Annotated in this window: 102 protein-coding genes and 8 pseudogenes (2 of these 110 only partly in view); 57 read left to right on the top strand and 53 right to left on the bottom strand. The window is 63.4% G+C overall.

Annotation, left to right across the window (positions count from 1 at the left end):
- On the bottom strand, positions 1-48 hold the 5' end (the start) of the coding sequence (gene fliE / locus BG90_RS20810) for a flagellar hook-basal body complex protein FliE (RefSeq protein ID WP_374189780.1). 366 nt of this gene lie to the left of the window's left edge; only the first 48 of its 414 coding nucleotides appear in the window; its start codon is at positions 46-48; its stop codon lies off the left edge, out of view.
- A gap of 539 nt (positions 49-587) precedes the next feature.
- Here fliE and BG90_RS20805 point away from each other — a divergent pair.
- The 7 genes from BG90_RS20805 to BG90_RS20775 are packed head-to-tail and all read left to right on the top strand — an operon-like array spanning position 588 to position 7,025.
- Positions 588-1,664, top strand: coding sequence for a FliM/FliN family flagellar motor switch protein (locus BG90_RS20805; RefSeq protein ID WP_234419682.1), 1,077 nt, complete (start codon positions 588-590; stop codon positions 1,662-1,664).
- A gap of 3 nt (positions 1,665-1,667) precedes the next feature.
- Positions 1,668-2,015, top strand: coding sequence for a flagellar motor switch protein FliN (fliN, locus tag BG90_RS20800; RefSeq protein ID WP_010111029.1), 348 nt, complete (start codon positions 1,668-1,670; stop codon positions 2,013-2,015).
- A complete protein-coding gene (locus BG90_RS20795; RefSeq protein ID WP_010111030.1) occupies positions 2,012-2,761 on the top strand; it encodes a flagellar type III secretion system pore protein FliP in 750 nt (249 codons plus the stop codon). Before fliN ends, BG90_RS20795 begins: the two co-directional genes overlap by 4 nt.
- 3 nt (positions 2,762-2,764) lie before the next feature.
- Entirely contained in the window at positions 2,765-3,037 is a 273-nt protein-coding gene (fliQ, locus tag BG90_RS20790; RefSeq protein ID WP_010111031.1) for a flagellar biosynthesis protein FliQ, read from the top strand.
- A 4-nt stretch (positions 3,038-3,041) separates the two neighbouring features.
- Entirely contained in the window at positions 3,042-3,818 is a 777-nt protein-coding gene (gene fliR, locus BG90_RS20785; RefSeq protein WP_025990522.1) for a flagellar biosynthetic protein FliR, read from the top strand.
- The gene (flhB, locus tag BG90_RS20780; RefSeq protein WP_010122057.1) at positions 3,811-4,938 is read left to right on the top strand and encodes a flagellar type III secretion system protein FlhB; all 1,128 of its coding nucleotides are present in this window, start codon (positions 3,811-3,813) and stop codon (positions 4,936-4,938) included. The genes fliR and flhB overlap by 8 nt, the downstream gene beginning before the upstream one ends.
- On the top strand, positions 4,935-7,025 hold the full coding sequence (locus BG90_RS20775; protein ID WP_010122058.1) for a flagellar biosynthesis protein FlhA: 2,091 nt from the start codon (positions 4,935-4,937) through the stop codon (positions 7,023-7,025). Before flhB ends, BG90_RS20775 begins: the two co-directional genes overlap by 4 nt.
- A gap of 550 nt (positions 7,026-7,575) precedes the next feature.
- Here the strand turns inward: BG90_RS20775 and BG90_RS20770 are convergent.
- From BG90_RS20770 to BG90_RS20730, 9 genes are all read right to left on the bottom strand, one after another.
- Positions 7,576-8,487: a flagellar motor protein MotB gene (locus BG90_RS20770; RefSeq protein ID WP_010122060.1), complete on the bottom strand. Its 912-nt coding sequence runs from the start codon at positions 8,485-8,487 to the stop codon at positions 7,576-7,578.
- 22 nt (positions 8,488-8,509) lie between these two features.
- Positions 8,510-9,361, bottom strand: coding sequence for a flagellar motor stator protein MotA (gene motA, locus BG90_RS20765; RefSeq protein WP_010122062.1), 852 nt, complete (start codon positions 9,359-9,361; stop codon positions 8,510-8,512).
- 408 nt (positions 9,362-9,769) lie between these two features.
- Positions 9,770-10,672 (bottom strand): flagellin N-terminal helical domain-containing protein, encoded by a 903-nt coding sequence (locus BG90_RS20760; protein WP_025990087.1) that lies wholly within the window; start codon positions 10,670-10,672, stop codon positions 9,770-9,772.
- Between the two features lie 164 nt (positions 10,673-10,836).
- Complete coding sequence (locus BG90_RS20755; protein WP_232355239.1) at positions 10,837-11,628, bottom strand: CDP-glycerol glycerophosphotransferase family protein; 792 nt, start codon at positions 11,626-11,628, stop codon at positions 10,837-10,839.
- Positions 11,629-11,966: 338 nt separating this feature from the next.
- A complete protein-coding gene (locus BG90_RS20750; protein WP_025990086.1) occupies positions 11,967-12,620 on the bottom strand; it encodes a phosphocholine cytidylyltransferase family protein in 654 nt (217 codons plus the stop codon).
- Positions 12,596-13,204, bottom strand: coding sequence for an HAD-IB family phosphatase (locus BG90_RS20745; protein WP_010111040.1), 609 nt, complete (start codon positions 13,202-13,204; stop codon positions 12,596-12,598). The genes BG90_RS20750 and BG90_RS20745 overlap by 25 nt, the downstream gene beginning before the upstream one ends.
- Positions 13,201-13,974: a class I SAM-dependent methyltransferase gene (locus tag BG90_RS20740; RefSeq protein WP_010117654.1), complete on the bottom strand. Its 774-nt coding sequence runs from the start codon at positions 13,972-13,974 to the stop codon at positions 13,201-13,203. Before BG90_RS20740 ends, BG90_RS20745 begins: the two co-directional genes overlap by 4 nt.
- 13 nt (positions 13,975-13,987) lie before the next feature.
- Positions 13,988-14,917 (bottom strand): hypothetical protein, encoded by a 930-nt coding sequence (locus BG90_RS20735; protein WP_010117653.1) that lies wholly within the window; start codon positions 14,915-14,917, stop codon positions 13,988-13,990.
- Positions 14,914-16,386 carry a glycosyltransferase family 2 protein gene (locus BG90_RS20730; protein WP_234419681.1) on the bottom strand — a complete coding sequence of 491 codons (1,473 nt, stop codon included), beginning with the start codon at positions 16,384-16,386 and terminating at the stop codon, positions 14,914-14,916. The genes BG90_RS20735 and BG90_RS20730 overlap by 4 nt, the downstream gene beginning before the upstream one ends.
- A gap of 717 nt (positions 16,387-17,103) precedes the next feature.
- On the opposite strand from BG90_RS20730, the gene BG90_RS20725 reads away from it, so the two are divergent.
- Positions 17,104-19,662 (top strand): ATP-binding protein, encoded by a 2,559-nt coding sequence (locus BG90_RS20725; protein WP_232355240.1) that lies wholly within the window; start codon positions 17,104-17,106, stop codon positions 19,660-19,662.
- Between the two features lie 93 nt (positions 19,663-19,755).
- On the opposite strand, the gene BG90_RS20720 is transcribed toward BG90_RS20725, so the two are convergent.
- Entirely contained in the window at positions 19,756-20,463 is a 708-nt protein-coding gene (locus BG90_RS20720; RefSeq protein WP_232239176.1) for a LuxR C-terminal-related transcriptional regulator, read from the bottom strand.
- A 742-nt stretch (positions 20,464-21,205) separates the two neighbouring features.
- Between BG90_RS20720 and BG90_RS33465 the strand changes: the two are divergent.
- Positions 21,206-21,544: pseudogene (locus BG90_RS33465) on the top strand (IS6 family transposase); the annotation flags it as partial.
- Positions 21,545-21,741: 197 nt separating this feature from the next.
- Here the strand turns inward: BG90_RS33465 and BG90_RS20715 are convergent.
- The 5 genes and pseudogenes from BG90_RS20715 to BG90_RS20695 form a co-directional block, all read right to left on the bottom strand.
- Positions 21,742-22,251, bottom strand: coding sequence for a hypothetical protein (locus BG90_RS20715; RefSeq protein WP_025990083.1), 510 nt, complete (start codon positions 22,249-22,251; stop codon positions 21,742-21,744).
- Between the two features lie 218 nt (positions 22,252-22,469).
- Positions 22,470-23,038: pseudogene (locus tag BG90_RS37440) on the bottom strand (YncE family protein); the annotation flags it as partial.
- A gap of 86 nt (positions 23,039-23,124) precedes the next feature.
- The gene (locus tag BG90_RS20705) at positions 23,125-24,300 is read right to left on the bottom strand and encodes a chromate transporter (RefSeq protein ID WP_025990081.1); all 1,176 of its coding nucleotides are present in this window, start codon (positions 24,298-24,300) and stop codon (positions 23,125-23,127) included.
- Positions 24,297-25,273 (bottom strand): annotated as a pseudogene (locus BG90_RS20700) (chromate resistance protein ChrB domain-containing protein). The gene BG90_RS20705 and the pseudogene BG90_RS20700 overlap by 4 nt, the downstream one beginning before the upstream one ends.
- A gap of 119 nt (positions 25,274-25,392) precedes the next feature.
- Positions 25,393-25,809 (bottom strand): cupredoxin domain-containing protein, encoded by a 417-nt coding sequence (locus BG90_RS20695; protein WP_010117645.1) that lies wholly within the window; start codon positions 25,807-25,809, stop codon positions 25,393-25,395.
- Between the two features lie 518 nt (positions 25,810-26,327).
- Between BG90_RS20695 and BG90_RS37435 the strand changes: the two are divergent.
- Positions 26,328-26,564, top strand: a pseudogene (locus BG90_RS37435) (H-NS family nucleoid-associated regulatory protein).
- A 512-nt stretch (positions 26,565-27,076) separates the two neighbouring features.
- On the opposite strand, the gene BG90_RS20690 reads toward BG90_RS37435, so the two are convergent.
- Positions 27,077-27,772 (bottom strand): response regulator, encoded by a 696-nt coding sequence (locus BG90_RS20690; RefSeq protein ID WP_010117643.1) that lies wholly within the window; start codon positions 27,770-27,772, stop codon positions 27,077-27,079.
- A gap of 1,215 nt (positions 27,773-28,987) precedes the next feature.
- Between BG90_RS20690 and BG90_RS20685 the strand changes: the two genes are divergently transcribed.
- The 4 genes and pseudogenes from BG90_RS20685 to BG90_RS31180 form a co-directional block, all read left to right on the top strand.
- Complete coding sequence (locus BG90_RS20685) at positions 28,988-29,644, top strand: DUF1120 domain-containing protein (protein ID WP_010117641.1); 657 nt, start codon at positions 28,988-28,990, stop codon at positions 29,642-29,644.
- 595 nt (positions 29,645-30,239) lie between these two features.
- Positions 30,240-30,938 (top strand): fimbria/pilus chaperone family protein, encoded by a 699-nt coding sequence (locus BG90_RS20680; RefSeq protein WP_025990080.1) that lies wholly within the window; start codon positions 30,240-30,242, stop codon positions 30,936-30,938.
- 376 nt (positions 30,939-31,314) lie between these two features.
- Positions 31,315-33,684: a fimbria/pilus outer membrane usher protein gene (locus BG90_RS20675; RefSeq protein WP_010117638.1), complete on the top strand. Its 2,370-nt coding sequence runs from the start codon at positions 31,315-31,317 to the stop codon at positions 33,682-33,684.
- Positions 33,685-34,208: 524 nt separating this feature from the next.
- Positions 34,209-34,868, top strand: a pseudogene (locus BG90_RS31180) (response regulator); the annotation flags it as partial.
- Between the two features lie 126 nt (positions 34,869-34,994).
- On the opposite strand, the pseudogene BG90_RS20670 reads toward BG90_RS31180, so the two are convergent.
- Positions 34,995-35,728, bottom strand: a pseudogene (locus BG90_RS20670) (IS6 family transposase).
- A gap of 558 nt (positions 35,729-36,286) precedes the next feature.
- Here BG90_RS20670 and BG90_RS20665 point away from each other — a divergent pair.
- The 7 genes and pseudogenes from BG90_RS20665 to BG90_RS20645 all read left to right on the top strand — a co-directional run bounded on the left by BG90_RS20665 (position 36,287) and on the right by BG90_RS20645 (position 44,039).
- Positions 36,287-36,508: a hypothetical protein gene (locus tag BG90_RS20665; RefSeq protein WP_232288909.1), complete on the top strand. Its 222-nt coding sequence runs from the start codon at positions 36,287-36,289 to the stop codon at positions 36,506-36,508.
- A gap of 163 nt (positions 36,509-36,671) precedes the next feature.
- Complete coding sequence (locus BG90_RS35455) at positions 36,672-37,337, top strand: hypothetical protein (RefSeq protein WP_124072367.1); 666 nt, start codon at positions 36,672-36,674, stop codon at positions 37,335-37,337.
- Entirely contained in the window at positions 37,322-40,372 is a 3,051-nt protein-coding gene (locus BG90_RS20660; RefSeq protein WP_025990078.1) for an ATP-binding protein, read from the top strand. The genes BG90_RS35455 and BG90_RS20660 overlap by 16 nt, the downstream gene beginning before the upstream one ends.
- A gap of 751 nt (positions 40,373-41,123) precedes the next feature.
- Positions 41,124-42,041, top strand: a pseudogene (locus BG90_RS20655) (transposase).
- An 83-nt stretch (positions 42,042-42,124) separates the two neighbouring features.
- A complete protein-coding gene (locus BG90_RS33445; protein WP_232288908.1) occupies positions 42,125-42,292 on the top strand; it encodes a hypothetical protein in 168 nt (55 codons plus the stop codon).
- Between the two features lie 780 nt (positions 42,293-43,072).
- Complete coding sequence (locus BG90_RS20650) at positions 43,073-43,690, top strand: LysE family translocator (protein ID WP_010117634.1); 618 nt, start codon at positions 43,073-43,075, stop codon at positions 43,688-43,690.
- Between the two features lie 100 nt (positions 43,691-43,790).
- Positions 43,791-44,039, top strand: a complete 249-nt coding sequence (locus BG90_RS20645) for a hypothetical protein (protein WP_009894598.1) — start codon at positions 43,791-43,793, stop codon at positions 44,037-44,039.
- 40 nt (positions 44,040-44,079) lie between these two features.
- Here BG90_RS20645 and BG90_RS20640 read toward each other — a convergent pair whose 3' ends face one another.
- The 7 genes from BG90_RS20640 to BG90_RS20610 form a co-directional block, all read right to left on the bottom strand.
- On the bottom strand, positions 44,080-45,435 hold the full coding sequence (locus BG90_RS20640) for an aromatic acid/H+ symport family MFS transporter (protein WP_010117632.1): 1,356 nt from the start codon (positions 45,433-45,435) through the stop codon (positions 44,080-44,082).
- A gap of 145 nt (positions 45,436-45,580) precedes the next feature.
- On the bottom strand, positions 45,581-45,964 hold the full coding sequence (gene pcaC, locus BG90_RS20635; protein ID WP_010107342.1) for a 4-carboxymuconolactone decarboxylase: 384 nt from the start codon (positions 45,962-45,964) through the stop codon (positions 45,581-45,583).
- Positions 45,965-45,979: 15 nt separating this feature from the next.
- On the bottom strand, positions 45,980-46,765 hold the full coding sequence (gene pcaD / locus BG90_RS20630; protein ID WP_010117629.1) for a 3-oxoadipate enol-lactonase: 786 nt from the start codon (positions 46,763-46,765) through the stop codon (positions 45,980-45,982).
- Between the two features lie 12 nt (positions 46,766-46,777).
- Positions 46,778-48,136 (bottom strand): 3-carboxy-cis,cis-muconate cycloisomerase, encoded by a 1,359-nt coding sequence (locus BG90_RS20625; protein WP_010107339.1) that lies wholly within the window; start codon positions 48,134-48,136, stop codon positions 46,778-46,780.
- 129 nt (positions 48,137-48,265) lie between these two features.
- Positions 48,266-48,922, bottom strand: coding sequence for a CoA transferase subunit B (locus tag BG90_RS20620; protein WP_010107338.1), 657 nt, complete (start codon positions 48,920-48,922; stop codon positions 48,266-48,268).
- An 18-nt stretch (positions 48,923-48,940) separates the two neighbouring features.
- Entirely contained in the window at positions 48,941-49,654 is a 714-nt protein-coding gene (locus BG90_RS20615; protein ID WP_025990077.1) for a 3-oxoacid CoA-transferase subunit A, read from the bottom strand.
- Positions 49,655-49,808: 154 nt separating this feature from the next.
- Positions 49,809-51,080, bottom strand: coding sequence for a 4-hydroxybenzoate 3-monooxygenase (locus tag BG90_RS20610; protein ID WP_010107335.1), 1,272 nt, complete (start codon positions 51,078-51,080; stop codon positions 49,809-49,811).
- Positions 51,081-51,246: 166 nt separating this feature from the next.
- On the opposite strand from BG90_RS20610, the gene BG90_RS20605 reads away from it, so the two are divergent.
- The 3 genes from BG90_RS20605 to BG90_RS20595 all read left to right on the top strand — a co-directional run bounded on the left by BG90_RS20605 (position 51,247) and on the right by BG90_RS20595 (position 53,840).
- Positions 51,247-52,170, top strand: coding sequence for a LysR family transcriptional regulator (locus BG90_RS20605; RefSeq protein WP_010117625.1), 924 nt, complete (start codon positions 51,247-51,249; stop codon positions 52,168-52,170).
- A gap of 134 nt (positions 52,171-52,304) precedes the next feature.
- Entirely contained in the window at positions 52,305-53,036 is a 732-nt protein-coding gene (gene folE, locus BG90_RS20600; RefSeq protein ID WP_025990076.1) for a GTP cyclohydrolase I FolE, read from the top strand.
- A complete protein-coding gene (locus BG90_RS20595) occupies positions 53,037-53,840 on the top strand; it encodes an SDR family oxidoreductase (RefSeq protein WP_010107332.1) in 804 nt (267 codons plus the stop codon).
- Between the two features lie 92 nt (positions 53,841-53,932).
- Here the strand turns inward: BG90_RS20595 and epsC are convergent, their stop codons facing one another.
- Both epsC and BG90_RS20585 read right to left on the bottom strand, forming a co-directional pair.
- Positions 53,933-54,856, bottom strand: coding sequence for a serine O-acetyltransferase EpsC (gene epsC, locus BG90_RS20590; RefSeq protein ID WP_010117621.1), 924 nt, complete (start codon positions 54,854-54,856; stop codon positions 53,933-53,935).
- Between the two features lie 112 nt (positions 54,857-54,968).
- The gene (locus BG90_RS20585) at positions 54,969-55,205 is read right to left on the bottom strand and encodes a hypothetical protein (RefSeq protein WP_010107329.1); all 237 of its coding nucleotides are present in this window, start codon (positions 55,203-55,205) and stop codon (positions 54,969-54,971) included.
- 270 nt (positions 55,206-55,475) lie between these two features.
- Here BG90_RS20585 and BG90_RS20580 point away from each other — a divergent pair, with 270 nt between their 5' ends.
- A complete protein-coding gene (locus BG90_RS20580; protein ID WP_010117619.1) occupies positions 55,476-55,895 on the top strand; it encodes a DUF3005 domain-containing protein in 420 nt (139 codons plus the stop codon).
- Between the two features lie 143 nt (positions 55,896-56,038).
- Here the strand turns inward: BG90_RS20580 and BG90_RS35450 are convergent, their stop codons facing one another.
- The 6 genes and pseudogenes from BG90_RS35450 to BG90_RS20555 all read right to left on the bottom strand — a co-directional run bounded on the left by BG90_RS35450 (position 56,039) and on the right by BG90_RS20555 (position 60,568).
- The gene (locus BG90_RS35450; protein ID WP_124072368.1) at positions 56,039-56,503 is read right to left on the bottom strand and encodes a hypothetical protein; all 465 of its coding nucleotides are present in this window, start codon (positions 56,501-56,503) and stop codon (positions 56,039-56,041) included.
- Positions 56,504-56,523: 20 nt separating this feature from the next.
- Complete coding sequence (locus tag BG90_RS20575) at positions 56,524-57,465, bottom strand: SMP-30/gluconolactonase/LRE family protein (protein WP_010117618.1); 942 nt, start codon at positions 57,463-57,465, stop codon at positions 56,524-56,526.
- 5 nt (positions 57,466-57,470) lie between these two features.
- Positions 57,471-59,051: an aldehyde dehydrogenase (NADP(+)) gene (locus BG90_RS20570; protein ID WP_010117617.1), complete on the bottom strand. Its 1,581-nt coding sequence runs from the start codon at positions 59,049-59,051 to the stop codon at positions 57,471-57,473.
- 123 nt (positions 59,052-59,174) lie between these two features.
- The gene (locus BG90_RS38070) at positions 59,175-59,435 is read right to left on the bottom strand and encodes a hypothetical protein (RefSeq protein WP_010117616.1); all 261 of its coding nucleotides are present in this window, start codon (positions 59,433-59,435) and stop codon (positions 59,175-59,177) included.
- 300 nt (positions 59,436-59,735) lie between these two features.
- Positions 59,736-59,951, bottom strand: a pseudogene (locus BG90_RS33435) (MFS transporter); the annotation flags it as partial.
- Between the two features lie 386 nt (positions 59,952-60,337).
- A complete protein-coding gene (locus tag BG90_RS20555; protein ID WP_010117613.1) occupies positions 60,338-60,568 on the bottom strand; it encodes a hypothetical protein in 231 nt (76 codons plus the stop codon).
- Positions 60,569-60,991: 423 nt separating this feature from the next.
- Here BG90_RS20555 and BG90_RS20550 point away from each other — a divergent pair, with 423 nt between their 5' ends.
- Positions 60,992-61,459, top strand: coding sequence for a universal stress protein (locus BG90_RS20550; RefSeq protein ID WP_010107322.1), 468 nt, complete (start codon positions 60,992-60,994; stop codon positions 61,457-61,459).
- A gap of 149 nt (positions 61,460-61,608) precedes the next feature.
- Positions 61,609-62,364, top strand: a complete 756-nt coding sequence (gene fnr, locus BG90_RS20545) for a fumarate/nitrate reduction transcriptional regulator Fnr (protein ID WP_010107321.1) — start codon at positions 61,609-61,611, stop codon at positions 62,362-62,364.
- Positions 62,365-62,400: 36 nt separating this feature from the next.
- Here fnr and BG90_RS20540 read toward each other — a convergent pair whose 3' ends face one another.
- The gene (locus BG90_RS20540; protein ID WP_010107320.1) at positions 62,401-63,294 is read right to left on the bottom strand and encodes a LysR family transcriptional regulator ArgP; all 894 of its coding nucleotides are present in this window, start codon (positions 63,292-63,294) and stop codon (positions 62,401-62,403) included.
- A gap of 107 nt (positions 63,295-63,401) precedes the next feature.
- Between BG90_RS20540 and BG90_RS20535 the strand changes: the two genes are divergently transcribed.
- Positions 63,402-64,022, top strand: a complete 621-nt coding sequence (locus tag BG90_RS20535) for a LysE/ArgO family amino acid transporter (RefSeq protein WP_010107319.1) — start codon at positions 63,402-63,404, stop codon at positions 64,020-64,022.
- Between the two features lie 366 nt (positions 64,023-64,388).
- Here the strand turns inward: BG90_RS20535 and BG90_RS20525 are convergent, their stop codons facing one another.
- The gene (locus tag BG90_RS20525) at positions 64,389-65,609 is read right to left on the bottom strand and encodes an alpha-hydroxy acid oxidase (RefSeq protein WP_025990072.1); all 1,221 of its coding nucleotides are present in this window, start codon (positions 65,607-65,609) and stop codon (positions 64,389-64,391) included.
- Between the two features lie 100 nt (positions 65,610-65,709).
- On the opposite strand from BG90_RS20525, the gene BG90_RS20520 reads away from it, so the two are divergent.
- Positions 65,710-66,597, top strand: coding sequence for a LysR family transcriptional regulator (locus BG90_RS20520; RefSeq protein WP_010117611.1), 888 nt, complete (start codon positions 65,710-65,712; stop codon positions 66,595-66,597).
- Between the two features lie 19 nt (positions 66,598-66,616).
- Here the strand turns inward: BG90_RS20520 and BG90_RS20515 are convergent, their stop codons facing one another.
- The 3 genes from BG90_RS20515 to BG90_RS20505 all read right to left on the bottom strand — a co-directional run bounded on the left by BG90_RS20515 (position 66,617) and on the right by BG90_RS20505 (position 70,401).
- Positions 66,617-67,882, bottom strand: coding sequence for an MFS transporter (locus tag BG90_RS20515; RefSeq protein ID WP_010117610.1), 1,266 nt, complete (start codon positions 67,880-67,882; stop codon positions 66,617-66,619).
- 64 nt (positions 67,883-67,946) lie between these two features.
- Positions 67,947-68,837: an amidohydrolase family protein gene (locus tag BG90_RS20510; RefSeq protein ID WP_045568376.1), complete on the bottom strand. Its 891-nt coding sequence runs from the start codon at positions 68,835-68,837 to the stop codon at positions 67,947-67,949.
- A 244-nt stretch (positions 68,838-69,081) separates the two neighbouring features.
- The gene (locus tag BG90_RS20505; protein ID WP_010117608.1) at positions 69,082-70,401 is read right to left on the bottom strand and encodes an MFS transporter; all 1,320 of its coding nucleotides are present in this window, start codon (positions 70,399-70,401) and stop codon (positions 69,082-69,084) included.
- 626 nt (positions 70,402-71,027) lie between these two features.
- Between BG90_RS20505 and BG90_RS20500 the strand changes: the two genes are divergently transcribed.
- The 3 genes from BG90_RS20500 to BG90_RS20490 all read left to right on the top strand — a co-directional run bounded on the left by BG90_RS20500 (position 71,028) and on the right by BG90_RS20490 (position 73,643).
- Positions 71,028-71,741: a PadR family transcriptional regulator gene (locus BG90_RS20500; RefSeq protein ID WP_010117606.1), complete on the top strand. Its 714-nt coding sequence runs from the start codon at positions 71,028-71,030 to the stop codon at positions 71,739-71,741.
- A gap of 38 nt (positions 71,742-71,779) precedes the next feature.
- Positions 71,780-72,607, top strand: a complete 828-nt coding sequence (locus BG90_RS20495; RefSeq protein WP_010117604.1) for a siderophore-interacting protein — start codon at positions 71,780-71,782, stop codon at positions 72,605-72,607.
- 799 nt (positions 72,608-73,406) lie between these two features.
- Positions 73,407-73,643 (top strand): hypothetical protein, encoded by a 237-nt coding sequence (locus BG90_RS20490; RefSeq protein WP_010117603.1) that lies wholly within the window; start codon positions 73,407-73,409, stop codon positions 73,641-73,643.
- A 22-nt stretch (positions 73,644-73,665) separates the two neighbouring features.
- On the opposite strand, the gene BG90_RS20485 is transcribed toward BG90_RS20490, so the two are convergent.
- Positions 73,666-74,262: an undecaprenyl-diphosphatase gene (locus tag BG90_RS20485; protein ID WP_010117602.1), complete on the bottom strand. Its 597-nt coding sequence runs from the start codon at positions 74,260-74,262 to the stop codon at positions 73,666-73,668.
- Between the two features lie 469 nt (positions 74,263-74,731).
- Between BG90_RS20485 and BG90_RS20480 the strand changes: the two genes are divergently transcribed.
- From BG90_RS20480 to BG90_RS20445, 8 genes are all read left to right on the top strand, one after another.
- On the top strand, positions 74,732-75,472 hold the full coding sequence (locus tag BG90_RS20480) for an acetoacetate decarboxylase (protein ID WP_010107305.1): 741 nt from the start codon (positions 74,732-74,734) through the stop codon (positions 75,470-75,472).
- Positions 75,473-75,518: 46 nt separating this feature from the next.
- A complete protein-coding gene (locus BG90_RS20475; RefSeq protein ID WP_045568375.1) occupies positions 75,519-76,304 on the top strand; it encodes a 3-hydroxybutyrate dehydrogenase in 786 nt (261 codons plus the stop codon).
- Positions 76,301-77,539, top strand: a complete 1,239-nt coding sequence (locus BG90_RS20470; protein WP_010107303.1) for a DUF3734 domain-containing protein — start codon at positions 76,301-76,303, stop codon at positions 77,537-77,539. The genes BG90_RS20475 and BG90_RS20470 overlap by 4 nt, the downstream gene beginning before the upstream one ends.
- 77 nt (positions 77,540-77,616) lie before the next feature.
- Entirely contained in the window at positions 77,617-78,081 is a 465-nt protein-coding gene (locus BG90_RS20465; protein WP_010107302.1) for a hypothetical protein, read from the top strand.
- A 480-nt stretch (positions 78,082-78,561) separates the two neighbouring features.
- Complete coding sequence (locus BG90_RS20460; protein WP_010117600.1) at positions 78,562-79,422, top strand: GNAT family N-acetyltransferase; 861 nt, start codon at positions 78,562-78,564, stop codon at positions 79,420-79,422.
- A gap of 38 nt (positions 79,423-79,460) precedes the next feature.
- A complete protein-coding gene (locus tag BG90_RS20455) occupies positions 79,461-80,387 on the top strand; it encodes a 2-hydroxyacid dehydrogenase (protein WP_010117599.1) in 927 nt (308 codons plus the stop codon).
- Between the two features lie 412 nt (positions 80,388-80,799).
- Positions 80,800-82,200, top strand: a complete 1,401-nt coding sequence (locus BG90_RS20450; protein ID WP_010117598.1) for an aminotransferase class III-fold pyridoxal phosphate-dependent enzyme — start codon at positions 80,800-80,802, stop codon at positions 82,198-82,200.
- A 119-nt stretch (positions 82,201-82,319) separates the two neighbouring features.
- Positions 82,320-82,814 (top strand): Lrp/AsnC family transcriptional regulator, encoded by a 495-nt coding sequence (locus BG90_RS20445; RefSeq protein WP_010117597.1) that lies wholly within the window; start codon positions 82,320-82,322, stop codon positions 82,812-82,814.
- Positions 82,815-83,025: 211 nt separating this feature from the next.
- On the opposite strand, the gene BG90_RS20440 is transcribed toward BG90_RS20445, so the two are convergent.
- From BG90_RS20440 to BG90_RS20425, 4 genes are all read right to left on the bottom strand, one after another.
- Positions 83,026-83,868, bottom strand: coding sequence for a PhzF family phenazine biosynthesis protein (locus BG90_RS20440; RefSeq protein ID WP_010117596.1), 843 nt, complete (start codon positions 83,866-83,868; stop codon positions 83,026-83,028).
- A gap of 63 nt (positions 83,869-83,931) precedes the next feature.
- Positions 83,932-84,555 carry a glutathione S-transferase family protein gene (locus tag BG90_RS20435; RefSeq protein WP_010117595.1) on the bottom strand — a complete coding sequence of 208 codons (624 nt, stop codon included), beginning with the start codon at positions 84,553-84,555 and terminating at the stop codon, positions 83,932-83,934.
- Between the two features lie 133 nt (positions 84,556-84,688).
- Positions 84,689-85,366 carry a methyltransferase family protein gene (locus BG90_RS20430; protein ID WP_010107296.1) on the bottom strand — a complete coding sequence of 226 codons (678 nt, stop codon included), beginning with the start codon at positions 85,364-85,366 and terminating at the stop codon, positions 84,689-84,691.
- Between the two features lie 265 nt (positions 85,367-85,631).
- Complete coding sequence (locus tag BG90_RS20425) at positions 85,632-86,549, bottom strand: LysR substrate-binding domain-containing protein (RefSeq protein ID WP_010117594.1); 918 nt, start codon at positions 86,547-86,549, stop codon at positions 85,632-85,634.
- Between the two features lie 129 nt (positions 86,550-86,678).
- On the opposite strand from BG90_RS20425, the gene BG90_RS20420 reads away from it, so the two are divergent.
- The 3 genes from BG90_RS20420 to BG90_RS20410 all read left to right on the top strand — a co-directional run bounded on the left by BG90_RS20420 (position 86,679) and on the right by BG90_RS20410 (position 90,459).
- Entirely contained in the window at positions 86,679-87,797 is a 1,119-nt protein-coding gene (locus BG90_RS20420; RefSeq protein WP_232288907.1) for a tartrate dehydrogenase, read from the top strand.
- A gap of 46 nt (positions 87,798-87,843) precedes the next feature.
- On the top strand, positions 87,844-89,316 hold the full coding sequence (locus tag BG90_RS20415) for an NAD-dependent succinate-semialdehyde dehydrogenase (protein WP_010117592.1): 1,473 nt from the start codon (positions 87,844-87,846) through the stop codon (positions 89,314-89,316).
- Positions 89,317-89,466: 150 nt separating this feature from the next.
- Complete coding sequence (locus tag BG90_RS20410) at positions 89,467-90,459, top strand: M14 family metallopeptidase (protein ID WP_010117591.1); 993 nt, start codon at positions 89,467-89,469, stop codon at positions 90,457-90,459.
- Positions 90,460-90,644: 185 nt separating this feature from the next.
- On the opposite strand, the gene BG90_RS20405 is transcribed toward BG90_RS20410, so the two are convergent.
- Entirely contained in the window at positions 90,645-91,124 is a 480-nt protein-coding gene (locus tag BG90_RS20405; protein ID WP_010107288.1) for a nuclear transport factor 2 family protein, read from the bottom strand.
- Positions 91,125-91,228: 104 nt separating this feature from the next.
- Positions 91,229-91,846, bottom strand: coding sequence for a TetR/AcrR family transcriptional regulator (locus BG90_RS20400; RefSeq protein ID WP_010107287.1), 618 nt, complete (start codon positions 91,844-91,846; stop codon positions 91,229-91,231).
- An 87-nt stretch (positions 91,847-91,933) separates the two neighbouring features.
- Between BG90_RS20400 and BG90_RS20395 the strand changes: the two genes are divergently transcribed.
- The 4 genes from BG90_RS20395 to kdpA all read left to right on the top strand — a co-directional run bounded on the left by BG90_RS20395 (position 91,934) and on the right by kdpA (position 95,770).
- Positions 91,934-92,584, top strand: a complete 651-nt coding sequence (locus BG90_RS20395; protein ID WP_010107286.1) for a YceI family protein — start codon at positions 91,934-91,936, stop codon at positions 92,582-92,584.
- 174 nt (positions 92,585-92,758) lie between these two features.
- Complete coding sequence (locus tag BG90_RS20390) at positions 92,759-93,394, top strand: GNAT family N-acetyltransferase (protein WP_010117589.1); 636 nt, start codon at positions 92,759-92,761, stop codon at positions 93,392-93,394.
- A gap of 74 nt (positions 93,395-93,468) precedes the next feature.
- Complete coding sequence (locus BG90_RS20385) at positions 93,469-93,810, top strand: hypothetical protein (RefSeq protein ID WP_235363855.1); 342 nt, start codon at positions 93,469-93,471, stop codon at positions 93,808-93,810.
- Positions 93,811-93,961: 151 nt separating this feature from the next.
- Positions 93,962-95,770 (top strand): potassium-transporting ATPase subunit KdpA, encoded by a 1,809-nt coding sequence (gene kdpA, locus BG90_RS20380; RefSeq protein WP_010117588.1) that lies wholly within the window; start codon positions 93,962-93,964, stop codon positions 95,768-95,770.
- Positions 95,771-95,881: 111 nt separating this feature from the next.
- Here kdpA and tdh read toward each other — a convergent pair whose 3' ends face one another.
- Positions 95,882-96,910, bottom strand: a complete 1,029-nt coding sequence (gene tdh / locus BG90_RS20375) for an L-threonine 3-dehydrogenase (RefSeq protein WP_010107281.1) — start codon at positions 96,908-96,910, stop codon at positions 95,882-95,884.
- Between the two features lie 13 nt (positions 96,911-96,923).
- Entirely contained in the window at positions 96,924-98,123 is a 1,200-nt protein-coding gene (locus tag BG90_RS20370) for a glycine C-acetyltransferase (RefSeq protein ID WP_010117587.1), read from the bottom strand.
- A gap of 166 nt (positions 98,124-98,289) precedes the next feature.
- Between BG90_RS20370 and BG90_RS20365 the strand changes: the two genes are divergently transcribed.
- The 3 genes from BG90_RS20365 to BG90_RS20355 all read left to right on the top strand — a co-directional run bounded on the left by BG90_RS20365 (position 98,290) and on the right by BG90_RS20355 (position 100,576).
- Positions 98,290-98,892 carry a helix-turn-helix domain-containing protein gene (locus BG90_RS20365; RefSeq protein ID WP_010117586.1) on the top strand — a complete coding sequence of 201 codons (603 nt, stop codon included), beginning with the start codon at positions 98,290-98,292 and terminating at the stop codon, positions 98,890-98,892.
- Between the two features lie 79 nt (positions 98,893-98,971).
- Positions 98,972-99,352 carry a DUF2471 family protein gene (locus tag BG90_RS20360; protein WP_010107278.1) on the top strand — a complete coding sequence of 127 codons (381 nt, stop codon included), beginning with the start codon at positions 98,972-98,974 and terminating at the stop codon, positions 99,350-99,352.
- Between the two features lie 180 nt (positions 99,353-99,532).
- Positions 99,533-100,576 carry a tyrosine-type recombinase/integrase gene (locus BG90_RS20355; RefSeq protein ID WP_025990068.1) on the top strand — a complete coding sequence of 348 codons (1,044 nt, stop codon included), beginning with the start codon at positions 99,533-99,535 and terminating at the stop codon, positions 100,574-100,576.
- Positions 100,577-100,657: 81 nt separating this feature from the next.
- Here the strand turns inward: BG90_RS20355 and BG90_RS20350 are convergent, their stop codons facing one another.
- Positions 100,658-101,845, bottom strand: a complete 1,188-nt coding sequence (locus BG90_RS20350) for a DNA-binding protein (RefSeq protein ID WP_010117582.1) — start codon at positions 101,843-101,845, stop codon at positions 100,658-100,660.
- 3,019 nt (positions 101,846-104,864) lie between these two features.
- Here BG90_RS20350 and BG90_RS20345 point away from each other — a divergent pair.
- Positions 104,865-106,241 carry a replication initiation protein gene (locus tag BG90_RS20345; protein ID WP_025990067.1) on the top strand — a complete coding sequence of 459 codons (1,377 nt, stop codon included), beginning with the start codon at positions 104,865-104,867 and terminating at the stop codon, positions 106,239-106,241.
- 84 nt (positions 106,242-106,325) lie between these two features.
- On the opposite strand, the gene BG90_RS20340 is transcribed toward BG90_RS20345, so the two are convergent.
- Together BG90_RS20340 and parA are read right to left on the bottom strand one after the other, a co-directional pair.
- Positions 106,326-107,393, bottom strand: a complete 1,068-nt coding sequence (locus BG90_RS20340; protein WP_010107273.1) for a ParB/RepB/Spo0J family partition protein — start codon at positions 107,391-107,393, stop codon at positions 106,326-106,328.
- A 24-nt stretch (positions 107,394-107,417) separates the two neighbouring features.
- On the bottom strand, positions 107,418-108,017 hold the full coding sequence (gene parA, locus BG90_RS20335) for a ParA family partition ATPase (protein WP_374189781.1): 600 nt from the start codon (positions 108,015-108,017) through the stop codon (positions 107,418-107,420).
- 308 nt (positions 108,018-108,325) lie between these two features.
- Here parA and BG90_RS36215 point away from each other — a divergent pair, with 308 nt between their 5' ends.
- Positions 108,326-108,784, top strand: a complete 459-nt coding sequence (locus tag BG90_RS36215; RefSeq protein WP_158335906.1) for a hypothetical protein — start codon at positions 108,326-108,328, stop codon at positions 108,782-108,784.
- A 100-nt stretch (positions 108,785-108,884) separates the two neighbouring features.
- The gene (gene arsC, locus BG90_RS20320) at positions 108,885-109,241 is read left to right on the top strand and encodes an arsenate reductase (glutaredoxin) (RefSeq protein ID WP_010110896.1); all 357 of its coding nucleotides are present in this window, start codon (positions 108,885-108,887) and stop codon (positions 109,239-109,241) included.
- 267 nt (positions 109,242-109,508) lie between these two features.
- On the opposite strand, the gene BG90_RS20315 is transcribed toward arsC, so the two are convergent.
- Complete coding sequence (locus BG90_RS20315; protein ID WP_010110894.1) at positions 109,509-109,706, bottom strand: zf-HC2 domain-containing protein; 198 nt, start codon at positions 109,704-109,706, stop codon at positions 109,509-109,511.
- Positions 109,687-110,292 carry an RNA polymerase factor sigma-70 gene (locus tag BG90_RS20310; RefSeq protein WP_010110891.1) on the bottom strand — a complete coding sequence of 202 codons (606 nt, stop codon included), beginning with the start codon at positions 110,290-110,292 and terminating at the stop codon, positions 109,687-109,689. Before BG90_RS20310 ends, BG90_RS20315 begins: the two co-directional genes overlap by 20 nt.
- A 383-nt stretch (positions 110,293-110,675) precedes the next feature.
- Between BG90_RS20310 and BG90_RS20305 the strand changes: the two genes are divergently transcribed.
- Complete coding sequence (locus BG90_RS20305) at positions 110,676-111,233, top strand: NADPH-dependent FMN reductase (RefSeq protein WP_010117578.1); 558 nt, start codon at positions 110,676-110,678, stop codon at positions 111,231-111,233.
- 116 nt (positions 111,234-111,349) lie between these two features.
- Here BG90_RS20305 and BG90_RS20300 read toward each other — a convergent pair whose 3' ends face one another.
- Positions 111,350-113,641, bottom strand: coding sequence for a hybrid sensor histidine kinase/response regulator (locus tag BG90_RS20300; RefSeq protein ID WP_010117576.1), 2,292 nt, complete (start codon positions 113,639-113,641; stop codon positions 111,350-111,352).
- A gap of 503 nt (positions 113,642-114,144) precedes the next feature.
- Here BG90_RS20300 and BG90_RS20295 point away from each other — a divergent pair.
- The 3 genes in view from BG90_RS20295 to BG90_RS20285 are tightly spaced (each overlapping or abutting the next) and all read left to right on the top strand, a layout consistent with a single transcriptional unit that may run on beyond the window.
- A complete protein-coding gene (locus BG90_RS20295; RefSeq protein ID WP_010117575.1) occupies positions 114,145-114,513 on the top strand; it encodes a response regulator in 369 nt (122 codons plus the stop codon).
- Positions 114,506-115,129: a chemotaxis protein CheC gene (locus BG90_RS20290; RefSeq protein ID WP_025990066.1), complete on the top strand. Its 624-nt coding sequence runs from the start codon at positions 114,506-114,508 to the stop codon at positions 115,127-115,129. Before BG90_RS20295 ends, BG90_RS20290 begins: the two co-directional genes overlap by 8 nt.
- Positions 115,126-115,343: the start of a sensor domain-containing diguanylate cyclase gene (locus tag BG90_RS20285; protein WP_010110881.1), read on the top strand. Its footprint extends 718 nt past the window's final position; only the first 218 of its 936 coding nucleotides appear in the window; the start codon lies at positions 115,126-115,128; its stop codon lies beyond the right edge, outside the window. The genes BG90_RS20290 and BG90_RS20285 overlap by 4 nt, the downstream gene beginning before the upstream one ends.

Here is a 115,343-nt window from a genome sequence, read left to right as displayed (position 1 = left end):
GCCGTCGACAACGGCCTGACACCAATGAAACATTTTCGAATAATTCATTGATGCATCCGTTACGTGAAACGAAATGCGTCATCTCGATACCGAAAGGATTCTGGCGCACGCCTATACCGGACACCACCGAATAACGCTGAACAACGCTTATATCGCGTGAAAAATCCGCTACGGTGTTTTTGACGGCAGGCTCGCACCATCGCCGCGCGATGCGAGCGGCGACAGCGCGCCGCCGCCAGCCGGATTCGCACGCCGGCCCCGTCCCGCAAGGAATGCCTCGCGGCGCAAGACGATGCGTTCACGGGAATTCGCGACTTTTCATGGCGGCTGCGCCGCATTGCGAACAATTCACTCGCGCCGCCCCGTCGATCGGATAAAAATACCGCACGTGATTTTTCGATTCGATTTCGATTTGCCTTTTGTATCGGCGAATCAAGAAATCGCCGGCCGATCGAATTGATTCGTTATTTCTTCAGATGCAGACCTTCAAGCGGTGCGCCCGGTTATTTTTAAACAATCTTTTCTTTTAATTTCCACGCTCTCCGAACCGGACGGCAGCAGTCATTTTTTGTCGACACTCCCAGAAAGTGCCGAAAAACTGCCGTTTTAAAAAAAGGACCCAAGCGGAAACTAAACCGATGGCTACTCATTCAAGCAAGTCCGCACGTTGCAAGACGATCGATCCGCGCATGCTGGGCCGCCCCACGCATCTGCTCGACGCGTTCGGCGTCGAGCTCGGGCATCGGCTCACGCACTTTCTCGAAACGTGCGTGAGCCGATGCAACGGCTCGTCCCTGAAGATCGGCCGCGTGACGTTCACGACGCATGCGCCGGCCGTCGAGTCATGGGCGTGGCAGCGGCAGTCAATGGACGGCGCCGTGATCGGCGTGCATCTCGAGCGCGGGTTGCTGTTGACGCTGCTCGACTTGCGGTATGGCCGCTGCGGGACGCCGGCAACGCGCGGCGCGAACCAGGCGCTTGCGTCCGCCGACCCACCGTCGGCCGACGGCGGCGACGCGGCGGCAAACGAACGGGACGCCGACGACGCGCTTTCGCGTCCCGACATCGCGAACGTAGCGGACGCCGAGACCGCATCGCATTCCGGAACCGCCGAAGCCTCCGCCGGAAATGCAGAAGCCGCTTCGATCGCCGAAGCCGCCGAAACCGCCACCGAACGCCGATTCGCACGCAAGGTCGCGACGAATCTAGTTCGCGTCACCGCACATTGCATCGACCCCGCCGCGACGCGCGCCGATGACGCGCCCATTCCACGTGCGGCCGCGCATTCACGCCATCCCGTCCTGTTCGTGGCGTGCGATGTGGAAGATGCGTTGCGGCGCACGGTCGGCGAAATCCAGTTCGCGCTCGACGAAGGCTGGCAGCAACGTCTGTTCGCAGGCCTGACGGCCGGCCAGCGGCGCGGCGCGCCCGCGCGCAAACAGCCGCGTCTGCTCGCCGGCGCGTTGCGCATCAGGCTGACTGCCCAGTTGATGGAGCGGCGGATACCGTTCGGCGACCTGCTCCATCTGAAGCCGGGCAGCGTGCTGCCGGTGAGACTGCACGCGAACGCCCGTGTGCTGGCTGGCGACTCGCAGCTCTATTCGGCGTCGATCGTCGAACACAACGGCAAGCTGTGCCTCACGTCCTTTGAACCCACGGAGTAACGCATGGAACCCACCGATCAACCTGATCTCGACGTCCTGCTCGACGATCTCGCACCCGAAGCGTCCGACTCGCCCGCCGACGCCATCGAACGGCCGCGGCGCGATCCGATGCAATTGCTCGCGAAAATTCCTGTACAGCTGACGCTCGAAGTCGGCAGCGCGACGATCACGCTCGCCGAACTGATGGCGATCGAGGAAGGCTCGGTGCTCGAGCTCGACCGCCTCGCGGGCGAGCCGCTGCTGATCAAGATCAACGGAACGCCGGTCGGCCACGCGGAGGTCGTGGTGTCGGGCGACAACTATGGGCTCAAGCTGCTCGACCTCGAGCAACTTGGAGATTTCGCGCCATGACGCGGCAACGGTCGCTTCCGCGCGCCGCGCTCGCGTTCATGCTGGCGGCCGCCGCGCTGCCCGCGGCTGCCGACCCACTCGCGCTACCCTTCGAATCGCTCGGCCTGCCGAGCGACTACAGCGTCAAGACGCAAATTCTGCTGTTCATGACGCTGCTCGGGCTGCTCCCGATGCTCGCAATCGTCACAACGAGCTTCCTGCGCTTCGTGATCGTGCTCGCCTTGCTCAGACAAGCGCTCGGTTTGCAGCAGGGCCTGCCCACTCGCGTCGTCGCGGGCGTGGCGCTGCTGCTGACCCTGCTCGTCATGCGACCCGTCGGCCTCGACGTCTGGCGCAACGCGATCGAGCCGTACGATCTGGACAAGATCACGTTCCGCGAGGCCGTCGATCGCGCGCAGCTGCCACTGTCGCGCTTCATGCTGGCGCAGACGAACAAGGCAAGCCTCGAACAGATCGCCCGACTCGCCGGCGAAAAGGACCTCGCGCGTCCGGAAGACCACGCGTTCGTCGTCAAGGCCGCCGCATTCATGCTGAGCGAGCTGAAGACTGCGTTTCAAATCGGCTCGATGCTGTTCCTGCCGTTCCTCATCATCGACCTCGTGGTCGCGTCGACGTTGATGGCAATGGGGATGATGATGCTGTCGCCGCTCGTCATCTCGCTGCCGCTCAAGCTCCTGCTGTTCGTGCTGGTGGACGGCTGGACGCTCACCGTCGATACGCTCGCGACCAGTATCCAGGCCTACTGACCGATGCTTACACCGGATCTCGCCGTCGAACTCGTCGGCAACGCCATTCGCATCATCGTCGTGATGGTTGCGCTCATCATCGCGCCGGGCCTCGTGATCGGCCTCGTCGTCGCGCTGTTCCAGGCCGCCACGCAAATCAACGAACAGACGCTCAGTTTCCTGCCCCGCTTGTTGGCCACGCTCGGCGTGCTCGTGTTCGCCGGCCACTGGCTCGTCCAGACGCTGATGGATTATTGCGTCGCCATCTTCACCCGCGCGGCGCAGCTCGCAGGTTGACGCCGTGGAAGCACTCATGTCCGCCGCGCCCGAGATGCTGTCCCGCATCTGGTGGCCGTTCTGCCGGATTCTCGCCGCGCTCAGCGCCGCGCCGATCGTCGGCGAAAGCACCGTGCCGCTACGCGCGCGCGTCATGCTGTCGCTCTTGCTCGCCGTCGTGGCGCTGCCAGCCGTCGCGCCGGTCGAGGTCGCCGCCTTCTCGGCGCGGGGCGCGCTCGTCGCGGCCGAGCAGATCCTGATTGGTCTGCTGTTCGGCACGATGCTCCATTTCACGCTTGCGATCTTCATGATGCTCGGCTATCTGATCGCGTCGCAGATGGGCCTCGCGATGGCCGTGATGAACGATCCGCTCAACGGAACCTCCTCGGATGCGATCTCGAGCGTGCTGCTCGTCGTCTACATGCTGCTGTTCTTCTCGATCGATGCGCACCTGGTGGTGACGCAAATCCTCTATACGAGCTTCCGGGTCTGGCCCGTCGGCTCACCGGTCGACCTGCTGTCGCTCAAGCCGTTGCTGTACCAAGTCGGTTGGCTGTTCGCGTCGACGACGCTCCTCGCGACGCCGATCGTCTTCGCCACGCTCGTCCTGCAGATCGGCAAGGGCTATCTGTCCCGCGCGACGCCCGGCATCAACCTGTTTTCGCTCGGCTTCGCGATCACGACAGTGTTCGGCCTGCTCATGCTCGGCTACATGCTGCCGCATCTGCCGGACCATTATGTCCGTCTGACCCAGCACGTACTGGAGCTGTTGGACCGCTACCTGAGCGCACGTCATGTCTGACCGAGATTCCGGCGACAAGAGCGAGCGCGCGACACCGCAGAAGCTAAAGCAAGCGCGCAAGCAAGGGCAGATCCCGCGCTCGCGCGATCTGTCGACCGCGATCGGCGTGCTGATCTCGATGAAGGTGCTGCTCGCGCTGTCGCCGTCTTGGCTCGCCGATTTCCGCACGCTGTTCGCGGCCGTTCTCGCAGACGGCTCCCGCGACGGCGCGTCGTCAGCCATGATGGCCATTCCCGTCATGCTGTTCGTCAAGATGCTCGCGCCGTTCTTCGTCATTCCGGCATCGGTGATCGCGGGCTCGCTGTTTCCCGGCGGATGGGTATTCGCGAGCGCGAACTTCAAACCGAAACTGAGCCGGATGAGCCCGTTCGCGAATCTCGGCAAGCTCGTGTCGGCGCGCCATTACGGTACATTCGCGCTGTCGGCCGCCAAGGCGTTCGCGATCATCGCGGTACTCTGGCACGTGAGCGCCTCCACGCTTCCCGCATTCCTGCGCCTGCAGGCGTTGCCGCTGCCCGAAGCCATCGCGCACGGCGCGCGCCTGTTCGTCGACGGCGCGATGACGCTCGCGCTCGTGATTCTGGCTTTCGCATCGATGGACGTGCCGTTCCAGCGTTTCGTCTTCATGCGCGGGCAGCGGATGACCAAGCAGGAAGTCAAGGACGAGCACAAGAACAACGAAGGCCGGCCCGAAGTGCGCAGCCGCATCCGTCAGTTGCAGCGGCAGGCGGCGCAGCGCGCGCTGTCGAAGACGGTGCCGGGCGCCGACGTGGTGATCGTCAATCCGACTCACTACGCCGTCGCGCTCAAATACGACGCCGCGCGCGCCGACGCACCGTTCGTCATCGCCAAGGGCGTCGACGACATGGCGCTCGTGATCCGCCGGCTCGCCGACGCACACGGCGTCGAAGTGGTGAGTCTGCCGCCGCTCGCGCGGGCGATCTATTACACGAGCCAGGTCAATCAGCAGATCCCGTCGGCGCTGTACCGCGCCGTCGCACAGGTGCTGACCTATGTCCTGCAACTGAAAGCCTTCCAGGAGGGACGCCGCGGCCTGCGCCCCGACCGGCCCGTCGCCGTCCCCATTCCGGACTCTCTCGCCAAAGTGCAATCACCATGAGCAAACTCTCTCGTCTGGCCGCCGACCTGCGGCAGTACCAGTACGCGACGCCGGCGTTGCTGCTGGCCGTGCTGTCGATGATCATCCTGCCGCTTCCGCCGTGGCTTCTGGACCTGCTGTTCACGTTCAACATCGTCCTCGCGGTAGTCGTGATCCTGGTGAGCGTCTCGGTCAGGCGACCGCTCGAATTCTCGGTATTCCCGACCATCATTCTCGCCACCACGCTGATGCGGCTCACGCTCAACGTCGCGTCGACGCGCGTCGTGCTGCTGAAGGGCCACGAGGGAACGGACGCAGCGGGCCACGTCATCGAGGCGTTCGGCAAAGTGGTGATCGGCGGCAGTTTCGTGGTCGGTCTCGTGGTCTTCGTCATCCTGATGATTATCAACTTCGTCGTCGTGACGAAGGGCGCCGAGCGGATTTCGGAAGTGTCCGCGCGCTTTACGCTGGATGCGCTGCCGGGCAAGCAAATGGCGATCGACGCCGATCTCAACGCCGGGCTCATCAATCAGGAGCAGGCACAGGCGCGGCGTCGCGAAGTGACGACGGAAGCCGACTTCTATGGCGCGATGGACGGCGCATCGAAGTTCGTGCGCGGCGACGCGATCGCCGGCATCCTGATTCTGCTCATCAACGTGCTGGGCGGACTCGCGATCGGCATGCTGATTCACGGCCTGAGCTTCGCCGAAGCGTTCCAGCGCTACGGGCTGCTGACGATCGGCGACGGCCTCGTCGCGCAGATACCGTCATTGCTGCTTGCCGCCGCCGCGGCGATCATCGTGACGCGCGTCAGCGATTCGGGCAACTTCGAGCAGCAGGTCGGCCGGCAGCTGCTGGCGTCGCCGGAGGTACTGTACAGCGGCGCCGCCGTGCTGCTGATCCTCGCGATGATTCCCGGCATGCCATGGCTGCCGTTCGGGGGCTTCGCGGTCCTGCTCGGCTACGTCGCGTGGCGAGCCGGCAAGTGGCGGCCGCAAAGCGATGACGACGCGCAGATGCAGGCGCTCGAGACCGCGCTGCACGAAGCCAAGCCGAACGAACCCGACTGGGACGATATCGGCCACGTCGACGCGCTCGCGGTGCGTGTCGGCTACCGGCTGGTCGACTTGATCGACCCCGCGCAAGGCTCGCCATTGCGACGCCGGATGGACGGCATGCGGCGCAGTCTGAGCGACGCGATGGGCTTTCTGATTCCGTTCATCACCGTACGCGACGATCTCGGACTGCCCCCGTCGTACTATGCAATCCTGATGAACGGCGTCGAGATCGCGCGCGCCGAGCTTCACGCGGATCGCCTGATGGCGATTCCGTCGCCAACCGTTTACGGGGAACTCGATGGCATTCCGGCATGCGATCCGGCCTACGGGATGGCGGTGACGTGGATTCAGCCGGACGCAAAGGCGCATGCGCTGGGATTGGGCTATCAGGTGGTCGACGGCGCGTCGGTGATCGCGACGCACGTGGACAAGCTCCTGCGCGACCAGCTCGGGGAAATCTTCACGCATGACGACGTCGCCGCGCTGATGCAACGCCTCGGGCAGGCGGCCCCGCGGCTGCAGGAAGCGTTGGAAAAGGCCATGACGTACAACCTGATCCGCAAAGTGATGCGCGCGCTGCTGACCGAAAACGTATCGCTGAAACCGATCGTGCCGATCGCTTCCGCGCTGCTCGACAACGCGGAAGCGACCACCGATCCGATCCTGCTCGCCGCGGAAGTCCGCTGCGCGCTGCGGCAGCACATCGTCACGGACATCGTCGGCGCGCGGACGGAAATCGCCGTGTTCAATCTCGCCGGCGAACTGGAAGGTCTGTTACTGACGACGCTCAGCCAGGCGCAGCAGGCCGGTAAGGTGGCGCTCGACAACTTCGCGATCGCGCCTCACGTGCTGGCGAATCTTCAAACCGCCCTGCCCGGCGTCAGGGAACGAATGAAATCGCTCGGCGTCGCGCCGGTCCTCGTCGTGCCTCCACAGTTGCGGCCACTGCTCGGCCGCTATGCACGCCTCTTGGCGCCGGGGCTGCGGGTACTGTCCTACAATGAGATTCCGGAACAGCGGGAAGTCAGCGTAATCGGTTCGTTGGCGTGACGCGTGACGCGTGACGCGGGCCGCGTTCCGTGGACGCAAGCGGTGAGCGGTAGACCGCGAGTCGAAAAACCGCGCTGCGACGGGCCGGACGTCCGGCGCCGAGGCTTGCGCGAAGCCCACGCAACCGAAACCTCCGGCCGACGATTTCGGCGTCTCGTTCGACAATGCCGAAAACCGAAATCGCTTCCGTCTCCCCCGCTCAATTTGCCGCACGCCGAGCGCGGGCGCGGTTTCTACGCATTCCGGCAAACCGACAAATAGCGCTCGCACGCCCCTCGTCGACGGACGGCGCTTGCCGCCCATCCGATGTAACGTTCCATCGCCGGACTGGCGTCGTCACGATCCGATTCGAGCGGACATGCGCGTAAAAAAGCCCGGATCGCGACGATCCGGGCAAACAGCGCCGTGGACGCTGGAGGGGAACGAAACGGGTGTTCTTCGCGCAACGTTCTTAACGGTCCGGCGAACGTCTCGGCCTCCGAAACGAACGCCGCGTTCGAGTTGCCGATAAGAGCGCGACCGCGAGTCGACGCAGCCGCCGCGATAGGCTTCAATGCATCGGCACGGCGCTCGCCGGACGGCCGACGTCGAGTCCAAAGCCGTCGGCGCTCGGGCGCGCATCGACTCCGTTGCTGCGCAACATGCGGCTCCAGGTGTCCGCCGCCTGGCTCGTCAGCAACAACAGCTCGACCCGGCGGTTCACGTCGTGGCGGGGATCGTCGGGCACAGCCGGTATGCTGTCGCCCATGCCGGACACCTGGAACAGCTGCGGCTCGCCGAGCCCGCCGTCGATCAACGCCTGACGGGCGCGCAACGCGCGACGGCTCGACAAGCTCCAGTTGTTGCTGAACACACTGGCACCGGCGTATTGCGTCGCATCGGTATGTCCGACGATCACGAGCTTGTTGGTTACCGACGACAGCACCGGCGCGAGCGCTTTTAGCAACGCATCGAACTGCAGGTCGAGCACGTCGCTGCGGCGCGCGAACATGCCTTTTTCGCTGGAGTCGTGGATCGTCACGCGCACGCCGTCGTCGTTGATCGCGACGTCGACATTTCCGTCCATGCCAAGCGCGTTCGCCTCCGCGCGAATGCGCGCGGCCAGCTTGCGGCGCGCTTCCAACGTATCGATCGTGTCGTCGCGCTCCTTCGCGTCGGCGGGCTCGGGCGCGCGTCCGCGCGGCAGCTCGTCGTGAGGAACGAGCACCAGCTTGCGACTGCGTTGCTCGAAAATGCCGACACCCCCTTCGAAGATTGGCTTCCCCGCGATCTCCGCCGCAACGCGCCTGCGCTCGTCTTCGGGCGTCACGTTCATCACCCACAACACCATGAAGAGCGCCATCAGCGCGAGCGTGAAGTCCGCGAACGCCACCTTCCACGCGCCGCCGCCGCCTTCCTCGTGATGCCTGCCCGCGCGCTTGATGATCGTCGGTCCGTGTCCGGCATCTCTATTCGGGTTCATTGCATGCGTCTCCGCGCCAACGTCAAATGTCGCCGATCCACGATTCCAGCTTCGAGAAGCTGGGCTTCACGTCCAGTTGGATCAGCTTGCGGCCGGCGTCGACAGCAAGCAGCGTCGGCTTGCCTGCCACCTGTGCACACAACACCACCTTCACGCACTCGAACGCCGATATCTCGCTGTTGACGCGATGGACCATCGCGCTCGCGAGCGGCTCCAGCACGCCGTAGCAAAGCAGGATGCCGATGAACGTGCCCACCATCGCGGCCGCCACCTGCAAGCCGATGTCGGACACGTTTCCGCCGATATTGGCCATCGTCGTGACAATGCCGAGCACGGCCGCCAGAATGCCGAATCCGGGCATCGCCTCGGCGACTTTCGACAACGATCGCGATGGCCGCATCAATTCGCTTTCGATTGCTTCGAGTTCCTGATCGAGCATGCTCTCGAGCTCGTGCTGTGTGATGCGCCCCATCGCCATCAGCCGGAAATTGTCGACGATGAACGCGATCAATTGCGGCTGCGCGAGGATCATCGGGTATTTCTGAAAGAGTTCGCTTTCGCGCGGCTCCTCGACATGCTGATCGAGCGCTTTCAATCCGCCGTCACGCACCATCTCGAGCAGTTCATACAGCATCAGCAGCAACTCTCGCTGAAACTCAGTGCCGTTTCCCTTGCGGGCAATGACCTTCTTGATCTGCACGCCCATTTCGATCAGCACGCTGCGCGGATTGCCCATCACGAGCGCCCCCGACGCCGCCCCGAGAATGATCAAAATTTCGGTAGGCTGCCAGATGCTGCTCAGCGCGCCGCCATGCAGGATGAAACCGCCGAATACGCCGCCCAGTACCAGGAATATGCCGATAACCAATTGCATGAAATTTCACCGCTTGTTCTGTCATGTCCGTCCGGATTCGCGTTGCCGGATGCGGAACGACGCGTGCGTCGAACCGGCCGCCGGCATCGCGCGGCAAAAGACCGAACGCATTTCGTTAGATAACCGAATTGCCGCTGGGAACCTTCGACCTTCGACCGCGCGTCGAGCCGGCAGCGACCGACCGTGCGGCCATGCTAGCGGCAAATGCCGGATGTGCGTTCGTCCGCTCCGGCGTTTTCAGAGAAAATCAGGCCGCATCCGCCCGTTTGCGTGACGAGCCGCGCATGACGGCCGATGCGCGCGCGCCGGACGCGTCGGCACGGCGGGAACCGCCGACGCTCGCTCGGCGGAGCGGCGTCGACGGCCAGGATCGCGCCGTCAGCGCGCGATCGCCACGCGTTCCCGCGCTTACTGCAGCAGCGACAGCACGAGCTGGCTCATCTGGCTCGCTTGCTTGAGCATCGAGCCGCCAGCTTGCTGGAGGATGGTCAGCTTGGCCTGGTTCGCCGCTTCGCTCGCGTAGTCGACGTCGCGGATGCTGCCTTCGGCGTCCTTCGTGTTGCTGGACATGTTCGCCAGATTCGCGCGCACGTGGTCGAGCCGGTTCTGCCCCGCGCCGATTTCCGCACGAATGCCGCCGACCGAATCGAGCGCGGCGGACAGCTTGTCCAGCATCGCGTTCGCGTCCTTCGCCGCGGCAATGTCCTTGCCGCCGCCGGACACGCCCGACGCACCCGCCTTGAACACGGCCGAAATGTCGTCGAACGCCTTCGTCACCGCTTCCAGCGCCTTGGACACGTCCAGCGTCATCACTTCGCCCGCCGTGTTGCCGATCTGGAATTTCATCTCCTTCGTCAGCTTGCCGGCGCCGACGCCGCCCGAACCGTTCGCCTGCGCGAACAGCTTTTCGCCGCCGTACGACGTGTTGCCGATGATGTTGATGAGCTCGTTGCCAAGCGCATCGTATTCCTTCTGCATCGCGTCGCGATCGGGTTGCGTGTAGCTCGAATCCGCGGCCTGCGTCGCGAGATCCTTCATGCGCTGGACGATGTTCTCCACTTCGGCGAACGCTCCCTCTGCCGTTTGCAGCATCGACTTCGCATTGCTTGCGTTCTTGTCCCGCGCCACTTCCATGCCTCTGTGCTGCGCGCGCAGACGCGTCGCAATCTGCAGCCCCGCGGCATCGTCGGCCGCAGAATTGATGCGATAGCCCGTACCGAGACGGGTCATCGACGTGGTCAGGTTTGCCTGAGAGTTCGCGAGCGCGCCTTGAATGCGCATCGATGCGATATTGGTATGCAGACTCAGCATGTCGATTTCCTGTGTGAGATTGAAGTTTTGCAAACGGGACAACTGCCGTCGCCCCACAGGAACTAGGCGTCGCAATTTCCCGCCGACTTAAATTCCTTGCCTTCGATTCACGCGGGAAAACGCGATGCTGCGTCGCCGCTCGCAACACGAAACCCGCGCGTTCTTCATGCCCACAGATCGGATTCGTCGATCGCCTGTTTGATGCGGTGACCGTTCCCGCCATCGCGTACGCCAAGGACGTCGGCGATCATGCGCCGCCGTTTCGCGCGCTTCTCGTCACGACCCGCCGCGACAGCGTCGACGAAATCGAAAATCTCGCGCTCCGAACGCGCGCGCGCCAAGCTCTTCATCATGCGCTCGGCGTCCGCGTTGAGGCCCGCGCCTCCTTCGCATTCGAGGTGAAGGATTGGCTTGTCGCAGGCGAGATACTCGTACATCAGCGAACTCGTATCCGTGATCAACGCATGCGACGCTTCAAACGCGTGCCGATACAACGGCGACTGATCGATCACGAAGTTCTCGCGCATTTGCGAAAAAGCCATCACGGCGCGCGCGACCGCGGCGCCCTCGGCGGTCAGCGTCAGCATATCGAAGAGATTGGGATGGGGGCGCAAAACGATCGCGACGTCGTCTCGTCGCGCGCTCAAATCGCAGAAGAACTTGAGATAGCGGTCAAACGTCGACCAGCGCAGATCTGCGGGAAAACCCACCGAGAAATGCGGGTTCCACAGCACGACCATCCGATCGCCGACGCGCGCGGTCAGCGGATTGTCCGATGACGCGCGATACGATTGATCGAGCTTCGGATGACCGGTCGCGACGACACGTCGGATGCTGCCCGGAAGATACTGCTGGAAGCGTCTACGATGCTGCTCCGAGCGCGCAAAGATTCTCCATGCGAGCACGTGCGTCTCCATCCGATACTGAAAGCGGCAGTTCGCCGCGCCCGCGCCCATGTCCGGCCCGTATGGAATATAGGCGATCCGGATGCCGCGCGCGTGCAGCGCCTTCGCATGATAGGCGTCGGGACGGGTCTCGTCATAGGGATTGTGCAGAAACGCGACGTCCGGCGCGTCGAGCACCGGATCGTAGTTCTCGTAATGCACGAAAGGCACGTTCTGTTCAGAGAGGAAGGTCCATGACGGCATGCCAATCTGCCTGCCGTTCCTGACGTACGGCAGTGCGACGATCGACGTGTCATAGCGTTCATCGCGCCGGAACGCGTCGTAGACCGACGCATAGCAGTACCAATGGCTCGCGGCCTGAAACAGGAGCCGCACTTTCTTCTTCGGATTCATTGCCTGTCATATAGTCGTTGCGCGACGGCGAGATCGGCTGGCGTATCGATATCCATCGAATCGACTTCGAACGCCGGTACCGGCGTGGTTGTGTCAATCGTTTCGTAGACGAACAGCGCGTCGCGCCGCAGCACATCGTTGTTCAGTCTCGCGATGCCGGTCCACTCGCAATCGCCCGCGCCCCGATGAAAACCCGCGCACGCGACGCCGTTGATCTGTCTCGTCAACGTCATCCGGACCCCATCGTCGGTCATCCTGCGGCTGTAGCCGACAGCCGGCCCGTCGCAGCGGGACAAGCGGGTCAGCAGCAGTTCGAACGATATCGGGCAGAACACTACGTCGCCGTCTACCAGCAGGAAATCTTCGTCGATCATGCGGCTCGCGAGCTTGACACTGTAAAGCGTGTTGGTGCGATCGTAGTATTCGTTCGGAACGAACACCAGGTCGTTGCGATGGCGCAATGCCTCTTGAATCACGCGTTCCTTCTGATAGCCGACGATCACGAACACGTTCGGCACGCTGGCGAGCGCGCGCAACGTGCGCGCGAGCAACGTGGTTCCGCCGATTTCGGTCAGCGACTTCGATATCCCGCGATTGAGTCGAGAGCCCACGCCGGCGCACGGTATCACTGCATGCTTAATAGTTTGCATAGCGACCTGCTCGAATAAACGATGTAGTCCGCCTGATTCATCAGATTCAGCGACGGTTCGTGCACGCCACCGAACGCGATCTTTACGTCGGCGTGACGAAACAACGCGATGTCGTTTTCGCCGTCCCCCACCGCGATTATCCGGCGATACGAGCGGCGCAGCGCGGCAACCGGCTCGTCCTTTCTCATCAGGTACTCGATGCCGTTCAGCCGACCATCCTTGACGTCCGCCACGGAACTGAAGCACGGCACGCCGAGCGGGCCGACGAGGTCCCGAATCCAGCAATCCAGATTGCCCGTAACGATCGCGTAATCGGCGTCGTTGCGGTCCCGCATGTATTGCACGATGTATTCGTTGATCTCGATCGTCTCGGCGAGATGCGCGCTGATCTTCTCGGGATTCACGTCCCGAAGGAGCCGGACGCGCAGCTTGAACGACATGTCGAACGAAATGACCCCGTGGATGGTCGCCTGCGTCAGCGCGGCGATTTCGTCCGGTATTCCCGCCGCTGCGGCGATCTCCGGAAGGATCTCCTGTTTGCTCAACGTGCCGTCCAGGTCAAAGCAGATTAGCGTGTCGTTCATGATTTCCGGATTACGATGTAGTGCTGCTTCGTGCTGAGCCGCCCGTTCAGATCCGCATCGCGATACATCGGCGTCAGCGGACCGACGTCGAACGTTCCGTCGAAATTGCGCCCGATCATCCCCAGATAATCGACCGCGCCGCGATATATCGCGCTGTAATCCGCAGCCAGCGTCGACGACGCGAAGTTGCGCAGCGTCAGCCGCGTATCGAAAGTCTCGATCGGATCCCGCAAATAGAGCACGCCGCCCGACTTCATTGCGCGGGCGATGCTCGTCAGACAGTCGGCGAAATCGCTGTCATTCAGGTAAATCGATACGCCGGACATCAGGAACACGTCGAACCGCCGCACACGCGCGAGTTCCGCGATCACGCGGCCGGAGCACGGCGCGGCGAGAAATCCGTAACGATCGTCCGGCACGCCGCGGGCCTTTAGCGACCGCTTCGCGTCGTCGACGAATTCGGCGACGAGATCGACGCCGAAGTAATAGGCGATCCGGTCGATGACACCGTCGGCCAGCCTGCCGTTGCCGCATCCGATATCGAGTACCACCCGCCCGTCGAACTCGATCGACGATAGCAGCACGTCCAGCTCGGCCTGCGCGCGCGCGTGCGCGAGCGCCGGGTTGTCGTCCTGGTAAAGCACCTGGACGACCTTGTCCCGGCCGCTCGCCGCGCGGCTCTTGAAGAAGCGATAGGTATCGCGGTAGTCGATCGCGACGCGATCGCTCCGGATTCGGCAGTCGGTCGATTGCATGGTGGCTTTCTTCATCTCGGGCACCGTCCTAGGGCGCTTCGTGCGAAATCAGGGAAAAGCCGACCAGTAGCGGATCGACATGGTCGTCGCGACCGAGGCGCCCCTTGCTCCGATACCAGGCGGCAAACAGCGCGGCCACGACATCCTCGTCCAGTTCGACGTCGTTCGCCAACAACGCGCACAGGCTGCGCACGCAGAAATAATCGAGCGCCAGATCGAGAAACATCTGGCCGTACGCCTCTTTCTCGACGGCGGGAAAGACTTCGTGGAAACAGCGATAGAGAAAATAGTTGATCCACGTCTCGTCATGCTTGTCGAAAAAGATCGCCACTTCGTTCGATCCTTCGATTTCGCGCAGCGCGTCATCGAGAAAGCCGTCCGACATCAACATCAGTTCGGTTAGCTTGAGGTTCAGCGATTTCGACGCGTATTCGTCCAAACTGACGCGAAACGGAATCTTCGCGAGCCGCCTCAGATACGAGGCCTTGTAGCGGCTGATCGCCGGCATCTGGCCAAACAGTGTGCGGAAAGCCCCGCCCAGCGCGAGTTGCATCAGCTCGTTGGCCATCGCGAACGGCCGCATCGTCTCGAACCCGTCGCCACCTCCCTTCGAAAGCTTGTTCAGCAACACGCCGATTGCATACATGCGCTCCCCGATCGACAAACCGTCGACGATCAGCAAATCGATGCAGGCCTGGTTGACGTCGTTCTGCCAAACGTCCAGCGCCGCGCCGTCGACCGGCATCGCCGCCTCCTCGTGCAGCTCGAACGCATCGCACGCGAACAACATCTCGCGGGACACCGTATCGCATTGAAGGAGCGCGCTATGGCGTACGTGATTCGCCCACGCGTGCGTGACGAGAGGCGGTTGCTCGCGGCAGCTGACGCACTGGCATTGGCTGATGTGCGATCGTCCGAGCAGGATGAAGTGTGGGATGTAGCTTCCGATTTCGGTCATGGTGCGATCCGGGATGGTTGTTGACGCGACGCGTCGTCGGCTTTAACGGGGGGTGCCCCCATCTTCCGGAAGAAGCCGGCCGCGAGATCGCGCCCGCCTTCGATTTCGTCGAGATAGGCAAAGCTCGGATACAACGCCAGCCAGCGATCCCTCAACATCAGCGGCAGCCACGCCCGATCGAACCGAGCAGCGCCCTCCGGAATGGTGCTCGCCTGCGCCAGATAGCCGATTAGCACGTCGTAATAAGACTGGTTAACTGCATAGGCGACCGCTTCAGATGCAAAATTAACTTTCTGCACGCCAGGCAATGTCTTGAGCGGCACGCCGTCGCGCACGTCCGCACCGAGCAGCACCACCTCCCACCGGATGTCGTCCATCGCGCACAGCAGGCGATTGACGTTGGCGATCGCCTTCTCCTGGCGGACGAACGCCAGCCGGTCGTCGAGCAGCAGATAATTCCGCCAGCCGGCGTCGCGCGCCGCGCGTGCGATGTCGAGATGGGCGGCGGCATCCCGCGCATGCACGCCGGTCGCGCGATATTCGACGATCTGCTCGGACGCCACGCCCAGCTCGGCGAGCAATGCGCGAAAGGCGGCCAGCCGCGCTTCGCCCCCCGACGTATTGATGACGACGCGCTCGAAGCACTCCCAGCGCGGGCGCGTCTCGATCGGCGCGCGACTGAGTCGACGGTAATGTCGCAGCAAATACGCGTCGGAGACGAAATCCTCGAGCGTCAATCGCGAACGCTCGCAACTCGCCAGAATGAAGTCCTTGTCGAACGTATTCGCGTCGTGCGATATGCACAGGATCGAACGCATCGGATCGATCTGCAGCACCGGACTCGTGAAGTCACGCAGGAAGCTGCGCTCTTCCGCCAGTGCGGCGTGATCGTCGTGGCGGTGGGATTTCAGATAGTCGCGGTGATAGGCGAAGGTGCCGTTCAGCGCATGCCGCGCCCCGAACGAATAGGTGCGGTAAATCTTGTCGATGTGGCTGTACCAGATGTAAATCTGGTCGCTGCCGGACATGGCCGCGCCGCGGCTCCGCATCATCTCGACCGCATGCCGGATCTTGTCCGGCGGATAGAAGTCGTCATCGTCCATGCAGACGATGTAATCGCCGCGCGCCAACCCATTCAGCTTGTTTCGCTTCTGCCCGATGCTCATGCGCTCGATTTCGTGATAGTAGCGAATCGACGCCCCATCGGACTGGGCCGCCGCGAGCTGGTCGATCAGATCGCGGTTGCTTTCCGGCGAATCGTCGAGGATCACGAGCTCGCGCCGATCGGCCGGATAATCCTGATACCGGTACATGTAGAGCAGATAAGGCAGGAACGCGCGGCGATTCCAGGTCGGACAGACGACGCTCACGAACGGCGACGCGCCCGCTTCGGCGCGCGTTCTCGACAGCAATTGAGACGCCAGGCCGGACAATTTGTCCGGCCGCGTTGCATTGGACTTGCGGCTCACGACAGCTCCTCGAACGAGCTATGTTTTTCCCCGCGCCGACGTCGCGCCGACACGATTCCGGCAGCGCCGCCCGGCGGCGGCGTTTTGCCTGAATGGCCATCATTTTCTTGGAGCAATCCGAGCCACCGCAATCAGACGTATCCGAAATCTCGCGACCATCGCTGCGTCATTTGTCTATTTTTGTACACACACACACGAGACGGCTTCACCCGCTACCAATCCCCGTCTTCTCTATGGTAATTTGACATTCATATCAAATTCCGATACCGACAGTGCTCGGGATGCGACGCAAACGAGAGCGAGCGATGAAATCCATACGCTCCGCGTGCATGAGGATCTTTTGCGCTATCGAGCGTTCCCCGACGTCTTCAACGCCGATTCGACGGAACCGGATTCTGCCGGCTCCATCCGCCCTGATCATGATTGGAAGAGAGGTGAGCGTCCGACTGCCTCGCTGAAATTCCTCGGCCGGACAGCACTTTGAAAATCAAGAAATCTATCGTCGATGCGACGTGAATGGTTTCGCGTCCACAGAACCGCGTCGAACGTGCCCGCATCGCTCCGGCGCGAACGTCGAGAGCCGGACGCACCGCCATCCGGGCGAAAGCCCCGGCATCGCTCCGATCCCCCTCTGCTCCAGCCCCTGAATAACGCCTGCTCGAACGAGCGAGGCGAATCGACTCTGTGGATCGAGCCAGCCGAAGCGATCGGTCAACCATGTTCGCAGATAATCCCGGAGATCGCATCATGCTTTATTTGAGGTATTTTCTGATTTCTCTTATTTGCTTCCCGGTATTTTGCCATGCTAATGACGATCCACTTTTCACTCCTGAGGAAATCAAATGGATTAGAAATCATCCGGTTGTCAGGATTACGTCGGATCCGAATCAGAAACCATTCGATTATATTGAAAACGGCGTACATAAAGGCTTGACATCCGAATATCTCGCCGCCATCTCCCGTGTGAGCGGGTTGAGGTTCAAGATGCTCGACAGAGCCCGATGGAGCAGCCTCAGCGAGGCGCTCGTCAAGCATGACGTCGATATGGTGCCATCGATTGCCGCCGGTCTGCAAAACGACGAGATCAAGAAAAACACCATACTTAGCACGCCGTATTTCGTCGGCACGATGATCGTCGTCACGCGCGAGTCGAAGACCGCGAGCTTCGACCTCGACAAGATTGCGGAAGAAGTGATCGCACTGAAGGGAGGCGGCGCCTACGAGCGCTTTCTGCGCGAACGGTATCCACATGTACGGCTCGTGGCGACGACGACGACGACCGAAGCGCTCGATGCCGTCGCGAACGGACAAGCCTCGGTGACCGTCGGTCTCGATGTCACGATACTGCCGCTCATCCGACGGCGCTATCGCGGCCAGTTGTACGTGGCGGGAGCGATCGCGTCGCTGCCGGCCGTGGTCGCGATCGGCACCCGCAAGGATCTGCCGTTGCTGGCGTCGATCATCGACAAATCGCTGAACTCGCTCACCGCGCGTGAAATGGACATGATGGTCGACAAATGGATCGAAAGCTCCGATTTCGGCGCGCCGTCATGGGCATCCATCGCACGCTACTACGCCATCGAAATCGCGATCGGCCTCGTCGTCTTGTGCATGCTCGGGCTGCTGGCGATCCGCTTTCGCATCCAATACCAGTTGAAGGCAGAAAGCGAGGCGCGCAAGCTGCGTTTCATCGCGGTCGCGAGTCACGAGATCCGCACGCCACTGAACGCCATCGTCGCGGCGATCGACCTGCTCAATCGCTCGAACTTGCCGCCGCTGGAAAAGCAACTCGCCGATACCGCGATCAACGCATCGGCGAATCTTCTGGTGATCCTGGACGACGTCCTCGACATCGCGAAGCTCGACGCGGGCAAATTGCAACTCGAGCAAGTCGCGAGCGATATTCACGTGGTTGCCGAAAGCGCCGTGCTTCTGATGCGGGAACAGGCCCGCCCGAAAGGTCTGCCGATCGTCTTGAACATCGACGCGCCGGAGCACCTGACCGTCTACATCGATCAAACACGCGTTCGGCAGATCATCGTCAATCTGATTTCGAATGCGATCAAATTCACCGAAGCGGGCGGGGTATGGGTCAACGTGACGTTGAGCGTCGACGACGACGCGACGTCGAACCGCGCGCAGTTGAAGCTGACGGTTCACGATACGGGCATGGGCATTCCGGCTGACCGGCAACGCAATCTGTTCGAGGCCTTCGAGCAGGCCGACGCGTCGACGACGCGCCGCTTCGGAGGAACGGGCCTCGGCCTGACCATCTGCAAGGAGCTCGTGACGCTGATGGGTGGCTTGATCCGGCTGGAAAGCAGAAAAGGCGCCGGCACGACCGTGTCGGTCACGATCCCGGTCGAGGTGTGCGAAAAGGGAACGTGCGCCAGCGCAAAACGCTACGCCGAGCCGGAACCGGCCCTGCGAGGATGCGCGCGGCCCGTCGTACTCGTGGTCGACGATCATCCGGTCAATCTGCAAATGATCGGCATACAGCTCGCCGCGCTTCACTGCAATGCAACGCTGGTTGACGCCGGCCAAGCTGCGCTCGACGAAGTCGAGCGCGGCGCGTACGAAATTGTGCTGCTGGACTGCAACCTGCCCGACCTTGACGGTTACACGGTCGCCCGCCGGATTCGCTCGGCCCGCAGCACGTCACTGCCCTATTTGCCGATCGTCGCCATTTCGGCGCAGACCAGCGATGAGCATCTGAAGCGTTGCATGGAGAGCGGAATGGATGGCGTCCTGCGCAAACCGTTGATACTCAAGGAACTCGCGGCGATGATCGATCTGTGGTGCGCGCCTGCCGACCTTCTCGTGTCGGAGCCGTCGAACGATTCGTACGGAGACGACGTCATGGCCGGCCGGTGCCTCGTCGAGCTGTTCAGGAAGACTTGCGACGAGGATATCCGCACGGCGCGCGAAGCGCTCGAACGGGACGACTTCCCGGCGGCGAAGGCGTCTGTCCATCGAATCAAAGGGGCGGCGCAAAGCCTGGGATTCGGATCGGTCGCGGAGCTCGCGCAATCGCTCGAAGACACGCTCGCGAACGCGAACAATTCGACCGACCATCGGGTGGCGAGCGAAAAAGCGATTCGCCTGCAGCGGCAGCTCACGGCGATCGACGCCGCCCGGCCGTCGGCCCAGCCGCCGGCACACGGGATGCGCTGCACATACGACCAGCCGCGATGCTTGCCGGCCGGAATGACCGGGCCGGCGGAAACAGCCGACGCAGCGACGCCGGCAAGTAGGCAGCCCGACACGCGCGCATGAGCATGCCGCCAGCCCGGACGCACGCGTCTGTCGGTCGCGATGCGCGCCGGCCGTCGCCCCGTCGATCGCGACTTCGCCGGCGCGCGCGCAAGCTTACTCGCCGTGACGGCCGACGTCGGCCAACGCGCCGTCCGCGCGCTCGAGGCTGACGAGATCCCGTTTCAATTTAAACAACTCCACGTCGCTCAATATGCCCAGCTTCCGGTAGGCGCTCATCTTCTGAGTACTGATCGTCTTGTTGCTGCGATTGAGCTTCGCGGCGATTTTGCCGACCTCGCACCCTTCCATGACGAGGCGCAGCACTTCCAGTTCGCGTGGCGTCAACACGGACGCGAGGTTCGTCGGCATCCCGCCGTCCTTGCCTCGCTCCCTCGAAGCGGACACGATCATGTCGTCTCGATCCGACAGCGACGGATGAACATACGACTCACCGGCCGCGACCCGCCGAATGGCGGATACGAGTTCGACCAGCGGACGCTCCTTGCCGATGTAGCCGTTTGCGCCGGCCATGATCGCCAGCTTGACGAGAGAAGGCTGATGATGCGCGGACACCACCAGAAGCCGGGAAGTGGGAAATTTGATGCGCAGGCGCCGGATCAGGCTGACGCCGTCGACGTCCTTTGGACCGAGCACGTAGTCGATCAGGACGACGTAATCGACGTACTCGAGCTCTGCGGATTTTCGTACCAGATAGTCTAAAAGCTCACGCGAATTGTCGAACATCGCGAGTACCGTGATGTCGCTCTCCCGATTCAAATGATGAGCCAGGCCTCGCAACACGACTTCATGGTCGTCGAGCAAGACGATTCCGAGCTGTGTCCCATATTTCGGCACATGTATCTTTCGTGTAACCACGCTATCCCGACCTCGATGTAATGTGCGACAACTGTTGCATATTATGACACAATAATTTAATAAATCATTTAATTGCAACAATCCACTATTCGTGGCCCGCGAGGCTATCGCACAATCAGCGCCGGCGCGATTTGCCGCGTACACATTTTTTTATTTGCAATGCTCGATCTCAATAAAGCCGCACATAAAATGCTGCTTTGTTTTCCGTAAATCCTTTTCTATTTCGCGCATCGCAATCGTATATCCATCAATGTCCGAAGCAGGTGGCACACGACAGCGCATCGCCCGCGCGCCCGCTTATCAAATCGCGCCGTTCGTCGCCGATTCGCCTTGAGAGCGAAACCATTCTGTCAGTCGCACCGCCATGGGATTCGAAACGCGAGCGTCGCGACGCTCCGACGGAAGTCGCGTACGCACCGTGATGTTCGGCCATGTTCTTTTGACTTTGACTTTCGATTTTCGACCTTCTCTTCCGCCATCGATTTTTTATTTTCTATCTTTGGCATGCGGCGTCCAATCGCCGGTGGGCGAACGCGACAATTACACGCATGGGCCGCCGCTCAGCACGGACGGCGCGTCGCAAGACGTGCCCCGCACGTCTCGAATAGACGCGCGTCGGGCGCCGTCACAGCCGCAGCCGTCTCACCGGCTCTGTCAGGTTGGCGGAAGGCCACGGTAGAACGAAATGATGACGAAGACGAAATCGCTTTATCACGGCCACCGTTTCCCTGCTGTCGTCATCAACTGCGTCGTTCGCTGGTATTCCCGATTCAGCCCGAGCCTACGAGATATCGAGGAGTTGTTGCTCGAGCGAGATGTCGTGGTCACGGGCGAAACGATCCATTGCCGGTGCGACAAATTCAGCGCTGCATTCGCCCAATGCGCCAAAGCAGCACGACGCAAGCCAGGCACCACCTGGCATCTGGACGAGACGTCCGTGACGCTGCGCGGCGAGCCGTATCTGTCGTGGCGTGCAGTCGACGAGCCTGGCGCCGGACTCGGCGTGCTGGTGCAAAAGCGAGCGGATCTTCCGGTTTCCGCCTGCCAAGCCGCCGAGCTATGGCGTCGCGACTCAAGGTGAGGTCAGCGCCATGGAGGCAGAGCGGCCCAACGTTCTACGGCGTTTATTGGCCCGTCAACGCTGGACGTGCCGACGCGGACCGCTTACATGACGTGATCCGCTTCGGCTATGCGAAATGACAGGTGCAAACTGGAGACGTTGGGCTAGTGCCGCCGCATTCCGCCAGCGCCGCTCATTCCGCCGAACCGATGGACTCCGCCGAACCCGCGGGCCCCACCGACAGGGAATGGACCACGGTGAAAGCCTGTTCCCATTGGCATACCAAAGCGGCGATGATCCATCTGATTGAAGTGACCGAAGTGATCAAAGCGATGGAAATGACGGAAGTGATGGAAACGGTCGACAAAGATGAAGCTCACGCCCGCGCCGATGAAAAGCGGCGGCCCCCAATACCAGGGGTCGGGGTACGGGTAGGCCGCGAGCGGATACCACAGAACGCTACCATCGGGACTTTGCACGATCTGCCATGTTCCGTCACTTTGCAGGCACGCACGCCCCACGACCTGCTGCACCGTGCCGTCGATATCCGCCTGCCCGAGGACCGCACGGCAATTGGTGCCGTAGGCCGGCAGATCGTCATACATTTGAGCAAAGGCAGACGCGGAAAAGCCAAGATCGACGAGTCCCATCCCGAAACGAAGCAAGTTGCGCATGATCGGCTCCTGCATTGACCCCGACCACTTGACACACGACGTCACTGGCAAACTCGGCACATTGGTTTGTTTGCGCCGATTCACGACGCCGCGGTAGCGGTTTGCCGCTTGGTACAGAGTCGCCTGATGAGTAAACGACGCGACACGCCGGGCTATCCCAGGGATACGGCTACAAATGGCGACGCGGCTCCGTTACCGTGTCGGGCCGACCACCTTTGTTATCGGAGGGCCATGACGCGCAGCATCGGCCGCCCGCGAACATTCTTCAGTGGGAAGAACGACTGATGTGTTGCCGAGTCGACCCCGACAATATGCGCGTTGGGTCCGAGATGCCCTTCGCCTATTTTTTCGACCCTGGCGCCGCTCACGCGGAATATCGAAACCGTACCTGTTTCACCCCCGATATAAAGTATGCCCGGTGTCGGGTCTAGCGCCAGTACGTCCGGCTCGGCCCCGGTATTGAACGATTGGCCAACCTGCTTCGAGCGCATATCAAAGACAATCAGCTTGTCGTTGCCCTCGCACGCGATAAAGGCGAGACAATTGCGCGGATCGACAACAGGCCGTAATTGCCTTTGACACCCAGCAGATCGAAGCGGCCCACGACACGATCCGTCGTCGGGTCGATTTCGACAACCTGACGTCGCGTCTGGACGTTCACGAAGATATGACGGGAGACCGATTCGTATTGCGAATTGCCGGCCTCGCCTTCGAGCGGAATCGTTGCGATGCGTCGGTTGGTCCGAACGTCGATGACGGTTTCCGTTTCCCCGTATTCATCGGATATCCGCGCCCAATCTTTCGAAGGTACCCGGACCGGTGGCCGACATGTTTGTCTGGCGTGTCATTTTCGCCTCCCGGCAATGCGACGAGTCAACGATGGAGGAACGGGTACGCCACCAGTCCGACGAGTGCCGCTGCGATCACGATCACCGGCTCCTGCAGTTTCTTGAAGCGCCAAAGCAGAACGACGGTCACAACGGCGAGGATGGCAGTCGGGACATCGACGATCGAACGCTTCGCGATCACGAGAACCGAGCCCGAGATCGCGCCGACGGCCGCCGCGGTGATGCCGTCGACGAACGCCTTGACACCGGGACGGTGTCCGTACTTCTTGACGTAAGGCGCCGGGATGACGGTGAACAGATAGCACGGCAGGAACGTGCCGAGCGCGGCGATGCACGCGCCGGGCAAACCCGCCACCAGGTACCCGATGAAGCCGACGGTAATCACGACCGGACCCGGCGTGATCATCGCGACCGCGACCGCGTCGACGAATTGCTTGTCGTTGAGCCAGTGATGCTCGGTGACGACACCGCCATACAGGAACGGCACGATTGCGAGTCCCGACCCGAACACGAACGCGCCGGCCTTCGCGAAGAACACGCCGATCTGTCCGAGCAGCGGAAGATTGACACCGCTCAGCAGGCCGCTTGCGGCGGGCAGGTTCGCGCCGACAAGCGCATGCAAGCCGCTCTTGTGCAGCCAATTGGGCGGAGCGCGCCGAAGCCAGCCGATCAGCCCGGCGACGATGAAGAGCCACGCGATTTCCGATTCCGTGATGAAGGTCACGGCGGCGAGTGTCAGGAAAATGGCCCAGAGCAGCTTGTCATGGCCGACGGTTTTCGTCGTGAGCTTGTACGCGCTCGTCGCGATGATGCCGACCACCGCGGCCCCGACGCCGTAGAAGACCGCCTGCATCCACGACAGCCCCCCGAATTGCGCATACGCGAAGCCGAGCGCGAGCACCATCAGAAACGACGGCAACACGAACGCGAACCCGACGAGAGTTGCACCGATGACACGGTAATGGACGTAACCGAGATAGATCGCGAGCTGGGCAGCCATCGGTCCGGGGGCGAGCTGGGCCAGCGTGAGCCCTTCCTTGTAGTCCGCCTCGGTGATCCAGCCGCGTCGTTCGACGAGATCCCGGCGCATATAACCTGCAAGCGCAACCGGTCCGCCAAAGCCGAACGTGCCAAGACGCAGCACGTATCCGACCAGCTGGCCCAATGAGTAGGTCGGCGCAGTCGCCGTCACGGTGGTCATGAGCGCTCCGAGGCCTCGTTCTTCCCATTCGAGGCGAAATACGCGTAAAGCGAGTCGAGCACCGAGCCCATCTGCTCCAGTAAGTGATCGTCGTTCTCGACACGTCGGCGAGTGCCGGCCACGACTGCCTCGAATCCGACCGTCTCGGGCAACGCAGGACCGCCGACGTCGAGCGCATGCACAATCTCGCCGAGTCGCAGCAACGCAGGATCCTTGTCGAGCCCGAAGCTCGCTAGCAGTACCTCGAACGTCACACGCTCGCCGACATGGGTAAACGTGGCGCCGTCGAAATCGAATCCCAGCGCGTGAGGCGGGCAATCCGTCGGCGACGCGAGCCAGACGAAGCGGGCTCGTGCGTCGATGAAACGGCGAATCAGCCATGCACTGGCGACGCGATCGACCCACATGCGCTGACGCGTCGCCCAGATGCGCCCTTGATACTCGTCGATAGAAAGCAGACGGATTGCGCAATCCGCTGCGTGCGGCTCGCCCGGTGACAGCACAGTGTCGACCAGCGCGATGAAGTCCTGCCAGGCGACTTCCGCACGGGTTGCCGAGTCGCCCGGGAAGTAGTCGATCGCCCGGACGGCCTCGTAGTCTTTTTGCAGGCGGCGCAGCAGTCGAGCCAGTTCGGCGGCCGATTGCCCTGAAAGTGTTTTGCGGGCATCCGAAAGGCCTCGTGCGAAGGTGGCGTAGTCCTCATCGCGATCGAAAAGCGCTCGGAATTCCCGCTCTTGCGACGCGTCGAGGCTCGGCGCGCGCAACAGGTAGGCGGTGCCGCCGCTTTCGGCGATCGCACCCGCGAGTTCGCGCAGCATGCACTCAGTTCTTCTGTATACGGCAGCAGGTAAATGCCGTCGCGCAACACCGCGCAGCCCTTTGCCTTGAGCGCGCGCCAGAACCGCATGCGGGCCGTTGCGTTCTCCGTAGGCAGGGTCAGAACAAGAAGCGACCAAGTCGAAATGTCGATCATGTAGTTAATACTACTCACACGTAACGACATCTACAAGTTTGTCATCGCGAACCTGCCTCATGGCGTCGCGATCGTCGCGTGCGGCGTGTCCCCGTATTCGACCCGACCCGCCAAACGCTTCACGGTGCAACGACAAGTGCCGTGTGCATGCCCGCCGCATAGTGTCCCGGCCTGTTGCAGATCAGGGCGTAGCGGCCGGGCGCGAGCTTGAATGACATCCGTTTGCTCTTACCCGGTGCGATATCCTCGACTTCCCCGATCTTTCTCAGCTTCTGCTCGAGCACCTGCCCCTTGCTAACGGGCAGCGCGTCATCGGCAAGATCCGTCTTCAGCACGACGAGTTCGTGCTCCATGTTGTTGGTCGCGGAATTTTTGACGTCAAGTGTGACGCGTCCCGCCTTTACGTTGTGTGTGTCGAGTTGGATCGAGCCCGACTGCAACGTTGCCTTGATGGTGTGTTGTGCGCAGGCGGCATTCGAAATCGCGCCGAGCGCGGCGACATTGGCGAAAATGACGATTCGGTAAGCGACACGCATGGCTGCCTCCTTTGCATCGAGACGCCGCAGTTGCCAAGAGCCGAGCGATTGCCATGTGCCGATTCATCGAGCGCGCAAACACGCCTGCCTGAGCAAAGGCATGAACACTTCCTGCAGCGAACGGTACGTGCAGTAAACGCCTGCGCGAGTGACTTATTCCCGGATCGATTCGGAGAACAGGGAGGGCGGATCGCGGCGCGTCTCACGGCTGGGATATCGCGGCGCCCCAAACGGCTTGCGCCTCGTTCCGGCATCTTCGGCAAGTGGCCGCGTGCCCGCCGGAATCATCTCGGCGTTCCCGTCGCCGGCCGCACATCGAACATCATCGCCGTTGCGCGACGGCCGAGGACGGATGAAGGCCGGCGATTGAATTTCGACAATCACGATTTAAAGCGCAATTAATCCATATTTTCCAAATTACACATATTGGATCTTTAAATTAGAATTCGACAATATAGAGATTATTAAACGACATACCTCACCAATCTAACATCGTATTAGATCGAAAAAATTCAGGCATTAACAGTTATCGAAAGTAAAAACAACATTTCAAATCGCTTCAAGCATCCCTGGACCGGAATCGCAAGGCGACTTCAGCCAAAGTGCTCCAGGAGATTCGCGAACGCGTGGCAGAATTCGGCTTTACGCCTCAAGAAGTATTTTCTTCGAAGAAGAAGCGCGAGCCCGAGTGCTACGACCCGGTTAGCGGCTCGACGTGGACCGTGCTCGGGTGAGAACCGGCATGGATACGCTGAAAAGACAGGAAGGTCTTCGAATTGTCGAGCCACCAGGACAACGACAATTTTGGATGAAATCGCAGCACCGAACCGCCGTGCCACCACACGTGATGGCCGGGACTGAGGCACGATTGCGTCCCTCGACGAATTTGGCTGGAACCGCGCGCTGATCCGGCAGCTGCCCCCGGGCAGTTCAACAACCGCCCAAACCGAGCGTCAGTCAGCATTGCAGCCGCCGAAAAGAGAGACGCGCACCGATGCGTGACGAGGGGGCGGAAACCGCCCTCCGGTTGAGCGGGTGCCCGGTCGTATTGCTGCGCGCGCACGGCTCGCAGCAAAAAGCACGCAATGGCAGTTCCAGGCTGGCGCCGGCGCATTAAACGATACGTGTCCGACAGCGCTTCGCCTACCCGAACTGCGCATTTTGCGTCGCGACCGCAAGTTCCGCGTCCAGTTGTGCTAAGCAGGACGCCTGCCGCATGAGGATATCGTGACGAGCGGAACGATCCGGCGCCACGGCGAAGCGGCAATCAATGCGCCGCCGCCTGCGCCCTGACCGGAACCTCGGACGGCACACCGGCCGCCATGAGACCTGTTTCATACGCAAAGCGGAACAGGCTCGCATCGCGTTCGATGCCGAGCTTTCGCATCGCATTCATCTTTTGCGTGCTGACCGCTTGCTTGCTGCGATGAAGATAGGCAGCAATTTCGTTGACGGAAAGTCCGGATACGTAAAGACGAACGATCTCCAATTCCCGGGCTGAGAGTTGCCGCTCGATCGACAGCGCTTGCCCGTCATCAGCCATCCGCGACGATACGAATGCATCGACGTCCGCCGGAATGTACGTTGCTCCCGCGTAGACAGCCTGGACCGACGCAATCAGGTTGTCGATATGGTCCATTTTGTTCACGACTGCACGCACGCCCAGCCGTGCCATCGATGCGATGAGCGCGGGATTGTCGATCGCCGTGAACACGATGATCTTCAAATCGGGGTAATGCCGCCTCAAGAACGAAATCAGCCCAAGGCCGTCGCCGTGGCTGCCGCCAGGCATGGCGTAATCGGTAATCAGGATATCGCATGGCTCGCACGCGAGCAGATCGACCAGTTCAGTCGAATTGCTTGCGGTGCCTGCGACTCTGATCGCACTGGATCCGCTCAGCGCATGCTCTATTCCGGCTATCAGTGCGGGATGATCGTCAGCAACAATCAAATCGATTTTCATTTCACCCCCAGGTTTGTATCAACGTCATATAGACTACACGCTCCATTCGCCCCAAAATTAATCCATCAGCAGTCCAGGACAAATATGGCTTATATAACGTGGATCTCCAACTTTTGCCGCTTGAAAAGCAATGTAACGCGCGGCAACCGATCTGCGCTCACCGCTTCATTACGAGTTCAATAATTTTATGGCGTTTTATAATTTTTAATTCACGCCAACGTGAATCTAGCGGCCCAGTACATATTTGTTTACATTATAAACACAAAACACCTCAGAATTTCATTACAAAACAATAATTAACAATTGCTGTCTCCCACGTGAGTTTTACCTGCCTTGCCGAACTTATTAAGCACGATGTGGTGCCGTGCAAGAGCAGTCGAATTGACCGATCGTCCTGCTGCACTATGCACAAAGACGCGCACGGCCGCGGGCCACTTTCGAGCCGCATCCCGATACGGTCCGTCTGGTTCATGTATTGACGCATCCATTCGGAAATTGCTCGACGGAAATCATGCTCAGAAATCGACCCTCTTTAGCGCGGGTCATACAGTGATGAAGGGCCACATGTGAATTCCTATCAGAGCGTGGCGATTGGACGGTCGATTCTGGCACGCCTTCGAAGCACTCTTCCGATTTACGGGACTCGTGATCGTGAGTTAACTACGGCATCCACGCCCGAATTAAGCGACGGAATCGCAAAGTGAGCGATGTTCGAAGATACGACACTCTCGCGCGTGTGTGTTGCCCTGCCTATCGCTTCCTTCTTGCAACGCCTGTGCAACAAGCATCCGGACGACAATCCCGGAGGGCGAGCACTGCAATGCCAAACCGACGAAAACAACGGTCACGCCGCATGGCGGCCGCCGCCGCGATCCTCCTCGCTCGCTCTGCACTCCGTACAGTCGTCTCGGCAGCATTCCTGCGCTTGACGCCAGACTGCTGACCGAGCCCCCGTTATACGCTGGCTCGCTGCCTCGAATGCCAGGTCGTCGTGACCAACGCCACCGGGCCATCTGACGTACGGACTGCGCCCGGAAGGATTCTTCGCTGTGTCGCGCCAGCGGGTTAGGACGAGTTCTACCCAAAACAGGACCTGTCCTAGTGTTAGGACCTACCTCGTTGATTAGTATCTCAGCCACGGATTTCCGTAACAACCGTTTGGTTTACCGGGAATATGCCGGCCCTAAGGCCATTTTTACTGAGGAACTCGAATCCATGAAGTTGAAAACCTCTCTTCTCGCGCTGTCCATCGCAATGCTCGGTACGACGGCGGCTCATGCTGCAGCACCGGCTCAAGATCTCATCGTCAAGGGCACGATTGATGTGCCTGCCTGTACCGTCGTTGCCGCCGACAACGGTGTGTACGACTACGGGAAAATCTCGCCGACGCTGATCAAGAGCGGCACGACGACTACGCCGCTTACCAAGATGGAAAAGGCATGGACTGTGAGTTGCGATGCCGAAACGTATATGAGCTTCAAAGTGACGGACAATCGCAGCGATTCGGCGAGCTCCGGAGACAACACCGCATTTGGTCTGGGTAAGGTCAACGAGACCGGCAAATTGGGCTACTACTCGGTGACGATGCAAGATGCGCAGGTCGACGGCAAAAAGGCACAAGTGTATGCAACGCAGAACGCGGCTCTCACTGGTACGGGAGTTATCGCCTTGTCTCAAAAACTGAATAAACTCCCCAACTATACGCACGGGTGGGCAAACGAGAGCGCAAAAACGCAGATGGCCGGAAAGAATTTTACCGCGAACATGGTAGTCGAAGCGGTTCTCGGCGGGACCGAAACGATGGGCGGTGCGCTGAAGGATGCGGTTGAGCTGGATGGCTCCGCAACGCTGACATTCGCGTTCGGTCTCTAACAGCCTCAAACTCATGTTAGGGCGCAATCGCTGCGCCCTAACGTCAATAGTGTTTCGCGGTTGATTAATACAGGCAACAACCCACCATCCTTCGACTCGCTAAAATACAAAAATTATAAAATATCAATCAATTTGAAATACATCAAATTTAATTTGAAAAAACACATTTCTATACTTGCGATTACTATTGCACAAATTTGGTCGGCGAATATTCAGGCCGGCACGTCGAACCATGATCTCATGGTCAAAGGCACGATTGATGTTCCGAGCTGCACGGTCTCCGTAATCGATAGAAACCATCTAACAAGATCGCGACACCCCTCATAATAAATTTAATTTCCGGGATGAGATCCGATCACCGATCGGTTCGATAGTCACTCGCACTCCAAAGAAAACGCTTTCTTAGCTATCTCATAATTGGCCAGCATCAGCAGCGGCATAAATCAAGCGAACTAGTACTTGTCCTACTGGATAACAGAACTCGTCCTACTCCTTGCTCGACGCACAAAATATAACATCCTACATATCGAGTAAACGGAAAAAACCACCGCTCGCCAGCCTTCCCCGTCATTAACACCTTAATACCATTCCGCTTATGTTATCTTTCCTTTCTTTACGCCCTTTCCATGCCAAATCACTCCTGGCTTCGATTTTCACCGCGCTTAGCCTGCAATCCCACGCAGCCACCTTTACGCTGGAAAATCCAACCATCATCTTCAATGAATCGGATCAACGCGTCGCATTCAACGTCAAAAACGACGGGGAAAGCCCCATGCTACTCGTCAGCAAGCTCGAAGATCTCGGCGAAGACAAGCTCAGTCAACGCATCCTGATTGCGCCGCCAATCGCGCGCATCGATCCCGGCCAAAGCCAGCAGATCAACTTTTCGCTCAAGAAAGGAGCGAAGCTCGAGAACGAGTATTTGCTCAAGGCATCGTTCGAAGGGGTATCACAAACTGGCCGCGGCTCGCTTGTAATGCCGGTACGCCAGGAAATCGGCTTTTTGGTTCAGGCCGGTGCGGTTCCCGTTTCCAAAACCCCTTGGGATAACTTGATGCTCAGCATCGCAAATCGGCAATTGACGCTCAGCAATCCGAGCGCACACGTGATCCGGCTCGCGCCGAGCGTCAAGCTGCTGCCCGCGAACAAGATGGTCGCGCTCCCTCATGCCTATCTGATGCCTGGCGAGTCTCTAACTGTTGAAATCGGCGATGTCGCCGAGAAAATCGAGATCGTGCCACTCAGCCGCTACGGCCTCGTGTTGCCTGCAGTCACGATGCCGATCCAGCATTAATTTGGCGGAGCGGCAGTCGGCGACATCACGCCGCCGACTTCAACCAGTCAGTTCTCGTCGCTCGCCGCAGTCCGCGGCATTCGCACCACCGGGCAATTTCGCCCCGCGACGCGACGATCATTCACGTTAATGGCCACCCGCGCGCGCTCGCTGCCGGGCGAACACCCTTGTTCGGGCGATGCCGGCTATTGATCCGGCTCCGTTTCGTCGCCAGGCACGCGGCCTATCTGTCGATGCGGGTCCACGCCATTTCCGTCCGACGCACACAGCCAGTTGCGCCTTTCACCTATAGAGGGCTTGCGAATCAACGCGGCCCGCTTCCCTCGCGAATTCAAACAGCACCGCTGCCGGGAGATACGCTGTGCACGCAAGACGGTTGATCCTGTCGCTTAGCTTGCTCCTCTGCATCGCATGGGGAAGCAACGACGCGCTCGCCGTCTCGTCGCCTTCGTCCAGCGCGGCGGTTGAATTCGACAGTCAAACGCTGATCGCACGAGGCTATTCCGCCGACATTGCAAAATTCTTCAGCGGCGATTCGCGCTTTCTCCCCGGCAAGCAGGAAGTCACGATTGCACTCAACGCCAATCAGACTTACACGACGAACGTTCAATTTGATGGCGACGGCGATCCGTGCTTCGACGCCGCACTGTTGGACACGCTGCGATTGCACAAACCGTCCGATCTGGCCGGTTGCGTCGACCCCGAGCAAATGTGGCCGGAATTTCAAATGAAACTCCATCCGGGGCAGTTCCGAATCGACATGACCGTACCGGAGGAAGCACTCGATCCGAAGCGACGCGACAACGGATTGCACTCGGGCGGCGAGGCGGTGTTACTGAATTACGATGTCTTCGCGCAGCGCTTCGATACCCAGTTCGGCAGCAGCCATTATTTTCAGGCGCGACTTGAGCCCGGCTTCAATATCGGAAACTGGTCTTTCCGCAACCGTGGAGCACTGTCGAATTCCGATAATGGTTTCTCATATCAACTGCAAGATACCTACCTCGCACGCCCGATCGACGCGTGGGGCGCCGTCATGCAGATCGGTCAGTTCACTTCCGCAGGCGAAAATCTGGGCGGCCTGCCGATGCTCGGCTTTCAAATCGGATCGGATAGCCTGCAAAGCGGCGGGCAACTGACCATTCCTATTCAGGGCATCGCAGAAAGCAACGCGACCGTCGAGGTGCATCAGCGCGGCCGTGTCGTTTATCGCACAATCGTTCCGCCCGGGCCGTTCATGCTGTCCGACATTGGCAACGTCTCGCCGAACGCCGAACTCCAGATCGAAATCACGGAGCAGGATGGCCGCAAGCGACGCTTCGAGATGCCGGTCGGCATGAGCTATGCCAACGCGAAGCAGCCAATGACCTGGCAAGCCGCCATCGGCCGCTATCAGGACGCGGGCCATTCCGACGAAAGGCGCACGCCCGCATTCTTCGCCACGGGCGAAGTCTCTTTCTCGCCGTTCAGCAATCTTCGCGTGTCCACCGCCGCACTTGCCGCGTCCGGCTATCTGCATGCGAGCGCCCAGGGAACTCTTTCGACGGAATTCGGCGCATGGATTGCAAGTGGGATGCGCTATTCGCGCGCTGCGGGCGCGGGTCAAGGGTATCAATTCGAGGTGCAAGGCGCGACCCGGATCGGGGAAAATTTGTTTGCATCCGCTTCCTGGCTTACGCGTTCGAGTCGCTACGCCACACCCGATGTCGCGCTCGGAACATATTACGACGCGACCGGAACGGGCCAAACCAAGCATTCGGCGAACGCGTCGGTAAACTGGGCGCATCCTCGCTGGGGCAGTTTTACGTATGGACTTTCGTACAACAGTTTCTTTGGATCTTCGAGCACCTTGTCTCACACGCTGAGCATCGGCCGCAAGATAGGTCGCGCGAACGTCAGCCTTGCTGCACAAATCAGCCCCAGAGGCGGCAGCAGCGTCTACGCCAACGTCTCAATCCCGCTTGGCGGCGGTTCCTTGAGCGCACGAAGCGCCCGGTCGCAGCGCGGCGATCTCACGTTCGGCACGTCCTACAACAATCGGCTGGGACGAAACGGATCGTATTCCATTGGCGTATCGGGCAGCAAGAACGGCCAAACCGCGAACGCATCCTTCAGCATGAAGACCGGTCTCGCTCAGATCGGCGCCGGCGTAGCTCAGAGTACGACCAATTCACGATCCACTTACGTGTCCGTAAGTGGAGGCGTCGTATACGCCAACGGACTATTCGGGACAGCGTCCAGTCGAATCGGAGACACGTTCGCCGTCGTATCGGTTGCAAACCAAAAGGGGCTGCGAATCAGCGCTCCCGGCGGCACGTCCATCACCAATCCGCGCGGCACCGCGGTCATTCCCTCCGTGACGCCCTACACGAAAGCCCAGCTTCGGCTCGATACGCAAAGCCTTCCCATGAATGTGCGTCTAGACACGACGACCGTAGACATCGGACTCAGGCGGGGAAGCGTGCTCACACGCACGATCAATGCAACCGAAACGCGACAACTCATGTTGACGATACGAGATTCGACGGGAGCCACCGCACCGGTCGGCACCACCGTGCTCGACGAGCAAGGCCAGTTCCTCGGCACGATCGTCGGAGACGGAAATTTCATCTTGTACGACGACGACATCGGCAAGCCGATCAGGTTGTCAGGCGTCAATCGAAGCGAGTGCCGCGTTGCTTATGAAGCGCCCGAGCTATTCGATTCGGATCAACCTTATGAAGAGGCAGAAGGGACATGCGGGTGATCCAGCAATCATCCGCGGCCGACCTCGCATCGTACGTCACGCGACCCACCGCAGTGATCCACATCCAAATTACGTGCTCTTTTTGTTTCACATTTCCTTTCTAGGCAATATTTTACAATTTATCCTCACCCCCATGAACAAAAATTAAATCCACAACCCTTCACGTTAATTAATTTGCAAAATATCGGCAAATTCGATCCCTTAATACACGTCCGATGGCGCCACTAGGATTTGTAATTTAATATTCAACACACAACGATTAATCAACGATAAATTTCTTGATGATAGCTTCATCGCCTTCGAAGTGCGATTTCATTGGAGCCCCCATATTCAGCACCTCACACCGTAAGGCGCCTTTTTCCGGGCTTCATTTTACGATTTACGCTATAAATTTTTAATATTTACATCATTCGCATCAAATGCAATTTAAATTACAAAACCGATAAGAATCCGCAAATAAATTTCCATCACGAGATGAAATTTAAACTCGTATTATAAATATCACGCATTTCACAAAAAATCCTATAAACCATGTAACTTATAATCAAGATGACAATTTTTCCATCAAGGTCATCATCGCGGATGACCATCCCGCTGTACTGACCGGCCTGCTTCACGCCCTGGCTCCTGTAAGCTCGATAGACGTGGTAAGCGCATGCCGCAACTCCACCGAACTGCTGGCTGCGCTCAATGAATATCCTTGCGATGTCGTCATTTCGGATTACAACATGCCGGACAACAACTTCGGAGATGGCGTATCGCTGTTCTCGTATATTCAGAGTCGATATCCAAGCACCCGGTTGATTGCGCTCACGATGATCAGCAACCCTGCGATCATCCACAGTCTGATTTCGCGCGGCGTTTCAACGGTTCTCAGTAAATCGGACGACGTCGAACACATCATTGCGGCAATTCACGCCAGCTATGCGAAGGGTTCCTATCTTTCCCCGACCATGGAGACGATTGTCAATAGCGGTTACGGCAAGTTGCCGGACGGAGAAATTCCACTGTCGTCGAGAGAAGTAGAAGTCGTGCGTCTGTACACCTCCGGCTTGCCGGTCAACGAAATTGCCAACCGTCTGAAGCGAAGCAAACAAATCACCAGTTCTCAAAAAACCAATGCCATGCGAAAGCTTGGCCTCAACAGCGACATCGATCTTCTCAAATACGCGCTGAAGGCAAAAAAGGGGCGAGGACACAACCAGTCATTGATGGATTACCGTCGTGATGAACGGTCTTATGGTGTTCGCGGACATCGCGTGGTCAACTTGGCGAGAGTCAGACGGAACTGCGGCAGGTGTGGCGATCGTTCAGAAACCGGTCGACGGACTTTGGGCGAGTTCGGTGAATTCGCGCCAGGTCACAAACCTTGCTGCAAGCTGTTTGCGATAGAGTGAGGCGCGCGGCAGATGCCGCTCGAGGGCAAAGTCCTGTCGGATCGGGTCGAAGCAGCCGAGGAATGCCTGCTGCGTTTCGGGTCGCGAAAAACCCGCACATGCCGGTCGCGTTCGCGCGTCGGCTGGTGGCTATTCTCAGCCCGGTTGTTTAGCCGGGCTGCCGCTTTGACGAACACATGCTTCACGCTCACCAGTTCAGGAATCTCCGCCCTTGCCGCCGGATAGCTGCGCAACTGATCGGTGACGATCTTGCGTGGCACGGAACTTGAGCGCAGAACGCGCTTGAAGAAGCGTTTGGCGGCAACCTTGTCGCGCCGCTTCTGCAGCAGGATGTCCAGTTCGGCACCGCGCTCGTCGACCGCCCGCCACAGCACGTATGGCTCGCCGCGCCGCGTCACGAACATCTCGTCGAGGTGCCATGCGCCGCACGGCTTGCGGCGCGCCGCTTTGACCCGGTGAGCGAAGTCCGTGCCGAATTTATCGCACCAGCATCGGATCGTCTCGTACGTCACGATCACGCCGCGCTCGCAGAGCAACGCCTCGATGTCACGCAAGCTCGACTGGAAGCGAAAGTACCAGCGCACCGCGCAACTGATAACGCCGGCCGGGAAACGATGACCGCGATAAAGCGATTTCGATTTCTTTATCACCACATCCTACGCGCTCGACCCTACAACCTGACAACACCGTCGAATGTCTACGTCATTCGTTCGAACTGAGGCCTCGATAGCACTGCTCAGCGGTCGTGTTCTTCTTCGACATTGCATCACTTTCTGCGAGAGGCCTGGTATCAGACAACTCACGACGCACACTTCGCGCCCTTGTGCAACCGTGCCTGCTACCCGCAAGGCCATTGATTTGCGTTCGCCTGAACGCCGACGACAAATGGCCGATGTCATCCGTATCAATCGACAACACGTTGCGATCGGCCGCGGTCTTTCAATAAAAATCATATTTCGTTCGCCTTTTCGCTGCGGCCGACTTACATGGCATCATACATACGTGAAATTAATACAAATACGCCTCGCTTCATGTTCATTTCTTGTTTTTCCCAACGCATCATCTGATATTGAGTCACATATATTGCGATCATTCAACTCGATCGATTTACATCATGCCCGGTCGCACCCAACCCGATTCCATTCGAAAAACCTCGAAGCATAACCAATCATTTGCGCGCGCCAACGCACCTCGACCAGAAATGATTGAGTCAATCTTCCGAGGTCTATTCGATGTCGCATTCACGAAAAGTTGCTTCCATTATGCTCGAATTTTCAACTCTACCGGAGGAGGAGAGGCGAGAATTCCTGGTACTACTCAACAACTTCATATTCCTCTCGCCCGCTGCGCGCCGCAAAGCACAGGAGGAATGGAAAGAGATTGTCACAACGGGCATGTTGCTGCGCGACGGCAACACTAAACGCTGAATTTCCTCCTGTTGTCGAACTTGCGACGAAGTGCATGGCTCGTGCTTTGCGTCGAGGATGCCGGTAGCACGCGAATAGTCGAACGATCCAAGTCCGGCCCGAGCGACGTATCATGAAAGCCTCGACAATTTCGGCTAGATTCCAGGGGCTCGCGCTATAGATCATGCCGGCACTGACCTCACATGAAGGCTTCAGGAGACGCGAACGAACAACGCCGATCGCGTTGGACCGTTGCGTCGTCGCAGCCATCCAAGCGAAGCTGATCGACGGATCATCCCGCCTCCGCATAGCCTCACCGCCGGACGGCGCGCTTCGCCGAGCTTTCCTTGCGCCTGCCGGCTCTTCGCGCGGCGTTGCCTGCGCGAGACTCGATCGCTGGCCAGACAACCCGAAAGGCAAGAGCGAGTCGATCGGTGTCGTTATTTCGGCAGCCGTCCGCAGCGAGACGACCATGCATCGCCTCCACATGCTCCCGAGCCCAGAGGCTCCCCGGAAGTTCGGTCAGCATCAGCTTATAAAATTCGATACGCCGAGTAGCCTCACCATCGCGGCAAGCATCACACTTGGCGATTTGTCATACTTTTCGCCACTGGCCACCCATTCAACATTACTCGCGCCGACGACCAAACATCTCAAATTTCCTTCGCTTCGGAAATACGGATTACAAAATATCGATATAGTTAAATTGAATAATATACAAATAGATTATATTTTTTTATTCAGAGACGCTAGCGAACAGAATACTCTCAAAATATACCAATCGAGCATCCGCATTCCCGATTTCGTTTCGCACGCTCAAATCAACGCCCCGATATGCCAGGAAAACTGAAGAAACTGCTGATCCGGCCATTCAGGCCGAATCACCGCAAAGCGCTATTCGACCCGCGAAAGATGCTGACGCATCAACGTCTGCTCACGTATGGTGGCGCGCTCGGAGTATCCGTTTTCATCTTGTTTTGCCTGTTGCTCGCGATCCGAATGGAGACGATGGACTACGTGTCAAACGCGCGCTATGAATTTCTTATTCAGCGATCGAAACTAACAATAAAATTACAAATTCGACGAACAGCGCTCATGCGTGCAGTGATGCATGCCGAAGGCCTGTGGAACAGGCGCATCGAACCGTCGCCGGAATTGCTTTCAAGCTTCGACGCGCATCACGGCTATGCCGTCCTGCACACGCCGCAAGGCGCACCGGCGGCGCTCGCCCTCGGCATACCGGCGCCTGATCGCCCCGCGAGTGCGTTTGCGCCGTACCTAGCGCTCCTGGAAACGCAACTGCTGATCGGGGACGGTCAATCGCCACTGCCGGACGACCGGGTCGAAGGCTACTCGTTCTCGCCCGACGGCACCTACCTCTCGCTCCTGTGGTCCCGCGAAGATCAGGTACCCGAAGCATTCCTGGAATCGCATTCGGCGTCCATGGTGATAGGCGACGCGATGCACGGCATCCGCTATCTTCGCGACGCAAGCACCATCATCCCGCTGCGTGCGGATCGACGGATCGTCTGGCTGCCGCCGCACCCCGATCCACTCACCGGCAAGTCCATGATCCGCATCGTCCAGCCAGCCATCGACGCGACAGGGAAACTATTCGCAATTTATGTGCGCAGCCTGCCGACCGACATGTTTTACAGCGATCTGAACCAAGCGTCCGCCGGCAGCACGTTCACCATTGTCGATCGCAAAGGCAACATCATCATCGGTTCGTCGAGCCAGTCCGGAGCAAACGGCGGCGTGACGGATTCCGCGTTGAGTATCCGGTCGCTCAGTGATGGAATTGACGGTCTCGTCGAACGTTACCAAGACGGCATGTTCGTGACCAGCGATCAGTTGCCTGGGACCGACTGGGTGCTCGTCCACGCCTATTCGTGGAAAACGATCGCGGCCGCACTGATGTCGATGCCCCGCATCGCGCTCATGACGGGGCTCGTTGTCGGCATCATCGGCATGCTGTGGATCTTCGCGATCCAGTTCGATCGCAAAGGCCTCATTCCCAATTACCGCCGCGCCCAGCGACTACTGGAAAGCGAAGTGCTCAATCGTACGATCCTGCGCACCGCGCCCGTCGGGCTCGGCCTGCTTTCCGCACAGGACGGCAGCGTTCTGCTGCAGAACAACGCGATGCTCGAACTTTCGGCGCGCACGGGTGGTGAGCCTCTGCATATTCAACTCTGGAAGGCCTATCGAAATGCGACCGCCCGGCCGGACAGCAAAGACAGCGCGCTGCTGCAACACGATCTCGCCATCGAGCGCGACGAATCCAATCCGATCTACCTGCAAGCCAACGTCGTCGCCGCTCGTTATCGCGGCGTGAATGTTCAGCTCTGCACGCTGCTGGACATCTCCCTGCGCAAGGAAAGCGAGTTGAAGCTGGAGGAAGCGCGCATCGCAGCCGACCAGGCGAACAAGGCCAAGTCCACGTTCCTGGCCACGATGAGCCACGAAATCAGAACGCCTCTCAATGCGATCATCGGCAATCTGGAGTTGCTGCGCAGATCACCGCTGTCCATGCGGCAAAGCGAGCGCCTTCAGGTGGTCGAATCGTGCTCGAACGCGTTGCTGCACATCATCAACGACATACTCGATCTTTCCAAAGTCGAATCCGGCCAGATGACGCTCGAGAACATTCCGTTCGACATCCACGCGCTATTGCAGGATATCGTCGACGCATATGCGCCGCTCGCCGAATCGAAGGGCCTTGAACTGTTTTCGAGCGTCGGCGAGGGCATCGCGAACTACTACTCGGGCGACCCGGCGCGCATCCACCAGATACTGTCGAATTTGATCGGGAACGCGATCAAATTCACGGATAGCGGGCATATTTCAATCGATGTCCATCGTGCGAAGACCGGGCCGGGAAATTCCGCCATAGAGATCTGGGTCAGCGACACCGGCATCGGAATCCAACCGGACCGCATCGCAACGTTGTTCGATGTTTATACGCAGGCCGACGCATCGATCCATCGCCGCTTCGGCGGGTCAGGCCTCGGATTGCCGCTGTGCCAACGGCTTGCAACGATCATGGGTGGCTCGATCGAAATCGATAGCCTGCCGGAGTTCGGCACTACGGTCACGGTGGTTCTGCCGTTACACGAGGCCCGCCAAGCGGCGGCCATGCCGAATGTGCCGACTGCGCTGCACCGCAATGCGTCAATGCATGCTCGCGCGTCGCTGCACGTACTGGTCGCCGAGGATCATCCGGCCAATCGCGCGCTATTGCGCGATCAGCTCGAGGCGCTCGACCATCGGGTGGACGTCGTCGAAAACGGACGCGACGCATTGCGCGCGTTCAGCGAGCATCAATACGACGCCGTGTTGACCGATCTCGGCATGCCCGAGCTCGACGGCTTCGGATTCGCGATGTTCGCCAACAAGATGCGAGCCGACGTTCCGATCATCGCGATGACTGCGCACGCGACCGCTGAAGATTATCAGCGATCGAAGAAAGTCGGCATCGCGGAAATCGTCCTGAAGCCGCTGTCCTTGAACACCCTGGACAAGGTACTGCAACGGCACGCGGCGCGCATGCCGGCAGCGGAAATCCACGCCGACGCCGCTTCCGGTCCGGCCACCGCCGAGCCTCGGATACGCACATTGCCGCCGGCCGTCGCGGCGGCTTTGCGCACGGCAACGTTGCAGTCCGTCGACAAGATCGGCCAAGCGCTCACATCGCGCGACTTCCAAACGGTCCGGGAGCAACTGCACTCGATCAAAGGAGGGTTCGCGCTGACCGGAAACCGCTTCCTCATCGCACGCTGTACCGCCGTTGAGGAGATCGCTGAAATCGAGGATCTGGACACGCTGCGCGCGGCGTGGCGAAAGCTGGAATCCTTGCTCCTTGATGCATTGGAGCGCTTGTAGGACGAAATCTGCCCCGCGTATGGAGCACGCCGGCTGCAACCGGCGCGCGCCGCGCGAACACGATCGTTTTGGAACCGGCGAAACGCATACACCGTCGCAGGCAACATTGAGCGCCGCCGCCCTCGACACGCCAGCCGCACGCACGTCCTCGCATCGATCCAACTCGGTCTCCGGCAGATCGCTTCGACGGATTGCCGATACATCTCGCCAGCATCGATGACGACGAGCTACTGCCGAACGGTCCGCTTCCTCTCGGCACACTACCCAATACGAGCTCTCCCCTTTTCCATTTCAACGTGGCCTTGAAGCGCCAAACCTTGTCGGACTGCCGATATCGGCACCGCCCTCGTCGACACAAGCGCGTATTGATGCACCCACACTCGACGACACGCCTTCCGATCCGAGTACTCCGCGATTGAGCGAATCCGTCGACACGCCGCCCCCTTCTATGCCGATATGGTCGCGCAAGCCAACCGAAGGGCCGATTGGCTTTAAGCGACGGTCGAAGCCTCCGTCACACTCTCCTCATCGTTCTCCAAGGCCACCTCGTAAACAATTTTCTATCTGTAAGCGGTAAATTCAGCACACCGAATGGAGAATCATTTGCAACTGACGGGCGAGCATAGCTGGTCGGCCTTGAACAATTCGCAAAGGTTTGTGCGGCAAGGCTCGATAGCTGAAACGGTGTTGTGAGATTTGCAAGGCACCGGCATATTGACGCGAGATTCCTGCAAATTCTGACGAGGTTTGGATGGGTCCGAAGACGCCGACGACCGAGGGAGATTTCTCCCGCCAACCGCTGCGCGAGCAAATCAGCTTGAAGCATCCGCTGGCGCGCTTGGCTGATCTGATTGATTGGGATCGGTTGAACGCGGCGATGAGTGCGAGCTTCGTGTCGCACCGGGGCCGGCCGGCGACCTCGCCGCGTTTGATCGCGGGGCTGCTGTACTTGCAGCATGCCTTCGACCTGTCGGACGAAGACGTGGTCTGGCAATGGATCGAGAACCCGTATTGGCAAGTGTTCACTGGCGAGACGTACTTGCAGACGAAGCCGCCGATCGATCCGTCGAGTCTGACGCGCTGACGCAAGCGGTTGGGCGAAGCTGGCGTTGAGGAACTGCTGGCGGAGACGATTGATGCAGCCAAGCGTGCCGACGTCATCAAGACGTCGAGCCTGAAACGGGTGATCGTCGATACAACGGTGATGGAAAAGGTGTCGATCATGACGACGCACAAGGAAGGCTTGGTGATTGGGGCGCGCTCGATGCCGGGCAACCCGTACGATGGGCACACGCGGGCCGAAGCGTTGGAACAGACGGCGATCCTGAGTGATGTTCAACCGGAGATCGCTGTCGTCGACCGCGGCTACAAGGGCGTGGCGATCGACGGCGTGAAGGTCTATCACCCGGGTTTGCGACGCGGCATCACACGCGGCCTGCGCGCGATGATCCGACGTCGCAGCGCGATCGAGCCAGCCATTGGCCATATGAAGGCCGACGGCAAACTCGATCGGAACTGGCTCAAGGGTTCGCTGGGCGACGCGATGCATGCGGTGCTGTGCGGCGCCGGCCACAACCTGCGGATGATTCTCAGGAAGCTGCGGCATTTTTACACCCTAATTCTTGCCGTCCTGCTCAATCGCGAAACTCCTGCGCTATCGGCGACGTGACGCCGTCGCAGAACAAAGTGAATTGTTCAGGGCCGACTGGTTAGCCATCTGTTGGATGGCAGTCTCTTTATTGGTTTCAGGAAATGGAAAACAACATCGGCAAAAATTCGAATTTAGCCTTAAAGCTACTGCGAGAAGCTGACGAAAAATGGGGTGAAATATCGAAATCTGAAATATTTCTATATGACCGCCTTAACAACGGCGAATGGATTCGGCCGTGGTTAAACGCCATCACGCAGGCGTCGCGCTAGTAGTCTGGTTTCCTATCCCCATCCGAGAGCATAGATCTAATCCCAAAGCTGCCGGCAAACGCTGAACCGGGACGACTTACTGGTAAGCTGTTCGACGGCCATCAGTGCTACCAAAACCATCTTTGGCTCGAATTTGACATCTCCCCTATATCAGGGGTGGGAGTCAGTAAACGCAGCGTGCATAAACCGAGCGAGCAGCTCCAATCAGGCTGCGGGCCACTTTCAATCAGAGGCATCCTGAATCTCGCTGATCCAGCGCTGCTGGGCAGTCACTTCGTTTCTCCACAAGATTTGCATAACTGAGGATGTAAACGTCGCTGAGCAATCGTACCCCAGATACCGAGCAGGAAGCTCAGAACGCAATTGCATGCTACACCGGGTTCGACGTGTCGGCGGAGCATCAACCCCACCGCAAGTGCGCGCGGACGAGCTTCAGTCGTGAAATGTTGGTTGCGAGAATCCACTGCGACAACAACGATGCGGCGTTGTCGATCCAACATTGTGTTAGAAGTCTCCGTGAGCAAACATTCTTCGACTATTTCTTGCAGATCGATGCAGAACACATCACATGCTCATGGAAAGTAGTCTTTTATTCAAAGACAACTTATTGAGATTGCGGACATCTTTTCTGAGAGACAACAACAACAACATGCGAACCATTGTTGCCGATGCCCCACCCGTACCGGCAACCATCCCACAAACTGTATCGGTACTGTACCGTCACCGTCCACTAAACTCCCTCCATCACCCTCGAATTCCGCAGACGAAGAGAGCATCACCATGGACTACCTCACCGTCAGTGCGCTGCCCGCCGGCATGCTGTTCGCGCTCGTCACCTCGATCACCCCCGGCCCGAACAACGCGATGTTGCTCGCATCCGGCGTCAACTTCGGCTTCCGCCGCACGCTGCCGCACATGTTCGGCATCAGCGCCGGCGTCGCGATCCTGATGCTGTCGGTCGGCTTCGGCCTCGGCCAGGCATTCAAACGCATCCCGGTCCTCTACACGCTGCTCGAGACCGCGAGCGTCGTCTATCTGCTGTATCTCGCATGGCGCATCGGCACGTCCGGCGAAGTGCGCGCTCACAACGGCAAATCGCGCCCGATGACGTTCATCGAGGCGATCGCGTTCCAATGGGTCAATCCGAAAGCGTGGATGATGGTGCTCACCGCCGCCACGACGATCCAGCTCTCCGCCGACTACGGCCGCAACGCCGTCTGGATGGCGCTCGTGTTCGTCTTCGTCGGCCTGCCGAGCATCAGCGTCTGGGCCGCGTTCGGCCAGGGGTTGCGCGGCTTCCTGTCGAATCCGCGCTGGCTGCGCGTGTTCAACGTCACGATGGCCGCGCTGCTCGTTCTGTCGCTTTATCCGATGTTCGCAAAGGTCAGCGGCCACTGAGACGCGGCATCCCGTTGTGATCCGATCCGGTAAAGCGTACGCTGTCCTTCCGGACGCCGGTTCGCCGCCCCGCGACCCCGTCCCGGCCGGGAGAATGCAGATGAAGCCACTGCTGAAAGCAGGCGATCGGATCGAAGGCCTGCATTGGGTCGCCGAATACCGCCATCGCGCACACTTGATTCGCGTGCTGCGCGAGCGCGTCGAAGTGGGTACTTACGGCGCACCGTCCGCGCTGTTCGGCGACGAGGAGGAGATGGGGGCGTCGACGCCCGCCGATCACCGTAGCCGCGAAGCCGCGCTGCGCGCATATCTGCGCCACTTCGCGAAGGTCCACGACGCCGAAGAATGACGGGGCGCGAACGCGCCGCCCCGCCCGTCCTCTCATCCGGTTACGCCGCCCGCGTCGGCGCGTTCGGTTCCGCGTCGCGCAGCGCGGCCGCGCGCTTGACCATCAGCGCGCCCGCCGCAATCAGCGCCGGCACCGCGAGCATCGAGAAAATCGTGCCGAACCCGAGCTGCGCCTGCAGCAGCAAGCCGCCTGAAAACGCACCCAGAATCCCGCCGAAGCGCCCGACACCGAGCATCCACGCGACGCCCGTCGCGCGTCCGCTCGTCGGATAGAACGCGGCTGCGAGCGCCGGCAGCGACGATTGCGCGCCGTTCATGCAAACGCCCGCGACGAACACGACGGTCGCGAGCAGCGCGAGATGCCCGGCCTGCAGTCCGATCATCCAGACGAACAGCGCCGTCAGCGCATACGTGACCGCGATCACGCGATGCGGCTCGAAACGGTCCATCAGCCAGCCGGTCGCGATCGCACCGATGCCGCCGCCGAGCGGAAAGAGCGCGGTGACGAGCGCCGCATCGCGCACGGTGAAGCCGGTATCGCGGATCAGCGTCGGCAGCCAGCTCGTCAGCAGGTAGTAGACGAGCAGTCCCATGAAATATGTGAGCCACAGCATCGCGGTGCCCCCGCGGTAGCGCGTCGACAGCACGACGGCCGCACCCGAGCGCTGCTGTTCGCCACGGTCTTCGGGCAGCACGAAGCGCACGCCGTCGAACGACGTGCCGGGCGCGATCCGGCGCAGCACCGCGGCGATCCGTTCGCGCGGCGCGCCGCGCAGCACCATGAACCGGATCGACTCGGGCAGCGCGATCAACAGCGCGCCGAGCACGAGCGGCGCGACGCCGCCGACGATGAACACGCTGCGCCAGCCGTGATCCGGGATCAGCGCGGCGGCGACGAGGCCGCCCGCCGACGAGCCGAGCGTGAAGCCGCAGAACATCGTGTTGACGAGGAACGAGCGTTTCGCGTGCGGCGCGTACTCGGCCATCAGCGTCGTCGCGTTCGGCATCGCGGCGCCGAGACCGAGTCCCGTCAGCAAGCGCAGCACGGCCAGCTCCGTGACCGATTGCGCAAACGCGCAGCCGATGCTGAAGAGTCCGAACAACACGACCGAGCCGACCAGCACGCGCTTGCGGCCGATCCGATCGGCGAGCGGGCCCGCCGTGAGCGCGCCGAGCGCGAGGCCGACGAGCGCCGCGCTCATCACCGGCCCGAGCGCGGCCTTCGTCACGTGCCATTCCTGGCCGAGCGCGGGCGCGACGAAACCGATCGCGGCGGTATCGAAGCCGTCCGCCGCGACGATCAGAAAGCACAGGATCAGAATCAACCACTGATAGGGCGAGAAGCGCCGCTCGTCAATGAACTGCTGCACATCGAGCTGGCGCGCGAAATCGGTCATTGCTGTCTCCGTTGGGTTTGTCGTCGACGCCTTTCGCGTCCTGCGCCGATGCGATGCCGGCGCATGTCGTCGCGCACGGGCGGCAGCCGTTCGGCGCGCCGCCCGTGCGGTGTGTTTCAAGTTTCGTGTGTCGTGTCGCGCGGCGTCAGGCCGCGTCTTCTTCGCCGAAGATGCGCTGCGCGAGGTGGAACGCCGAATTCGCCGCAGGCACGCCGCAGTAGATCGCGGTCTGCAGCAGCACTTCCTTGATCTCGTCGCGCGTGACGCCGTTGTTCTTCGCCGCGCGCAGATGCAGCGCGAGCTCCTCGCCGCGATTGAGCGCCACCATCATCGCGATCGTCAGCAGACTGCGCGTGTGGCGCGGCAGCCCGTCGCGCGTCCAGATCTCGCCCCACGCATAGCGCGTAATCAGGTTCTGGAACTCTTCGGTCAGCTCGGTGCGATTCGCGAGCGAGCGGTCGACATGCGTATCGCCGAGCACGGCGCGGCGCACCTTCATGCCCGCTTCGTAACGTTGATCGTCGTTCATCTCGATGCGCTCGCGTCAGGCCGTCAGGAAATCGATCAGCGTTTGGTTGAAGCCGTCCGCGCACTCGATGTTCGAGATGTGCGCGCAGTCGAACTCGACGTGCTTCGCGCCCGCGATCGCCGCGGCGAGCGCACGGCCCTGATCGGCCGGCGTCGACATGTCGTGCGCGCCCGTCACGACGAGCGTCGGCACGGCGATGCCCTTCACTTCGTCGCGCAGATCGGCGGCGTTCAACGCGTCGCAGTTCGCCGCGTAGCCGTCTTGGTCGGTGTGATTGAACGTGTCGCGGATCACGTCGACGAGGCGCGGCTCGCGCTCGAAGAACGCAGCCGTGAACCAGCGCGGCAGCACCGCGTCGGCAAGCGCCGCCATTCCTTCGGTCCGCGCCTTCTGCGCACGCGGCCCCCATACTTCCGGCGAGCCGATTTTCGCCGACGTGTTCGAGAGCACCACGCGATCGATTCGGCTCGCATGGCGCGCGGCGAGCGCCGCGCCCGTCAGGCCGCCCATCGAGATTCCGCAAAAGTGCGCGCGCGCGATCCCGGCGTGATCGAGTAGGCCGATCACGTCGCCCGTCAACTGATCGATCGAATACGAGCCTGCCGGTGCGTCCGAGTGGCCGTGGCCGCGCGTGTCGTAGCGCAGCAGGTTGAAGCGCGCCGTCAGCGGGCCGATCTGCGGCGCCCACATCGACAGATCCGCACCGAGCGAATTCGAGAACACGAGCCACGGCGCGTCGGCGCGCGTTGCGCGGTCGATCCGGTAATGCAGCCGCACTCCGTTGACTGAAGCGAAAGGCATGGGAATCTCTCCTTAGTTGCGGCTCGCGTGAAGCGCGAGCACGGCGTTGACGTAGGCGTGCGCCTCGCCGACGTAATGAGCGGGGTCGAGCAACTGCCGCAGCGCGTCGGGCGCGAGGTGCGCGGCGACGTCCGGGTCCGCGGCGAGCACGTCATGCAGCGAGCGGCCGCTTCGCACGGCTTCTTTCGATGCGCGCTCGACGAGGTGATGCGCATCGAGCCGGCCGATCTTGTCGCCGAGCGCGAGCATCACCGCTTCGCCGAGCACGAGGCCGTGCGTCGCGTCGAGGTTTTCGGCCAGGCGCGCGACGTCGACGTTCAAGCCCGCGACGATCTGCGCGATCTGCGCGAGCGCGCCGCCCGCGAGCCGCGCGAGTTCGGGCAGCGCGTCCCATTCGGCCTGCCAGCCGCCGAGCGCGCGCTCGTGTTCTTGCACCATCCCGGCGAGCACGGTCGAAACGAGCCCCGGCGCGCGCACGGCCGCGGTCAGCGCGGCCGCGCAGCCGACCGGATTGCGCTTGTGCGGCATCGTCGACGAGCCGCCCTTGCCCGCCGCGGCCGGCTCGGCCAGCTCGCCGATTTCGGTCTGCATCGACAACGAAATGTCGCGCGCGATCTTGCCGAGCGTGCCGATCAGCATCCCGAAACAAGCGGCGGTCTCGGCGATACGGTCGCGCTGCGTGTGCCACGGTACGGCGGGCAGCGTGAGCTGCAAGTCGTCGGCGAGCGCGCGCGCGACCGCAGGCGCCGCGTCGCGCAAGCTCGCGAGCGTGCCCGCCGCGCCGCCGAACTGCAACGCGAGCGCGCGCTCGCGCAACGCGGCGAGACGCTCGCGATGACGGAGCAGCGCGTCGAGCCATTGCGCGAACTTCAATCCGAGCGTGATCGGCAGCGCCTGCTGCAGCCACGTGCGGCCGATCATCGGCGTCGCGCGATGTGCGGCGGCGAGCGACGCGAGCGTCGCGCACGTATCGCGCAGCAGCGGCTCGAGCCAGTCGAACGTGTCACGCAATTGCAGCACCGTCGCCGTATCGATGATGTCCTGGCTCGTCGCGCCCCAATGCACGTACTTCGCCGCTTCGGCGTCGCGCGCCTTCACGCGGGCAGTCAGCTGCTTGACGAGCGGGATCGCGAGGTTGCCGCCGAGCGCCGCGTCGCGCGCGAGCGCGTCCGCGTCGAGTGCGTCGGCCACGCACGTCGCCTCGATCGGCGACACCGCGCTCGCCGGAATCACGCCGTGCGCGGCGAGCGCGCGCGCGAGCGCGGCTTCGACGTCGAGCATCCGCTGCAGCGTCGCGTGCGGCGACCAGATCCGGTTGAGCGGCTCGCTGCCGCAGATGAGGGAAGTCAGGCGGGCGCTGTCTTCGAGCATGGGATCGATTGGAAAAAACGGAATGCGCTTATTGTCCACCGAAGCGCCGGACGCCGCGCGCTCGTCCGTTCGGGCAACCATGGCGATACGCCGCGCGGCCGCACGACGCGAACGGCGCGCGCCGCCGCGTCACGCCGCGGCCTTCTGCGTCGCGTCGATGAGCGGCACGCCCGTCAGCTTCTGCAGCTCGTCGAACGAGATGTCGGTGAAGATCTCGCGCACCGCGAGCCCGTCGCTCGTCACGTCGAGCATCGCGAGATCGGTGTAGATGCGATCGACGCAACGCACGCCCGTCACCGGATACGAGCATTCCGCGGTGATCTTGCTTTCGCCCTGCTTCGTCAGGTGCTCCATCATCACGAACACCTGCTTCGCGCCGATCGCGAGATCCATCGCGCCGCCGACCGCGGGAATCGCGTCGGGCGCGCCCGTGTGCCAGTTCGCGAGGTCGCCTTGCGCGGACACCTGGAATGCGCCGAGCACGCAATAGTCGAGATGGCCGCCGCGCATCATCGCGAACGAATCCGCGTGATGGAAGTACGCGCCGCCCGTGAGCAGCGTCACGTGCTGCTTGCCGGCGTTGATCAGCTCGTCGTCCTCTTCGCCCGGAGCGGGCGCGGGGCCCATGCCGAGCAGGCCGTTCTCGCTGTGCAGGAAGATCTCCTTGTTCGGATCGAGATGGTTCGCCACGAGCGTCGGCACGCCGATCCCGAGGTTCACGTACGCGCCTTCAGGGATGTCTTGCGCGACGCGCTTCGCCATTTCATCGCGGGTCAGTCGTTTCATCGTGTTCTCCTCGGGGGGTCAGGCGGCACTCGCGGCGCGTTCGGCAGCCAGCTCGGCCGCATGCGCGGCCTGCGGCACTTCGACGATTCGCTGCACGAAGATGCCGGGCGTCACGATGTGCTCGGGATTCAGCGCGCCGAGCGGCACGACTTCCGACACCTGCACGATCGACGTCTTCGCGGCCATCGCCATCACCGGGCCGAAGTTGCGCGCGGTCTTCCGATAGACGAGGTTGCCCCAGCGGTCGCCCTTGAGCGCCTTCACGAGCGCGAAATCCGCGTGGATCGGCGTCTCGAACACATACTGCTTGCCGTCGATCAAGCGCGTCTCCTTGCCTTCGGCGAGCTTCGTGCCGAAGCCCGTCGGCGTGAAGAAGCCGCCGATGCCCGCCCCCGCCGCGCGAATCCGCTCGGCGAGGTTGCCTTGCGGCACCAGCTCGAGCTCGATCTCCCCCGCGCGATACAGCGCGTCGAACACTTGCGAATCGGCCTGGCGCGGGAACGAGCAGATGATCTTGCGCACGCGCTTCGCCTTCAGGAGCGCGGCGAGGCCCGTCTCGCCGTTGCCGGCGTTGTTGTTGACGATCGTCAGATCGCGCGCGCCTTGCGCGATCAGCGCGTCGATCAGCTCGGACGGCATCCCGGCCGTGCCGAAGCCGCCGATCATGATCGTCGCGCCGTCGTGGACGTCGGCCACCGCCGACTGAAGGGAATCGAAAATCTTGTTGACCATGTCTCTTCCTATGCGAATCCGCACGCGCCGCCCGCTGCGGCACGCGTTCGCGCATGGCTGCGCGCCTCGCCGGACGATCCGATTTGTTCGAATTACGAACTCAGATTCGATTAGCGAACGGTGTGCCGATCATAGAGGCGCGCGCGCAGGATTGTCAAGGCGACGCCGCGCCTGCAACCGCGGCCGCGATCGCCGCGCCGTACGCTCGCGCGACGGCGGCCGTGTCGAACGACGCGACGCCTGCCGCATCGTCGAACGGCAAGCCGACGTAGTTCTCCGCGAGCGACTGCGCGGCCGCGCGCGAGCGCGTCACGTACCTGAGCTCGGCGAGCTTCAGCCGGTTGACGAACGGCGAATCGTCGGCGGACGGATGCAGCATATTCGTCATGCAATACGAAAAGTGCTCGGCGCGCCATACCCGTTCCAGACAGGTTGACGAGTACGCATCGAGCAGATCGTCGCGGCCGTCGCGATAGTGCGCGCCGAGCGCGCGCGACAGCGCCCGCACGTCGGCGACCGCGAGGTTCATCCCTTTCGCGCCCGTCGGCGGCACGATGTGCGCGGCGTCGCCCGCAAGGAACAGTCGCCCGTACTGCATCGTCTCGGACACGAAGCTGCGCATCGGCGTCACGCTCTTCTGCGTGATGCGGCCTTCGTTCGGCGCCCAGCCGCCGTCGTTTTCAAAGCGCGTGCGCAGTTCTTCCCAGATCCGCGCATCCGGCCATTCGGCCAGGTTCTCGTCGGGCCGGCATTGCAGGTACAGTCGGGTGACGGTCGGCGAGCGCATCGAGAACAGCGCGAAGCCGCGCGCATGATGCGCATAAACCAGCTCGTCGAGCGACGGCGCCGCATCGGCGAGGATTCCGAGCCACGCGTACGGATACACGCGCTCGAACGTGCGCAGCCGCTCGGCGGGAATCGTCTGGCGCGCGGTTCCGTGGAAGCCGTCGCAGCCGGCGACGTAGTCGCAGTCGATTCGCTCGGTGCGGCCGTCCGCGTGCGTGAACGTCACCGACGGCCGCTCGGTCGCGACGTCGTGCAGTTCGACGTCGCGCACGTCGAAATGGGCCGGCAGGCCGTGCTCGAGCGCGGCCGCGATCAGATCGCGCACCACTTCGTGCTGACTATAGACGGTGATCGCGCGGCCGGGCGTCAGCTCACCGAAGTCGATCCGGTGGCGGCGGCCGTCGAACAGCAGCTCGATGCCGCGGTGGACAAGGCCCTCGCGTCGCATCCGGGCGCCCAGGCCGGCTTCGTTCAGCGTGTCGACGGTGCCCTGCTCGAGCACGCCGGCGCGGATCCGGTTCTCGCAGTATTCGCGCGAGCGCGCCTCGAGCACGACCGATTCGACGCCTTGCAGGCGGAGCAGATGGGAAAGAAGCAGCCCGGACGGACCGGCGCCGATGATCGCGACTTGCGTGCGCATTGTTCGTCTCCTGTGTCGACCGGAGTTAGCGCTCTAGCGCTTACACCGGTCCCATGCAACGTGAACATTGATTCGAATAGTGAATCGATTGTCAGCGCTATCCCGACTATGCGGCAACGCCATTCAGGAGATAAGTTGTATACGCATATCCAATAGTATCGATCCGATGCCCGAACTCGATCTGAACCTGATTCCGTACCTGGTCGCGCTCAACGAGACGCGCAACGTGAGCCGCGCGGGCGATCTGCTCGGCGTCAGCCAGCCGCGCGTGAGCGCCGCGCTCGGGCGGCTGCGCGAGCATTTCGGCGATCCGCTCTTCGTGCGAACGTCGCGCGGAATGGAGCCGACGCCTCGCGCGCTCGCGCTGATTCCGGCCGCGCGCGACGCGCTCGCGAGCATCGAGCGCGGCCTCGTCGCGCCGCACGACTTCGATCCGGCGAAGAGCACGCGCACGTTCTCGATCGCGTTGTCGGACGTCGGCGAGATCGTGTTTCTGCCGCGGCTGCTCCAGGCGTTCGCGGAACACGCGCCGCATGCGAATCTGCGTTCGGCATCGCTGCCGCATGCGGAGGTCGGGCGCGCGCTCGAGGACGGCGGCGTCGATCTCGCGGTCGGCTACTTTCCGGATCTCGGCGGCACCAACTTCTTCCAGCAGCGGCTCTTCACGCACCGTTTCATTTGCCTGCTGCGGCGCGGCCATCCGCTCGCCGCGCAGCCGCTCACGCTCGAGCAGTTCCTCGCGTGCGGCCACGCGGTCGTGCGCGCGGAAGGCCGCAGCCAGGAAGTGCTCGAGCAATATCTGGCGAAGCGGCGGCTCGCGCGCCGCGCAGTGCTCGAGACGCCGCACTTCATGAGCCTGCCGTTCATCCTGAGCCGCACCGATCTGATCGCGACGGTCCCGCACGCGATCGGCTATGCGTACGCGACCGAGCACGCGTCGATCATGCTCGTCGAGCCGCCGCTGCCGTTGCCGCGCTTCGACCTGAAGCAGCACTGGCACCGCAAGTTCCACAACGACGCGAGCGTCGCGTGGCTGCGCGGCGTCGTCGCCGATCTGTTCAACGACGCGCTCGACGAATGGCCGAAGTGACGACTGCCCGCTACGGGTGCGGCAGCGCACGCCCGGCATTCGCGAATGCGCACCACGGCACACGCTCCAAGCGAAAGCATGAAACAATAATCGACCGGCCGCGACGTCAGCGGTCCTTACGGAGTTCAGAGCATATGGCTAAAGGAAAGACCGCAAGCAAGACGGCGGCCCCGACCGCGCGCAAGGCGGCGAGCAAGGCAACGAACAAAACGGCGAGCAAGCAGACGACTCGCGCCGCCGCTCCCTCGCCCGCGCCTGCCCCCGTGCCCGCGAGCCGGCCGAGCCGCGACGAAGCCGAAGCGGCCGTGCGCGTGCTGCTGCGCTGGGCGGGCGACGATCCGGAACGCGAAGGTCTCGTCGACACGCCGGCGCGCGTCGTGCGCGCGTACGAAGAATTCTTCTCGGGCTACGCGCTCGAACCGCGCGACATCCTCGCGCGCACGTTCAGCGAAGTCGACGGCTACGACGAGATGATCGTGCTGAAGGACATCCGCTTCGAAAGCTATTGCGAGCACCACATGGTGCCGATCATCGGTCGCGCGCACGTCGCGTATCTGCCGCACCATCGCGTCGTCGGCATCTCGAAGCTCGCGCGCCTCGTCGACGCGTTCGCGAAGCGCCTGCAGATTCAGGAAAAGATGACCGTGCAGATCGCCGACACGCTGTTCGACGTGCTGCAGCCGAAGGGCGTCGGCGTGATCCTCGAAGCCGCGCATCAGTGCATCTCGACGCGCGGCATCCACAAGCCCGGCGTCGAGATGGTGACGTCGCGAATGCTCGGCACGTTCCGCACCGATCCGGCGACGCGTCGCGAATTCCTGTCGATCGTCGCGAATCCGTCCTCGGTCAATCTGACGAATACGTAAATGCAGTCGAGCATGAAACCAGCCACCGCACCCGTCGTACTCGTGACGGGCGCCGCGCGCCGCGCGGGCCGCGCGTTCGCGTTGCGCTTCGCCTCGCGCGGCTATCGCGTCGCCGTGCATTACGACCGGTCGGCCGACGCCGCGCGCGCGGTCGTGCGAGAGATCGAGGCGTCGGGCGGCGAAGCCGTCGCGCTGCAAGCCGATCTTGCCCATGCGGACGCCATCGCGCATCTCGTCGACGCGGTCTACGCCCGCTTCGGCCGTCTCGACGTGCTCGTGAACAATGCGTCGGTGTTCTGGCAGGACCACCTGCCGAGCTTCGATCTCGCGGCATTCGACAACGCATGGGCGATCAACTGCCGCGCGCCGATCCTGCTGACGCGCGCGTACTACGAGCGCGCGAAAGCCGCAGGCGCGCAGGGCGTCGTGATCAACGTCGTCGACCAGAAGATCAAGGAGAATTTCCATCGCGACCATTTCAGCTACACGGTCGCGAAGGCGGCGCTCGGCAATCTCACGCAGATGCTCGCGCTGTCGGCGAGCCCGGTGCTGCGCGTGAACGCGGTGTTTCCGGGGTTGATGCTGCCGAGCGACGACCAGACGCCGGCCGACTTCGAGCACGCGAGCCGCGCGTCGACGCCGCTTGCGCGGATCGCCGGGCCGAACGACGTCGCGGATGCGATCCTGCTGCTGACGGGGCCCGCATACAACGGCGCGGACTTCGTCGTCGATGCGGGACAGAACCTGATCCGCGTCGATCAGGACGTGCTGTACAAGCACCGGTCGCCCGCCGGCAAGCACTGAGCGAAAGCGGCAACCGGCAACCGGCAACCGGCAACCGGCAACCAGAGTAAGCGACAAGCGCGGCGCGGGCCGGCGGCAACCGCGCCGCCCGCTCAATCCTTCTCGGCGTTCTCTTTCTCGCCCTCGCGAATCTTCCCCTGCGCGACGCCGCTGCCGGGCGGCACGCTATGCGTGAGCCATACGTTGCCGCCGATCACCGAGCCCTTGCCGATCGTCACCCGGCCGAGGATCGTCGCGCCCGCGTAAATCACGACGTCGTCCTCGACGATCGGATGCCGCGCGTTGCCCTTGACGAGCATCCCTTCTCCGTCGGCGGGGAAGCTCTTCGCGCCGAGCGTGACTGCCTGATAGAGCCGCACGCGCTCGCCGATGATCGCGGTCTCGCCGATCACCACGCCCGTGCCGTGGTCGATGAAAAAGCTCGGGCCGATCTGCGCGCCCGGATGGATGTCGATGCCCGTCGCCGAATGCGCGATCTCGTTGATGAAGCGCGCGAGAAGCGGCACGCCGAGCTGATACAGCGCATGCGCGAGCCGATGGTGCATCATCGCGAGCACGCCCGGATAGCAGAGCAGGATCTCGGTGATGTGCTGCGCGGCCGGGTCGCCGGAGTAGGCGGCCTGGATGTCGCTGACGAGGAGCGCGCGAATGCCGGGCAGTTGCGTGCCGAACTCGCGCGCGATCTCGAACGCGCGTTCGGTGAGCGCGGCGGACGGCGTCTCCGCGTGCTCGGGCAGGAACGGCAACGCGCGGCGGATCTGCTCGGCGAGCAGGCGCAGCGTGCTTTCGAGCGTATGGCCGACGTAATAGTCGACGGTTTCGTCGGTCAGATCGGGCGCGCCGTAGTGCGTCGGGAACAACGAGGCGCGCAGGCCCGAGACGATCGTGCAGATCGCGTCGCGCGACGGCAACTCGCGAATGCCGCGCGGATGGCGCGTGCGATGCAGCTTCTCGCGGGATTCCCGCAGCTCGGTGACGATCTGTTCGAGGCCCCAGTTTCGGGCGGATTTCGACATAGGCAAAAACACACGGCCGCGCTTCGTCGCACGGCCGTCTGATAAAAGTGACGGGTTCCGCAAGATTACCGCGTTTTTGCCGTGTCAGCGGAACGTCCGTCGTCGCGCCGTCCTAAATGGTGAGACTGCTCGCGTCGATCCATCGGACGGCCCAATCGCGCGCATGCGCGATCGCCGCGTCTTCGTCGTTGAAATGCAGATCGGAGGGAAAGAAACGATTGGCGACCAGTTCGCCGTCGCTCGATCGGGAGATGACCACGTACGGATGGAACGAGCCGTCGCTCGCGCGCGCCGGCGCGCAGTTCAGCAGATACCCGCGATGCGTGAATGCTGTTGTCGTAGAGTGCATAAGTCCGCCCACCTTAAGTCCCCTTTACCTTCTTCTTCGCTACCCGTCCGTTAAGGATGCCGCGGCGCCCGGTGCGGGCTGAAGCGGGTGCGCCGAATGCCGCGCACCGCTTTGTCGGAAAAGAATCATACTCTGTAGAAAACGCGTCTTCTAGCTGAAATAATTATTTGGAAAACGTGGCACGCGGCGCGGCAGCGGCGCTCGCACGCGCGCCTTTTCCCGTCGTGCCCGGAACGGGTCTTGCAATGCTCCGGGCTTCGCGCCGCTGGGATGACCGCGATGAATCCGTTCGAACGCAAGACGCCCGCCGACGCCGGCCACGGGCATCCGCGCAGCGTCGAGTTGTACAACGACGCGACACACGACAGCACTGTCGATACCGACGGCAAGAATCGCGAGGCCGCCCGCATCGCGAACGGCGAGCCGATTTCGCCTGACCAGATCACGACGAGCAATGCGTCGCTCGTCAATGCGATGCCCGAAACGCCCGACGGCTTCGCCGGCTTCGACAGCCGGCCCGACGGCAATCATCCGCAGTTTGCGCCGCGGGCCGGCTACACGGTCGTCGACAAGGGGTTCGACGCCGCCGCACCGGGCGGCGGCGCGCGTGCAGACGACGAGCTGCCGTCGCCGTATCATCCGCCGCGTCGGCCAGGGCGCATCATCGAGTTCGCGCCGATTCCGCGCTGATGTCGGTGTCGTCGCCGCGTGCGTGCCGGTGCGGGGTCGGTCCGCGCACGGAGTGATTGCTTTCGCCGCGCGGTCGTCGCGCAGCAGGGCCTCGGTTGCATTCTTACATCGACGTGTTCATGCATCCGCGCGTTGAATCCGGTTCACCGTTTGATTCGGGCGTTTGAATGTGCGCGTCGCGCGATCGTCGCGTTTCGTCGTTCGTTATGCTGCCTCGAAATGAACGCGGCACGCATGGAAGATGTCAGGCTCGCGCGGTGCGCTACGCACGATGATCGATGCAGCGCCGCTTCGGCGTGCGTCATGAAACGCGCGTGCGAATGCTCTTTCGGCGCTCGCGTCGATGCAATGTCATGGGTCTTCGCGCTATCAGCGAAATCGGTACCGGTACCAGCACCGATATCGATGCGCGCTCGCCCCAAAAAGCGACCATAGTGTCGATTCCGGCATCGCCCACGACGCCGCGCCAAAGGATGCGCATCCGAATCCGCGCGCAAGCGATGCGGATCGACGCAGCGCACTGCATCGCGATGCAACGCATACGCCGCGCCCTCGAGCACATCAGGCACACCGAGCCGGGCCAAGCCGCGCCGCAACGCGGGCAACATGCATCGCGGCGCGCCTGTGCTCAACCGCCCATCGCCCCCTGCGTATTCACATACAGCGAATACAACCCATGACTCGCCGCCATGAACAGCCGGTTCCGATGCCGTCCGCCGAAGCAGACGTTCGCGCAACGCTCGGGCAGCGCGATATGCCCGATCGCGTCGCCTTCGGGCGTGAACACGCGCACGCCGTCGAGCTCGTCGGTGCCCATCCCCCAGCCGCACCACAGGTTGCCGTGCACGTCGACGCGAAAGCCGTCCGGCGTGCCCTGCCCCGCGTCGATCAGCACGCGTCCGTTGCGCACCGACTTGCCGTCGCTTGCGACGTCGTAAGCTCGGATCGTGCGCGGCCGCCCTTTCGATTCGACGACGTACAGAACCGACTCGTCCGGCGAAAACGCAAGGCCGTTCGGCCCCGGCACGCCGTCGACGACAGGCTCGACCGCGCCCGTGTGCGGATCGATCCGGTAGACGCGCTCCGGCATCTCCGACTCCTGCTTCTCGCCTTCGTAAAAGCTCTGGATGCCGAAGTCCGGATCGCTGAACCAGATCGAGCCGTCGGACTTCACGACCACGTCGTTCGGCGAATTGAAGCGCTTGCCTTCGAAACGCTCGGCAAGCACGGCGATCGCCCCGTCGTATTCGGTGCGCGTGACGCGGCGCGCCAGGTGCTCGCACGTGACGAGGCGTCCCGCGCGATCGCGCGTGTTGCCGTTCGCGTTGTTCGACGGCTGCCGGAATACGTCGACCGCGCCGCTCTGCTCGTCCCAACGCAGAATCCGGTTGTTCGGGATGTCGCTCCACAGCAGATAGCGGCCGTCGCCGAACCACACCGGGCCTTCGGACCAGCGCGCGCCCTGGTACAGGCATTCGACGGAGGCGGACCGGATGCGCAGCGAATCGAAGCGCGGATCGAGCACGCGGACGGCCGGATCGGGATAGCGCCGGGAATCGATTGCGTCCATCGCGCTCACGCCTTGCCGAGCTGGCCGTCGCGCAAGCGCCAGAGACCGAGCGGATTCGCGTCGGCGAGCGCGGCCGGCAGCAGCGCCGCGGGCAGGTCCTGATAGCAGACGGGCCGCAGGAAGCGCTCGATCGCGAGCGCGCCGACCGACGTGCCGCGCGGGTCCGACGTCGCCGGAAACGGCCCGCCGTGCACCATCGCGTGCGCGACCTCGACGCCCGTCGGATAGCCGTTCGCGACGATGCGGCCCGCCCTGCGCTCGAGCGTCGGCAACAGTTTGCGTGCCAGATCGACGTCGTCGTCGTCGAGATGCAGCGTCGCGGTCAGCTGCCCTTCGACGTGCTCGGCGAGCGCGATCATCTCGTCGACGTCGCGGCACACGACGACGAGCGATGTCGGCCCGAAGATCTCGCTTTCGAGCTGCGGGTCCTGGGCGAACTGCGTATGCGTCGTCGTGAAAAGCGCGGGCAGCGCGGCGTTCCGCGCGTCGCTGCGCGTGCCTTGCGCGACTTCGCTCACGCCCGTCGCCGCGCGGCGCGCCGCGATCGCGCTCTCGTACGACGATGCGATGCCCGCCGTGAGCATCGTCTGCGCGCCCTTTTGCGCGAGCGCCTGCGCGGCCGCGTCGACGAACGCCTTCAGGTCCGGCCCGTCGAGCGCGACGACGAGCCCCGGGTTCGTGCAGAACTGTCCGACGCCGAGCGTCAGCGAATCGACGAAGCCTTGCGCGATCTTCGCGCCGCGCGTGCGCAGCGCGCCCGGCAGCACGAAGAACGGATTGATGCTGCTCATTTCCGCGAAGACCGGAATCGGCTCGCGCCGCCGCGCGGCGACGCCCATCAGCGCAACGCCGCCCGCGCGCGAGCCGGTGAAGCCGACCGCCTTGATCGCCGGATGCGCGACGAGCGCCTCGCCGATCGCGTTGCCCGCGCCGACGACGAGCGAAAACACGCCTTCGGGCAATCCGCAATCGGCCACCGCCTGCTGGATCGCGCGTCCGACGAGCTCCGACGTGCCGAGATGCGCGGGATGCGCCTTCGCGACGACCGGGCAGCCGGCCGCGAACGCCGATGCGGTGTCGCCGCCCGCGACCGAGAACGCGAGCGGAAAGTTGCTCGCGCCGAACACCGCGACGGGGCCGAGCGGGATCTTCTGCAAGCGCAGGTCCGCGCGCGGCAGCGGCTTGCGGTCGGGCTGCGCGGAATCGAGCGTCGCATCGAGCCAGCGGCCGTCGCGCACGATCGACGCGAACAGCCGCAACTGGCCGACCGTGCGCGCGCGCTCGCCTTCGAGTCGCGCGACGGGCAGCGCCGATTCCGCATGCGCGCGCTCGATCAATTGATCGCCGAACCCGACGATGCGCTCGGCGACCGCTTCGAGAAAACGCGCGCGCGCCTCGAGCGGCGCTTGGCGAAACGCGTCGAATGCGGCGCTCGCGAGCCGGCACGCGCGGTCGACGTCGCCCGCGCCGCCCGCGCCGAACGCCGGCTCGAGCTCGACGCCCTGCGCCGGATCGTACGCGCGCATCGTGCCTTCGGTGCCGCGCACGGCGGCCGCGCCAATCAACATCTCTCCAGTGATCTGCATGCTTCCTCCGGATTGAAAAATCCGCCGTGGCCGGGCGAACGTCGCGACGCGCGCCGCCCGCGGACAGATTGGGCGAATCGGGTCAATCGAGCGAATCGGTCGAGTCGGTCGAATCGGGGCGACTCAATCGGGCGCGCCGATCCGGTACACGCGAATCGCATTATCTTGCCAGACCCCGCGGCGCGCCGTGTCGCTCAAATCGGCGAGCGCGGCGGCGAACGTGCGCACGAGCGCCGGATCCATGCGATGCGGCAGATAACACGGCCACCTGTCGAGCAGGCTCGTACGCCGAGGCGCGTCGGGATCGATCACGGCGACGCGATGATCGCCTTCGTGGCCGCGCGTCCAGGCGGTTTCGATCCCGAAGATCCCCGGCGGACGCATGACGGCGCGCCGGATCGACCGCGAACTCGAGCGGATAGTCGGCAGCACGACGTGCGCGGGCGCCGTCTTCGATTCGAGATCGTCGAAGCTGAAGGTATGGGCGCGCTTCTACGCCAGCAGGAGGATGTCGTTCATGACCGCGGTTCCGATTGACTGTCTGTCGTCTTGCGTTGATTCGATCGGCGCGCGCCGCATGCGACCCGCATCGGCGATATATCGCGTGGAAACGTGCCGTCTGCGCTCGCAGCGAGCGGGCGGCGTGAACGTGAGCCGTCCCGCGACGAACGGCTCGCGCTCACCCGACGCCTGGCAGCGGACCGACAGGAACAGGCGCGCGGCGAAGCCGACGAGCGGTCCGGCAATGAAGAGCCGCCGCCTGCCGGTGCGATCCGGCGGCCAGGACGTCGCGCACATGCCGATCATCGTCGCGACGTACGGCAGGATCGCGAGCATGCCGACCTGGCCCATTCCGCCATGGGTGAGATTTTTCGGGAGCGTCGGCAGCCTCAATGCGTGACGCGGTTCGCACCTTCTTTCGCCGTCGATTCATTCGCCGCGTTCGCGTAGACCTCCGCCATCGACGGGTTTCACCTGCCCGGCCTTCACCGATCGCCGCACGGTAGGCGGATGGAACGCAAACCGTCGATATGCGCCGGCCGATCGACAAGCAACAGGCCTAACGTTCGGCTTGTCGATGGATGAAGCGCGAGCGGCTTGCCGCCGAGGGCTGGAGGCACGAACGTCAGCAAGCCGCTCGCGCGGGACTGCAACGAAGGGGAAAGTCTCGGCACATCGAGAACAGCAGCTTTCGCGACAAGCCGATCGTCTTCCCCAACACATCACGGCAACGATCGACCGACGCACGAGATCAGGCCGATCCGACCTGCGCCAAACGCCCCGCGCTACCAGCACGGATTATTACGAGGAACCCGCCGCGCCGTGCTCGGCCGCGCGAACTTGTACGGCAGTTCCTGCCGATCGAGATAGGCCTGGATCGTCGGCCATTGAGCGTCCGCGAGCAGCATTTCGCAAACGTGCGGCATATCGGGCGAGGCGCTGTCCACGCCGATCAGGTCCGGCAGCGAGTACCGGTCGGCGTCTTCGGTCAGCAACTCGAGCACGACATACGGCATAGGTTTCCTCCTTCTCCGGTTGAACGAAACGAACAAGCAGGCGCAGCGGCTACGCCCATCGACACGCATCTCCGGCGCCAACGCCTGCCGTCCTCCATCGAGCGCCGCACGAAACACAGGGAACGGTATCGCCCGATGCGTTTCAAACCAGCATCGGCTCGCGTCGGCAGGCGAGCCAGCCCGAGTTCCAGCCAAGTCTATTACGGCGTCGAGGAACGCGGCGCGAGCCGACCCGGTCGATACGCAAATCGCGCGCAAAAAAACCGCCGCGCTCGATCGAAACCGGAAAAGTCCGACGCCGCGTTTACTCGGCTGCGTCAGTTCGCCGCATCGTAGTCAGTAATCGTTTACTTTGTAAAAAGACATCGTCAAACTCGATCGGCCGAACGGCCGATCTTTTCTCAACCGCACCACGGAGACATCATGTACCAGCGCATTCTTGTCGCAGTCGACGGCAGCGAAACGGCACGCCACGCATTCGACGCGGCGCTCGACATCGCGAAGACGAGCGGCGCGGAATTGCAGCCCTTCTACATCGTGGAAAACGCTGCGATCTACTACAACGTGCCCGGCTACGATCCGTCGATCCTTCGCACGCAACTGCTCCAGCAGGGCAACGATCTGGCGAAGGAATTTGCGCAGAAGATGCAGGAAGCCGGCGTGAAGGGCGCGATGAAAATCGGCGAAGCGTCGTCGCTCGCCGACGTGCCGTCGCTCATCGTCGACGGCGCCAAAGCGTTCGGCGCCGATCTGCTCGTGCTCGGCACGCACGGCCGCCGCGGTTTCAAACGGCTCGTGCTCGGCAGCGTCGCCGAACAGTGCGTGCGCCACTCGGCGCTGCCCGTGCTGCTGATCCCGTCCGCCGCCCATCCGGAAGATCGGGACAGCTGACCGAACGCAACGGATGCGATGTTTCGCCGCAACCGCGCGTTGCGGCCGAACAAGGAAATCGCACGGGGAGTCGCGGCGTTTTGTCGCTAAACAGGCTTTGTCCACGATGGGACAATGGCTTTACCGATTCAACCTCAGAGCCATCCATCATGCTTACGCCCGTCGCCCGACCCGCCGCCGCCGCTGCTCCCGTCCATGCCTCCAGTACGTGGGCACCGCGTCAGGCCGCGCACTGTTCGACGTGCGCGATGCGCCATCTCTGCATGCCCCAAGGGCTCGCCCCCGAGGCGCTCGCGCGCCTCGAATCCGTGATCTGCACCGCGCGCCCGGTCCGCCGCGGCGAAACGCTGTTCCGCGAAGGCGATAATTTCGACAACGTGTACGCGGTTCGCTCAGGATCGCTGAAGACCATCGCCACACGCCACGACGGTCGCGAGCAAGTCACCGGGCTGCATCTCGCGGGCGAAGCGCTCGGCCTCGACGGCATCTGCGACGACGCGCATCCGCGCACCGCGGTCGCGCTCGAAGACAGTTCGGTCTGCGTGATTCCGTACAGCGCGCTGAAGACGCTATGCTCGGAAGCCGGCACGATGCAGTTGCGGATGCACAAGCTGATGAGCGAGCAGATCGTCCGCGAGACGTCGCAGACAATGGTGCTCGGCTCGTTGAACGCCGAGGAGCGCGTCGCGGCGTTCCTGCTCGACGTGTCGTCGCGCTACATGAAGCGCGGCTATTCGCCTAACGAATTCAACCTGCGGATGACCCGCGAAGACATCGGCAGCTATCTCGGCATGACGCTCGAGACCGTCAGCCGCACGTTGTCGAAGTTCCACAAGCGCGGGCTGATCGAGATGCAAGGCCGGATGGTCCGCATCGTCGATTTCGACGGCCTCCACCGCCTGTAACCAGGCGCGGCTCGTTTTTCATCGCATCGCATCGAATCAATCGAGAAACTGCGCGGCGCGCTTCTTGAGCGCCGCGCTGAACTCGTCCAGCCAGCCGATCGACAATCGCCAGCTCTGCCAGTAGAGCTCGACGTCGATGCTCTTTCCTTCCGACAAATCGACGAGTTCGCCCGCGGCGATCCGACGCTCGACCATTCGCTCCGGACACATTCCCCAGCCCAGCCCCGCCTCGCACGCGCGCAGATAGCCGGCGACGTGCGGAATCCAGTGCTGCGGCGGATCGAGATCCACACGCGTCACGCGCCGGATGAAGCGCGCCTGCAGGCCGTCCTTCGGATTGAACATCACGCACGGCGCGCGCCGCAGCGCGTCGCGGTTGATGCCTTTGCCGAAATAGCGCGCGTAGAACGCGGGCGAGCACACCGCGTGATAACGCATGCGGCCGAGGCGCGTCGAGCGGCAGCCCTGGATCGGCTCGGCGAGTGCCGTCACCGCGCCCTGCACGCTGCCGTCGCGAATCCGCTCCGCCGTGTAGTCCTGATCGTCGATCACGAGATCGAGCAGCGTGCCGCTTTCCGCGCAGAACGGGCCGACCGCGTCGACGAACCAGGTCGCGACGCTGTCGTCGTTGACGGCGACGCGCAGTATCGGCCATGCGCCCGTCTCCACGCCGGCGAATCCGGGCATGTGCCCGGACAGCTCGGCTTCCAGCATCCGCACGCGCTCGGTGTGGCGGCACAACAGCGCGCCCGACGTCGTCGCGACGCACGGCTGCCCGCGCTTGACGAGCACGCTCCCCACTCGCTCCTCCAACAGCTTCACGCGCTGCGACACCGCGGAAGGCGACACGTTGAGCGCTTTCGCCGCCCGTTCGAACGAGCCGTGACGGATCACTTCGGCGAGCGCATCGAGCAACGCGTAGTCGAGCATCAGTTTTCCTTAATCAGCATTAGATGATTTAGCTTTTCTTACCCAGGCGATCAACGCAGACTAGCGCCTCCTGCTCCATTAGTCCATCGCCTGAAGCAACAACGAACATGAACTGGATCGCTTTTTCTCACGGCGCGATGCTGTGCGCATCGCTCATCGTCACCATCGGCGCGCAAAACGCGTTCATCCTTCGGCAAGGAATCATGCGCTCGCACGTCGGCAAGATCATCCTGCTCTGCACGCTGTCGGACATGATCCTGATCGGCGCGGGCGTCGGCGGCGCGTCGGTGCTCGTCGAGCGCTATCCGGCCTTCGTTCACGCGGTGCTGTACGTCGGCCTCGCGTATCTCGCATGGTTCGGCCTGAGCGCGCTGCGCCGCGCATTCAAGCCCGGCCACGCGACGCTCGACGCGACGGGCGCCGCCGTCGCGCCGCCCGCGCAGCGCGCATGGCCGATCGTGCTGATGACGCTCGCGTTCACGTGGCTCAATCCGCACGTTTATCTGGACACGTTCCTGTTGATCGGCACGGCCGGCGCGCGCGAGCCGGAAGGCGCGCGCAGCGCGTTCGCGATCGGCGCGATGGCGGTCAGCGCGATCTGGTTCGTCGCGCTCGGATACGGCGCGCGGTTGCTCGCGCCGTGGTTCAAGCGCGCGCTCGCATGGCGCGTGCTCGACGGCGCGATCGGCAGCATGGTGCTGTTTCTCGCGGCCGTGCAGTTGCGGTGAGGGGGTGATGGGTTTCGCGCGGCCCGCGAGCGCGTGCGTCGCGCATGTCGCAGGCTGCGGCGGTCGGCGCGCCGCATGCAAACGTCGAGATTTCCCGCAGCTCGATCAGCGCGGCGTTTGCCGCCGAATCGAATATACGACGGGTCGACGCAGCGGACGCCCGCCCGCAAGCGCGGAACGATCGCAATCGCGCGAAGCCGCTCGCTGCATGCCGATCCTGCACATGACGCGTTGCGACCGAAGATTCGCGGCGGCCGTCCGCGCGAATACTTCGCTTGGCTGAATACTGTCGAAATCGTCGATGAGCGCCGCCCGCCCGATCGCGGCGGCGACGCGACCGAGCGGGCGCGAGGCTGGCTAACGCGATTAACGCTTGCGGATCAGCATGTCCGGGGTGAGCTGGCCGCATCCGTTCGCCCCCAGCATGGCCATGTTGCGGTCCACTTCCTCCTGCAACAGGCGGATCGCATGCGCCACGCCGGCCTCGCCCGCCACGGCCGCCGCGTAGTTGAAGGGCCGCCCGACGAACACCATGCGTGCGCCCAGCGCCAGCGCCTTCAGCACGTCCGATCCTCGCCGAAAGCCGCTGTCGATCATCACCGGATAATCGCCGCCCACCGTCTGCACCACGTCCCGCAGGATCCGCATCGGCGACGAAGCGCCGTCCAGCTGGCGGCCGCCATGGTTCGAAAGGATGATGCCGTCGGCGCCCGCCTCGCGCGCGATGACGGCATCCTCGACGCTGAGGATGCCCTTGATCACCAGATCGCCTGTCCATTGCCGGCGGATTTGCCGCACATGCGTCCAGTTGAGGTGGTCGCGCGCGGAGAAATCCCGCAGCACGTTGGCGGAAAGGATCGGCGCGCCGCGTGTCGCAAACGAATTCTCGAAGTGGGGCATGCCGTGCTTGAGCAGCGTGCGCGCGAAGGTGCCGAGCAGCCAGCTCGGCCGCGTCAGTCCGTCCCAGAAAAGGCGCAGGCTTGGGCGCAGCGGCGTGGAAAAGCCCGTGCGCACGTTGTTTTCACGGTTCGCGGACACCGGAATGTCGACGGTGATCACAAGCGTCCTGTAGCCGGCACGCGCGACGCGCTCGAGCAATGCGCGAATGCGGCTCGCGTCTCCCGGCAGGTACGCCTGGAACCACGTCCCCGGTGCGGCGGCGGCAACTTCTTCCAGCGGAATGAGCGAGGAACCGCTCATGATGGAGACGATCCCCGCGCGCTGCGCCGCATGCGCCAACACGACGTCGCCGCGATAGACCGACAGCGCATGGATGCCCATCGGCGCGATGCCGAACGGCGACGCAAAGCGCTGACCGAACAATTCGACTGCCTGCTGCCGCTGGGAAACGTCGCAGAGCACGCGGGTCACAAAGCCGTATTCATCGAACACGGCGCGGTTGTCGTCGCGGGTGCGGTTGTCTTCGGCCGCGCCGCTGACGTAGCCGAAGATCGGACGCGGCAACACGCGACGCGCCTTGGCCTCGAAGTCGTGCAGACTCAGTACGTCCTGCAGAACGCGCGGCGGCTTGCCGAGGCTGGCCACAGGCCGGCTCTCTTCCACGATGGGGGAGGTAAGGGAGGTCATCTATGGGCTTTCCTGAAGCGACGCTGCCATTCTATGCAGCCGAAGTATCGATAAAAAGCGATAATCTTCAAATAAAATCGTTCGATAAAAGCGAAGAACCATGGCAACTCCGACGCTCAAGCAACTGGACGCCTTCTATTGGGCGGCGACATGCGCCAATTTCTCGACCGCGGCGCAGCGGCTTCATCTGTCCATTTCTTCGTTGTCCAAGCGGATCAACGAACTGGAGCAGGTCATGGGGCGCACGCTGTTCGACCGCAGCGGTCACCGGGCGGTGTTGACCGAGGACGGCGAAACGCTGCTGCCAGCCGCGGTTCGGGTTCTGGAGTCCGTGGCGGCGCTGCAGGACGCGTTTGCGGAAGACAAGGGATTGACCGGCCGTCTGCGCTTTGGCGTGGGCGAGCTGTCGGCGTTGACCTGGCTGCCCCGTTTCGTCGCGGCCGTCCAGAAATTGCATCCGCAATTGATCCTGGAGCCGTATGTCGACGTCGGCGCGGCGCTCGAAGACAAGGTGGATGCGGGAGAGCTGGATTTCGCGGTGATCGCGGGCCGTTCGTCGCGCGGCAGCATCCTGTCGCAGCCGGTGACGGAAGCCCGGTTCGCGTGGATGGCAGCGGAGAAACTGGTCGGCGGCGAGCGCACGCTGACGCCGGCGCTGATCGCGAGCCATGCGCTCGTCATCCTGCCTTCCGGCTCGGGCGTCACGCGCATCCTCGACGAATGGCTGCTGGCATGCGGCATCGACCATCCTCGACGCATCACCTGCAACAACTGGGGCGCGGTGGCCGGCATGCTGCGCGAAGGTGTCGGCATCGGTTTCCTGCCCGCCGATTGGGCCGCTGCGCGAACGGGCAGCGGCCTGATGCAGTTGACGAGCGAGCCGCCGTTGTCGCCGCTCCACTATGCATTCCAGTGGCGGCGCGGCGACATGCGCGGGCTGATTCCGTCGATGCTGGCGCTGGTGCGGCAGCATGCGGATTTTCGCTGACTCGGCGTCCGGCGCGCGGTCAGGCTATTTCGCGCCCCTTCGTTTCAGGCAGCAGCAGCGCGGCAATCAACACGATGAGATAGGCGCCGCCCGCGAACATGCCGATGGCCGTGCCGAGGCCGCTCGTCTTCGCGAGATAGCCGACCAGGCTCGGAAACAGCGCACCGATTCCGCGTCCGAAGTTGTAAGCGAACCCCTGCCCGCTGGCTCGCACCGCAGACGGGAAAAGCTCGGTCAGATACGCGCCCATGCCGCTGAAGATCCCGGATGCGGCGAAGCCGAGCGGAAATCCGAGGAACAGCATCTGCGGGTTCGACAGTCGAAGCTGTGTGTAGACGAAGACGCACGCGCCGGACAGTACGGAAAACACGAGCAGGTTCGCCCGGCGGCCGAGGCGATCGGTCAGGCAGGCGCCAACCAGGTATCCCGCGAGCGAACCGACGATGATGACGAGCAGATAGCCGCCCGTGCCGATCACCGACAGGTGGCGTTCGGTCTTCAGGAAGGTCGGCAGCCACGTCGTCACCGCATAGTAGCCGCCCTGGACGCCGGTGCAGAGCAACGCGCTCAGGGCGGTCGTCCGGATCAGCGCGGGCGAGAAGATCGCCCAGGTCGACATCGGATTGGCGCTTGCTGCTTCCCGCTTGCGCGTGCGCTGGAACAGCTCCGGCTCCGGCACCTTCCTGCGTATGAACACGACGAGCAGCGCCGGCACGACGCCTGCCCAGAACAGCGCGCGCCACGCGTAATCTTCGGGCAGCACGGAAAACGACAACGTGTACAGGATCGCAGCGACTGCCCAACCGATCGCCCAGCCGCTTTGCACCGTGCCGACCGCTCGGCCGCGATACTCGGTTCGCACGATCTCGCCCATCAGCACCGAACCGACCGCCCATTCGCCTCCAAAGCCGAGACCCTGAAGCGCACGCAGGACAAAAATCTGCTCGAAGTTCTGCGCGAAGCCGATCAATGCGGTGCAGACGGAAAACCAGAGGATCGTGAACTGCAGCACGCGAACGCGGCCGAAACGGTCGGCAAGAATGCCGGCCAGCCACCCGCCGATCGCCGAGAACAGCAGCGTGATCGTCGCCAGCATGCCGGCCTGGGCCTTGTCGATGTGAAACACCGAGATCAAGGTCGTGATGACGAACGTGAACACCATGAAATCGAGTGCATCGAGCGCCCAACCGCCGAACGCGGCCATGAACGTGCGCTTCTCGGTTACCGTCATTTGCTTGTACCAGTTCGGCTTTTCGGTCGCCGACACCTGGCTATTGCTGTTCATTTCGTGTCTCCTCGTTTGTAATTGGGCGTGAATGGCGCCACGCAGCCCGGGCTGACGGGCGGTTTCACTCAAAGCCGTACAGGCGGGCCGGATTGCTCACGAGGATCCCGTGGCGAGTGGCCTCGTCGGGCGCCCAGTCGGCAACGAGATCGAGCAGGCTGCCGGTGTTCGGCATGCGCTCCGGCGTGAGCGACACATGCGGCCAATCGCTGCCCCAGACCATGCGCTCGGGCGCATCGTCGATCAGCGTTCGTGCAAACGGCGTCGCGTCTTCGAAGGTGGGGAATGCGTCGCTGATGCGATACGCGCCGGAGAGCTTGACCCAATAGCCGTGCGCGGACACGAGATGGCGCAACGCAACGAAGCCCGGGGCCGAGAGGCCTTCGGCCACGGGCGTGTGGCCCATGTGATCGATCACGCCGGTCACCGGCAGCTTCATCATGCGCGGCATCAGTTCGGGCAGCGCCTTGACGTCCATGAGGAATTGCAGATGCCAGCCCAGATCTTTCACGCGGCTGGCGAGCGTTTCCATGGCCGCGAAGCCTATGCCGCCGCCGAACAGCACGTTGATGCGCAGGCCGCGCACGCCGGCGGCGTGCATTGCCTCCAGCTCGCGATCGGACACGTCGGGCGCGACCACGGCGACACCGCGCAACCGCTGCGGATGGCGGCCGAGCACTTCGAGCATGTAGCGGTTGTCGGTTCCGTAGACACTGATCTGCACCAGCACGCCACGCGTCATCCCGGTTGCGTCGAGCATCGCAAGATACTGCTCTTCCGGCGCGGGCGGCGGCGTGTAGCTGCGGTCCTCGACCATCCGGTACGCCGGGTCGGCCGAGACGACGTGGGCATGCGTGTCGACCGCGCCGTGCGGAATCCTGAAACTCGGCGGCTCGATGTGCGGCAGCGGCGCCGCGCACATGGAGGCGGTTGGAAAGCGGGAGAGTCCGATCATCGCTGCGTCCTTGTTGCGTAAGAAAATCCATGCGCAAATAGGACGGAGACCGCCGTACCTGCGCGACAACTTGCCGAGTCGTCGAGCGCGCCTGTTCCCTGCCGCGCGACTTTTCCACCTGCTCGTTCGGGCCGAGCACCTCGCGATTCTCCGCGCGGCGCGCATGAAAATCGCAAGTTGCATCAATGGCCGACGGCGGCGCCGGCATGCATGGCGCTCGCGCTACACATGCCGTGAACCGGATTCAATCCTGATCGATGCAGGACACCTGCTTGGGATCGGGCATCCAGAGATAGCACAGCAGCGACACCAGAACGCACGCAGACACGTACCAGAAGAACCAGGATTCGTGTCCGATGCTCTTGGTCCACAGCGCAATGTACTCGGCCGTGCCGCCAAACAGCGATACCGTGATCGCATAAGGCAAGCCCACGCCCAACGCGCGTATTTCAACCGGAAACAGCTCCGCCTTGGCCACCGCGCTGACGGACGAATACAGGCTGACGATCAGCAGCGCAGCCGAGATCAGCACAAGCGCGCCGCCCATGCTTCGGACCATCATCAGCTCGTTGAAGATCGGGACGGTGCACACCGTTCCCAGCACGCCGAAGGCGATCAGCAGCGGACGACGGCCGACGCGATCCGACAGGCTGCCGAACACCGGTTGCATCAACACGAAGGCAATCAGGCTGATGACGGACACCATGGAGGCATCCGCCTTGCTCATCCCCGCGCTGTTGACGAGGAATTTCTGCATGTACGTCGTGTAGGCGTAGAACGCGACCGTGCCGCCGAGCGTCAGGCCTGCCACGATCAGACATTCGCGCTTGTGCCTGAACAGCTCCGCGACAGACGTGCGGCTGCGCTTGCTCTGCCGGTGCTGCTCGAACGATTCCGTTTCTTCCATATTGCGGCGCAGAAAGATCGCGGCGCCCGCCGCCAGAGATCCGATCAGGAAGGGAATGCGCCAGCCCCAGCTTTCCAGTTGTGCGGCGCTCAGGAAGAACTGCTGGAGCGCCACCAACACCGCCATGGCGAGCAGCTGGCCGAGCGACAGCGTAGCGAACAGGAAGCTGGAATAGAAGCCGCGGCTCGTCTTGTCCGCCATTTCGCTCAGATACGTGGCCGAGCTGGCGTACTCGCCTCCGAGGCTCAACCCCTGCAGCAGCCGCGCGACGACCAACAGAATGGGAGCCGCCATGCCGATGCTGTTGTAGCCCGGCGTCAGGCCGATGATCAACGAGCCGAAGCACATCGCCAGCACCGAGATCAGCAGGGCCGCCTTGCGTCCCTTGCGATCCGCGTACTGGCCGACCAGCCAGCCGCCGATGGGCCGCATGACGAAGCCGACGGCGAAGATGGCCGCGGTGTTGAGCAACTGCACGGTCTGGCTTCCGGCCGGAAAGAAAACCTTGGCGAAGTACAGTGAAAAGGCCGAATACACGTACCAGTCGTAGTACTCGATGAGATTGCCGACCGATCCGCTGAAAATGGAACGAAGGCGGGCGAAAGTCCCGGCCTGCTGGGAATAGGGGGCTGTTGCAAGAGGGCGGACTTGCGACACGTGATGTCTCCGGTTTCGATTGTCTCCATTGCCCGTGCGAGTGCCAGCGGCGGGCGACGGCGCGCGATCGGGTGCAGCAAGGGTAAGTGGAGGAAACGATCCGCAGAAAGCGAAATAATCGGAACAAGTTTGTTCGCTTTTGTGGAGACACCGCGAAAGGCGAAGGCGGGTACGCGTGACGGGTTTCGCTATCCTCGCTATCCCTTAGCGCCGAGCCGAGGCCGCGCGCGAACGACGCGCTCGTCGACGTCCGATCCGCGCATCAGCACCGTATTGGCGATCGCCGATGCGCTTGGATTGGCCGCCGGGTATCTGCTTCAAAGCGAGCGGGTCTATTCGCAGATACCGTGATGACGGACGGCAGGTCCTTGTCGAATGCCTCAAAAATCCCCGTAGCGACTGCTACGGTGAATTCGGGATCGCGGCAGGGTTCCAGCGCCATTGCGCGAGCGGGTGTCCGAACATGGGCGTCGCGGCCGATGGCGACTTCGCAAATATCAATAAATGATCGGTATTCGTAACACCATAGCCCTGCCCGCCACCGTCCGCCCCCCATAAAATCCCATTGACTTTATATCTTTCGATATATATCTTTCGATACATCTAAAGACACACCGGAGAAGGCGATGCGCCACTCTCATCTGTTTTCGCGCCGCGGATGCGGCGTGCATACCTCGTTCGGCGCCGGGCCGCTCGAGATGTTCCGCCACATGATCGGCGGCCATCGACGCGGCGGCGGCGGCGGCCGGCACGGCTTCGGCCCGTTCGGCGGTTTCGGCGGCGGCCCGGGCGGTTTCGGCGGCTTCGGCGGCGACGACGCCATGCCGCGCGGGCGTCAATTCAGCGCCGACGACCTGCAACTGCTGCTGCTCGCGCTGCTCGCCGAGCAGCCGAGCCACGGCTACGAGCTGATCAAGGCGCTCGACACACGATCGAGCGGCTTCTACGCGCCGAGCCCCGGCATGGTGTATCCGGCGCTCACCTATCTGGAAGAGCTCGGTTACGTGACCGTGCAGGCCGAAGGCAACCGCAAGCGCTATGCGCTCGCCGACGCGGGCCGCGCGCACCTCGATGCGCAGCGCGAACGCGTCGACCTGTTGTTCGCGAAGCTCGCGCATCTCGGCCGCAAGATGGAGTTCATGCGCCGCGCGTTCGCCGGCGAAGCGCCCGCCGCCTCCGACGACGATACGCGCGGCTGGCTGCCGGAATTCGTCGAAGCGCGGATGGCGCTCAAGCAAGCGCTCTTCCGCAAGAGCAGCGCCGACGCCGACGAGCAGCGCCGCATCGCGGCGATCCTGCGGCGTGCCGTCGCCGACATCGAAGGCCGGACCCAGGACTGATCGAGCCGCATCCGGCTTATCCAGGAGAACCCATCGACATGACCCAACCGACTCCCGAGCGCGCGGTCGTACGCGTGCGCCATACGCTGAAATTCCGCCTGCTGCAGGTCAAGCGCGTCACTGCGGTGACGCCGCATCTGATGCGCGTGACGCTGACGGGCGACGAACTCGACGATTTCGAATCGGCATCGTTCGACGATCACGTGAAGGTCTTCTTCCCGCCGCCCGGCGAGGACACGCCCGCGCGTCCCGAGCTCGGCCCGAACGGCATCGTGTTTCCGGACGACCAACCGCGCCCCGTCGCACGCGATTTCACGCCGCGTCGCTACGATCGCGCCGCCCGCGAGCTCGACCTCGATTTCGTGCTGCATCATCCGGGACCGGCGTCGCAGTGGGCCGCGCAGGCGCGCGTCGGTCAAACGCTCGGCATCGGCGGACCGCGCGGTTCGTTCGTGATCCCGAAGGATTTCGATTGGCACCTGCTGATCGGCGACGACACCGCATTGCCCGCCGTCGCTCGACGCCTCGAGGAATTGCCGGCCGGCACGCGCGTCGCCGCCGTGCTGGAAGTGGCCGATACGTCCGCGCAGGTCGACTTCGCGACCGATGCGGATCTGTACGTCTTGTGGCGCCATCGCGACGACGCTGCAAACGGCGAGCGCGGTGGAAGTCAGCTGGTCGACGCGTTGCGGGAGCTGCCGCTGCCGGCCGGCGACGGCTACGTGTGGGCCGCGGGCGAAGCGGCCGCGATGCGCGGCGTGCGCGAGCATCTGTTCAACGAGCGCGGCGTCGCGAAATCGCGGATTCGCGCATCCGCTTACTGGAAGCACGGCGCGGTCGCGGTTCACGAATCGCTCGAAGACTGATGCGGTGAACGCATCGAGCGAACGCGGCGCGCGCTCGGCGCTCGATACTCGGCGGCAGCGAGGCCCGCGCGCGGAATTCACGCCGGCTTCGCGCTCATGAACTCGAAGTGCGCATCCTCGCCCACTCGCCCTTGTCGCACTTGAATCACGATATGGGCCAGTCAGCGGCACGCGCATGCGCTGCCGGTCGCGAGCAAGGGAGATGCCCTCGAGCGGCCTGACCTATCTCATCGCGTTTTCGTATGAACGCAATCGCATGCGCGTTGCCGCCGCACACCGCACTTATCTCAATATGCTTCGGCTCGCCGGCACTCGCCACGCATCGATCGCGGCATGTGAATCTCGTTCGCACCGGCTAGTACAACCGCGCGGCTAAAGCACGGACGGCCGCATCGGCCTCGCGTAGTGCGCACTGTGCGCCACGCGTCGGCCAAGCCATTTCATCGCTTTTTCCGCTGATTTTACGGAGCCGCTCCATCCGCACATAGAGCCACGGCCGCGTCCCTCGACGCGCATCCGTTTGCACTCCATCAATCGGCTTGCATCGCATAGGCGGCATCGCGCGCGCTCGACACTGACGGAGTTGCATCCGCGCCGCCGGTGTCCTATACCTATCTCGACGGCACGCGGCCGGTTCGGCGAAGCCGTCGCGGCACACGTCGGCGTACTCCGGGGCAAAGTGGCCCGCGCCGCCTGTGATCCGAATATCGAAAAAGCACGACGCGCGTCACTGCATTTTTCCGCGTCGAATGAGAACGAGACCGCGCGACCTCGCGCGTCGTCACCCGGATACGCGACCATGACTCGCCACCACACCCACGCAGGCATCCCGAAGACGCTCAGAATCGCCGGCTATTGCGGACTCGCCGCAATCGCGCTCGCGCTGTTCGTCGCGATGTGCGCGATCCTGAAAGACAGTGCGCTCGATCGTGAAGCCGCGCGCCAGCTGCAGACCGAAAACGTCGAATTGCACGGCGGCGCCGACGTCGCGCCGAGCTCGACGAACGACACCGCCCAGACGAGAACGCCCGGTTGATTCGGATTCCCGTCGATTATCGTCAGTCGAGTCGAATCGACCGCTCGTGCAATCGCGTGAACGCGACCGCATGCACGGATTCGCCGATCCGGTCGAGCAGCGCCGTCACCGGACGGCCGTACAGATGAGCGGCAAGCGCGCCGGCGGTTCCGACGAGCGCGCCGCCCGCGATGTCGAGCGGCCAGTGCACGCCGACGTAGATGCGCCCCCACCCGACCACCGCCGCGATGACGGCGAGCGCGACGCCCGCCGCGCGCGTCGTGCTCGCGATGAGCAGGCCCGCCGCGACGCTGCAGACGAAGGTCGCGTGATCGCTCGGAAACGAGCCGTCCGGCGCGTGCGGAATCAACTGCGTGCCGACGCCGAGCACGAACGGCCGCGGCGAATACCAGAAGTGGCCGATCACCTGCGCGAGCGCGAGCGCGACACATGCGCCGACGCCCGCTTCGATCGCCTGGCGACGCGTCGGGCGCGCGCCCATCACCCAGGTCAACAGCAGCAGCGCGGGCACCGCATAGACGAGCCAATCGGCGGCGAACACGCCGAATCGAACGGCGGCGAGATGCGGAGCGGAACCCGCATTGAGCGCGGAAAAGACAGCGAGATTGAAGTTTTGCATGGGACTGAAACGGTAGCGAATCGAACGGCACCGGGTCACCGGTCCGAACGATGCTAGGACGCGCACGCTTAAGAAAGGCTTAACCCGGAGCGCCGCGAGATCGAAAGGAAAATCGAAAATTCTACAACGCGCTTCTTCGAGGACGGTCCTTCCCCAAAAGTTCAATCGCGCGTGTCGCGCGACGCAGCATGCGGTTTCGCGCCGTCGTTCACATTCGTTTCACGTGTCCCGTAAATGCTCACCATAGCCCCCGAAAAGACTCACCCTTTGCCGCGCCGGAGCGCCGGCGATTCGCTGTCCGTCACCCGCCGGCGCGCATTCGTTACGGCCTCCGCAACACTGTCAATATTTGTCATTTCACTGCGTCGATTTGCGCAATAATCTTTTCCAGTTGCGGCATCGCACAATCGATTCGCAGAGGCATACGATATCGGCACCCCGCCAACGAAGCGATCAACAAGGAGTTCGCATGAAGCCCAGCCAAGTCCGATCGAAAGCATTCGCGATGCCTCTCACGAGCCCGGCGTTTCCGATGGGCCCTTATCGTTTCGTCAATCGGGAATTCCTGATCATCACCTACCGCACCGACATCGACCGCCTCCGCGAAATCGTGCCGGAACCGCTGGAAGTCAAGGAACCGCTCGTCCATTACGAATTCATCCGGATGCCCGATTCAACCGGGTTCGGCGATTACACCGAGAGCGGCCAGGTGATCCCCGTCGAGTACAACGGCCAGCCGGGCGGCTACACGCTCGCGATGTATCTGAACGATCACCCGCCGATCGCGGGCGGCCGCGAATTGTGGGGATTCCCGAAGAAACTCGCGCAGCCGACGCTGGAAACGCACATCGACACGCTGCTCGGCACGCTCGACTACGGCCCCGTGCGCGTCGCGACGGGCACGATGGGCTACAAGCACAAGGAGCTCGATCTCGACGAGCAGCAGAAGCGCCTCGCCGGCGCGAATTTCCTGCTGAAGATCATTCCGCACGTCGACGGCTCGGCGCGCGTCTGCGAGCTCGTGCGCTACTACTTGCAGGACATCAAGATGAAAGGCGCGTGGACGGGCCCCGCGTCGCTGCAGCTCGCGCCGCATGCGCTCGCGCCCGTCGCCGATCTGCCGGTGCTCGAGGTCGTCGAAGCGCGGCATCTGATGGCCGATTTGACGCTCGGCCTCGGCGAAGTCGTCTACGATTACCTCGCGCAGTGACGCGCGCCGCATCCTTCCCTACTACTTTCTGGACAGGAATTCGATCATGAGCAATCTGAATGGCAAGACCGCAGTCGTGACGGGCGCAGCAAGCGGCATCGGCAAGGAAATCGCGCTGGAGCTCGCGCGCGCGGGCGCCGCGGTCGCGATCGCCGATCTGAATCAGGACGGCGCGAACGCGGTCGCCGAGCAGATCGGGCAGGCGGGCGGCAAGGCGATCGGCGTCGCGATGGACGTGACGAACGAGGACGCGGTCAACCGCGGCATCGACAAGGTCGCGGAGACGTTCGGCTCGGTCGACATCCTGGTGTCGAACGCGGGCATCCAGATCGTCAATCCGATCGAGAACTACTCGTTCGCCGACTGGAAGAAGATGCAGGCGATTCACGTCGACGGCGCGTTCCTGACGACGAAGGCCGCGCTCAAGCACATGTACCAGGACGATCGCGGCGGCGTCGTGATCTACATGGGCTCGGTGCATTCGCACGAGGCGTCGCCGCTGAAGTCGGCGTACGTGACGGCGAAGCACGGGCTGCTGGGTCTCGCGCGCGTGCTGGCGAAGGAAGGCGCGAAGCACAACGTGCGCTCGCACGTCGTGTGTCCGGGCTTCGTGCGCACGCCGCTCGTCGACAAGCAGATTCCGGAGCAGGCGAAGGAGCTCGGGATCAGCGAAGAGGAAGTCGTGAAGAAGGTGATGCTCGGCAATACGGTCGACGGCGTGTTCACGACCGTCGAGGACGTCGCGAAGACGGTGCTGTTTCTATCGGCGTTTCCGAGCGCGGCGCTGACCGGCCAGTCGTTCATCGTCAGCCACGGCTGGTTCATGCAATGAAGCCGCGCGCCCGTACCGAAAAGCAGGCCGTCGATCCGGCGGACCTGCACAACGAAGCAAGCGTGCCGCACACGCTCGAGCAGGCGCACGCGCCGTTTCACGATCTGCCGTACGAAACGATCGCGCTCGTGCTGCAAGGCGGCGGCGCGCTCGGCGCGTATCAGGCCGGCGTATTCGAAGGACTGCACGAAGCAGGCATGCCGCTCAACTGGATCGCCGGCATTTCGATCGGCGCGCTGAACACCGCGCTGATCGCCGGCAATCCGCCCGAGCGGCGCGTCGAACGGCTGCGCGAGTTCTGGAACACGATCTGCCAGCCCGCGTTCTTCCCCGCGCTGCCGGCCGTGTTCGAAGCCGCGCTGTTCAACAGCCACGATTACGTGCGCACGTTCTTCACCGCGAGCCAGGCGGCGAGCGCGGTCGTGCAAGGACAGCGCGGCTTCTTCGTGCCGCGCTTCCCGCCGCCGCTGCCGGGCGCGACGCATCCGCCGGAGAAGGTCAGCTATTACGACACGTCCGCGCTGCGCTCGACGCTCCTCAAGCTGTGCGACTTCGACCGGATCAATTCGGGCGAAACGCGCGTGTCGGTCGGCGCGGTGAACGTCGGTACGGGCAACTTCATCTACTTCGACAACACGAAGACGACGCTGCGTCCCGAGCATTTCATGGCGTCGGGCGCGCTGCCGCCCGCGTTTCCGCCCGTCGAGATCGACGGCGAGTTCTACTGGGACGGCGGCATCGTATCGAACACGCCGCTGATGGAAGTGCTGCGCGCGACGCCGCGCCGCGACACGCTCGCGTTCCAGGTCGACCTGTGGAGCGCGCGCGGGCCGCTGCCGGAATCGATGAACGAAGTGACCGAGCGCACGAAGGACGTTCAGTATTCGAGCCGCACGCGCCTGATCACCGACACGCTGCAACGCGAGCAGCGCTTTCGCAACGTGCTGCGGCGCGTGCTCGACCAGGTGCCCGACGACCTGCGCAAGAACGATCCGTGGTGCCAGCAGGCCGAGACGCTATCGTGCAGCAAGCGCTACAACGTCCAGCATCTGATCTATGAGCAGAAGGCGTACGAGCAGCACTACAAGGACTATCAGTTCGGCGCGTCGACGATGCGCGACCACTGGTCGGCGGGCCTCGCGGACATCCGCAAGACGCTCGCCGTGAAGGACGGCCTCGCGCTGCCGGACAACGACGCGGGCTTCGTCACGCACGACATTCACCGGATCCGGTAACGTTCTTCGCTCGCGGCCGGCGCGCGCCGGCCGCGCATTCCTTTGCCGCCCTTCCTTGCCGCATCCGCACCTTCACCATGCCGATTCTGATCGTTCTGTTCGCGCTCGTCGCATTGATCTGGGGCGCCGTCTATACGTTTCATGCGATCGCCGCGCGCTTCGGCGGCGCCGTCGCGATCGGCGCGGCGGTCGTCGCGGCAGCCGTGATCGCCGCGGCGGTCGCGCGCTGGGCTCGGCGGCGGCGCGACGTCGCGCCGAACACGCGCGAGGACGGCTGGACCCACGTGCTTCGGCGCGCGTGGGGCGATCTGCGCGTATCGGCGACGAAGGGGTTGCTATGGCTGTCGCAGGACGGCGCCGACGGCCGCTACACGCTCACTGATCTGAGCGGCTGTCGCGCGGAAGCGCTCGACGGCCGCTGGTATCTGGTCGTCGCCGTGCGCGACGATCGACGCGCCGAATGGAAGCTGCCGATGGACGACAAGCGCGACGCGCTGCGCTGGGAACGGGTGTTGACGCTCGCGAAGCGGCAGCGCCTGTGAGGTGCGCGCGGTGGGCCGACGCACACGTGGAACGAATCGTCGCGCGATGCGCGAATCGGCAAGCGCCGTCGCGAGCCGCGAACGACGCGGTGCGCCGGGCGGAAGCCCGCCGATGACCGGCGATGGCGACGCGCCGCGCCGGATTTGCCGACGCTCAGGCAACGGCGCGCCGCCCATCGGCTGACGCCTTGAACGTCGCGATCGGACGATACGCATGCCGATCCGAACGAATCGGCGGCGCCTGTCATGGCAGGCGAGCCATATCGAGTTGATGTCCGCCGGCCCATCGGCCGAACACCGAACACCGAACACCGAACACCGAACACCGAACGCAACGAGCATAATCAGGGTCGAAATCGCCGCGCCCGAAATCCACGGAAGAAAAACGCCCGCGCCGCCGAAAACAAGCGGATCGTCCTATCCGCCCCCTGGCGCGCCTGCCACAGTAGCGGCGTCAGCCTTTTCAAACCGGAGTCCAGCGTGGCCGAAACCAACGCCTCCCGCACGCTCACCTTTCGCCCGTTCGCCCAGGACGATGTCGACACCGCCCAGCGCCTGTCCAGCGGCTTCCAGTGGCCGCATCGCGTCGACGACTGGCGCTTCGTCGCGAAGCTCGGCAGCGGCTTCGTCGCCGCGGACGAAAGCGGCGTGATCGGCACCGCGCTCGGCTGGCGCTACGGCGATGCACACGCGTCGCTCGGCATGGTGATCGTCGCGCCGGACCAGCAAGGCCGCGGCATCGGTCGCGCTCTGCTCGCGCGGATCATCGACGATCTCGGCGAGCGCACGACGTTCCTGCACGCGACGCCCGCGGGCGCGCCGCTCTACGCGAAGTTCGGCTTCAAGCCGATCGGCACCATCGAGCAGCATCAGGGCGCCGCGTGCCATCCGCCGCTGATTTCGCTGCCGCCCGGCGAGCGCCTGCGGCCGATCGGCGTCAACGACACGCCGCGCCTCGGCGCACTCGCGTCGCGCGCGTGCGGCTACGACCGCGGCGCCGTGATCGACGCGCTGCTCGACGTCGCGAGCGGAATCGCGCTCGACCGCGACGGCGAGCTGCTCGGCTTCGCGCTGTTCCGCCGCTTCGGCCGCGGTCACGTGATCGGCCCGGTGATCGCGCCGGACGCACTGCGCGCGCAGGCGCTGATCAGCCACTGGCTCGCGCTGCACACCGGCATGTTCGTGCGGATCGACGTGCCAGGCGACAGCGGCCTGACCGGCTGGCTCGAAGGGCTCGGGCTGCGGCACGTCGACTCGGGTCTCGCGATGGTGCGCGGCGAGGCGCCCGAACGCGATCCGTCGCTGCGGCAATTCGCGGTCGTCAATCAGGCGCTCGGCTGATCCCGCGCGATCGCCGCGGCAACCGCACGCTTCATCCGATGACTTTCGTCTACAAGGCCGATCCGGCGCGCGGCGCGCAATGGGCGCGCCTTTTCGCGGAGAAGGCGCCGGACGTCCCGTTCCGTCTGTGGCCGGACGTCGGCGACCCGGCCGCCGTCCGCTATCTGGCCGCGTGGCAGCCGCCCGACGATCCGCTGCGGCTGATGCCGAATCTCGAAGTCGTGTTCTCGGTCGGCGCGGGCGTCGATCAGTTCGATCTGTCGCGCGTGCCCGCGCACCTCCCGGTCGTGCGGATGATCGAGCCGGGGATCGTCGAAGGAATGGTCGAATACGTGACGCAGGCCGTGCTGACGATTCATCGCGACCTGCTCGACTACGCGATGCTGCAACGCATGCAAATGTGGCGAGCGAAGCCCGTGCGCGCCGCCGCGTCGCGGCGCATCGGCGTGCTCGGCCTCGGGATGCTCGGTCAGGCGGTGCTCGACGCGCTGCGCCGCTTCGGCTTTCCTTGCGCCGGCTGGAGCCGCTCGCCGCGCACGCTGGAAGGCGTCGAATGCTACGCGGGCAAAGCGGGGCTCGCCGCGCTGCTCGCGCGCTCGGACATCCTCATTTGCCTGCTGCCGCTCACGCCCGAAACGCGCGGGCTGCTCGACACGCCCGTGTTCGACGCGCTGCCCGACGGCGCGTCGCTGATCCAGGCCGGGCGCGGCCCGCAGCTCGTCGAAGCGGCGCTCCTCGAGGCGCTCGCGTCGGGCAAGCTCGACAGCGCGATCGTCGACGTTGCGGATCCCGAGCCGCTGCCGGCGGGCCATCCGTTCTGGACGCATCCGCGCATCCGGATCACGCCGCACATCGCAAGCGCGACGCGGCCCGACACCGCGGTCGAGGCGGTGCTCGCGAATCTCGCGCGGCATCGCGCGGGAGAGCCGATGGTCGGCGTCGTCGATCGCGCGCGCGGTTATTGAGCGCCTGTCGGGGCGTCTCGCCGATCGCGCTGCGCTCGGCGCGTGGATCCCGGCGCATAGGCACCGGCACCGAGCCTGCACGCCGCGCGCGACGCAACGTGCGATTCCCTCGCTGCCCGCGACGCATTCGCATACCGCGCGCTGCGCCGTGAATACATGCGGCTCACGCATCCGCGCGCACGTTCCGCGACACGACATGCGACCAACACGGCCGCGCGCCCCCTTGCCGCATACGCACGACGCACGTTCCGCCGCGTCCATTCCGCCGCAACCGACGCAGCAGAAAATGCCGTCCCGCCCCGCATAAACGCCGTATCCGTACGTTTCCGCGCGGCAATTGGATGCGCGTGTGAATTGCCCGATCGGTAGCATGGATCCACACCGTTTTGTTCGAACGAGGGCCCGCGCCGCCATGACCATTCCATCGTTGATCGAAGCCGATCGCCAGCATCTGATCCATCCCGTCGTCAGTTACCGCGCGCACGAGGCGCGCGGCGTCACCGTGCTAGATTCCGCCGACGGCGCGCTCCTGCGCGACATCGAAGGCAACGAACTCCTCGACGCGTTCTCGGGCCTCTGGTGCGTGAACGTCGGCTACGGCCGCGACAGCATCGTCAAGGTCGCGACCGAGCAGATGACGCGCCTGCCGTACGCGACCGCGTACTTCCACTTCGGCTCCGCGCCCGCGATCGAGCTCGCCGAGAAGCTGACCGCGCTCGCGCCGAAATCGCTCACGCGCGTCTACTTCACGCTCGGCGGCTCGGACGCCGTCGATTCGGCGCTGCGCTTCATCACGCATTACTTCAACGCGACGGGCCGCCCGCGGAAGAAACACGTGATCGCGCTCGAGCGCGGCTATCACGGTTCGTCGTCGGTCGGCGCGGGGCTCACCGCGCTCGCGACGTTCCATCGCCACTTCGACGTTCCGCAGCCGACCCAGCATCACATCGAATCGCCGTACGCGTACCGCCATCCGGCGGGCGACGACGACGCCGCGCTGATCGCCGCGTCGGTCGCGGCGCTCGAAGCGAAGGTCGCGGAACTGGGCGCCGATCGCGTCGCCGCGTTCTTCTGCGAGCCGGTGCAGGGCTCGGGCGGCGTGATCGTGCCGCCCGTCGGCTGGCTCAAGGCGATGCGCGACGCGTGCAAGCGGCTCGGCATCCTGTTCGTCGCCGACGAAGTCATTACCGGCTTCGGCCGCACCGGCCCGCTCTTCGCGTGCGAGGCCGAAGGCGTCGAGCCCGATCTGATGACGGTCGCGAAGGGCCTGACGGCGGGCTACGCGCCGATGGGCGCGGTGCTGATGTCCGACGAGATCTATCAGGCGATCGCCGACGGCGGCGGCATGGACTCCGCGATCGGTCATGGCCACACGTATTCCGCGCATCCGGTGAGTGCGGCGATCGCGCTCGAAGTGCTGCGCCTCTATCACGAAGACGGGTTGCTCGAAAACGGCATCGCGCACGCGCCGCGCTTCGCGCGCGAGCTCGACGCGCTGCGCGCGCATCCGCTCGTCGGCGACGCGCGCGCGCGCGGGCTGCTCGGCGCGCTCGAGCTCGTCGCCGACAAGACGAGCAAGGCGCGTTTCGATCCGTCGCTCAATCTGTCCGAGCGGATCGCGGCCGCCGCGCACCGCAACCGCGTCGTGTTCCGCGCGTTCAACGACGGCATCCTCGGCTTCGCGCCCGCACTCAGCTACACGGACGGCGATTTCGACCTGCTGTTCTCGCGGCTGCGCACGACGCTCGACGAGGTGCTCGCCGAAGCCGACGTGCAGCGCGCGCTCGAAGCGGCGCACGCGCAGGCCGCTTGACGCCGCGACGCGCGGAGTGTTCCGAATATTCGGGACACTTGGGGAAACGCTGCCTTGTGGCCGCAATTTTGTGACCGTAAAGTAACCGGACGTTTACTCTTCATTTTTCCGACGCCGTGATGATGGGCGATTGCAAGCTGGACAAGATCGATCTGCGCATACTCGCGCAGCTGCAAAAGCGCGGCCGCATCACCAACGTCGAGTTGGCGGATGCGGTCGGCCTGTCGCCGAGCCCGTGCCTGATACGGGTGAAGCGTCTGGAAAAGGCGGGGTATATCGCCGGTTACGGCGCGGACATTCAGCTCGAGAAGCTCGGCGACGTGCAGATCGTGTTCACCGAAGTCACACTCGCCGATCACCGCCGCGAGGACTTCGACCGCTTCGTCGCGGCGATCCGCAACGTCGACAAGATCGTCGAATGCCACCTCGCGAGCGGCGGCTACGACTATTTGCTGAAGTTCGTCACGCGCAGCGTGAGCCACTATCAGACGATCATCGAAGGGCTGCTCGAGCGCAACATCGGCATCGAGAAGTACTTCAGCTACGTGATCATCAAGTCGCCGTTCGTGAAGCGGCACTATCCGCTCGAAGCGCTGTTCGCCGATCGGCATTGATGTGCCGGAAAGCCCGATTTTGCCGGCGTTCGGCGAACGGGCGGCCCGCTTCGGACGCGCCTGCATCAGCTCCCGAAAAATCTCACCTTTGGACGAAAAACGCGCCGGCGCGGGCCGCGAGCGCACCTGCCGGACGCGCGCCGACGGCCGTTCTCGCAGGCTGCCGGGCCACGGCCGCTGTCACTGCGACTGCCGCAGCGGTCGCCGTTCGTCAGAACGTCACGCGCCCTTCGAGATAGAACACGCACGATCCTTCGAGCTCGACGCGCTCGCCGATCAACCGGCAGCGCAGCTCGCCGCCGCGCGGCGACGCCTGATGCGCGCGAAACGCGGTCTTGCCGAGCCGCGCCGCCCAGTACGGCGCGAGCGCGCAATGCGCGCTGCCCGTCACCGGATCTTCCGGCACGCCCTTCGCCGGCGCGAAATAGCGGCTGACGAAGTCGTAGTCGCTGCCGTCCGCGGCCGTCACGATCACGCCGCTGCGATCGAGCGCCGCGAGCGCGGCCATGTCCGGATTCAGCGCGCGCACCGCCTGCACGCTCGCGAGCCTCACGAGATAGACGAACGCGTTCGCCTGCACGTCTTCGAGCGCGGCCGCGCCGAGTGCGCCGGCGAGTTGCGCACGCGCGCCGCTCGGCATGGTCGGCCGGGCCGGGAAGTCCATCCGATAGCCGCTCGGCGTGCGATCGACGGTCAACGGTCCGCTTGCCGTGTCGAACACGACGCGCTCGCGCGCCGGCTCGATCCGCTCCATCACGACGGCGGCGCTCGCGAGCGTCGCGTGCCCGCAAAGCGGCACTTCGACCCGCGGCGTGAACCAGCGCAGCCGGTAATCGGATGCGTGCGGCACGACGAACGCCGTTTCCGCGAGATTGTTCTCCGCCGCGATCGCCTGCATCGCAACGTCGTCCGGAAAGTGTTCGAGCAATACAACGGCTGCGGGATTGCCTGCGAAGCGCCGGTTCGCGAACGCATCGACTTGATAGATGGGCGCCGAGGTCGTCGGGTCAGCCGCGCGGCCGGCATTCGCGTTTCCTGTGTTCACTGCGTTCATCGCGTTCGTCGTTCGGGTCTTGGCAATCGATGGACAAAGGTGAGCGCACGGCGATGCCGACGCTCACGGCAAGCCGTTGCCGCAATGCTCGGCGAAGCCCGGTCGCGCGGCGAGCCGATCGAAGTACGCGGATACCGCCGGGAAATCCGGCTTGTCGAACGGCGTGCGGAGCCAGCGGTTGATCGACAGGCCGATCACGATGTCGGCGAGCGTGTAGTCGGAACCGGCGACGAACGCGCCCGTCGCTTCGAGCCGCGCGTTCAGGATCGCCATGTGCCGCGTCCAGCTCTCGCACGACGCGCGGATTTCCGCTTGATCGCGATGGCTCGGCGCGTTGCGCACGAGCGCGAGGAACGCATAGCTCCACGCGCGGTTCAGCGCGGTCGTCTGCCAATCGAGCCATTGATCGACGCGCGCCCGTCCATGCGGCGCGGCCGGATACAGATGCGCGCCGCCGTACTGGTTCGCCAGATAGCGGACGATTGCGTTCGATTCCCAAAGCACGAAATCGCCGTCCACGAGCACCGGCACGAGGCCGTTCGGGTTCAGCGCGAGGAATTCGGGCGTCTGCGTCGACCGGAAGCCTGCGCCCCAGTCTTCGCGTTCGAACCCAAGCTGCAATTCGGCGCACGTCCACAGCACCTTGCGGACGTTGATTGACGGCGCCTTACCGAGCACTTTCAGCATGACGAACCACCTCGTTCGATGAAAACTCCGACGATTGTAGAGGCGCACGCGCGATGCCGACAGGTACGGTTCGCTGCGCGCGGACCGATGCGCTTGCAAGCCGCGCGCAAGCGTCTTTGCGATTCCGCCGGCGTCACCAGACGCGCGGCACGAGCCGCCAGCGCACGCGCTCGCAATACGCACGATAGCCGTCGAGGTGCACGCTCAAGTAGCGCTCTTCGTCGATGAGCCGCGCGACGACGCCCGCCGCGAGCACCGCGGCGAACGGCCAGGCCCATGCCGACTGCGCGGCGATCGGGCTCCCGAAAAATATCACCATTGCGCCGGAGTACATCGGGTGACGAACGAAACGGTACGGGCCCGACGAGATCACCGTCTGCCCGCGCTTGACCTCGACGATGCTCGACGCGAAGCGGTTCTCGCGCAGCACCGCGAAGCAGATCGCGAAGCCCGCGATCACGAGCGCGTTGCCGAACACGACCGCGCGCCAATCGACGGGCATCCGAGCGACGCGCCATTCGGCGCCCATCGCGACGACGAGCCCGAAGCTCGCGATGCTCACGATGCCGAGAATGATCTTCTGGCTGAGCTCGCGCTCCGCGCGCACGCCGACGCGCATCCGGCTCTCGACGAGCGCCGGATCGTGCTTGAGAAAATAGAGGGCGAGCAAGGTCGTGGCCCCGGAGAACACGAGCCAGTAGATCCAGCCCTGCCAGTAACGCAGCGAGCCCGCCGACGCGAAGATCAGCACGGCGAGCGCCGCGACGAAACGCGCCTGCGCGCCGAGCGCGCGCTTCGATAGCGTGTTCATTGCAGGTTCCTCCTTCTAGTGACGCGCGACGTCGGCAGGCTTTGCGTCATGCGTCATGCGTCGTGAGTCATGCGTCACGCATCGCGCGTCGATTCGCGAGTCGACGTCGGTTGCCGGTTGATCGGTCAGTTAGTTGCGCAAGCATCTGCGGTTGCAAGCCGAACACCGACCATCGCGCATCGATCATTGCCCGCCGATCGTTACGCGTCGATCAACGCCCGGTTCTTGCCGCATGCCCGTTCGCCGTTCGCCGTTCGCCAGACGATTATCCGCCGTTCGCGTATTTGTTCAGATGTGCGAACGCATCGGCCAGAAAATCGACGCACACGCGCACCTTCGCCGAAGCCGCGAGCCGCGCCGGATAGACGGCCCACACGTTCGCCGGCTGAATCGCATCGGGCAGCACGCGCTTGAGCTCGCCGCTCGCGAGCAGCGGCCCCGCTTCCCAGATCGAGCGCAGCACGATTCCGCGTCCGGCAAGCGCCCATTGCACGGCGACCTCGCCGTGATTCGTCGACAACGCGCCGCCGACCTTCACCGACGACGTCTCGCCGCGCGTCGTGAGCCGCCATACGCCGAACGGATGATCGCGCTCCTTGATCGCGAGGCACTGATGCGCGGCGAGATCCGCGAGCTGGCGCGGCGTGCCGTATCGCGCGAGATACGCGGGCGACGCGCACAGCACCCGGTAGTTCGTCGCGAGCCGCTTCGCGATCAGGTGATCGGCGATCTCGTCGCCGATCCGGATGTCGAGATCGAAGCCTTCGCCCGCGACGTCGACGAGCCGGTCGAACAGATCGAGCCGCACGTTGAGCTGCGGATAGCGCTCGTTGAAGTTGAGCAGCGCGGGAGCGAGCACGTGCCGGCCGAAGCCGAAGCTGCTCGAGATCCGCAGCGTGCCGCGCGGGACGTTGCGGGTCGTCGACACGTCTTCGACGAGATGGTCGACGTCGTCGAGGATCTTCTCGGTCCACGCATAGACGCGCTCGCCGGCCTCCGTCACCGCGACGCGGCGCGTCGAGCGGTGCAGCAGCCGCGTGCCGAGCTGCTTTTCGAGCAGCGCGACGCGCTTGCTGACGTACGCGGGCGACACCGCGAGCTGCTCGGCGGCCGCGCTGAAGCTCGCGAGCCGCACGACGACGCTGAAAACGCGCAGGTCGTCGAGGTTCGGCGCATTGTTCACGATTCGTGGAAAGTCGATTAACCGAATGGCCGATTTTAATCCTGTCAGAAATAAATAAAATGCGTGGATCGACAATGGCGCGCGTCCCGGCGACCGCGCCCCTTATGCCGCTCGCGCCCGGCTCTGCCGATGCGGACGGCTCGACACGACGAGGAATCCAGCATGAATGACAAGGTATACAAGATCGCCGTCATCCCCGGCGACGGGATCGGCGTGGAAGTGATGCCCGAGGGGCTGCGCGCGCTCGACGCGGTGAGCCGCCGCTTCGGCCTGCGCTTCGAATACAAGCCGATCGAATGGGCGAACTGCGACTACTACGCGAAGCACGGCCGGATGATGCCCGACGACTGGAAAACGCAACTTTCCGGCATGGACGCGCTGCTGTTCGGCGCGGTCGGCTGGCCCGAGACGGTGCCGGATCACGTGTCGCTGTGGGGGTCGCTGCTCAAGTTCCGCCGCGAATTCGATCAATACATCAATCTGCGTCCCGCGCGCCTGTTCGACGGCGTGCCGTGCCCGCTCGCCGGCCGCAAGGCGGGCGACATCGATTTCATGATCGTCCGCGAGAACACCGAAGGCGAGTATTCGGCCGTCGGCGGCGCGATGTTCGAAGGCACCGACCGCGAATTCGTCGTCCAGCAGGCGGTGTTCACGCGGCTCGGCACCGAGCGCGTGATGAAGTTCGCGTTCGAGCTCGCGCAGCGCCGCGCGAAGCAGCTCACCGTCGCGACGAAGAGCAACGGCATCGCGATCAGCATGCCGTGGTGGGACGCGCGCGCGGCGGAGATGGCCGCGCGCTATCCGGACGTCGCGTGGGACAAGCAGCACATCGACATCCTGTGCGCGCGCTTCGTGATGCAGCCGGACCGCTTCGACGTCGTCGTCGCGTCGAATCTGTTCGGCGACATCCTGTCCGACCTCGGCCCCGCATGCACCGGCACGATCGGCATCGCGCCGTCGGCGAACCTGAACCCCGAGCGCAAGTTTCCGTCGCTGTTCGAGCCGGTGCACGGCTCCGCGCCGGACATCGCGGGCAAGCACGTCGCGAATCCGATCGCGATGATCTGGTCGGCCGCGATGATGGTCGATTTCCTCGGCGAAGGCGTCGGCCGCGCCCGCGAAGCGCACGACGCGATCGTCGCCGCGATCGAGCACGTGCTGAAGCACGGCCCGCGCACGGGCGATCTGGGCGGCCGCGCGTCGACGAGCGAAGTCGGCGACGCGATCGTCGCGCATCTGCTCGGCTGATCGCCGCGCGTCGTCTCAACCGCATCGCGTCGTCAGGATTCGCATCATGTCGCTTACGCTGTCCCGCCCCGAACTCATCCGCACCGGCAACCTGATCGACGGCGAATGGCGTCCCGCCGCATCGGGCAGCCGCTATGCCGTCTCCGATCCGGCCGCGCTCGACGTGATCGCCGAAGCCGCCGACAGCGGCGCAGACGATGCGCGCGCCGCCACCGATGCCGCCGCGCGCGCGCTGCCCGCATGGCGCGCGACGACCGCGCGCGAGCGCGCCGCGATCCTGCGCGCGTGGCACGCGGCGATCGTCTCGCATACCGAAGACCTCGCGCGCCTGATGTCGCGCGAGCAGGGCAAGCCGCTCACCGAGGCGCGCGGCGAAGTCGCGTACGGCGCGTCGTACGTGCAGTGGTTCGCCGAGGAAGCGACGCGCGCGTACGGCGACCTCATTCCGCAGCAGCAGCGCGGCAAGCGGATGAGCGCCGTGAAGGAGCCGATCGGCATCGTCGCGGCGATCACGCCGTGGAACTTCCCGCTCGCGATGATCGCGCGCAAGATCGCGCCCGCGCTCGCGGCGGGCTGCACGGTCGTCGCGAAGCCGGCCGAGGACACGCCGCTCACCGCGCTCGCGCTCGCGTTTCTCGCGATGGAAGCAGGCGTGCCGCCGGGCGTGCTGAACATGATCTCGGCGTCGCGCGAGCGCGGCGTCGAAGCGGCCGGCGACTGGCTCGCCGACGCGCGCGTGCGCAAGATCACGTTTACCGGCTCGACGCCCGTCGGCAAGTTCCTCGCGCGCGAATCGGCGGCGACGCTCAAGAAGCTGTCGCTCGAACTGGGCGGCAACGCGCCGTTCATCGTGTTCGACGACGCCGATCTCGACGCGGCCGCCGACGGCCTGATGGCCGCGAAGTTCCGCAACGGCGGACAGACCTGCGTGTGCCCGAATCGCGTCTACGTGCAGGACGGCGTGTACGACGCGTTCGCGGCGCGCGTCGCCGCACGCGTGAGCGCGCTGCGCGTCGCGCCGGCAACCGACTCCGCCGCGCAGATCGGCCCGATGATCAACGCGCGCGCGGTCGACAAGATCGCGCGCCACGTCGACGACGCCGTCACGCGCGGCGCGCGCGTGCTGACGGGCGGCCGGCGCCTCGCCGAGCTCGGCCCGCATTTCTATGCGCCGACCGCGCTCGCCGACGCCGCGCCCGGCATGCAGCTCTGCGGCGAGGAGACGTTCGGACCGGTAGTTGCGTTGTTCCGCTTCTCGACCGAGGACGAAACGATCGCCGCCGCGAACGACACGCCGTACGGCCTCGCCGCATACTTCTACACGCAGAACGTACGAAGGATCGCGCGCGTGTCGTCGCGGCTCGAGGCGGGCGTCGTCGGCATCAACGAAGGCGCGCTCGCGAGCGAAGCGGCGCCGTTCGGCGGCGTCAAGGAATCGGGCTACGGCCGCGAAGGATCGCGCTACGGGCTCGACGACTATCTCGCGATCAAATATCTGTGCGAAGGCGGCCTCGATTGACACCGCTCATGATCGAACGTGCGTGCAATCGCATGAAACCGCTCACCGAACGACATCGCGTGCATGGCGGCGGGCGTGCTCGCGATCGCGCACGCCCGTTCCGCCCGTGAACCGCCGCGACGTTTTCATCGACTCCCGAAAAAGCTCACCATGACCGAATCGGCTCCCGTATTTCCTCACTATTCGATCGAGGTCGACTTTCCGAACCTCGATGCGCATCGTGCCGGCAATGCCGGCGTCGACTACGTTCATCGCTTCGATTCGGGTGCGCCCGGCCCGCACGTGATGATCAACGCGCTCACGCACGGCAATGAAGTGTGCGGCGCGATCGTCGTCGATGCGCTGCTGAAGATGGGACTGCGTCCGCGCCGCGGCGTGCTGACGCTGTCGTTCGCGAACGTCGCCGCGTACGAGCGCTTCGATCCGGCCGAGCCCGACGCCGCGCGCTTCGTCGATCAGGATTTCAATCGCGTATGGATGCCGATCGTGCTCGACGATCTGTCGAAGCGCTCGGTCGAGCTCGATCGTGCTCGCGCGCTGCGGCCGTTCGTCGACGAAGCCGACTGGCTGCTCGACCTGCACTCGATGCATGAGCGCAGCGCGCCGCTGATCGTCGCGGGGCCGCTCGACAAAGGCACGGAGCTCGCGCTGCAGATCGGCGCACCGCCGACCGTGATTCGCGACGAAGGCCATCCGGAAGGCAGGCGGATGCGCGATTACGGCGGCTTCGGCGATCCGGCGAGCGCGAAGAATGCACTCCTCATCGAATGCGGCCAGCATTGGGAAGCGCAGGCGGTGGCGGTCGCGCGCGACAGCACCGCGCGCTTCTTGGTCGCATCGGGCATCGTCGACGGGCGGGATCTGCCCGCCGGCTGGTTCCAGCCGCTCGCGAAGACGATGCGGATCGTCCAGGTGACGGAGCCCGTCGTCGCGACGAGCTACGACTTCCGTTTCGCCGATGCGTACACCGGCCTCGAGCATTTCGCGGAAGCGGGTGAGGTGATCGGCTGGTCGGACGGTGCGCCCGTCACGACGCCGTATCCGGACTGCGTGCTCGTGATGCCTTCGCTGCGTCAGTTGCGTCCCGGCGTGACCGTCGTGCGGCTCGGCCATCTCGAACGCGAGATGCCGCAGCGAGGGTGATGCGGGCGGTGTGCGGCATCGCGCTGCGCGAAGCGGCGATGTGCGGTGCGATGTGGCGTGAAGGGCTGCGAAGCTTTGCTTCGCAGCGCCGCCTAGCTTCGAATCCCGAGTGCCGAGCTGTGAGCGCTGAGCGCCGGATGTCCGGCGCTTGGCGCAGCGCGATGCCGCACACCGCCCGCCGTCGCTCAAAGCCCGAGATCCGACAGGCTCGGATGATCGTCGGGCCGGCGGCCGAGCGGCCAGTGGAACAGGCGGTCCGCTTCGCGGATCGGCATGTCGTTGATGCACGCATGCCGATGCGCCATCAGGCCGTTCTCGTCGAACTCCCAATTTTCGTTGCCGTACGAGCGGAACCAGTTACCCGCGTCGTCGTGCCATTCGTACGCGAAGCGCACCGCGATCCGGTTGCCGGTGAACGCCCACAATTCCTTGATCAGCCGATAGTCGAGCTCGCGCGTCCATTTGCGGCGCAGCAGCCCGACGATCTCCGCGCGGCCCGTGGCGAACTCCGCACGGTTGCGCCATTTGCTCCGCGGCGTATAGGCGAGCGACACCCGCTCGGGATCGCGCGTGTTCCAGCCATCTTCAGCAGCCCGAACTTTTTGTATCGCGGTTTCGCGCGTGAACGGCGGGACAGGCGGGCGGATTTCGGTTGAATCGGACATCGGGTTCTCCAGATTGAGGACGTGAAAAGGCCTGCCCGGCTCGCCGGTGGACGGCGGGCAGGTCGGGGCACTGCGATTCGATCGATTGAAAACGGAGTGAGGCGTCAGCCGGACCGGTTCGGCAATGTCGCTTCGAGCAGCAGCTCCGCCGCCGCCCGTGCGTCGCGCGCAGCCGTCGCGTCGCCGCTCACGAGCGCGACACCGATCGCGCCGTCGATCAGCACGAGCCACTGACGCGCGAGCCTTGCGACGTGCCGCCGGTCCGCGCCGGTTTCGGCCGCGTATGCGTCGAGCTGCTCGCGCACGAATGCAAGCAGACGCTCCTTGTGCTCGCGCACGACGACGCGAATCGGATCGTCCGGATGTTCGATCTCGCCCGCCGCGTTCAGGAACGCGCAGCCATGGAAATCCGGCTGCTCGAACCATTCGCGCAGCACGTCGAACATGCCGACGAGCCGCGCGCGCGGCGACTTGCCGCGCTGTTCCGTCGCGTCGACGAACCACGTCATCCAGCGTTCGTCGCGCCTTTCGAGTGCGGCGGCGACGAGCGCCTCCTTCGATTCGAAGTGCGTATAAAAGCTCTTGCGCGCGGCGCCCGACAGCTTGACGATCGCGTCGACGCCCGTCGCGTGAATGCCGCCCGCATAGATCAGCGTCTCGGCCGCGTCGAGCAGGCGCTCGCGCGCACTACCGGCAGGGGAAAGGTCTGGTTTCGTGTTCATGCGTTTACGGTAGAACGATCATTCTCCTTTGTCAACCTCGAATCGATGCGCTATCGTCTTCGCACGCATTCGACAAAAGAGGTCTGGATGAGGCCGGCAAGATGGGCAGGATGGATCGCATGTGCAATTGCGATCGCGGGAACAGCGGCAGGCTGCACGCCGCTGCGGGTCGTCACGCATAGCGTATCGACGGCGGAAGCCGCCGTACCGGCCGGCCGCTACTCGCTCGATCCGCACCACTGGAGCATCGTGTTCGACGTCGACCACTTCAAGTATTCGCGTTTCACGATGCGCTTCGATCGCGCGAGCGCGCAACTCGACTGGCGCACGGGCGGGCTCGCAGACAGCGGCGTGACGGCGTCGATCGATGCGGCGAGCGTCGACACCAACGTGCCGCTGCTCGACAAGCTCGTCGCGGGCGCCGATGCGTTCGACGCCGTCCGCCATCCGCAAATCCGTTTCGACAGCACGCGCTTCACGCGCACGAGCGCGACGCAAGGCACGCTGACCGGCAACCTGACGATCCGCGGCGCGACGCATCCCGTCACGCTCGCCGTCACGTTCAACGGCTACGGCCGCAATCCGCTGACGAAGCAGGACACGCTCGGCTTTTCCGCGAGCGGCACGTTCAGCCGCGCGCAATTCGGCGTGACGAGCTGGTACCCGGCCGTCGGCGACGACGTGCGCGTGCACATCGAAGCGGAGTTCGTCAAGGAAGGCGAAACGCCCGCGCAATGACGGGCCGGGACACGCCGATGACGTGCCATATCTTTCGCGACGCGTGACGTTTGCGGCGAGCGTCATGCATCGCACCGCACGTCTCCTCATCGAAATTTTTTACGACATTTTTTCTTGAAGGGCTCGCTCGCGACTCCCTACACTGCGGACAACCGTCGAGGTTTGGGAGGTGTCATGCAGCAGCAGCGAGCGAAGACCGAACGACCCGCGCACTTCGCCTGTGCGACTCGCGTGGATGGCCGCGTCGTGCTGAGACGTTTCGATCCGGCGCAAGACTCGTACGACGAGCTGACCGCGCTGTTGCATCGCGCGTTCGCTCGGCTCGGCCGGATGGGGCTCAATTGCCCGTGTGTCGATCAGCCGGCCGCCGTCACGCGGCAGCGCGCGCTTGCGGGCGAATGCTTCGTCGCCGTCTGCAACGGCCATCTCGTCGCGACGATGACGCTTCATGCGTGCGACCCGTCATCACCGTGCGAGCTCTATCGCCGCGGCAACGTCGCAACGCTTCGGCAATTCGGCGTCGATCCGGTCTGGCAAGGGCGCGGCATCGGCCGATCGTTGCTCGCATTCGCCGCGCATTGGGCGGCCGCACGCGGCTACCGGCGCCTCGCGCTCGACACGCCGCAGCCCGCCGCGCATCTCGTCGACTTCTACACACGCCAAGGATTCCGAATCGTCGACGTGATGCATTTCTCGGGAAAGGGCTACGACAGCGCGATCCTCAGCAAGCCGGCAGCGGTATCGCCTTCGTACGCATCGAAGGCTCGCGAACTGCCGCTTGCGCCGACACCGCTCGAATACGCCGCATGAAGTCCGACGACGAGGTGCGCCGACGCGATCGCGCATGCGAGCCCAGCGAACGGGACGTGCGCAAGTTCGCACACGTGAAGGCCGCGATGCGCGTGCGCGGTCTCGCCAAAGTAGTGTTCATCACGATCGCGACGAGTCAGGCGTTGACGGCGGCGTTCGCGAGCCTCGTGCACGTCGTCGGCTGCGACGTGGAACCGGGTCCGCTGCTTCTCTTCAACTTCGTCAGTTGCGCGCTCGTCAGCTTCTGGCTGCAAACCGATGCGCAGCGCGCCTATCTCGAAGCGCAGTCAAGCGGGCGTCTGCGCAAACCGCCGAATGCCGATGCCCTGCCCGACGTTCCTCTCGATTGCCCGAAACGTTGGCTCGTCATCCTGAATATCGAACTGAATCCAAATTTGCTCGACGATGCGCGGTGACGCGCGAGCCGTCATCGCGAATCGGCTCCGTATCGAAATGTTGACGCTTTGTTTACGCCCGTCGCGTCACTCTTTCGAACGATTTGATATCGGCCGCGCTGTAATGGAGACGTGAAGCGCGGCCGAACCGACGGTCGAAGCGGGAGAATCAATGCCGACCTACGCCTATCTGCAAATCGGCCTTTTCGTCGCGGTACTGACGTTGCTCGTCAAGCCGCTCGGGGGCTGCATCGCTCGTATCGCGGACGGCGATCCTCCATGGCCGATGCGAATGCTGCGGCCCGTCGAGCGATGGGCATATCGCGCGGCGGGCATCGACCCCGAACAGGGAATGAGCTGGAAAACCTACGCAGTCGCGCTGCTGCTGTTCAGTCTGCTCGGCACGATCGCACTCTATGCATTGCAACGCGCGCAGCATCTGCTGCCGCTCAATCCGCAGGCACTTCCCGCCGTCAGCGCCGATTCGGCGTTCAACACGGCCGTCAGCTTCGCCACCAACACGAGCTGGCAATCCTACGCGGGCGAAACGACGCTCAGCTATTTGAGCCAGATGGGCGGCATCGCCGTGCAGAGCTTCTTGTCCGCCGCCACCGGCATCGCCGTGCTGTTCGCGTTGATCCGAGGCCTCGCGACGCGCGGCGCCGGCACCGTCGGCAACCTATGGGCCGATCTCACGCGCGCAACGCTGTACATCCTGATTCCGCTGTCCGCGCTATTTGCCGCTGCGTTCATCGCGCAAGGCTCGATCCAGAATTTCTCCGCGTATCGCACCGTTCGCACGATCCAGAGCGCGACCTGGCCGCAGCCAGTGCTCGACGCAAGCGGCGCGCCGCTGCACGACGCCGCGGGCCAGGCGATCACGCACACGACGACGAGCAGCGAGCAGCTTCTGCCGATGGGCCCAGTCGCATCGCAGGAGTCGATCAAGCTGCTGAGCGGCGACGGCGGCGGCTTCTTCAACGCGAACTCCGCGCATCCGTTCGAAAACCCGACGCCGCTCAGCAACTTCCTGCAGATGCTCGCGCTCGTGCTGCTGCCGGCTGCGCTGTGCCACACGTTCGGCGCGATGGTTGGCGACACGCGTCAGGGCTGGGCGATCTATGCGGCGATGCTCGCGATGTTCGTCGCGCTTGCGGCAGTGACGACACGCGCCGAGCAGGCGGGCAGCGCAATGCTCTCGGCACCCGCCGTCGACACGCGCGCATCGGCGTCGATGCCGGGCGGCAACCCGGAAGGGAAGGAGACGCGCTTCGGGATCGTGTCGTCGGCGCTCTATGCGACGCTCGCGACGGCGAGCGGCGACGGCGCAGTCGACGCGATGCACGATTCGCTCACGCCGATCGGCGGGCTCGTGCCGATGGCGCTGATGCAAACCGGCGAAGTCGTGTTCGGCGGCCCCGGCTCTGGACTTTTCGGGATGCTGGCGCACGCGATGCTCGCCGTGTTCGTTGCGGGATTGATGATCGGCCGCGCGCCCGAATATCTCGGCAAGAAAATCGACCCGCACGACATGAAGCTCGTTGCGATCGCGATCCTCGCGACACCGCTCGTCGTGCTCGTCGGCACGGCCGTGTCGGTGTTGCTGCCGGACGGCGTCGCAGGCATCGCGAATCCCGGCGCGCACGGCTTCAGCGAGATCCTCTACGCGTTCACGTCGGCGGCGAACAACAACGGCAGCGCGTTCGCGGGCCTCGCCGCCAATACGCCGTTTTACAACACGGCGCTCGCGGCGGCGATGTGGCTCGGCCGCTTCGCGACGATCGTGCCGGTGCTCGCGCTCGCCGGCTCGCTCGCGCCGAAGGTGCGGCGCGCGGCCGGCCCCGGCACGCTGCCGACGCACGGACCGCTCTTCGTGGTCGTGTTGGTCGGCACGATCCTGTTGATGACGTTGCTGACGTATCTGCCTGCGCTCGCGCTCGGGCCGATCGTCGAGCAGGTGGTGACGGGGGCTGTGCATTGAATGCCGATCGACGCTCGCCGGCTAGCCGCATGCGGCCCGCGAATCATCATTCGCAGTCCATAGTTCGACGTGACTCGCGGCCCGGCGCGCCGCCGAGCCTCGCCATCGACGTCACACCGTCCAGTCGAGAATCACCTTGCCGCTTTCGCCCGACAGCATCGCCGCAAAGCCTTTCTCGAACTCGTCGACCGGAAAGCGATGCGTGAGGATCGGCGACAGGTCGAGTCCGCTCTGCAGCATCGCGACCATCTTGTACCAGGTCTCGAACATCTCGCGCCCGTAGATGCCCTTGATCTCGAGGCCCTTGAAGATCACCTGGTTCCAGTCGATCGCGGTCTGCGCGGGCGGAATCCCGAGCAGCGCGACCTTGCCGCCGTGGTTCATCGCCTCGAGCAGCGACGTGAACGCGCTCGGCACGCCCGACATCTCGAGCCCGACGTCGAAGCCTTCCGTCATGTGCAGATCGGCCATCACGTCGTGCAGCGATTCGCGCGAAACGTTCACCGCGCGCGTCGCGCCCATCTTGCGCGCGAGATCAAGGCGATAGTCGTTGATGTCGGTAATGACGACGTTGCGCGCGCCGACGTGCTTCGCGATCGCCACCGCCATCACGCCGATCGGCCCTGCGCCCGTGATCAGCACGTCCTCGCCGACGAGATTGAACGACAGCGCCGTGTGCGTCGCGTTGCCGAACGGATCGAAGATCGCGGCGAGATCGTCGGAGATCTCGGGCGGAATCCTGAACGCATTGAACGCGGGAATCGCGAGATACTCGGCGAACGCGCCTTCGCGATTCACGCCGACGCCGACCGTGTTGCGGCACAAATGACGCCGCCCCGCGCGGCAGTTTCGACAGAAGCCGCACGTGATGTGGCCTTCGCCGGACACGCGGTCGCCGATCGAGAAGCCGCGCACTTCCTGGCCCATCTCGACGATCTCGCCGACGTACTCGTGTCCGACGTGCATCGGCACCGGGATCGTCTTCTGCGCCCAGTCGTCCCACTTCCAGATGTGGATGTCGGTGCCGCAGATCGCCGTGCGGCGAATCTTGATCAGGACGTCGTTGTGACCGACCTCGGGCTTCTTCACACGTGTGAGCGTGAGGCCCGGCCCACGTTCGAGCTTGGCAAGCGCTTTCATCGCAGGGCCTCCGTCAAATGACGCCGAGCGTCTTGCCGACGCGCACGAACGCGTCGACCGCCCGATCGATCTGCTCGGGCGTGTGCGCGGCGCTCATCTGCGTGCGGATCCGCGCGCGGCCGCGCGGCACGACCGGATACGAGAAGCCGATCACGTAGACGCCTTCGGCGAGGAGCGCATCCGCCATGTTCGATGCGACCTGCGCGTCGCCGAGCATCACCGGAATGATCGGATGCTCGCCCGGCACGAGCGTGAAGCCCGCCGCGCTCATCTTCTCGCGGAAGCGCGCGCCGTTCGCGCGCACGCGTTCACGCAGCCGCGCGCCTTCGTCGCTTGCGAGCAGCTCGAGCACCTTCAGCGACGCGGCCGCGATGCTCGGCGTCAGCGTGTTCGAGAACAGATAGGGGCGCGAGCGCTGCCGCAACAGCTCGACGATCTCGCGCCGCGCGGCGACGTAGCCGCCCGACGCGCCGCCCAGCGCCTTGCCGAGCGTGCCCGTGACGATGTCGACGCGGCCCTCGACGCCGCAGTATTCGGGTGTGCCGCGGCCGTGCTCGCCGATGAAGCCGACCGCGTGCGAATCGTCGACCATCACGAGCGCGCCGTAGCGGTCGGCCAGGTCGCAGACGCCCTTCAGGTTCGCGATGATGCCGTCCATCGAGAACACGCCGTCGGTCGCGATCAGCTTGAAGCGCGCGCCCGCCGCGTCGGCCTCGCGCAGCTTCGCTTCGAGATCGGCTAGGTCGTTGTTCTTGTAGCGAAAGCGCTTCGCCTTCGACAGCCGGACACCGTCGATGATGCTCGCGTGATTCAGCTCGTCGCTGATGATCGCGTCGCTTTCGTCGAGCAGCGTCTCGAACAGGCCGCCGTTCGCATCGAAGCAGCTCGAATACAGAATGCAGTCGTCGGTTTTCAGGAACGCGGAGAGGGCAGCCTCGAGCTGCTTGTGCACGGTCTGCGTGCCGCAGATGAAGCGCACCGACGCCATTCCGAACCCGTCCTGCTCGAGCGCCGCCTGCGCGGCAGCGATGAGGCGCGGATCGTCCGCTAGGCCCAGATAGTTGTTCGCGCAGAAATTCAGCACGTGCGCGCCGCCGGCAAGCCGGATGTCGGCCGCCTGAGGGCTCGCGATCTCGCGCTCGGTCTTGTAGAAACCGTCCGCGCGAATCTGGTCGAGGGTGCCGCGTAGATGGGCGAGAAAGGCATCACGCATTGCATAAGCTCCTGATATGGGCGGCAAGCCTCGGCGCTCGTCCGCGCTCGTGGCGGCGGTAAAGCAGCTTGCTACTGTTATAGTCGGCCGTTGGGTTTAGCGTATTTTTCCTGTATTTCGAACTAAAATTCGAAATACCGAACAACTCTAAGCGAACGGAATTCAAATGGCAAGCTCTTCCGGCGCGCGGCGCACGGCCGCGCCCGCCGCCACCGGCGCCACGCCGCCGCGGGTCGGCGAGCAAATCCAGCGCCTGCGCAACGAGCGCAAGCTGACGCTCGACGATCTGTCGCGCGCGGCGGGCGTGTCGAAATCGATGCTGTCGGAGATCGAGCGCGACAAGGCGAATCCGACGATCGCCGTCGCGTGGCGGCTCACGAATGCACTCGGCATCAGCCTCGACGAACTGTTCGCGCAGCCGAAGGCACCCGAGACGATCCGCGTCGACGGCCCGCACGACATCCCGACGCTCGCCGGCCACGACGCGCAATACCAGTTGCGCGTCTGGGGCCCGATCGAGCTCGCCGGTAAATTCGAGTGGTACGAGCTGACGCTGCCGGCAAACGGCGCGCTCGTGTCGAATCCGCACGAGCCGGGTACGCGCGAGCATCTGACGGTACTGAACGGCTCGGTCGAAATCGAAGCGGCGGGCATCGCGCGGCGCCTGAAGGCGGGCGACACCGCGCGCTACGCGGCCGACGGGCCGCACGCGATCCGCAATGCGGGCAAGAGTGAAGCGAAAGCGCTCCTCGTCGTGATCCATCGATAGTCCGGCGTCTAGTCGACCAGGCAGCCAGTTGCGCAAAATACTGTATATTTGTACAGTATACGCAAAACAGGAGCCCGCGATGACCGAACAGGATTTGGCCGCGCTCAGCTTCAAGGCTGCGGCGCACGATATGGAAACGATTGTCCGCTACATTGCCGAGCGCTATCTCCGGCAAGGCGTTCCGTTGACATGGCGGCTCCTGCATGCGATCGAGGCCGAAGCGCTTGCCGATCTCGGCTTCGCGAGCCGTCACGATCCGATGGTGCGCTGCCTTTTCGACCGTCCGGCCGAACTGTGCTTTCCCGAGACAGACGATCTCGTCGACTTCGGGCAATCGAACGCGCTGCCCGCGGTGTTTTCGTTCGCGGTCGCCGCGTACGAGCGAGCCGCGAACGCGCAGAACGGCGCAAAAAAGGCGCCGGCGCGCGCCGCGCGCGTGTCACGCGCGTGGGGCGACTAGGCGGCCGAGTCCGGCCGAGCGCCGAGCGCTCGCGCCTCGCACGCACGCACGCACGACGATCGATTGCCGGCAGCGAGATGTCGGCCGCACGCTCGCCGCCTACGCCTACGCCTACGCGAAGCCCTTTATTGAGCGAACGCGACACGCTATGATTAATCCGCAACTAACGGAATGAATGACATGTCGCCGCCCATTCTGACGAGTTCCTCTCCGCCGCCCGACATACCGGGCGATCTATTCGACCGCGACACGTCGGATTGGCTCAGCCATCCGGACACGGCATTCGACGCCTGGCTGGCAGCCCAGGAATTTCGCCGCTCGTCGGCCGACGTCTATCGCGCGCAATGGGGCGCGTTTCTCAGTTGGCTCGCGAAACGACAGAAGAACCTCGCGACGGTCGATACCGAGACGATCGCACACTTCGTCAGCGAACTGCCGATCAAGAAGACACAAAGAGTCCGCTATTTAAGGCTCATCGAGCGCGTGCTCGATCACGTGCGCAAGAGCGAATTCGGCTCGACGAATCCTGCCCGCTTCATTGCTCAGGATGGCGAAGCAACGTGGCGCAGCGCGCGCGACAACGAGCCGACGAGTTTTCTGGCGCCCGCCGAACGCGCCGCGTTGCTCGCGTATCTGTTTTCCCCGCTGCCGGCAATGGGCGCGGCACTCTGGAAAGAACGCCGCGATCGCGCGCTTATCGCCGCATTCCTCGGCGGCGGATTGAAAACCGGCGAGGCTCGCGCACTTACGATTAGTTGCGTGAAACTTGGATCGACGATGCTGACGATCCCAGCCTCGCAGCCAGAATTCACGCGCGAAACGCATCTTGCGTCGTTCGCGATCGCGCTATTCGACGCATGGCTCGCCGAACGCCAACGCTGTGGCATTCCGGGCGAGCTCGTCTTTCCCGCGTCGCAGTCCGGCCGGCCGATGCACAAGGCGACGATGCTGCGTGCAGTCGATGCGATCATCGATGCAGCCGACATCGCGCAGTCTCGCACCGCGCGCGCCAGTCCACAGACGTTGCGCAACACGTTCGCGGCCGAACTGTTCGAAAACGGTGTCGACCCGGAGAAAGTTGGGCAGTGGCTGGGGTTCGCGCAGCCGATTTCATCGAATCGACTGCATCGGGCGTGGAAAAATTGGCGGGAAAGCCTCGCGAACGCGCTGCCGGACGCTGATTCGCTTGCCGACGAGGTGCCGCTCGCGTCAAGCCAGACTTGAAATCGCGGCTTTCCGACTCCCGAAAATCCTCACCTTTTGACTCCCGATTTTCCTCACCTTTGAGAAAATCGGCGGCTTCCGTCACGATATCCGAGAGAAATAGGCGGCCGCCGCGAAGCGCGACGGTCGCGCTCCCGACGCGTGCTCACATTCGGGACAGAGCAATTCGTAGCCGTCGGCGTCATGCGACAGTTCGGGTTCGCCGTCGCCGCACTTCGGACAGCGCGCGGGCAACGACACCTGTTGGTCAAGCGACGTGCCGATCGCATCGAACGCCGCCGCGTCGAGACTGCCGGCGTCCGCCAGGCGGCGAATCAGCGCCGCGATCTCGGGCGTCATGCCCTGACTGGCGCGCAAGGTCCGTGCCTCCTTGACTGCGGCGGCCAATTCATCGCCTTGCTCGTGCAACTGGGCGTCGAGCTGGTCCGCACGCGCCTTCGCTGCGCTCAGTTGCTGCAGAAAATCGAATTCCTTGCGGTTGACGTCGCGCAGCCCCTGCTGATAAGTCGATGCCATGCTGCGCAACGAGTCGAGCTCGACGAGCATCGGCTTCACGCGACGTTCGGCTTCCGCGATCGCATCCTTGATTTGCTGCGCGTAGTGCTCGGTGTTTTCTCGCAACTCGGCGTGCAATGCGTCGATCCGCTCGCGTAGCGCCGCGTTTTGGCCTTGTTCAGTCTCAAGACGCTGATTCAGCAGCGCATTTTCATTTTCCATGCGGCGAATCAGGCCCTGCAGCGAATCCTGGTGGGCGAGGCCCTGCGTCGACGCGGACGCCAGTTGAACCTCGACTTCGGTCAACCGGCTCTGCAACTGCTCCGCGCGCGCGTCACTTCGGGCGAGCGAGGTCTCGAGCGCTTCCTGGCGAACCAGCGCGTCGCGGTATTTTTGCTCGGTGGCGGCGACTTCGTCGCTGGCCTGTCGCCGTTCGACATCGAGACTCTCACGCGCCTGTTTCAGTGCTTCTTCATAGAGCGCGCCAAGCAGCGCACCCGCTTTTTCCTCGAGCGGCTTAGGCAATGCGGCGCCCTCGAGCTTGACTTTCGACGCGGCGCGAATGCGTTCCCAAAAGAAATCGATGTCCTTCGGAATATCGCTCGCGCTGCCGGTTTGTGTCAAATCTCGGACGTTCGCCGCGGACGGCCGTATACCGAGATCGAAGAACAGCCGCTTGCACGCATGCAGCGATAGATCTTGTCGACGTGCGCCGGACGAGCGCAATGCATCGAGCTCTTCGCGAATGGTTTGTCGGATTTCGTCGAGGGTCATGATTGCTGTCGAAAGACGATACGTATCAATCATAACGAAACACGTTCTATTTGATACGCTTCTGATGTGCTTGTTGTACTTTTGCCACCAGTAGGGTTTTTTGGAGGGATCTCGTGCGATTTCGCTCGCTCAGGTGTGCCGAAACCGTGAAACAAAGCGAAGAATCGATCTTAACATCATGTTTTTAAAAGATTATCGGATGGGATCCGAATAACGCTAATTGTTTCACATGCAGGGAGTTGCGGTTCTCGGGACGTATCTGGAGGCGAAATTGGGGTTCTGTGGAAAACTCGTCGGGGGAGTCTAGAGAGTATTAGAAGTAAACACCCTTGAACCTTCGTTAAAAACGTTAACGCCACCGGGAAGCCTTGTCCAGCAAGGGATTGCGGCCGAGAAGGTGAAGCTTTACAGGATACAAGGTGACATCTTCCAGGAGCCGACGTGATGGGGTTCGGGGATCAGCGGGAGCCGATGCAGGAAAGATCGTGAGTGGGTTCAGGACAGTTTCCCACAGGCGAAATTGGTAAAGGTGAGATTTTTCAGGGGCACAGCAACGGTGAAGCCGCGTGGAGCCTGAATTCATCCGTTTGCCATTCCAAGGACATAGGTGAGGATTTTCGGGATGCCTGTGAAGCAGCGATTCTGCCCTTCTTTTGGGCAAATTTGGGGGATAGGTGAGAGTTCTCGGGATTCCAGCTCGTTTTGGTGTGAGCGTTTCCGGGAAAGAACGCCAGTAAAGGCCTGCTTGGTGGGGCTTCGTGGCCCGGAACGACCCAAAGGTGAGATTTTTCGGGAGGCGGGTTTTGGCCCAGGGATTCCGAGCTTTATTGACGGTGAGGGTATTCAGGGGCGCAGCCAATGGCGTCCGATTGCGTTCGAGGTGAGGTTTTTCGGGACCATGAATGCCGCAGAGATTTGCCAAAGGTGAGGCTTTTCGGGAAAAGTGGGCGTGCACTTACCTGCGAAGGCCCGTGGATGCTGGATGGTGAGTGCCATTTCGACACCGGTTTTCCATTAAAGGTGAGGCTTTTCAGGAAGCGATGCCGCGAGATCGGCATGGAGCAGCTTGCCGAAAGGTGAGGAAATTCGGGAGGAGAAATTTCGATCGATGCTTCAGGTATGTTCCGTAAGTATTTGATGTGATGGAGATTTTTCATTGCAGATGCAAAGGTGAGCTTTTTCGGGAATGTCGGATGCATCGTCGTGAGGATCAAAAATCGGCTTGAGGTGAGACTTTACGGGAGCCAATTGCCGGTGACCGCCCGTGTGTCGGTCCCGCGGCCGCGATCGATTGTCGGTGCGCGGGATCCGAATGGTGAGCTTTTTCGGGAGATGGACCTGGATAGCGCGGCGTCGGCCGTGGCGAACTGCGCTGACCGATCCGCTTGGCGGGCTCGTCGGGCCTGGCAGCAGGCGGGAAGCTGGGTTCGCGGTGAGGCGAATCGGATGCAGGCGCTCACGTTGGCCAACTTCGGTATGCAGTGTGACCCGCGTCCGGCCTTGGTCCAAGTCCACCCGGACGGTTGGTCGACCTCTTTCCAGGGCGGATGGGCTTGCGAGCGTGGCGTCGTCGGACCGGCGCGGGGAAAATCGACGCCGGGTGAGTTCGAGCGGATATCAATGGCTTACGCTGGTCATTTCCGCGGGGCAGGTCAGCCCACTGTGCCGATTGGGTAAGGTCTCGCTTCGTTGCAGCGTGCGTGGACACTGGCGCCGATGGTGAGCCGCAGGCTCGTCCCCCCACCTCACGTTGGTCCGGCGGGCGCTCCGAACGGGGTAATCGATCGTTTGCATCGCGTTCTCGGGCGGATGGCGCACGTGGCTCGCTGTCCATATATTCGTGCGATCGCTTTCGTGTTCCCCGGAAGCGGTTTGAGGTGAGTCGCATTTGGCGCCGAGCACTCACGTCGGATCTCGGCGCGGCGACGTCCGTCGCAAATGGGGGCCGTTGTTGCCCTTGCCCCTTCGGTTAGTCGAAGCCGCCCGGTGCGGCTCACGTTTGTCGTCACACCGGGTATTCGGTTGGCCCAGGCCTCAATCCCCTCACATTTGCCGGCCCGTCGTGTTTTCGGTGAGTGGATCCAGCCCAACGGGGCTCACGCTTGCAGTCCTTGGCGGATCCCGGGGCTCCGCATGGCTTGGAGTTCTGGTGCCCGGCGCGCGGGCCCGTTTATCGCGTCCTTTCGCGCCAGTGGCGGCTTTCTTTGCCGTCCGGTGAGCCGAACGAACGAGGACTTTCTCGCTCATGTCGTCCGTCGGCGCCCGCATGCCGTGCGCTATCGGGGCGCTGCCTGCATCGGACGCGCGGTTGAATGAAGTGACGCGGCCTGCTCGAGCCTTGAGTTCATGGCGCTTTATACGACGGCCGGTCCGGGGATGGCGCAGGTAAGGTAAGGGGTGAGCCCGATCGGTTTTCGCGGCTCACGTGTGGGTCAGTTGCCTTGCCGGCGGGGCGGCCGCCCGTTCCGAGCCGATTCGGCGATCGGTTGTGCGGATCGTTCCGTATGCCCGGCGCCGTCGATCGGTGCCCGTCGAGCTTCAACACCTAATGATCGGGGGTGACGTCACGCTGGGCAAATGCATCGCCGCCAATTCCGCTCGACTTCCCGGTATCCGCCGACCGGCCGATGGCCCGATCGCATGCTGGCATGATTTCAGTCGACATCGGCCGATCCCTCGGCTAGCCGTCTCCGAAATCGGCGCCGCGAGCCGATCGCGGACACGCCCGCACGCGCGAAATTCGTCGTAGCAATTTTGCGACAAGATTTGAGGTGAGATGATACGGGAGCCGCCGCACTGCGGAACGGGCGCGCGGGAAAACCGGCGTCCGCCGCGCTTTCCGCGGCACGCAAAGGTGAGTCGCGAATGGCCTGATTTTGGACCGGTGAGTATTTGCGGGAGCATGATCGGGTGAGTGGCGACGAATCGCCGAGCTTCACCCGATATGGTGAGCATGCCGTTCTGGACGCGCATCACCACAGACGCTATCCTTCCGGAAACTTCTCCTCCGACCCGACGCATGGCCACAAAGCGCGCCAAGAAAACCGATGTGGACGTGGTGAGTGCTAGTTCCGCCGAATTGCGTAAGGCCGTCGAGGCGATCGCAATTCAGCCGAAAAACGGCAAGATCACCCTCCTGACTCGCAAGCTGTTCAACGTGCTGCTTGCGGTCGCCCAGCAAGCCGACGATTCCGGCGATACCTATCGCGCGCTGCTGTCGGATATCGTCGCCAACTCGGCCTTCGATTCGAACGACACGGCGCTCGTGAAGGAGCACTTGCGGCGGATGGTGTCGGTGCAGGTCGAATGGAGTACCGGCACGTCGAGCCAGAAGCCCGGTCGGAAATGGGGGATTTCCACGCTGATCGCCGACGCCGAAATTCTCGAAGATCCGGCGACGCGGCGCGTGTGGGTCGAATTCTCGTTTGCGCCGAAGATCAAGAAGAAGCTGCTCGACCCGGTGCAGTATGCGCGCCTGAGCCTGCAGTTTCAGAGCCAGCTGCGCAGCAGCGCGGGGCTCGCGCTGTACGAAATCTGCGTGCGCTATCTGACGAACCCGAGCCATCTGACGATGCGCGAGCCTTGGGAATGGTGGCGCCCGATCCTGTCGGGTACACCCGACACCGAGGCCGGCGACGAGGCGAAGCGCGAGTACAAATATTTCAAGCGTGATTATCTGCGTCCGGCCATCGCCGAGGTGAACGCGGTGACGAACATCTTCGTCGAGCTGGTCGAGCATCGCGAAGGGCGTCGGGTTGCCGAGATCCAGTTCCGCGTGTCGGAGCGCAAGCAGCCGATGCTCGCACTCGACGAGCATCCGAACGTCTTCGACAGCACGCTCGTCGACCGGATGGTGAAGATCGGCATTCCATTGAAGGAAGCGCAGACGCTCTATGCGGACAACGAGGAAAACCGGATTCGAGCCGCGCTGCAATTGACCGAACAGCGGGTGCGCAGCACGACGCTGCCGCCCGTGCGCAGCGCGCCTGCGCTGTTCAAGGATGCGTTGAAGAAAGGATATGCGCCGCCCGTCGGCACGGTCGAAACGCCGCCGCCCGCAAGCAGCGGCAAGTTGGTCGCGGCCAACGCCGGACGGACGGGAGCGGACGATCCGAAGGCGCGCCTGCGCAGTGAGTACGACGCTTACCGGCGCAAGGAAGCGAAGCAACTGTACGAAGAACAAGGTGATGCGGAACGGGAGGTCGCTCGCGCGTCGTTCGAATCCGACGTATTGCCTGCGCTGGGTTCGCATCTGCGTGACGATTGGCGTCGACGCGGGCTGGACTCGAAACTCGTCGAAACGGCTTTCTTCGACTGGCTCGCTCAAAAGACCTGGGGTGAACCGACCGACGGCGATCTGCTTGCCTTCACGCTCAGCCAGTCTCGCGCGGCTTGAGCAATTGCTCGATTCGCCTGGTTCGATTTCTTCCGCGACGAAAAAACGGGGCCCCTGGGCCCCATTTCTTTTGGTTCATTCGGTTCAGTTCGACAGCAGCATCCGCTCGAGCTGCTGCAGGATCTCATCCCGCTTTTCTCGGGTCAGGCCGCGCAGCCGCAGTTCCAAGCGATCCTCGCCATACGACTTCAGATCGCCAACCGACACGCCGTTGAGCTTGATCTCGTGCCGTTGCGCATATCGCTGTCGGCTCGCGGGTTTCGGGCTTTCTTGCGTGGTCGCCCTTCCCTTCACGATGTCAGCCACCTGACGGGTGCTGAGATCGTCGGACAGAATCTTGTTGATGAGGCGCAGCGTCGCATCGGTGCCGCGCGCCGTGTGGTAGCGGCCAACCTGATACGCCATGTTCGAACCGAAGCGATCCGGGCGCGCGACCATTTCCTGCATCACGGCTTCCGGCAGCTTGCCGATCGATAGCGCGACGGCGACTGTCGACTCGTCGAGTCCGAGATGCTCGGCAAGCTCCTTCTGGCTCTGGAAGTGACTTTCCTCGAGGAAGCGCTTCCAGACGACTGCGTTGTCGAAGACCGTTTGCGAGTCGCGCTGGACGTTGAGGTCGTAGCCGAGCTTGTAGCTCTGAATGCCGATCGGCAGATCGATGACGATCGCCTTGACCGATTCCTTGTTCGCTTCCTTCAATGCGCGGACGCGGCGCCCGCCGTCGCTGACGAAGTAGGAACCGGGGTTGTCGTAATCGGGGATGACGTGAATCGCTTGCTGCTGCCCTTGCTTCGCTAGATTGACGGCCAACTCCGCGATCGACGATTTCAAATAGAAGTGCCGCGGATTGAAGGGGCTCGGCTTGATCGTCTTGAGCGGCAGTTCGATCACCTGGCCGGGCTGATAGCGGTTTTCGATTCGCCACGCGCGATACTGGCTCGATTCGTCGATCGAGTCCGTGGTCGGCGGCGTTTCGACGATCGTGACAGGGATGTTCTTCTTCGGCAATTTGCCGGCAGGAGCAGCCGGCGTTGCGGCGTCGGATTTGACGAGGCCGTCGATCGCATTGAGTCGATCGAGCGCCGTGCGCTTTTCGCTGGTCGTGATGTCGGGGCGCGCTTGGAAGCCTTTGGCGAATTGGGAGGGTTTCATTCAGGGTCCTTTATGCGCATAAAGTCAGGGCAGCATCGCGACGATCTCGTCGGCACATGCACGGATTTCTGCCGCTGCGAGCTTTGCGCCGCGGTCGTTCATTTGCAAGACGGTTTGGCCTAGCGCCATGGCTTGCTTATAAGCTTCGCGCGTGGGAATTTGTGTTTTGAGAAGTGGGAAGCCGAGTTCCTCAAGCGCGCGCTTCAATTCGCGCGTGAGCATCCGCTTCTCTTCTGTCTTGTTCAACAGGAACACGGCGCGGAGATCTTCGTTCATCACCTGTGCCTGCTGAATCAATTTGACGAGGCCGACGCTCGACCAATAGTCCGCCGGTGACGACGAAGTCGGAATCACTGCAATCGTCGCGGCGAGCAGCACGACGCCGGACACCTTCTCGGTAATCGATGGTGGGCAGTCGACGATGATGATGTCGTAGTCGCTGATGAACTTCTTGATTTCGCGGTGGATCTGTCCGCCGGCCTCGGCGAGGTTGACGACGGGAAACGGGATGCCGGTTTCGCTGCCAGCGGAGGCGCTGGACCAATGAACGAGGGTGTTCTGGCCGTCGGCGTCGATCACCAGGACGCGTCGTCCTTTTTCGTGGAATGCGGCGCCGAGATGCATCGCGATGGTGCTCTTGCCGACGCCGCCCTTTTGTTGAGTGACTGCAATGATTTCAGCTGCCATTTTCACTCCTATTTTGATCGGGAGAATTTTACCGGATGATTTTTTTATTTCAATGAATTTGTTGTGAGCTGGCGACGTGCTGGCCGTTTGGCCGATGGTTTATGCGCATAAAGCCTGCGGGGGAAGCGTATGTTGTGCGGGGCCGTGAGCGGGGAGCATGGTGGCGAGCCGCTGGCTCGGCACTCCGCGATTCAGTGCTTTTGCGTGGACGGATCTGTTACGCATCGAGACTGGCGGGCATGTGCTTGAAGCGGCAATCGCAGCTATGCATTGCTGGTGACGCCAACGCCAACGCCAACGCCAACGCCAACGCCAACGCCAACGCCAACGCCAACGCCAACGCCAACGCCAACGCCAACGCCAACGCCAACGCCAACGCCAACGCCAACGCCAACGCCAACGCCAACGCCAACGCCAACGCCAACGCCAACGCCAACGCCAACGCCAACGCCAACGCCAACGCCAACGCCAACGCCAACGCCAACGCCAACGCCAACGCCAACGCCAACGCCAACGCCAACGCCAACGCCAACGCCAACGCCAACGCCAACGCCAACGCCAACGCCAACGCCGTTGCGGTCGGCTTTATGCGCATAAACCGGCATACAGCGATCGATGCGGTCGCTCGACGCTGCATCGCGCTTGGCGTCTTAGATTGTCATTGCGGCTCCGGAATTCGGAGCGTGTTGGTTACTCAACCATAGATGGAGCGGCGAATTGCGCGTCTTGTCCAGAGCAACGAGCTACCCCGCTGCGCCGCCGCTACAATACTCGCGTCTTTGACCCACTCTCACTAGCAGACCGATGATCACGATCTATCACAATCCCCGCTGCTCCAAATCTCGCGAAACGTTGGCGTTGCTCGAGACGCTCAATCAGACCGGGGAGGCAATCCATGTCGTCGAGTACCTGAAGCAACCGCCGACCGTCGCGCAATTGAAGGTGCTGCATCGGCAGCTCGGGCGTCCGGTGCGCGAGATGATCCGTGACAACGAGGCACTTTATAAGGACCTCAATCTCGCAGATGCCGACGTTTCGGATGCGCAGCTGTATGACGCGATTGCCGAGCATCCGATCCTGCTCCAGCGTCCGATTGTCGTGCATGGCGACAAAGCCGCGATCGGTCGCCCGCCAGAAGCAGTGAAATCTCTGTTCGAATAATTATTAAAAAAATAATAATTCTAAGGAGCGATGGCCCGGCGGCTTTGCTTATCGTAAATATGTGCCGGGCTTGAGTCGCCACATGGCTGGCGTCGTGCGAGAAGTTGTATGGCAGGGCTAGATCCGGGTGCGCTTCCGCTCATCCAGACCCTCAACAATTTGATGCGAAGTTCGGATTCGCACAAGTCGAAGCGCCTTGCATCAGACGATCGCCCGCGACGCCTCTCGTCGGCCCCGCCGACGCATCCCGCACCCATCACCGCACGTTCACTCGCCCCGTTCCGTCTCGTTCCCGCCCGCGACGCGCGCCGCCTCCCGCAGCAAGCGAATCTGCATACGGTAATTGCGGCAACCGCTGCAAGCCGGCAGGTGCACGCGCACCCGGAGCCGTTCGTCGAGCGACATCGGACGATCGAGTGCGTCCGACAGCAGCCGCGTGATGTCCTTACATTTCCCCAGTAGCATCTTCGGTCGTCAGGCCTTTTTCGGTGAGACAGGTGCGCAGCCGGGTCCGCGCGCGGTACAGCAGGACGCTGCAGTGATTTGCCTTCAACTCGAGCTCCATGCAGATGTCGTCGATTGCGAAGTCGAGGAATTCGCGCATCATGAACACGCGGCCGATCTGCTCCGGCAAATGGTCGAGACACATCTCGAACAGCATCCAGAACTGCCGCTGCTGCAGGACCGTTTCCGGCTTCGGCCACGGACGCGGCTTCGCGTGCGGCGCCCAGTGACCATTATCCGAGAACAGTTCGCGATCGAGAAGCGCTTCGCCGTCGAGTTCGGCATCGAGCGCGGACACGTTGATGGTCCGCCGCCGCGCCCGCATCGTATCGATCAGCTTGTTGCGCAGGATGCCGAACACCCAGGTCTTGTGGCTCGACTGTCCGTCGAAGCGCCCAGCCTGCGCCCACGCGGCCGCGAGCGCTTCCTGGACAGCGTCTTCGGCGGCATCGGCGTCGCGCAGTTGCAGGCGCGCGAAGCGGAGTAAATCGTGGCGCAATTGTGCGAGATAGACGGGATCGTCGTGCGCGGTGCGCGCGTGCTGCATGAGATGGCTTCCGGTTCGTGCCCGCGCGCATACGGCACGCGCGGGCGGCAGCGCAAGATTATCCATGCGGTGCGCGCCGTTGCAAGCGACACGCGTCGCTTTCGGGCGCGACCGCGTTTCTCGACGCGGCGCTGCGCGCTATGCTGGTATCGTATGTCGCGCCGGCGATCGATGGCAGAGGCATGAAATACGTCCGGGCGACATAAATGTAACCGGCGTACATATTCATCAGGTTATCCACAGATTCTGTGGAAAACTTTGTGGAAATCTGGCTCGAAGCCCCGATGCGCCGGGACTCAAGCTGGCTTGCTCATAAAAGGGCCGGTTGATATGCAATCGGGAACGAATCCAATCGATTACCTACTGGACGGAAGGAGAATCAGATGGCTTATCGTATTGCGGTGATTGTCGGCAGTCTGCGGCGCGAGTCGTTCAATCGCGCGCTCGCAACGGCGGTGGTCTCGCTCGCGCCGGCCGATCTGTCGTTCGAATCGGTCGATATCGGCTCGCTGCCGCTTTATAGTCAGGACTACGACGCCGATTTTCCCGACGTCGCAAAGCGTTTCAAGCAGGCGATCGAAGCGGCGCAGGGCCTGCTGTTCGTCACGCCCGAGTACAACCGCTCGATGCCGGGCGTGCTGAAGAACGCGCTCGATTGGGGTTCGCGTCCGTGGGGCGGCAATTCGTGGACGGGCAAGCCGGCCGCCGTGCTCGGCACGTCGCCCGGCGCGACCGGCACCGCGCTCGCGCAGCAGCACCTGCGCAACGTGCTTGCGTATCTCGACGTTCCGACACTCGGCCAGCCCGAAGTGTTCATCAAGCACGACGCGTCGAAGATCGGCGCGCAGGGCAACATCGTCAACGACGACACGCGCAAGTTCCTGCAGGGGTTCGTCGATCGCTACGCGGACTGGGTGCGTCGGCACGCGAAGTCGGCTTGACGGCTGATCGACCGGTTGACCGGTTGACCGGGAGGGATCGGATGCCATCGCCGGCCACCACCGCCAGCAACCACCATCCCCTCAACCGAATAAACAAACCAGTCAGTCCACCGAACTCAATCCGCATGCCCCGCGTGCCCCGCAAGCCGCGCATCGCGCTCGTGCTGGATCTTCAGCAGCATGCCGTCGAGCAGCGCGATGTCGAACGGCTTCGACAGCAAGCGCGCGTGCACGCGGCGCGTCCGGTCGAACTCCTCCGCGTAGCCGGTGACGAGAATCACCGGCAGCTTCGCATCGCCGCGCTCGATCGCTTCCGCCAGGTCGATCCCGTTCATCGTGCCGGGCATGTGGATGTCCGAGATCACGAGATCGAACGCGCCGGGCGCCGCCGGCTCGGCGCCCGCTTCGGTCAGCATGCGCAGCGCGTCGTCCGCGTTCGGCGCGTATGCGACCCGGTGGCCGAGCAGCTCGAGCAGCGCCTCGGTGCCCGCCGCGACTTCGCTGTTGTCCTCGACGAGCAGGATCCGCAGCCCCGCGGGCGTCGACGCCGCGGCCGGCCTGTCGGTCGCGTCCGGCGCGACGACGGGCGGCGCGACGTCCGTCGTGCGCGGCAGGTAGAGCCGCACCGACGTGCCGGCGCCGACTTCGCTGTCGATCGTCGCGAGGCCGCCCGAGCGCTCGCAGAACGCGAACACCTGCGGCAACCCGAGCCCCGTGCCCATCCCCTTCGCCTTCGTCGTGAAGAGCGGCTCGAACGCGCGCGCGAGCACGTCGGGCGGCATGCCCAGGCCCGTGTCCTCGACCGAGATCTGCACGAAGTCGCCCGTCAGCGGAAATCCGTCCTCGCGGCGGAACGTGATGTTGTGCGCGCCGATCCTGAAGCGGCCGCCTTGCGGCATCGCGTCGCGGGCGTTGACGGCGAGATTGATCAATGCGAGCTCGAGTTCCGCGACGTCGACGCGCACGGGCCACAAGTCGAGCTGCGTATCGACGGCGAGCGTCGACTTCGAGCCGAGCGATGTCTTCAGCAATTCGCGGCATGACGCGAGCCACTGCGCGACGTCGATCGTCTCGCTGCGCAGCGGCTGCTTGCGCGCGACGCCGAGCAGCTGGCGCGTCAGCGACTGGCCGTTCTTCAGCGCGCGCTCGATCGCCGCGAGCTCGGTGTCGAGATGCTGGACGCCGCGCCGCCGCACGATCTGCACGTTGCTCGAGATGATCATCAGCAGGTTGTTGAAGTCGTGCGCGACGCTGCCGACGAGATTGCCGAGCGCCTCCATCTTGCGCGACTGCCGGTATGCCGATTCGATCGAGCGCCGCATCGACGCCTCCGCCTGCCAGCGCTCCCACGCCTCCTCTTCGGCGCGCAGCCGCTTGAGCGACAGCCAGATCACGCCCCACAGCGCGGCGGACGGCGCGAACATCGAGATGAACAGAACGCTCAGGTGCTCGTACCACGCGCGGCGGATCGCGGACGTGCGGTACGCGCACGACACGAACACCGGATAGCTGCCGACCTGCCGGTACGCGACGATCTCGCTGTCGCCGTCGCGCTTCACGCGCACGACGCCCGCGCGCTGCTCGCCCTGTGCGCCGCCGAGCGGCGTCGCGCTGTCGGCTTGCGCGGCGGCGTCGTCCGACGCGCCGTGCGGCGCGGGCGGATACGACGCGAGCACGGCGCCGTCGCTGCGCGTGAGCGCCATCGACATCGGCGCATTCGCGCCGCCAAGCAGGTCGCGATAGAACGCGTTGAAATACGACGACTTCAGCGCGATCGACACCATCCCCGCAAACGTCCCATCGCTGTGGCGCCGCGCGACGCCCGTGTTGAACACGGGACCCGGATTCGCCGCCTTGAGCGGGCCCGGCATCACGCGCGAGATGTGCTCGATCACCTTGCCGTCGCGGATGCCGACGAAATCGTCGCGATTCGCGATCGACGCATACGGCGCCGGGTAATAGAGGCTGTTCGCGAGCAGCATCCCGCTCGCGCCGAAGATCGACACCGACGCGACCTGCGGATAGCCGCCGCCGATCGTGTTGAGCGCGTCGTGGATGTCGGCTTCGGCGTTGCGGACCGCGGCGTCGTCGAGATCCTGGACGAGATCGACGATGCGCGCATCCAGCGTCTCCGACAGATCGAACACCTTCAGCGCGTGCTCTTCGGCGACGCGCACCGTGCGCATCGTCACGTCGCGCGCGGTGGCTTCGCGCGTGCGCATGTCGTTGTAAGCCATCACCGCGACGTACACGCACGGCAGCACGATCGCGGCGACGAGCATCACGATGAGCGTCACGCGCCGCACCGCGAAGTCATGTTCCGGCGCGCCGGCCGCGAACGATGCGTCGTCTTCCCAATCGTTGTCGGGCGGTGTCGAGCGTGAGGCGTCGGGCCGATCGGGCGTCATGGCTGGCGAGCGAATGCTGGAGGATTGATCGGCATCATAAACGAGTCGCGCATGCGCGCCCGCATGCGGCGCGGGCATTGCGCAAGCCCGGATTTCCGGCGTTTCCGGCGGCTTCGCGCAAACAGCGACGAATTCAAAAGCGCAAACGTAAGCAAAAGAATAATTTGCGTGCTTATCGCAAAAACTATTCGAGCTATTCCCGGATTCGAAACCGAGCTAATCAATTCTGTTCGAACGGGGAAAAATGGCGAGTTGCAACGCCCCGGGTTTACTCCCAGAATCCCGCATCGCTTTCCTATGCGGAACATGCCCGCGATGCACGGGCGCAGCCTCGACGAGGTCCATCCGCGAGCGGGCGCGTCCGGCGCGTCGAGCCGGTTCTTGCGAGCCGGGCGGTGCGCGCGTGGTCCGTCCCTCGTATCGCCAGTTGCACCTTGCCTAAAGAAGCGCGGCGAACCGTCGTTAACGCGAGACACACGACTCCGTTTACCGCTACGACAGCCATGCCTCTGCCGATTGTGATCGCCGACGATTCCTTGCTTGCTCGCAAGCTGCTGACGAAGGCGCTGCCGGTGGGCTGGGACGTCGAAGTGAACTATGCGTCGAACGGTCGCGAGGCGCTGACGCTGTATCGCGACGGCAAGGCATCGGTGATGTTTCTCGATCTGACGATGCCGGACATGAGCGGCTACGAAGTGCTCGAGACATTGCGCGGCGAGGATCTGAACACGTTCGTGATCGTCGTGTCCGCCGATATCCAACCGATGGCGCAGGCACGCGTGCGCGAGCTGGGCGCGGCGGCTTTCGTCGCCAAGCCCGTCACCTCGGAAGCATTGCTGCCCATTCTCAAGGAGTATGGGTTGTATGTCTGAGATGGTGTTGACGGCGGAGCAACGCGACGCCCTGCAGGAGATCGCCAACCTCGCGATGGGACGCGCGGCGGCGCGTCTCGCGCTTCTCCTCGGCACCTTCATCGAGCTGTCGGTGCCGCGCGTGCGCGTCGTGCGCGCGGCCGACGTCGGCCGCGTGCTGCGCGACATGACGGGCATTCACGACAACGTGACCGCCGTGCGCCAGGGCTTTCGCTCCGACATCAAGGGCGAGGCGCTGATGCTGTGCCGCAGCGCGGGCGTCGGCCAGCTCGTGTCGCTCGTCGACGACGCGTACGCGGACGACGGATTCGGAACCGTCACGCAGGCCGAGCTCGTGTTCGACATGGCGAACGTGCTGATGGGCGCGTGCGTGTCGTCGATTCTCGACGAGCTCGGGCGCACACCGGTGTTTTCGCCGCCGGGGCTGCTCGGCGAAGACATCGCGCTCGACGACGCATTTCAGCCCGACGTGCTCGCATGGAGCGAGACGCTCCTTCTCGAAGTGAACTTCGGCGTCGCGGACGACGGCGCCCGCACGCATTTCGTGATGCTGCTCGCGGAAGACTCGATTCGTCATATGAGCGACGCCCTCGATACGTTGCTGTCCAGCTTATGAACCTTCTTTCTTCGCTGAGCGATCTCGTCATCGAACGGGTCAGCTTCGGTATTTTCGTGCTCGACCGCGAGATGAAGGTACTCATGTGGAACCGGTTCATGCAGGATCACAGCGGCGTCGCCGCCGCCGACGTGATCGGCCGCAATCTGTTCGACAGTTTTCCGGAGCTGCCGCGCGCGTGGCTGTCGCGCAAGATCGAGAGCGTGTTCCAGCT

Source organism: Burkholderia oklahomensis C6786 (assembly GCF_000959365.1).
GTDB classification, from domain to species: Bacteria; Pseudomonadota; Gammaproteobacteria; order Burkholderiales; family Burkholderiaceae; genus Burkholderia; species Burkholderia oklahomensis.
This window is presented reverse-complemented; position numbering and strand designations above follow the sequence as displayed.

Bases quoted from the DNA above. Each gene is read 5' to 3' on its own strand.
- fliN (WP_010111029.1), top strand. From the start codon at position 1,668: ATGGAACCCACCGATCAACCTGATCTCGACGTCCTGCTCGACGATCTC.
- BG90_RS20795 (WP_010111030.1), top strand. From the start codon at position 2,012: ATGACGCGGCAACGGTCGCTTCCGCGCGCCGCGCTCGCGTTCATGCTG.
- fliQ (WP_010111031.1), top strand. From the start codon at position 2,765: ATGCTTACACCGGATCTCGCCGTCGAACTCGTCGGCAACGCCATTCGC.
- flhB (WP_010122057.1), top strand. From the start codon at position 3,811: ATGTCTGACCGAGATTCCGGCGACAAGAGCGAGCGCGCGACACCGCAG.
- BG90_RS20775 (WP_010122058.1), top strand. From the start codon at position 4,935: ATGAGCAAACTCTCTCGTCTGGCCGCCGACCTGCGGCAGTACCAGTAC.
- BG90_RS20770 (WP_010122060.1), bottom strand. From the start codon at position 8,487: ATGAACCCGAATAGAGATGCCGGACACGGACCGACGATCATCAAGCGC.
- motA (WP_010122062.1), bottom strand. From the start codon at position 9,361: ATGCAATTGGTTATCGGCATATTCCTGGTACTGGGCGGCGTATTCGGC.
- BG90_RS20760 (WP_025990087.1), bottom strand. From the start codon at position 10,672: ATGCTGAGTCTGCATACCAATATCGCATCGATGCGCATTCAAGGCGCG.
- BG90_RS20755 (WP_232355239.1), bottom strand. From the start codon at position 11,628: ATGGGCGCGGGCGCGGCGAACTGCCGCTTTCAGTATCGGATGGAGACG.
- BG90_RS20750 (WP_025990086.1), bottom strand. From the start codon at position 12,620: ATGCAAACTATTAAGCATGCAGTGATACCGTGCGCCGGCGTGGGCTCT.
- BG90_RS20745 (WP_010111040.1), bottom strand. From the start codon at position 13,204: ATGAACGACACGCTAATCTGCTTTGACCTGGACGGCACGTTGAGCAAA.
- BG90_RS20740 (WP_010117654.1), bottom strand. From the start codon at position 13,974: ATGAAGAAAGCCACCATGCAATCGACCGACTGCCGAATCCGGAGCGAT.
- BG90_RS20735 (WP_010117653.1), bottom strand. From the start codon at position 14,917: ATGACCGAAATCGGAAGCTACATCCCACACTTCATCCTGCTCGGACGA.
- BG90_RS20725 (WP_232355240.1), top strand. From the start codon at position 17,104: ATGTTCGCAGATAATCCCGGAGATCGCATCATGCTTTATTTGAGGTAT.
- BG90_RS20715 (WP_025990083.1), bottom strand. From the start codon at position 22,251: ATGCGCAACTTGCTTCGTTTCGGGATGGGACTCGTCGATCTTGGCTTT.
- BG90_RS20705 (WP_025990081.1), bottom strand. From the start codon at position 24,300: ATGACCACCGTGACGGCGACTGCGCCGACCTACTCATTGGGCCAGCTG.
- BG90_RS20695 (WP_010117645.1), bottom strand. From the start codon at position 25,809: ATGCGTGTCGCTTACCGAATCGTCATTTTCGCCAATGTCGCCGCGCTC.
- BG90_RS20690 (WP_010117643.1), bottom strand. From the start codon at position 27,772: ATGAAAATCGATTTGATTGTTGCTGACGATCATCCCGCACTGATAGCC.
- BG90_RS20685 (WP_010117641.1), top strand. From the start codon at position 28,988: ATGAAGTTGAAAACCTCTCTTCTCGCGCTGTCCATCGCAATGCTCGGT.
- BG90_RS20680 (WP_025990080.1), top strand. From the start codon at position 30,240: ATGTTATCTTTCCTTTCTTTACGCCCTTTCCATGCCAAATCACTCCTG.
- BG90_RS35455 (WP_124072367.1), top strand. From the start codon at position 36,672: ATGCCGGCACTGACCTCACATGAAGGCTTCAGGAGACGCGAACGAACA.
- BG90_RS20660 (WP_025990078.1), top strand. From the start codon at position 37,322: ATGCCAGGAAAACTGAAGAAACTGCTGATCCGGCCATTCAGGCCGAAT.
- BG90_RS33445 (WP_232288908.1), top strand. From the start codon at position 42,125: ATGGAAAACAACATCGGCAAAAATTCGAATTTAGCCTTAAAGCTACTG.
- BG90_RS20650 (WP_010117634.1), top strand. From the start codon at position 43,073: ATGGACTACCTCACCGTCAGTGCGCTGCCCGCCGGCATGCTGTTCGCG.
- BG90_RS20645 (WP_009894598.1), top strand. From the start codon at position 43,791: ATGAAGCCACTGCTGAAAGCAGGCGATCGGATCGAAGGCCTGCATTGG.
- BG90_RS20640 (WP_010117632.1), bottom strand. From the start codon at position 45,435: ATGACCGATTTCGCGCGCCAGCTCGATGTGCAGCAGTTCATTGACGAG.
- pcaC (WP_010107342.1), bottom strand. From the start codon at position 45,964: ATGAACGACGATCAACGTTACGAAGCGGGCATGAAGGTGCGCCGCGCC.
- pcaD (WP_010117629.1), bottom strand. From the start codon at position 46,765: ATGCCTTTCGCTTCAGTCAACGGAGTGCGGCTGCATTACCGGATCGAC.
- BG90_RS20625 (WP_010107339.1), bottom strand. From the start codon at position 48,136: ATGCTCGAAGACAGCGCCCGCCTGACTTCCCTCATCTGCGGCAGCGAG.
- BG90_RS20620 (WP_010107338.1), bottom strand. From the start codon at position 48,922: ATGAAACGACTGACCCGCGATGAAATGGCGAAGCGCGTCGCGCAAGAC.
- BG90_RS20615 (WP_025990077.1), bottom strand. From the start codon at position 49,654: ATGGTCAACAAGATTTTCGATTCCCTTCAGTCGGCGGTGGCCGACGTC.
- BG90_RS20610 (WP_010107335.1), bottom strand. From the start codon at position 51,080: ATGCGCACGCAAGTCGCGATCATCGGCGCCGGTCCGTCCGGGCTGCTT.
- BG90_RS20605 (WP_010117625.1), top strand. From the start codon at position 51,247: ATGCCCGAACTCGATCTGAACCTGATTCCGTACCTGGTCGCGCTCAAC.
- folE (WP_025990076.1), top strand. From the start codon at position 52,305: ATGGCTAAAGGAAAGACCGCAAGCAAGACGGCGGCCCCGACCGCGCGC.
- BG90_RS20595 (WP_010107332.1), top strand. From the start codon at position 53,037: ATGCAGTCGAGCATGAAACCAGCCACCGCACCCGTCGTACTCGTGACG.
- epsC (WP_010117621.1), bottom strand. From the start codon at position 54,856: ATGTCGAAATCCGCCCGAAACTGGGGCCTCGAACAGATCGTCACCGAG.
- BG90_RS20585 (WP_010107329.1), bottom strand. From the start codon at position 55,205: ATGCACTCTACGACAACAGCATTCACGCATCGCGGGTATCTGCTGAAC.
- BG90_RS20580 (WP_010117619.1), top strand. From the start codon at position 55,476: ATGACCGCGATGAATCCGTTCGAACGCAAGACGCCCGCCGACGCCGGC.
- BG90_RS35450 (WP_124072368.1), bottom strand. From the start codon at position 56,503: ATGTTGCCCGCGTTGCGGCGCGGCTTGGCCCGGCTCGGTGTGCCTGAT.
- BG90_RS20575 (WP_010117618.1), bottom strand. From the start codon at position 57,465: ATGGACGCAATCGATTCCCGGCGCTATCCCGATCCGGCCGTCCGCGTG.
- BG90_RS20570 (WP_010117617.1), bottom strand. From the start codon at position 59,051: ATGCAGATCACTGGAGAGATGTTGATTGGCGCGGCCGCCGTGCGCGGC.
- BG90_RS38070 (WP_010117616.1), bottom strand. From the start codon at position 59,435: ATGCGTCCGCCGGGGATCTTCGGGATCGAAACCGCCTGGACGCGCGGC.
- BG90_RS20555 (WP_010117613.1), bottom strand. From the start codon at position 60,568: ATGCCGTATGTCGTGCTCGAGTTGCTGACCGAAGACGCCGACCGGTAC.
- BG90_RS20550 (WP_010107322.1), top strand. From the start codon at position 60,992: ATGTACCAGCGCATTCTTGTCGCAGTCGACGGCAGCGAAACGGCACGC.
- fnr (WP_010107321.1), top strand. From the start codon at position 61,609: ATGCTTACGCCCGTCGCCCGACCCGCCGCCGCCGCTGCTCCCGTCCAT.
- BG90_RS20540 (WP_010107320.1), bottom strand. From the start codon at position 63,294: ATGCTCGACTACGCGTTGCTCGATGCGCTCGCCGAAGTGATCCGTCAC.
- BG90_RS20535 (WP_010107319.1), top strand. From the start codon at position 63,402: ATGAACTGGATCGCTTTTTCTCACGGCGCGATGCTGTGCGCATCGCTC.
- BG90_RS20525 (WP_025990072.1), bottom strand. From the start codon at position 65,609: ATGACCTCCCTTACCTCCCCCATCGTGGAAGAGAGCCGGCCTGTGGCC.
- BG90_RS20520 (WP_010117611.1), top strand. From the start codon at position 65,710: ATGGCAACTCCGACGCTCAAGCAACTGGACGCCTTCTATTGGGCGGCG.
- BG90_RS20515 (WP_010117610.1), bottom strand. From the start codon at position 67,882: ATGAACAGCAATAGCCAGGTGTCGGCGACCGAAAAGCCGAACTGGTAC.
- BG90_RS20510 (WP_045568376.1), bottom strand. From the start codon at position 68,837: ATGATCGGACTCTCCCGCTTTCCAACCGCCTCCATGTGCGCGGCGCCG.
- BG90_RS20500 (WP_010117606.1), top strand. From the start codon at position 71,028: ATGCGCCACTCTCATCTGTTTTCGCGCCGCGGATGCGGCGTGCATACC.
- BG90_RS20495 (WP_010117604.1), top strand. From the start codon at position 71,780: ATGACCCAACCGACTCCCGAGCGCGCGGTCGTACGCGTGCGCCATACG.
- BG90_RS20490 (WP_010117603.1), top strand. From the start codon at position 73,407: ATGACTCGCCACCACACCCACGCAGGCATCCCGAAGACGCTCAGAATC.
- BG90_RS20485 (WP_010117602.1), bottom strand. From the start codon at position 74,262: ATGCAAAACTTCAATCTCGCTGTCTTTTCCGCGCTCAATGCGGGTTCC.
- BG90_RS20480 (WP_010107305.1), top strand. From the start codon at position 74,732: ATGAAGCCCAGCCAAGTCCGATCGAAAGCATTCGCGATGCCTCTCACG.
- BG90_RS20475 (WP_045568375.1), top strand. From the start codon at position 75,519: ATGAGCAATCTGAATGGCAAGACCGCAGTCGTGACGGGCGCAGCAAGC.
- BG90_RS20470 (WP_010107303.1), top strand. From the start codon at position 76,301: ATGAAGCCGCGCGCCCGTACCGAAAAGCAGGCCGTCGATCCGGCGGAC.
- BG90_RS20465 (WP_010107302.1), top strand. From the start codon at position 77,617: ATGCCGATTCTGATCGTTCTGTTCGCGCTCGTCGCATTGATCTGGGGC.
- BG90_RS20455 (WP_010117599.1), top strand. From the start codon at position 79,461: ATGACTTTCGTCTACAAGGCCGATCCGGCGCGCGGCGCGCAATGGGCG.
- BG90_RS20450 (WP_010117598.1), top strand. From the start codon at position 80,800: ATGACCATTCCATCGTTGATCGAAGCCGATCGCCAGCATCTGATCCAT.
- BG90_RS20445 (WP_010117597.1), top strand. From the start codon at position 82,320: ATGATGGGCGATTGCAAGCTGGACAAGATCGATCTGCGCATACTCGCG.
- BG90_RS20440 (WP_010117596.1), bottom strand. From the start codon at position 83,868: ATGAACGCAGTGAACACAGGAAACGCGAATGCCGGCCGCGCGGCTGAC.
- BG90_RS20435 (WP_010117595.1), bottom strand. From the start codon at position 84,555: ATGCTGAAAGTGCTCGGTAAGGCGCCGTCAATCAACGTCCGCAAGGTG.
- BG90_RS20430 (WP_010107296.1), bottom strand. From the start codon at position 85,366: ATGAACACGCTATCGAAGCGCGCGCTCGGCGCGCAGGCGCGTTTCGTC.
- BG90_RS20420 (WP_232288907.1), top strand. From the start codon at position 86,679: ATGCGGACGGCTCGACACGACGAGGAATCCAGCATGAATGACAAGGTA.
- BG90_RS20415 (WP_010117592.1), top strand. From the start codon at position 87,844: ATGTCGCTTACGCTGTCCCGCCCCGAACTCATCCGCACCGGCAACCTG.
- BG90_RS20410 (WP_010117591.1), top strand. From the start codon at position 89,467: ATGACCGAATCGGCTCCCGTATTTCCTCACTATTCGATCGAGGTCGAC.
- BG90_RS20405 (WP_010107288.1), bottom strand. From the start codon at position 91,124: ATGTCCGATTCAACCGAAATCCGCCCGCCTGTCCCGCCGTTCACGCGC.
- BG90_RS20400 (WP_010107287.1), bottom strand. From the start codon at position 91,846: ATGAACACGAAACCAGACCTTTCCCCTGCCGGTAGTGCGCGCGAGCGC.
- BG90_RS20395 (WP_010107286.1), top strand. From the start codon at position 91,934: ATGAGGCCGGCAAGATGGGCAGGATGGATCGCATGTGCAATTGCGATC.
- BG90_RS20390 (WP_010117589.1), top strand. From the start codon at position 92,759: ATGCAGCAGCAGCGAGCGAAGACCGAACGACCCGCGCACTTCGCCTGT.
- kdpA (WP_010117588.1), top strand. From the start codon at position 93,962: ATGCCGACCTACGCCTATCTGCAAATCGGCCTTTTCGTCGCGGTACTG.
- tdh (WP_010107281.1), bottom strand. From the start codon at position 96,910: ATGAAAGCGCTTGCCAAGCTCGAACGTGGGCCGGGCCTCACGCTCACA.
- BG90_RS20370 (WP_010117587.1), bottom strand. From the start codon at position 98,123: ATGCGTGATGCCTTTCTCGCCCATCTACGCGGCACCCTCGACCAGATT.
- BG90_RS20365 (WP_010117586.1), top strand. From the start codon at position 98,290: ATGGCAAGCTCTTCCGGCGCGCGGCGCACGGCCGCGCCCGCCGCCACC.
- BG90_RS20360 (WP_010107278.1), top strand. From the start codon at position 98,972: ATGACCGAACAGGATTTGGCCGCGCTCAGCTTCAAGGCTGCGGCGCAC.
- BG90_RS20355 (WP_025990068.1), top strand. From the start codon at position 99,533: ATGTCGCCGCCCATTCTGACGAGTTCCTCTCCGCCGCCCGACATACCG.
- BG90_RS20350 (WP_010117582.1), bottom strand. From the start codon at position 101,845: ATGACCCTCGACGAAATCCGACAAACCATTCGCGAAGAGCTCGATGCA.
- BG90_RS20345 (WP_025990067.1), top strand. From the start codon at position 104,865: ATGGCCACAAAGCGCGCCAAGAAAACCGATGTGGACGTGGTGAGTGCT.
- BG90_RS20340 (WP_010107273.1), bottom strand. From the start codon at position 107,393: ATGAAACCCTCCCAATTCGCCAAAGGCTTCCAAGCGCGCCCCGACATC.
- parA (WP_374189781.1), bottom strand. From the start codon at position 108,017: ATGCATCTCGGCGCCGCATTCCACGAAAAAGGACGACGCGTCCTGGTG.
- arsC (WP_010110896.1), top strand. From the start codon at position 108,885: ATGATCACGATCTATCACAATCCCCGCTGCTCCAAATCTCGCGAAACG.
- BG90_RS20315 (WP_010110894.1), bottom strand. From the start codon at position 109,706: ATGCTACTGGGGAAATGTAAGGACATCACGCGGCTGCTGTCGGACGCA.
- BG90_RS20310 (WP_010110891.1), bottom strand. From the start codon at position 110,292: ATGCAGCACGCGCGCACCGCGCACGACGATCCCGTCTATCTCGCACAA.
- BG90_RS20305 (WP_010117578.1), top strand. From the start codon at position 110,676: ATGGCTTATCGTATTGCGGTGATTGTCGGCAGTCTGCGGCGCGAGTCG.
- BG90_RS20300 (WP_010117576.1), bottom strand. From the start codon at position 113,641: ATGACGCCCGATCGGCCCGACGCCTCACGCTCGACACCGCCCGACAAC.
- BG90_RS20295 (WP_010117575.1), top strand. From the start codon at position 114,145: ATGCCTCTGCCGATTGTGATCGCCGACGATTCCTTGCTTGCTCGCAAG.
- BG90_RS20290 (WP_025990066.1), top strand. From the start codon at position 114,506: ATGTCTGAGATGGTGTTGACGGCGGAGCAACGCGACGCCCTGCAGGAG.